Source organism: Kribbella rubisoli (genome assembly GCF_004217145.1).
Taxonomy (GTDB): domain Bacteria; phylum Actinomycetota; class Actinomycetes; order Propionibacteriales; family Kribbellaceae; genus Kribbella; species Kribbella rubisoli.
In genome coordinates, this window is record NZ_SHKR01000002.1 from 1 (window position 1) to 115343 (window position 115343).

A 115343-nucleotide genomic window follows, 5' to 3' on the forward strand; every position below is an offset into this window, starting at 1 on the left:
AACGCTCGACTGGGACACCCCAGCCGAGCGTTTGCGTGATCTACTCACCACCTAGAAACCAAGGCGGTGTTGCAACGACCCCTTGAAACCGCCCAGGTGGTGCGGGGTCTTTGCTATGTCTGGACCATCCGGTGCGCGAGGTCGGCGTACAGCTTGCCCAGCGCCGCAGGGTCGCCGCGATGCGGTGTGTACCAGCGGGCGACGTCGATGGACAGCGACAGTACGGCGAGAGTCGTGCCTGGAAGGTCGGCGACCGCGAAGGATCCGTCCCGCACGCCGTCCGCGAGCACCTGCTCGATCTGGGTGGAGATGGCCCGTCGGATGACCGCCACCTCGGCGAGGTGCTCCGGCGTCAGGGCGACCAGCTCGTACTGGACCACGCGGGCGATGGTGTGGTGCTCGGCGTGCCAGGCGGTGAACGCCGCGACCAGCGAGCGAAGCCGGTCGGCGGGCGTCGAGCCGGCGTCGGCGGATCGCAGTACCTCGAGCGCCGCGTTGTGGCCGTAGAGGCTGATCTCGAAGAGCAGGCGCTCCTTGGACGGGTAGTGAACGTACAGCGCGGCCGGACTCATCCCCGCGCGGGACGCGATGTCGCGGGTCGTCGTGGCCTGGTAGCCCCGCTCGGCGAACGCGTCGACGGCACCGGTCAGCAGCCGACGGGCGGCGGCCGGCTGGACATGCTCCCAAACCAGGGGACTCGTGACTGCGGACACGTTGACACCTTGCACCAAACGCGTGAAGCTAAGCAAGCGCTTAGCCAGACATCTCACAGCTTGGGGAGGCCTAGATGCAGCGCGTCATCTTCAACGAGGACCACCACGCATTCCGCGCGAGTGCCAAGGAGTACTGCGACCGCTCGCTGGTTCCGCGGATGGAGCAGTTCCTCGAAGAGAAGACGATCGACCGGGCTGCCTGGCTGGAGGCCGGCAAGCAGGGCTTCCTCGGCCTGGACGTGCCGGAGGAGTACGGCGGTTCCAGCGTCGGCGACTACCGGTTCAACCAGGTCTTCGCCGAAGAGGTCTCGAAGGTCTCCGCCTCGCTGTCGAGCTGCTTCGGCATCCACTACGACTGCGCCGCGCCGTACTTCGTCGACCTCGGCACCGAGGAGCAGAAGCAGCGCTGGCTGCCCAAGTTCTGCTCCGGTGAGTACGTCGCCGCGATCGGGATGACCGAGCCGTCGGGCGGCTCCGACCTCGCCGCGCTGAAGACGACCGCGAAGCGGGCCGACGGCGGCTGGGTGCTGAACGGCTCGAAGACCTTCATCACGAACGGCGACATGGCCGACCTCGTCATCGTCGCCGCCCGCACCGACCCGTCGAAGGGCGCGAAGGGCATCACGCTGTTCGTCGTCGAGGAGGGCATGGAGGGCTTCGCCCGCGGCCGCAAGCTCGACAAGGTCGGCCAGACCGAGTCGGGTACGTCGGAACTGTTCTTCGAGGACCTGTTCATCGCCGACGACAATGTGCTCGGCGAGCTCGACCGCGGCTTCATCCACATGATGGAGCGGCTGGCCCAGGAGCGGATCGGCGCCGCGGTGTCGAACATCGCGCACGCGACCCAGATCCTCGACGAGACGATCGAGTACGTGAAGCAGCGCAAGGCCTTCGGTCAGTCCGTCGGCTCGTTCCAGTACAACAAGTTCCTGATCGCCGAGCTCGTCACCAAGGTCGAGGTCACGCAGGCGTACGTCGACAACGGCGTGGTCGCGCACGACGAGGACCGCCTGTCCGCGGTCGATGCCGCGAAGACCAAGTGGTGGAGCGCCCACGTGCAGAACGAAGTACTGGATGCGTGCGTCCAGCTGCACGGCGGGTACGGCTACATGAACGAGTACCGGGTGGCCCGCGCCTGGCGCGATGCCCGGGTGACGAAGATCTGGGCCGGCTCGAACGAGATCATGAAGGAACTCATCGGCCGCGATCTGGGCCTCTGAAAGGGATAAGAGATGCCTGAAGCAGTCATCGTCTCCACCGCGCGTTCGCCGATCGGCCGCGCGTTCAAGGGATCGCTGACCACGATCCGGCCGGACGACCTCGCCGTCCAGATGATCAAGGCGGCGACCGAGAAGATCGGGCTGACCGGGGACCAGATCGAGGACCTGGCGCTCGGTTGTGCGGAGCCGCACGACGAGCACGGCGGCAACATGGCCCGCCGCGTCGCGGTGCAGCTCGGCTGGGACAACACGCCGGCGACCACGGTGAACCGGTTCTGCGCGTCGTCGACGCAGACCGCGCGGATGGCCTTCCACGCGATCAAGTCCGGCGAGGGCGACATCTTCGTCAGCGCCGGCGTCGAGTGCGTGTCGCGGTACAAGAACTTCGGCTCGGCCGGGGTCGGCGACCCGAGCGCGTTCAACCCGGTCTTCACCGACGCGGTTGCGCGGACGGAGAAGTACGCCGAGACCAACGACACCTGGCACGACCCGCGCACGGACGGGCAGATCCCGGACATCTACATCGCGATGGGCCAGACCGCGGAGAACGTGGCGACGCTCAGGGGCATCACCCGGGCCGAGCAGGACGCGTTCGGCGTCCGCTCGCAGAACCTGGCCGAGAAGGCGATCGGCAACGGCTTCTTCGAGCGCGAGATCATCCCGGTGACGCTGCCTGACGGGACCGTGATCAGCAAGGACGACGGACCGCGGGCGGGGACCACGCTCGAAGGTGTGAGCGGCCTGAAGCCGGTGTTCCGTCCCGATGGCACTGTCACGGCCGGCAACTGCTGCCCGCTGAACGACGGCGCCGCGGCGGTCGTGATCATGAGCGACACCAAGGCTCGCGAGCTCGGCCTGACGCCGCTCGCGCGGATCGTGTCGACCGGCGTGAGCGGTCTGTCGCCGGAGATCATGGGCCTCGGTCCGGTCGAGGCGTCGAAGCAGGCGCTGGCCCGGGCCGGGATGAGCATCAACGACATCGACCTGGTCGAGATCAACGAGGCGTTCGCTGTCCAGGTGATCGGTTCGGCGCGCGAGCTCGGGATCGACGAGGACAAGCTGAACGTGCACGGCGGTGCGATCGCGCTCGGCCACCCGTTCGGGTCGACCGGTGCGCGGATCATGACCACGCTGGTGAACGGGCTGCAGTTCGAGGACAAGCAGTTCGGCCTCGAGACCATGTGCGTCGGCGGCGGTCAGGGTATGGCGGTCGTGCTCGAGCGTCTCAGCTGATGACGCTGGAGAACCGTACGGCGATCGTCACCGGAGCCTCTCGCGGGATCGGGCTGGCGGTCGCGCAGCGGCTGGTGGCCGACGGTGCGCGGGTCGTCATCACCGGCCGGACCAAGGAGACGCTCGACGAGGCGGTCGCGACGCTGGGCGGCCGGAAGCACGCGTTGGGGATAGCGGGCAACGCCGCGGATGCCTCGCACCGCGGCGCGGTGGTCGCGGCCGCGGTGGCGACGTACGGTTCGGTGGATCTGCTGGTCAACAACGCCGGCATCAACCCGATCTACGGCAAGCTGCTCGATGTCGACCAAGGTGTCGCGGCCAAGATGGTCGACACCAACGTGCTCGCCGCGATCTCGTGGGTGAAGGCCTGCCGTGACGCGTGGATGCGCGCGCATGGTGGGGCCGTCGTCAACCTGTCGTCGGTAGCCGGGCTGGGTCCGTCGCCGGGCATCGGGTGGTACGGCGCGACCAAGGCGATGTTGTCCCGGATCACGCAGGAGCTGGCCGTCGAGCTGGCTCCGGAGATCCGGGTCAACGCCGTGGCTCCGGCGGTGGTCAAGACCAAGTTCGCCGGAGCCCTCTACGAAGGACGTGAGGAGAAGGTCGCGTCGACGTACCCGCTGGGTCGGCTGGGCCGGCCTGAGGATGTCGCCTCCCTGGTCTGGTTCCTGCTGTCCGACGAGGCGTCCTGGATCACGGGCCAGACCATCACGATCGACGGCGGCCTGACGTTGAACGGCGGGATCGCGTAGGGCCGACGGCCCTGCCAGGCCACCAGTTGGTCGTACGGAGCGGCGTCGTCGGCGATCGGCACAACCGCGTCGAACGGGATCTGGCCGCCGCGTGGCTCGGCGGGCAGGTACTGCTTGCTCATGGGGAGCAGGTACGTCGCGATGCCGTCGTCGAGCACGTCCAGCCGGCTGGTGGCTTTCGCCAGGTCCCACGAGTGGGTCGCGAGCTCGCGGGCGTAGGAGTTCAGCGCCACGGCGCCGGACACCGTGCCCCAAGGAACGCGGCAGACCCGCTCCAGCACATCGTCTTCGGCGAGGGTCGCCTCCAGGGCGGTTCGGCGCTCCTTCCACAGGCCGGCGACGTCATCGGTCTCGGTCACTGTCGGGATGCTGAAGATGTCCTCGCCCGACAGCGCGAGGTCGATCCGGCCGATCACGGTGAGCAGGTGGCCGAGCAGCGTGCGGACGCCGTACTCCGTACACGGCGTCGGCAGGTCGAGCTCCTCCGGCCTGACCGACTCCATCAGCTGCTGGGCCTGGTCGAGGGCACGGACGAACATCGGTCGGGGGTCTTCGAAGTTGTTCATGGCAAACAGCTTCGCGGGGTATATACGACATCTTCTGTCGCATATTCTGAAGTCGTGCGAGCGGACCGGCTGTTGCAGATCATCCTCCTGCTGCAAAGGCATGAGCGGCTGAGCGCGCGCGACCTCGCCGAGAGGCTGGAGGTGTCGACGCGGACTGTCATGCGCGACATGGAGGCGTTGTCGGCGGCCGGCGTACCCGTCTATAGCGAGCGTGGGCGCAACGGGGGCTGTGTGCTGCTGCCGGGCTACCGGGCCGACGTCAGTGAGCTGACGCCGCGGGAGGCGCAGGCGCTGTTCGCCTGGTCGGGGCGGGCTGCGCTGTCGGAGGAGCTGGGGCTGCAGGACGCAGTGCACTCTGCGATGGGGAAGCTGTCTGCGACGTTGCCGGTGGAGCTGCAGGGGGACGCGGACGCGTTGTCCGGTGCGATCGTGGTCGATCGGCGACGCTGGTTCGCGGAGGCCGAGGACACCGGTGCGTTGCCGGTACTGCGACAAGCCGTCGTCAAGCGCAGACGGGTCCGCCTGCGCTACGCGTCGGCCAGCGAGGGCGTGCAGCGCCGTACGGTCGATCCGTGGGGGCTCGTGGAGCAGGCGGGACGCTGGTACCTCGTGGCGGCGCATCGCGGGGCGGCGCGGATGTATCGGGTGTCGCGCGTGGAGGACGCGGACATCCTTGAGGAGCTGGCGGATCGGCCCGACGGGCTCGACGTACGTGCTGAGTGGGATCGGCTGCGGTCGGGGCTCGAGCGGCAGATGCCGCTGGGGGTCGACGTACTGGTCCGGGTACGTCGGGAGCGCGTCGAGATGGTGCGGCGGATCGCGACGCCGATGCTGGCCAAGGGGGAGGTGGCGCGCGACATACCGAGCGATGACGACTGGCCGCACCTGCGGATGCACTTCCGGGTGCGGGAGGCAGCGTGCGGGGTGTTGCTCGGGTTCGCCGGTGATGTGGAGGTGCTCGAGCCGGCCGACATCAGGGCGCGGATGCTGGAGCTGGCCGAGGCGGCGGTCGCTACCTACCGCTGACGGGTCGCGACGAAGGTCTGCCGCAGGATGATGTTGCCGTCGGCATCTTCATCCTCGTTGCGCCAGTGGAAGCCGGTCTCGGTGATGCCGGTGAACTCCCAGCGGGTCTTCGCGCTCTGCGACTCGAGCGTGATCGTGTCCGCGGTCGCGTGCGCGACGAACGGCATCACGAAGGCTGCCTTCGGTCCCATCCAGGTCGAGCGGAACGCCTGCAGTTCGGGATCGTAGATGCGCATCGACAGGCCCCACTCGCCGTCGCCGTCGGTGGCGCGGGCGGCACGACTGGGGGTGATCCAGATGTCCGCGACCGCGCGTCCGTCGAGCACCCAGGCGAAATGCCATTCACCCTTCGTCTCCCGCGTGACGGCGCCGGTCTCGTCGTACCAGGCGACGTCGAGATCCCAGCTCCCGATCAACGGAGCGAACGGCGCGAAGGCTTCGGCGTACTCCGGGCGCGGGCCGTCGGAGACCATCAGCTCGGCGAAGGTCCGGGCAGCCGAAGCGCCGTCGGTAATCTGCATGCTTGTTGTTTACGCCTGACATCTGAACGGGGTCAAGCGTCAATGCGGACGCCCCGCCGCCGGTGACCCCGTCGCGTGCAACCACGATGGCACTTCCGGCGGTCGGGGCGATCAGTCCGACAGCACCGCGTCACTCTAGTACGACTCCGCTACACAGCCGAATCACGAGACTCTCGCCGCTGTTGCGATCGCGTTGCTGGTTGTTAATGCATGGCGTGGGCAAGGGCTGCTGACTAGGGTCCGGGACATGACGACACGGGTGGTGATCCGGCAGGCCGTAGGTGAGGACGCCGAGGCGGTGACGGCGGTACGACGGGCGGTCTTCTCCTATAAGGCGATGTCAGTGGCGGCGACCCGGCACGCCATCACCGTGGCGAGGCCCGAGGAGCGCTTCCTGCCACTGATCGCCGAGGTCGACGGCCAGGTGGTCGCATGGGGTGCGGCCGGACTCACCGTCTGGACCAGCCAGCCGGGCCAGAGCTACCTGACGATCTTCGTGCATCCCGATCATCGCAAGCAGGGCATCGGCAGTCAGCTCGCTGAGCGGTTGCACCAGCATCTGACCGAGGTCGGCGCGATTCGCGTGCGGACGTTCGTCCACCCGGACGGTCTCGAGTTCGCCCGCAACCTCGGGTACGACGGCACGCGGCAGATGCACTATGCCGGCGTCGAGCTGAAGTCGTTGCCGGAGCAGCCGGAAACTCCGGAAGGGATCGAGCTGGTGTCGTTCGACGAGGTCGATCCGCAGGCGGCGTACACGGCCGACACGATTGCCGCGCTGGACGAGCCGAGTGATTCGCCGATGGACTCGATGGAGTACGACCGGTGGCTCGACGAGATCTGGAACGCCCCGTCGATGGACAGGTCGCTCAGCGTCGCGGCGATGGCCGGTGACGAGATGGCAGCGTTCACGATCGTCGAGACCGACGGCGACCGGATGTGGTCGGGCATGACCGGCACGATCCCGGCGTACCGCGGCCGGGGTTTGGCGAAGCTGGTGAAGTCCGTTGCGCTGCGCCGGGCGGCCGCGGCCGGGATCACCTCGGCGTACACCTCCAACGACGACGAGAACGGCCCGATGCTTGCCATCAACAACTGGCTCGGCTACCACCGCGTCCAAACCGAACTGGCCCTCCTCCGCACCCTGGACAACTGACCGATGACGACGGTCACCTTCGATCGACTGCAGCATCTGGTCCAGGTTCCGGTGACCGTCGGTACGGCGGAGTACCGCTTCCTCGTCGACACCGGCATCGGAACCACAGTGATCTCGTCCGCGGTCGCCGATCGCCTCGACGGCGCAACGACCGGCGAGACGTTCACCGGGCGGCGCATGTCCGGCCAGGCGATCGAGGTGCCGTTGGTCCGCGTGCCGCGAATCGCTCTCGGTGACTTCGTGGTCGAGGGGCATGTCGCCGGCGTCGCCGATCTGGGTGACGAGTTCGCCGGGATCCTGGGGCCGACCTTCTTCGAGAACCACACGGTCACGACGGATCCCGACGCGAGGACGCTGACCATCCAGCCGCGGGAGAGCTTCGTTGCCGATGGCCCTGAGATCCCGCTCGATGTACGGCGTGAGTCGGTGTCGGCCGATCCGTTCGCGCAGCTCGTGCTGCCGAGCGGACGGGAGATCACCGTGGAGGTGGACACCGGGTCGGACAGCCTGATCCTGGACACTCGGTTCGCGGTGGACTGCGGGGTCGATCTGGGGGGTCCCGACGTGACGACGCGGACCGGGACCGATGAGACCGGGTATGTGTGGCAACGACACTGGGCAACGATTGCGGGGAGTGTTCACCTGGCTGCTGCGGCGGAGACCGTGCAGGCGGCGCCGCGGGTTCTGTTTCAGGACATCATTCATGACGGGCTGGTGGGTACCGGGTATCTCGAGCGGTACCGGATGACTTTCGACATCACGGGGGCTCGCGTCGTGCTCGGCGCGCGAACCCTCTGAGACAGAGCTGTAACCGGCTTACTTCTGGTATGCACCTGAAAGGGCGTTACTTTCCTGGGGAGTTGGTCGTTGGAGTTCCCGAGGAGTTGGGATGGAGATCAGGGCGGCTCGACCGGGGGACGTCGACGCGGCGGTGGCGTTGCATGACGCGCTCGTTCCGTATCTGGTGGTCACCCGGAGTTCGCTGATCCGGCGGCTGACGGCGCCGGCCGCGCCAGGAAACGGCGCGTTCGCGGCGGTGGACGACGGGGAACTGGTCGGCTGGGCATCGGGCGGGCTGATCGGCGGTTCGAATCCGCTGGACGGTGAGCTGCGGCTGCTGATCCGGCCGGAGTACCGCGGTCGCGGTATCGGCACCCGCTTGCTGGAGGCAACGCACGCGGACCTGCGGACGGCCGGGGCAACGTCTGCGCGGGTGTTCGCCGACCCGAGCAGCGTCGACTGGGCAGCGCGGTTCGGATACCGGCAGACGCGGCAGGTGCACTACGCGGGCATCGACCCGCGCAAGGTCACGGACCTTCCCGAGGTCCCGAGCCAGGTGCAATTGGTGTCGTTCACCGAGGTCGATCCGCGCCTGCTGCACGCCGCGGACGAAGTTGCCCAGCGCACCAAGCCGGGCGACGCGAAGATCCTTTCTCACCCGTACGACGCCTGGCTCGCCGACATCTGGAACGCGCCGGACCTGGTGCGCGAGGTGAGCGTGGCCGCGATGTACGACGGCCAGATCATCGCCTTCACGCGCAACCACGGCGATCGCGCCAAGATGTGGTCGAGGATGACGTCGACCATGCCGGAGTACCGTGGTCGCGGGCTCGCCAAACTGGTCAAGAGCGCCGCCCTGCACCGCGCCGCCGACGCCGGTATCGAGGGCGCCTACACCGCCAACTACGACGGCAACACCCCGATGCTCGCCGTCAACGAATGGCTCGGCTACGACCGCATCGCCACCCACGCGGTCCTGATCTGCCCGCTCTAGCGGACGAGCAGTACGACGGTCTCCGCAACGCAGGCGGGCTTGGTGGAGTTCTCGAGCTCGATGACCCAGTTGAGCGAGACCTGTACGCCGGCCGGGGTCTCGACCGCGTTGGAGATCGAGGCGCCGGCACGGACGCGGGTACCGACCGGGACCGGGGTAGGGAAGCGGACCTTGTTCACGCCGTAGTTGAGCTTGGCGGTGACGCCGTCGACCTTGAACAGCTCGTCGCCGAAGCGGGCGATCAGGCTCAGCGTCAGGTAGCCGTGGGCGATGGTGCCGCCGTACGGGCCCTTCTTGGCGCGCTCGACGTCGACGTGGATCCACTGGTGGTCACCGGTCGCCTCGGCGAACTGGTTCACCTGCTCCTGGGTGATCTCCAGCCACTCGGTCTCGCCGAGCGGGGTGCCGACCGCGTGCGCGACCTCGTCGACACCGTGGAAGGTCTGCGGCATGCTCGTTCGCTCCTAGTTCCCTCTAGTTGCGCGGTCCGCCGGCGACGTACAGCACCTGGCCGGAGACGAACCCGGCCTCCTCGCTGCAGAAGAACGAGGCTGCGGCGGCGATGTCCTCCGGCTTCCCGGTCCGCTGCACCGGGATCGTCGCGGCGGTCGCCTTCTTGAACTCCTCGAAGTCGACACCGACCCGGGCCGCGGTGGCCGCCGTCATATCGGTCTCGATGAAGCCCGGCGCGATCGCGTTGGCGGTGACGCCGAACTTGCCCAGCTCGATCGCCAGCGTCTTGGCCAGGCCCTGCAGACCGGCCTTCGCGGAGGCGTAGTTGGCCTGGCCGCGGTTGCCGAGCGCGGAGGTCGAGGAGAGGAACACGATCCGCCCGTACGCGGCGTCGACCATGTGCGACTGGACCGCCTTGGACATCAGGAAGCTGCCCTTGAGGTGGACCGACATGACCGTGTCCCAGTCGTCCTCGGACATCTTGAACAGCAGGTTGTCCCGCAGTACGCCGGCGTTGTTGACCAGGATCGTCGGCGCGCCGAGCTCGGCCACCACCCGCTCGACCGCGGCGGCGACCTGGTCGGACTTGCTGACGTCGGCGCCGACGCCGATCGCCTTGCCGCCGGCCTCGGTGATCGCCTTCACGGTCGCGTCGCAGGCGCCCTCGTCGAGGTCGATGACCGCGACGGCGTTCCCGTCCTGGGCGAGCCGCTGCGCGACGGCCGCGCCGATTCCCCGGGCCGCCCCGGTCACGATCGCCACCCGCTCGCTCATCCACCGCTCCAATCGGTCAACTGGTCTGCCGGGGATGACATTACCCACGCGTTGTCATCGGGGTAGTACCCCGGATGCGATGATCGCCGTGTGGATCATCACAGACCGGGGCGGTGGGGTGGGGAAGGTATGAGAAACCGCCACGTCTATCACTGCCCGTTGCGCTGGGGGGACATGGACGCGCTCGGCCACGTCAACAACGGCCGGTACGTCGACTACCTCCAGGACGCCCGGGTGGATTTCCTGTTCCGCACGGCCAAGGAGCTCGGCGCCGACGCCCTCGAGACCGGACTGCTGGTGGCGCGGCACGAGGTCCAGTACCGGGCGCCGCTGCTGTTCCGCCCTGAACCGGTTCGGATCGAGCTGTGGATCAGCGAGATCAAGGCCGCCTCGTTCACGGTGGACTACGAGATCCTCGACGCGGAGCCCGAGCGCCGTACCTATGTCGAGGCTCGCACGCGGCTGGTGCCGTTCGACTTCAACGCCAATCGGTTGCGCCGGATCACGCCGGTCGAGCGCGAGGCCCTCACCAAGCTGGTGGGCGCATGAGCTTCACGTACCAGGTGCTGGTCCGTTGGTCCGACATCGACTCGTACGACCACGTCAACAACGTGCGGTACTTCGACTACCTGCAGGAGGCCCGGATCGCGTTCCTCGCACAGGTGATGGGGACCACAGGGGACTACTTCGCGCAGTACCCGGTCGTGCTCGTCAGCCAGACGGTGGACTACCTGCGTCCGATCCACCTGCGGCACCCGCCGTACGACGTGGACGTGTGGGTCGCCGCCGTCGGTACGACGTCGTACACGCTCGGGTCGCGGATCGTCGATCGCAGTGGCGAGTCGGAGGACGTGTACGCCAAGGCGGAGTCCGTACTGGTCGTGGTGGACGGTGAGACGCAAGCGAAGCGGCAGCTGGGAGACGCCGAACGGGCAGCCCTCCTCCAGCACGTTGTGACCACTTGAGAGACTAGATCCGATATGAGTGAGCAGCAGAGCTTCTATGACGCCGTCGGTGGGGCGGACACCTTCCACCGGTTGGTGGCAGCCTTCTACCGCGGTGTTGCCGCCGACCCGGAACTCAGAGCGCTGTACCCGGAGGAGGACCTCGGTCCGGCCGAGGTGCGCTTCCGGATGTTCCTGGAGCAGTACTGGGGCGGCCCGAGGACGTACTCCGAGCAGCGCGGGCACCCCCGGCTGCGGATGCGGCACGCCCCGTTCGCGGTCACCCCACGCGCCCGGGACCTGTGGCTGGGCCATATGCGCGCCGCGCTGGACGAGCTCGCCCTGACACCTGAGCAGGACCAGCAGATCTGGACCTACATGGTGATGGCCGCGCAGAGCATGGTGAACACCGACGAACCGCAGTACCCGGGCGCGATCGACGTGTCCGGCCGCTGAACCTCTCTTCGAAGGAGACAACACGAGCATGGCTACCACTCGTACGGCCAAGGCCCACTGGGAAGGCTCGCTGATGGAGGGCGCCGGCCAGGTCGCTCTCGAGTCGTCCGGTGTCGGCACCTACGACGTCACCTGGGCCTCCCGCGCGAACGACGCCAACGGCAAGACCAGCCCGGAAGAGCTGATCGCGGCCGCACACTCCACCTGCTTCTCGATGGCGCTGTCGCACGCGCTCGCCGGTGCGGGTCACGCGCCGACGTCGATCGACACCCAGGCCGACGTCACCTTCCAGCCGGGTGAGGGCATCACCGGCATCAAGCTGTCCGTCAACGGCAACGTCCCCGGCCTGACCGCGGACGAGTTCGCCGAGTACGCCGAGGGCGCGAAGAAGAACTGTCCGGTCTCGCAGGCGCTGTCGGCCGTCCCGATCACGCTGGACGTCACCTTCACCGCATGACGTACCGGAACGCCCGGCGAGCCAGTCGCTCGCCGGGCGTTCCGTCGTTTCAGCCGTGGAACTGGGCGACGACCTTGGTGAAGTCGTAGGCGTTCTGCGAGATCCCGCTGCACGAGTCACCGTCGTTGTTGCTGCCTCCGCACTTCCGGTCCCGGTTGACCGACCAGAACGTGAAGCGCGCCAGGTGGTGCTGCTGCGCGTAGGCGAGCATCGTCTTGAAGTCCTGCAGCCGGACCGTCTCGCCGTCGTCGGTCTTGCCGTTCATCGACGAGATGCCCATGTGCCGGTACGCCGTGTCGTCGGAGTACCCGTACGCCGTCTTCAGCCGGCCCTTCAGACCCTCCTCGGCCTTCTGGGTCAGTGTCGCCATGTTGGTCGAGCCGCCGCCGAAGTCGAACGGCATCAGCACCCAGCCGTCGTTGGCCAGCCCGGCCTTCGCGGCCCGGTTGATCAGGTCGACACCGGACGAGTCCGGACCGGTCTGGTCGGTGCCCATCGTGATGTATGTCTTGATCCCGGAGTTCTTGGACTTGACGGTCTTCAGCGCGTCGACGACCCGCTGCCGGGCGGCCGAGCTGTGGAACTCGGTGTCCTCGATGTCGATGTCGATCGCCTTCAGCTTGTAGGCGTCGATCACCTTCTGGTACGCCCCGGCCAGGGCGGAGGCCGAGGTGCACTTCTCGCCGAGCTTGTTACCGGACCAGCCGCCGAACGACGGGATCACATCGCCGCCGGCCGACCGGATGTTGTTGATCGCGGTCTGGTCCGATCCGCCGGTCAGTGCGCGATCGCCGTCCCACTTCGGGTTGCAGCCGCCGTCGGACAGGATGAAGGCGAGCGTGAACCACTTGTTGCCGGCCGCCTTCATCACGTCGGCGGGCTTCTGCGGGTTACCCCAGCCGAGGTACTCGTACGGCGCGGCGCCGATGCTGGCCGGGTCCGCCTGGACCTGCTGGGTGGACGCCTGCGCGGCGAGAGCCGCGCCGAGCACCAACGTGCCGGCGGCGACCGTCGCGGCGGCGGCCTTGAAGATGCGCATCTGAAACTCCGATCTTGGGGGCGGGTAGGAGTTAGGAAAGTTTCCTATCAGTTGCTGATGTGGTCAAGACCTGCTCGTTCATCAACAGGAAGGCGCCGAGGCCGTGGAAGTCGTTGGTGGCGCGCTCGCGGCCGACGTAGTACTTGTAGTCGCCGACGTTGGTGCCGACCGAGATCCCGGTCAGGTTGGTGCGGCCGTCCGAGCCGAGGCTGAGCTTGGACAGGACACCCTGGTAGCCGCGGTCGGCGGCGGATCGGTACGACGCGTCGACGTACCCGCGTTCCACCGCACGGGAGATGACGAACGTGTACATCGACGAGCAGGACGTCTCGGTCCAGTTGCCGGAGCGGCTGCCCTTGTCGACCACCTGGAACCAGCGCCCGGTCTTGGGGTCCTGGTACTGCGCGTAAGCCGCGACAAGCTTCCGCAGTACCTCGATCAGCTCTGTCCGCCGCGGCTGGTTCGCGGGCACGACGTCCAGCACGTCGATGGTCGCCATACCGAACCAGCCCTCCGCGCGGCACCACACCTCGGGGGACTGGCCGGTCTTGGGGTCGGCCCAGGACTGCGTGCGGGACTCGTCGTACGCGTGCCGCAGCAAGCCGTTCGACTGCTGTAGATGGCTGGCGTAGACGAGCAGCTGATTCACGGTCTCCTTGTCGGTGTACGCCGAGTCGCCGAACTCATGGCCGTACTCCGCGAGGAACGGGTCCACCATGAACACACCGTCGCCCCAGAGCTGGTGCTGACGACTGGTCGCGTGCCAGAAGCCCTGGTCCGCGGTTCGCGGGTAGGTGTTCAGCCGCTTGCGGATCTTGGTCGCTGCGACCTCGTAGCGGTGGTCGCCGGTCTCGTGGTGCAGTACGACGAGCAGGCGGCCGGCGAGCATGCTGTCCAGGCTGTTGAAGCTGTTGTCGATGTTCCCGGACTTGTCGACGAACCGGTCGACCCAGGACTTGATGTAGCTCAGGTACTTCGGGTCGTGAGTGCGCTGGTAGACCAGGTACTGGCCGTAGAGGTACAGCCCGACCGGATAGGACCAGCCGCCGATCGTGGTCGGCTTGTACCGAGCCATGGTCGAGTCGACCATACGCACCGACCAGTCCGTCGCTGCCAGCGCTGCAGGTGGATCGACAGCGACATCCAGGTAGTCCAGGTTCGGAGCGCCATCCGCTGTGGTCGCCGTGACGCGGATGGTGTTGATGCCGGCTCGCAGGTTGGCCGTGGCGTGAATGGTTCGCCACAGGGTCCATGCGCCCGTCGACGGGATGGCGACGTTCTTCGTGACAGTGCTGCCGTTGACGGCAATGTCGAGGGCTCGGTTGGCGGTTGTCCCGTTGGCGTGGTCGAAGACGAGCGTGGCGGGACCGGCCTGGTCGCGGTCGACCTTCCACTCGACGTAGCTGCCGGTCTGGTTGGGCGTGTTGACGAAGCCGGCACCGGAGTACCCGGAGTGGTCCTTGTCGACCGTGCTGCCGGGTGACAGCGTCGCCGCCTCGGCCTCGTAGCGCTGGGCCGTTCCAGCTCGGGAGACGCGATACATGACGGTGCCGTGCGTCGGCACCGACGCGCTGATCTGACCGGTAGTGCTTCGAGACGCCTTGCTCCACAGGTCCTTCAGCGTGTACGACGCGGAGCCGCCGAGGCCGACGGCTTCCGCGGTGGTGCTGATCGTCGCTGTCGAACCAGTCTCGTTGGAGAGGGCTACGGCCCGGTCTCCGTTCGACAGGGTCTTGGCGTAGACGACCAGACCGCCCGACGAGCTGATCACGGTGGCCTGGCGGCCGAGGCGGTCCTGGTCGATCGCGATGACGTCCGGGTTGGTGAGGATGTCGAAGGTCTCAGTTGACGCCTTGCGGAGGTCGGTGCCGATCAGCAGCGGCGCCGACATCATCGCCCACAGGCTGAAGTGCGTGCGGTACTCCGTTGCCGTCATCCCGCCGTTGCCGACCTCCAGCATGTCCGGGTCGTTCCAGTGGCCTGGACCGGCGTACTGGCTCAGGTCTCGGTTGGCCTGGGCCTTGCCGATCATGCTGGTCCAGTTGTCACTGATGTCGCCGGTGGTGCGCCACAGGTTGCCAACGTCCGCTGCCCACTGCCAGACCTTCGGCGGTCCGGTGCGGCCCCACTCGCAGATGGAGTACGTGATCGGCCGGCCGGTCGCCAGTAGTGCGTCACGCATCGCGGTGTACCGCTGCTGCGCGTCGACGCCCTGGTTGTTGCAGTTGTCGTACTTCAGGTAGTCCACGCCCCACGACGCGAACAGATTGGCGTCCTGCTTCTCATGGCCGAGTCCACCGGGGAAGCCGTTCTTGTCGCAGGTCTTCGTCCCCGCACTGGTGTACAGCCCGAACTTCAAGCCCTTGCTGTGCACGTAGTCCGCCACGCTCTTGATGCCGTGCGGGAACCGGGCCGGGTCCGGCACGAGGTTGCCCTGTGCGTTGCGCTGGGGGAGCGCCCAGCAGTCGTCGATGTTCACGTACTGGTACCCGGCGTCCTTCAGGCCGCGACTGACGAAGAGGTCCGCGATGCCCTTGATCATCGCCTCGTTGAACGCGGACGTGCACTTGGTCGAGTTCCAGTTGTTGAAGCCCATCGGTGGTGTCCGGGCCTGCCCGTTCTCGAGGTTCGCAGTACGGCAGTTGCTGGACGAGTCGGTCGCCTTGACCCGCAACGACCCACCGCTCACGCAGTATCCGTTCACGGACTGGAACCCCAGGTCATACGGACTCGCGCTGCCGCGCTGCGCGGTGAATCCGCTCAGCCCGACGTTCGCGGCGTCATTGGCGATGACAGCCGGCCGCCCGTCGTTCTTGTTGAAGTGGATCGAGCTGTCGGTGAAGTGAACGCCATCGACCTGGTGCAGATACCAGCCGTACGACGGCCTGGTGCCGATGCTGTTCGGGTTGTAATCCTTCGGGTCGTTACTCGGTACGCCGGTCCCCATCGTCGCGTTGCCGCCCGGCACTGTGAGCTGCACGTTGTCGAACGTGACGTCGCTGATGTTGTCCTCGCCCCAGAGCGTCGGGCTGTACGCCGAACCCCTCGCACCGTCGTACGTGCCGGTGACGTTCTGGTAGGTGATGTTGCTGATCGAGCCGACACCTGGACTGCCCCCGCAGCGTTTGCGCGTGCCGACCTTCTGCATGATCGGACTGCGGGTGCCGGACATCGTGATATCGCGGTAGTGCACGTCGGAGATGTTGCTGCCGTCCATCGAGACCATGCCGAGCCCGGACTTGCCGGCGCCGGTGATCTTGATCCGGTCGAACGCGTAGTCGGTGAAGTTGCCGCAGGTCTCCGAGCCGAACATCAGCGCGTTGCAGCACCCGGCGGACAGTTGGCTGTCGGAGACCCGCACGTGCCCGTTGTCGATCGTCTCGCCCAACGCCCAGTCGCTCTTGAAAACCAGCGCGTCGTCGTTGGCGGCGATGTTCGCGTGGGTGACCGTGACGTTCTTGGCGTTGATGACGTTCCAGCCGTCGCGGTTGTCCGCGGTCTCGATCCGCAGGCCGTCCGAGTTGATGTCGTCGCAGCCGTTGGTGAGCATCGCGAAGTGGCCGCCGCGGCGCAGCCGGATGCCGTCCACGCGCAGGCCGTCGCAACGGGTCAGCGAGATGATCTTGTCGGCCTGGCCCGACTTCGGATTGCCGGTGATCAGATGGCCGCCGCCGTCGATGGTGCCTGCGCCGGTGAACGCGATGTCGGTCAGCCGGTCGCCCCACAGCATCGCGTCGTGGAAGTGGCTGTGGCCGTAGTCCTGGTACTTGTCGTTCGGGTTCGCCTCGGCCTTGTCGTACGTGTTGTTGCTCGCGCCGAGGATGGTCGCACCGGAGTCGAGCTGGTAGGTGAGGTGGCTCTTCAAGTGGATGGAGTTGGCGCTCTTGTAGGTGCCGGCCGCGAACCGCACGGTGCTCCCGGGCGCTGCTGCCGCGATCGCCTTGTTGATCGCTGCGCTGTCGTTGGCCTTGCCGTCACCCTTGGCGCCGTAGTCCTTCACGTTGACCTCGGCAGCCATGACCGCAGCGGTTGACGGCTGGGCGTACGACGTACCGATCCAGGCCTCGTCGATGCGCAGCCGTTTGTAGCGGGTCGGGTCCGAAGAGGCCGCGTAGGTGTTCACGACCTCGAGGCGGACATGGCGGGTGGTGGTCGCGGGCACGTCGATGTAGACGGCGGCGCGGCGGCTGGGGAGGGTGCCGGTCTTGATGGGTGAGCCCCAGGTCTTCCCGTCGGCGCTGACGTAGACGCGGTAGCTCTTGATACGAGCCGACTGTTCGCTGGCTGAGCGTGCGTACGCGACCGAGTCCTCGCGCTGGTTGAGGCCGATGAACCGGACCGGCTTCGACGAGCCGAGGTCGAAGTCCAGCGATACCGGCGTGGTCTTGCTGCTGTCCCAGTAGGTCAGGTAGTTGCCGTCAGCGGCTGCAGCCGGGTTGGTGCCAGCAGTGGCAGTCATCGTGTACGACGACGCCGGGAGGATGCCCGCGCGTCCCGCACTCTCGACTTTGAAGACCGTGTCGTAGGCGTCCCAGTTGGTCAGACCCGTGAGGGTGAGGATGCCGTTGGCCTGCGAGTGGGCGATCGCCTTGCCGCTGCGCTGATCGGTTACGTCTGCGATGCGATAGCCGTTGTCGCGGATCCGAAGCGTGCTGGTGGTCGGCTTCGTGAGTACGTGGATGTACTGCTCGCCCGGATCGGTCCGGCTGACGGTGGTGACGCCGTACGCGCCGTCGTTCCACGCGCCGGGTTTCAGGCCGCCGTACATATAGCCGCCGCCCTCGGTGCCGTGGAGCGACGGCCAGATCGGCTGCAGGTATTTGTCAAAAAGGTTGTTGAAATCTTCCTGGTGGGACGGGAACCGGCCGTTGACCATCGCGGTCTCGGCCATCAGCGACTTGATCGACGAGCCGGCGTTCGCGACGTACCGGCCGATGGTGAGGCGGGTGTCGACGGTCGGATTCGAGCCGTCGTACCACCAGGCGCCCTTCGACGGCTGCTTGAAATCGGCCTCGATCAGCCGCGGCGCCGCGGTGTAGACCGCCTGCGGGTAGTCGTAGTCCGGGGACATGCCGGTCTTCTGCTCGTTGCTGATCATGTCCATGATCGGCGTGTCCTCGTTGTTGTTGCTGAGCGTGTAGTCCGGCCGATCGTGGCGAATCTTGTCGTACAGCCCGTGGATCTCCCAGTAGGCGTTGTCGTTGTCGATCCAGAAGCCGCCGAGGTCCGGGTACCGCTGCATCACCTCGACGAAGTTGTCGTAGCTGAACTCGCCGAATCCGTCGCGGGTGCTCAGGTCGACGGAGTGGCCCTTGTAATTCGAGTACGCCGCCGAGTCGAGCCAGTCCTTGCCGGACGGCAGGCCGTCGTTGTGCCACTGCGGATCGTCGGTCATGTAGAGGATGACCTTCAGGCCCTGCGCCTTCGCGGCGTCGATGGTCTCGCGGAGGAGGTCGCGGTCGGTGTGGCAGCTGCCCGGGATCTTCGACGGCCACGGCCGCGCGTACCCGAGCCGGCTGTGGAACGTCGCGAGGACCAGGTACTGGGTGTGCAGCTTCTGTGCCTCACGGACCCAGTACGCCGGGTCCCAGCCGCCGGCCTTGACGGCGTTCTCCCAGGCGCTGCAACTGGTGTAGCCGGGGGAGGACCGCATCCCCCAATGCAGGAACAGGCCGCCGGTCGACTCGCGGAGGAACTGCTGCCGGGGATGTTGCAGCTCGGCCTGGGCCGGCTGTGCGCTGAACAGGGTTGTCAGCAGCGTCGTCAGCAGCAGAAGGGGGAGGAGTGCCGCCAGACAGCGGCGCAGGACGGATCGTGCGCGCATTTCGAGCTCCAAACCTGGGGGCGGTCAGAGTTGGGCTTCTGTTAGGAAGGTTTCCTAATGGTTCGCTCGATCATGACGCGCCGGTCGCGATGCGTCAACAGCTGATTTCTGTCGGTGCCGCCGTACAGACTGCTCGCATGCTTGACGACCCCGCCTTGCTCGACAACCACCTGGCCTTCCTGGCGGCCCATCGCGGAGCCGTACGCCGGTCCGCCGCGGCGATCGAGGTGGTCGGCGAATCGGGCGAGTTCTCCGCGTGGATCCCGCTCTCGGCGACCGCTGAGCTCCCGGCCGGGACGTCCACGGTCCGTCTGGTGCCGTGGAGTGGCGCGGGGTGGGCCGAGCGGCTGACTGCGGCGGGCTTCGAGCCGGCCGAGGTCCTGGTGCATATGGAGGCATCGGCCGGGCCGGTGGAGGGGGATCCGATCGCGGCGATCGACTCGGATGCGGACGCGGTGGGGTTTGCGGAGGTGCAGAGTGCGGCGTTTCTCGAGGTCGGCGAGCCGGACTACGACTGGTGGCAGAAGATGTTCGTCGAGCGAGCTGTCCAGAACTACCGGGCGCCGGATCAGTCGCTCTACCTGCTCCGGGTGGATGGCGAGCCCGCGTCGAGCACGCTGGTGTTGCGGACCGGATCAGTCGTCGGCGTCTACGCAGTCGCGACCAAACCGCAGTACCGGGGGCGAGGGCTGGCGACCGCGCTGCTCGCGCAGGCCCGGCGGGACGCGGCCGGCGGGCGGCTCACGCTGCAGGTGGTCGAGGGGTCGGACGCGGAGCGGCTCAACCTCAAGCTCGGGTTTCGTCCTGCTTTTCGCTCGCCACACTTTCGTCCGAGCCACTGACTTCTTCCTTCTCGGTGCCGGAGCCGACGCCGGAGGAGGCCTCGCTGTTCGGGTCGCGGGTGGTCAGGTTGCCGATCCGGACCACCTCTCCGTTGCGGACGTACCAGGTGGTGCCGTCCTCACCGCGCAGCGTCGTGATCCGCAGGCCGACCGCGACCACCGTCCCGGTCGCCTTCTCCATGTCGATCAGGTCGCCCACGCCGTACTGGTCCTCGAAGATCATGAACACGCCGGCCAGGAAGTCCTTCACCAGCGTCTGCGCGCCGAAGCCGAGCGCGACGCCGATGATGCTCGCCGACGCGATCACCGGCAGGATGTTGAATCCGAGCTCGGCCAGCACCATCACCACGAGGACGGCGGTCAGCACGATCGTGACCGTGCTGGTCAGCAGCGACGCGATCGTCTCCGCCCGCTGCGCCCGGCGCTCGTTCGCGAGGTTGTTCTCGACGAACTCCTGGCCGCGCTTGGACTTGGCCAGCACGCCCGCCACCGCGCCGTTGCCGGTCCGGCGGGCAAACCGCCGGATGACCTTGTGCAGCAGCCAGCGGAGCACGAGGAAACCGATGATCAGTCCCGCGATCCGGGCAGGGACGACCACGATCTGGTCGGTCACCTCGAGTTTGCCGTCATTGCCGGTGCGGAAGAACGTCGGAAACGCGTCCGGGGGCGACAACAAGCGTGAAAACAGGGGGTGACTGAACGGGGACAGAAGGTAGCTGGTCAGAATAGGCATCTCGCCGCCTGATCTTAGTAAGGCTGACAAGGAGACGGAAAAGCATGTCGAGCCGGCTGGATGACGAGCTGTCCAGGCTCGTGAGCGCTGGTGTGCTGCGCCAGTACCAGGCCGACTCGATCCGGGACGCCGCCGACGCCGAGATCGACGCGGCGCTGGCCGACCCCGGGCGGCCCCATCCGCAAGCGGCGGCGCAGGCGGCCCAGGCGGCCCAGGCGGCAAAGGCTCCCGGGCCGGCCAAACCCAAGGCGCCGCCCGTCGAGGCCCATCCGAACGCCTTGGTCGAGGTGCTCGGCTACATCGGCGGCGCGCTGCTGCTCGGCGCGGTCGCGCTCCTGACCTTGGCCAACTGGGGCGAAATGGGCCGCGCGGCCCGGGTCAGCACCGGGACGACTGCAGCGGTCGTGCTGCTCGGTGCGGCCGTCGTGCTCGCGCTGCTACGGCGCCGTGAGCAGCTGAGCTCGGCGCTCGCGTCGCTCGGGTGTTGCGTGGCCGGCTTCGCGACGTACGTGGCGATCGAGGGGGAGACCGGGCAGGTCGCCGGGGTGGCGGTCGCACTCGCGCTGGCCGCGGTCGGGTTGTGGTGGCTGGAGGGCTCATCGTTGCTGGTGGCAACGTTCGGGATCCTGGCCGTGGGTGTGTTGGTCATCACGGCAGATGTCCTCACTCCGGACACCGGCTCGGCGGCGAACAGCGCGGGTATCGCCGGCACCGGATTCATCATCGTCGCGTTCGTGTTCGCGATGCTCGGCCTGGTGCGGGATCAGGCGACGTCGTGGTCTCTGGCTGGAGCGGCGATGTTCAGCTCGTCGATCTGCTGGCTGGTGCAGGAGCGCGGCGAGATCATGGCCCTGGCCGTCGGTACGGCGGGCCCTGCTGCGCTGCTGGTCGCCTACGGCCGGACGCGGCGTCCGTCGTACGCCGTGGTGGGCTGCGCGATCCTCCTGGTCATCTGGCCGACGTCGCTGTACCAGCTGACCGACAACATGGCCGGTGTGGCCGTCGGACTCGTCGTAGCCAGCGGAGTCCTCCTGCTCGCAGTGCTGATGCTGAGTCGGCGGCGCTCGAACGAATAGCAGACCCCTCGTACGGCGCGCGCCGTTTAGCCGTTGGCGCGGTTGATGCGGCAGACTCGCTGGGGTGACAGCTCCCACTGCAGCCCTTGTCGAGCTAGCGGTTGCCCATGGCGTGGCGACGGAGTACTGGAACTGGCAAGGCGAGCATGTGATCGTCTCGAGCGAGGTCGTGGCCGACGTACTCGCTGCGCTCGGCGTGGACGCGTCTACGCCGGACAGGGCGGCGCTTGCGCTCGCTGAGCACCAGGAGGCGCGCTGGCGTCGTACGCTGCCCGCCACCGTGGTGATGCGGGAGGGCTGGACGCCCTGGTTCGCCGTACACCTGCCGCACGGGTCGACGGCAGAGGTGTGGGTCGACCTCGAGGACGGCGGTCAGCGACGGGACATCCCGCAGCAGGACCACTGGGTGGAGCCGGAGTGGGTCGACGGCGTACAGGTCGGCGAGGCGACGTTCCAGCTGCCCGGGGACCTGCCGCTCGGGTACCACCGGCTGTGCGCGCGGATCGGTACCAATCCGGAGATCTCGGTCAGCACGCTGATCGTCACACCGCGGAAGCTCGAGCCGGAGAAGCTGCACCGCACCTGGGGCTGGGTGCTGCAGCTGTACTCCGTTCGCTCGCGGCGGTCGTGGGGGATCGGCGATCTGCACGACCTGGGTGACCTGGCCGCGTGGTCGGCGCATGACCTCGGCGCCGGGTTCGTGCTGGTGAACCCGTTGCACGCTGCGGAGCTGGCCGGGCGGATGGAGCCCTCGCCGTACCTCCCGGCGTCGCGGCGCTTCAACAACCCGATCTACCTGCGGATCGAGGACATCGACGAGTACGGCGACCTCGCGCCGGCGGAGCGGGATCGCGTGCGGACGCTGGCGCTGCAGGCGCGGGTGCTCAGCGAGGACGTCACCGCGCTGGACCGGGACACGGTCTGGGCAGCCAAGCGCGAGGCGCTGCAGCTGCTGTTCCGCGTGCAGCCGTCGATCGGACGGATCGCGGAGTACGGCGCGTACTGCGACCGAGAGAGCCAGGGGCTGATCGACTTCGCCACCTGGGCCGCGATCGCGGACGTGCACGGGCCGGAGTGGAGCAAGTGGCCGGAGGAGCTGCAGGACCCGACGGCGTCGGCGGTCGTTGCCTTCCGCAACGAGAACCCGGACGCGGTCGAGTTCCACTGCTGGCTGCAGTGGCAGCTGGACGAGCAGCTCGCGCGGACCCAGGCCCGGGCGAAGTCGGCCGGCATGTCGCTGGGCGTCGTACACGATCTTGCGGTTGGGGTGCATCCCGACGGCGCGGACGCGTGGGCGCTGCAGAACGTGCTGGCGCCGAACATCCACGTCGGTGCGCCGCCGGACGCGTTCAACCAGCAGGGCCAGGACTGGTCGCAGCCGCCGTGGCGGCCCAATGCGCTCGCCGAGACCGGGTACGCCGCATGGCGGGATCTGGTGCGAGCAGTGATGCGGCATGGCGGCGGGCTGCGGATCGACCACATCCTCGGCATGTTCCGGCTCTGGTGGGTGACGTCGCCGGAGCGGCCCACCGAGGGGACGTACGTGCGGTACGACCATGAGGCGCTGATCGGGATCCTGGTGCTCGAGGCCCAGCGCTCCGGAGTGACCGTGATCGGCGAGGACCTCGGGACGGTCGAGCCGTGGGTGCGCGACTACCTGACCGAGCGGGGGATTCTCGGTACGTCGGTGCTGTGGTTCGAGCGGGACGCCAACGGCAAGCCGCTCGCGCCGGAGCGGTGGCGGGAGCTGTGCCTGGCCACCGTCACCACGCACGACCTGCCGCCGACGGCGGGGTATCTGGCCGGCGACCACGTCGAGCTGCGGAACCGGCTCGGTCTGCTGACGCGTCCGGTCGCGGAGGAGCTTGCCGTCGACGAGGCCGACCGCGACGCGTGGCTCGCGGCCTTACGTGAGCGTCATCTGCTGTCGGACACCGATGGCGACGTCGAGCGGATCGTCGAGGCTCTGCACCAGTACGTCGCGCATACGCCGTCGAAGCTGGTCGGGGTCGCGCTGACGGATGCGGTCGGCGAACGACGTACGCAGAATCAGCCGGGGACCACGGACGAGTATCCGAACTGGCGAATCCCGCTGGGCGGCCCCGACGGCGAGCCGGTCCTGGTCGAAGACCTGCCGAACAACCACCGGCTCCGCCGCTTGATCGGTGCACTGAACATATAGCTTTCCGTATTCATCTTCTCACCAACCGTTGACAATAGATTTGAACGGTTGTTTTCTATTGAGCAGGAGGCGCCTTCCTTCGCTGTTCCACCGCCCCAGCAGTTGAAGGAGCTCGCATGCTGCGACAAAGGAAACTCGGCATTGCCGGAATTGCCGTCGGCGCGTTTGCGCTGACGGTGTGCACGTCGGTGCCGCTCGCCTACGGACACGGGTATACGACCGGGCCGATCAGCCGGGCCAAGAATTGTCAGGACGGAGTCGTGCAGGACTGCGGTCAGATCCAATGGGAGCCGCAGAGTGTGGAAGGGCCCAAGGGGTTCCCGCAGGCGGGTCCTGCGGACGGGAGCCTCTGCTCGGCGGGGCTGCCGCAGTTCGCCGAACTCGACGATCAGCGCGGCGGGAGCTGGCCGGCGACCCAGCTCCAGGGTGGTCAGGGGTTCACGTTCGGGTGGCATCTGACCGCGGCGCACGCGACCACGGACTTCAAGTACTACATGACCAAGCAGGGCTGGGATCCGACCCAGCCGCTGACGCGGTCCGCGCTGGATCTCGAACCGTTCCTCACCGTCCCGATGAACGGCGCGCGTCCGGCGACCGACGTGTCCCACCCCGGAACCATCCCCGCCGGGCGGTCCGGACGGCACCTGATCCTCGCCGTCTGGACCATCGCCGACACTGCGAACGCCTTCTACCAGTGCTCGGATGTTAATTTCTAATTCAATCTGACGTTTCGCCAATATCTTTCCTGGGCAGTGCACTCCTTGAAATAACCGCCCCATATTTCAAGGAGTGTCCCCATGAAGTCAGTGCTCCGTCGCGTCGTCGTCCCGATCGTCGCCGTACTCGTCGGCCTGCTGCCCGGTGTGGTCGCAGTCGAGCAGGCGTCGGCGCTGACCAAGATGACGCATTCACAGGCGACCGCGATCTTCTCGGCCGCCGGCATCACCTGGTCGTCCAGCGGCAACTGCTCGAACCGCAACAACTCCACCTGCACGTCGTTCGACCAGATCAACGACAGCACCGTGTACGGCGTCCGCACGCTCAGGCAAGCGAGCGGGTGCGCGATCCGGATCACCGGTGGCACCGAGACCGGCCACGCCAGCGGCACCTACAGCCACTGGAACGGCTACAAGGTCGACGTCGCGATCACCACGTGCGTCACCAACTACGTCCACAACAACTTCACCCGCATCGCCGACCGCGGCGACGGCTACCCCCAGTGGCGCTCCGGCGCCGGCAACATCTACGCCAACGAGGGAAACCACTGGGACATCACCTACTACAACTGCGGCGGCTGCTGAGCCCCGTTTGGTGGGTTAACCCACCCCGTTGTGGGTTCGCCACCCGGAATCAGGGTGGTTAACCCACAACCGGATGGGTCTACCTACCAAACGGGGTGGTTCGGGTGGTTCGGGTGGTTCGGGGTGGGGAGTGGGGGCGGGAGGGCGGGTACTAGGCTTCGGGGCGTGATACCTCAATTGTCGGGGCACTCCCTGCTGGTGTTCGTCGGGATTCCTCTGTTGGTTGTCGCGGTGCTGGCGTTGCTGGTGTTCGCGTCGTCGATCGCTGACGGGCCGCGGTACCGTCCAGGGCTGTCCTGGTGGGCTCCGCCGGTCTGGATCAACGGGCCGACCGCAACCAAGCCGGACCCGGCCAACCTGCCCGAGCTGCCTGAGCTGACCGGCGCACCGGGTGCCACTGTGACCACTGGGACCGCCGCCACCGGCGTCGCCCGCACGACCGGAGGCGCAAGTGCCAGCTGGTGACGCATTCACCCCCGACCAGCTCTACGACATCGAGCGCGCGGTCCGGTACGCCGAGGACACCTCCGGCCTGCACTTCTCCGTGTACGTCGGCGGCGCGGACTCCGAGACCCGCCCGTTCGCGCTCGAGCTGTTCAACGAGCTCGACGACCCGGACAGCACCGTCCTGGTGTACGTCGACCCAGCCGGCCGACGGCTGGAGATCGTGACCGGCTCGCTGGCCAAGCGGCAGCTGACGGACACCGCCGCCGGACTGGCCGCGCTGACCATGCAGACGTCGTTCGCCACCGGCGACCTCACCGGCGGTCTCGTCACCGGCGTACAGCAGCTGGGGACGCACGCGCACCAGCCGCCGTTGCTGCACGCCAGCGACGAGCAGCACAAGCTGTAGCACGTGGCACCGGCCCTGCAGCCCCGCCGTATCGAGCTGGGCGACGTCGTACTGCGTCCTTTCGTCGCATCTGACGAGGCTGCAGTGGCCGAGGCATTGCGTGACCCCGGCATCCTTCGCTGGACCGCTGGTACGGCGGTCATCCGCGCACCAGCCGAGCAGCGCGCCCGCAGGTGGCTGGAGCCACGCATCGACGGCTGGAGCCGCGGTAGCGCCATCTTCGCGATCGCGGACGCCGCCACGGACCAGGTGCTCGGCAACGTGTCGCTGCGGGACGTTCACCGCATCCCGGACCAGGCCGTCGCGGCGTACTGGGTCAGCCCGCTGGCCCGCGGCCGCCGGCTCGGTGCGCGCGCACTCGATGCTGCCGCGACCTGGGGCTTCGCAGCCGACGGACTGGGACTGCACCGCATCTCACTCGACCACTCGCTGGTCAACGAGGGGTCATGCCACGTCGCGCTCCGCGCCGGCTTCCAGCTGGAGGGCGTGATGCGCGACTACTACGTCGAACCGACCGGTAAGCGGCACGACTCGCACCTGCACGCCCGGCTGGGCACCGACGTGGTCTCCTCAGCCGGCTGAAACTGCCGGCTCGTAAGTCGGGCAGGCCGGGCTCGGGTACGCCGCCTGTGTGCGCGGATCCAGGCACAGGTTGAGCACCTGTGTCGAGGAGGAACCCGGGCCGAGGTAGACGATCCAGGTGTTGATGACCGGCGTCATCGAGCTGCTGTTGGTCAGCCCCGGGTACTGCCCGTTGACCAGCATCGCCTTCGCCGGGATCCCGGCCCGGGTGAGCGTGGCTGCAGTGTTCTTCGCACTCTGGTCCGCAGGCATACCGACGTCGGTCGGGTACTTGTCGATCATGACGATCCACTGGCCGCGCTTGAACTTCGGCGAGACCGGCCCGGTGTTCACCTCCGGCGTCGTCTTCTGCGCCTTGGCCTTCGGCGCCGCCGTGGAGGCCGGGGGCTGCCGATCCGCCTTCGAGGCGCTCCCACTCGCACTCTCGGTCGGAACCTGCGGTGCGGCGGCGCCGGTGTCGGTGCCCGATCCCAGCCGCAGCCCGTCGGCGGGCGGGTCGTCGGAGGTTCCCCGGGTCAGGATGAACCCGAAGATCGCGGCCATCGCCGCCGCGGCCACGACACCCGCGCCGATGGCGCTGTGCGAACGCTGTGCCTTCCGCGGGCCTGCTGCCGGCGTACTCCGCCTGGCAGCGGTCTTCTGTTGTTTGCGTGCAACCCGAGCGGGCGGCTTACGGTGATCGACGCGAGTCACGGCAAGGGCCCCTCCCCAAGAAAACCCGGACCTCCGTGGATGGATAGTCCGGTGCAGCTTAAACCGAACGACCGAATAAATGAGCCTCTTTCAGGTGGCGAGAATCTCTTTCCCTGCAAGGGAATCGCGCACCGCGCACGACTCCTCACGATCTGCCGACGAGCAATCGTTTGACCCTTACCGAGCGGGGTTGGACGGTCCGGTAGCGCAATGTGTTGACCTAGACCGCACTCCAGCTGATTCGCTCCTGCTATGCGTTATCTGACCATCGGAAATGACCCCGCGCGACAGCGCCGGGTGAGCCAGATCGCCCTCGGGGCGATGCTCATGGGTACGGCGACCGACGAGGCGACGTCGTACGCGATTCTGGACCGGTACGTCGAGGCGGGCGGAACGTTCGTCGACACGGCCAACAACTACGCGTTCTGGGTCAACGGGACCCAGGGCGGCGAGAGCGAGCAGCTGCTCGGCCGGTGGCTGCGGAGCCGCGGCATCGCGGACGAGCTCACGATCGCGACCAAGGTGGGCGGACGCCCGCCGCAGCCCGCCAACGCCTTGAGCGAGCACCTCGAAGGCCTGTCGGCTCAGGTGATCAAGGAGTCCCTGGCCCGGAGCCTGGAGAACCTCGGGCGCGACCACGTCGACGTGTACTACGCCCACGTGCCCGATCCCGCCGTACCGCTGGAGGAGCAGGTCGAGACGTTCGGGGCGCTGGCTGCGGACGGGACGATCGGTCTGCTCGGGCTGAGCAACTACTGGAGCTGGCAGATCGAGCGGGCGAGGGCAATGGCCGCTGCAGCCGGTCTGCCGGGCTGTGAGGTGCTGCAGCATCACCACACGTACTTCCGCGCCCGCACCGACCAGGGCGGTCTCCGCTCGCGCGACGGCAGCATCGGCGTCACCGACGGGCAGTTGCTGAGCTATCTGCGCCAAGAGCCTGGCCTGACGCTGGTGGCGTACACACCACTCCTCAGCGGCGGCTACGTCCGAGCTGACAGGCCGCTGGACGAGCTGTACGACCACGCCGGCACGAAGGCTCGCAAGATCGCGCTGGACGACGTCGTACAGCAGACCGGCGCCACCGCGAACCAGGTAGTCCTGTCGTGGCTGATGGGCGGCGATATCCCGATCATCCCGCTGGTAGGCGCCTCATCTGTCGCCCAGCTCGACGAGACCCTCGCAGCCGCCGACCTCGAGCTCACGCCCGAGCAACGCGACCGCCTGAACGCAGCCGGCCAGAACTAGGTGCCGGACGGGATGCCGTCGTACTTCGCCTTCGGGCGGGTGTCGATGGCGTCGTCCAGCCAGGCGTCGATGTCGACGTCGGCCGAGAGGATGTGCCGCACGTACGACGCGCGCTCGTGGCTGAGGACCTCTAGCTCCCAGACGCACGGGGCAGCGCCGAGCGGGGCAGGGCGGAGGTCGTCCACTTCCATGCCGCTGAAAATGCTCAGGCGGGACTGGAAGTCCTTCGCCCAGCTCTGCACGACCAGGTAGATCCCGTCGTCGCCCAGGTGCAGTACGACGACGCCGAGCCCGATCGCCCCCATCGCGTCGTCGAACTCGAGCTGGCGGGTTGCGGCGCTGCGGGCCCCGTCGACCATGTGGTCGTCCCACTGCCGTCCGCGGGCGGTGATGATGTACGGCTTCACCAGGCGGTTGGAGTACCGCCAGGGCATCAGGGGAGTGACTGGGCGGGGTCTGTACGCCTCTGCGAGTCCGGTCAGCGCAACAGCTGCCGCACCGGCCAAGGCGGGGTCGGAGGCGGGCACCAACCCAGTCTTACCGCACGCAAAGGTCCAACGCGACACTGCCGATCTCCTGGTGAGACCGGCAGTGTCGCGGGAGGTCAGGCGACGGTGTCCGTGGCCTGCGCGGCGATCGCGCGGGTCAGGTCCGCCTGTGCCTCGGTGACGTACCGGAGCGTCGGAGCGTCGACCGCCGACGACTCCGCGGCCAGCCAGCCGGTCAGCGCGTCCAGTGCGGCCTGGTCGGCCAGGTGGCGCGGCGACAGGTACACCAGCACGTTCTCGCCCATCGACGAGCCGAGTCGGGTGTACACGTCCTTGGCAGCGGTCAGGTACTTGTCGACGTACGGCCGGAGCAGATCCTCCTGACCGGGCTGCTGGAAGCCGAGGATGGTCCGGAACTGCGTCTCGTTCGGGGTGTCCTCGGACTCCACTGCGATCCGCCAGGCCTCTTCCTTCGCCTCGGCGGTCGGCCGCGCGGCACGGGCCTGCGCGGCCCGCTCCTGACCGGTGATCGTGGTGTCGCGGGTGAGCTCGTCGTCGATCTCGTCCGCACCGATCTTGCCGAGGCGGGCCAGTGCCACAATCAGCGTCCAGCGCAGGTCGGTGTCGACAGCCAGGCCTTCCGGCAGGTCGCGACCGTCCAGCCAGCCGGCGATCCGGTCGGCACCGGCCGCCGAGAACACTGCCGAGCTGTACGCCCGGACGAAGGCCAGTTGGTGGTCGCTGCCCGGCTCGGCGTCGGCGACCAGTCCGGCCAGTGCCTCCTCGAGCTGGGCCCGGAGGGCGGGCCGGTTCTGCGGGGCGGCGTACTGGTTGACGGCGCTGTTCGCCTGGGCGAGCAGCGAGCGGACGCCGGTGAGGTCGCTCTCGGCCCGGATGCCGCGCAGGACGATGCCGACGTACTGGCTGGCCGGCATCTCGGCGTCGCGGGTCATGTCCCAGGCCGAGCCCCAGGCGAGTGCCCTCGGCAACGACTCGGTCAGCTGGTCGATCGACTCCACCAGCGTGGCCCGGGAGCGCTCGTCGAGCCGGATCTTCGCGTAGGTCAGGTCGTCGTCGTTCAGCAGCACCAGGTCCGGCTGGGTCGCACCGGTGAGCTCGGGCAGCTCGGTGCGGGCGCCGTCGATGTCCACCTCGAACCGCTCGGTCCGCACCAGGCCCTCGTCGGTACGCCGGTACAGCCCGACCGCGAGCCGGTGCGGACGCAGTACCGGGAACTTCTCCGTCGCGCTCTGCTCGATGGCGAAGGAGGTGAAAGCCCCAGCGTCGTCGACGGTGAAGTCGGCGCGCAGCGTGTTCACACCGGCGGTCCGCAGCCAGCGCTCGGTCCAGTCGTCCAGGTCGCGCCCGGACGCCTTCTCCAGCGGCTTCAGCAGGTCGGTCAGCTCGGTGTTGCCGAAAGCGTGGTCGTGGAAGTACTCCTTCAGCGCGGTGACGAACGTGTCCTCACCGACGAAGGCGACCAGCTGGCGCAGCGTCGACGCACCCTTGGCGTAGGTGATGCCGTCGAAGTTCACCTCGACCGCGTGGAAGTCGATCATGTCGGCCGCGATCGGGTGCGTCGAGGGCAGCTGGTCCTGCCGGTACGCCCAGTTCTTCCGGGCGTTGCAGAACGTCGTCCAGGCGTCGGAGTACTTCGTCGTCGCGACCACCTGGGCCCAGTGGCTGGCCCACTCGGCGAACGACTCGTTCAGCCACAGGTCGTCCCACCAGGTCATCGTGACCAGGTCGCCGAACCACATGTGCGCCAGCTCGTGCAGCACGGTGTTGGCGCGGGACTCCAGCTCCGCGTGCGTCGTCCGGCTGCGGAACAGGTACTCGTCCCGCAGAGTCACGCAGCCTGCGTTCTCCATCGCGCCCATGTTGTACTCCGGCACGAAGGCCTGGTCGTACTTGTGGAACGGGTACGGCGTCCCGAACGCCTCCTCGAACAGCGCGAAGCCCTGCTTGGTGACCTCGAACAGGTCCTCGACGTCCAGCGCCTCCTTCAGCGACGGACGGCACAGCAGCGACAACGGATACGTCCCGTTCGGACCCTCGTATGCGTCCGTCACCACGTGGTACGGACCTGCGACCACAGCGGTGATGTACGTCGAGATCCGCTCCGTCGGCGGGAACTCCCAGCGGGCCAGCTCCTCGCCGTTCTCACCGGAGTACGTCGTGGGCTCCGGCGTCGGAGCGTTCGAGATGACCACCCAGCGGGCCGGTGCGGAGACGGTGAAGGTGAACGGCGCCTTGAGATCGGGCTGCTCGAAGGTGGTGAACACCCGGCGGGCGTCCGGCACCTCGAACTGCGTGTAGAGGTAGGTCTCCTTGTCGGCCGGGTCGACCGAGCGGTGCAGCCCTTCACCGGTGCGGGAGTACAGGCAGTCCGCGACCACGGTCAGCTCGTTGCGCTCCGCCAGCCCGTCGAGCTGGATGCGTGCGCCGTCGTACACCACGTCCGGGTCGAGGGCGACGCCGTTCAGGGTCACCGAGCGGACCTTGTCCGCGATCAGGTCGGCGAAGGTGCTCGCGCCGGCGGTGGCGGTGAAGGTGACGGCGGTCACGGACGGGAACGTGGGGGCGCCGCTCGGGGCACCGGTCAGGTCGAGCTCGATCGCGTAGGTCACGTCACTGACCACGCCCGCACGGGAACGCGCTTCGTCGCGCGTCAGGTTGGTTCCAGGCATATCGGCATCCTATGCACCTGGTTCTCAGGTTCGCCGAGGGTTTCCCCGCGATATTGGGTATTGGATACCGAGACGAGATCTGGTGTCCTTCAACTTTGTATGATGGGGAATATGACTGCCTCTGCAGATTTCTGGTTCGACCCGGCCTGCCCCTGGGCCTGGATGACATCTCGCTGGATGCTCGAGGTCGAGCAGGTCCGGGATGTGAAGACGACCTGGCACGTGATGAGCCTCGCCGTCCTGAACGAAGAGCGGATGGAGCACGACGAGAACTGGCAGCGTCTGATCGGCCGGGTCCGGGTGCTGATCGCCGCCGAGCAGGCGCACGGCAACGAAGTACTGCTGCCGCTCTACACCGCGCTCGGCCGCCGGATCCACAACGAAGGTCGTGGCGGCAAGGACGACGCCGTACTGGCCGAGGCGCTCGAGGAGGTCGGCCTGCCCGCGTCGCTGCTCGAAGCGGCCGACACCGACAAGTACGACGACGCGCTGAAGAAGTCGCACCACGCCGGCATGGACCTGGTCGGCATGGACGTCGGTACGCCGGTCATCGCGGTCGAGGGCACCGCGTTCTTCGGACCGGTCGTGACGCCGGCGCCCAAGGGCGAGGCGGCCGGCAAGCTCTGGGACGGCGTCCGGCTCGTCGCCGGCACGGAGGGCTTCTTCGAGATCAAGCGCACCCGGGACCGCGGTCCGATCTTCGACTGACGATTCAGGGCTTGCTATCGAACGGCCTGGGCGGTGAAAGTTGCTCACCAAGAAGTCCGCCAAGTGGTGAGTAGGTTCCAGATGACCGCCGTACCTCCAGATGTGACCGCCGGGATCGCTATGTTCGACCGTCACACCGGACAGCTCGTCCAGCAGTTGAATGCCGACCACCAGTTCCGGTCGGCATCCGTGGTGAAGCTGCTGATCGTGCTGGACTTCCTCTGGGACCGCGGCCCGCAGTACGACGTCCCGGCGGCGGACCGGGAGCGGCTGGAGGTCATGCTGCGCAGCAGTGACGACGACGCGGCCAGCTACTACTGGGACGAGCTCGGCGGCGCAGCGATCGTGGAGCGGATGGTGGAGCGGCTCGGCCTGACGCATACGGCCGGACCGCCCGCCACCCACCCGGGCTTCTGGGGGTACGTCGCCATCACCGCCGCCGACACGGTCCGGATCTATCGCTACATCCTGGACCAGGCTCCGCAGCCGGTCCGGGCGTACGTGATGGACCAGCTGCACCGGCCGACCCGGTACGGCACCGACGGCTTCGACCAGTACTTCGGGATCGCCTCCGTGTTCGACTCGGACTTCAGCATCAAACAGGGCTGGTCCGGGTTCCAGGGGTCTAGCGGCTACCAGTCGGACCGCGCGAAGCCGGAGTCCACTCTGGACCTGGTCAGCGACGCACTGCACACCACCGGGACAGTCGGCGTGGACGATCGGACCATCGTCGCGGTCTTCACCCTGCATCCGAGCGGCACGCACTACGAACAGGCCTATGCCGCAGTGACCCAGTTGACCGCAGGGCTGACAGTGCCGGGTGGCGTCCGGGCACAGGCGGGCTGACAGTAGATTGCTCGCCATGCGAGTGCACATCGGCTGCGACCATGCCGGCTTCGAGCTGAAGAACCACCTGGTAGAGCACCTGACTGCTGCCGGGCACGACGTCGTGGACCACGGTCCGGCGGTGTACGACGCCGTGGACGACTACCCGCCGTTCTGCCTGCGGACCGGACAGGCCGTCGTCGACGACCCGGGCAGCCTGGGCGTCGTGATCGGTGGTTCCGGCAACGGTGAGCAGATCGCCGCGAACAAGGTGAAGGGGGTCCGGGCCGTGCTGGCCTGGAGCACCGAGACCGCACGCCTCGGACGGGAGCACAACAACGCCAACGTGATCAGCGTCGGCGGCCGGATGCACTCGGAGGAGGAGGCGACCGGGTTCATCGACACGTTCCTGGCAACCGACTACTCCGGTGAGGCACGCCACACCCGCCGGATCGACATGCTGTCGGACTACGAGTCGACCGGTGAGCTCCCGCCCTTGCCCTGATCGTCGTGATCGTTCTCGGACTTTTGCGGTGCCGGCCGGCGTTCTATCTCTCGACGCGGCCGGGAAACGTCCCGGGCCCGCATCGACCGGCCGGTGCCGACCACGGCCGGAGTGGGCGGCGCCGCGCGTCCGCCCCTGGCTGCACCAGAACCACCTGTCGTCCCCATACGAGGAATCATGCCTGAAGGTCACACCCTGCACCGCCTGGCGAACGACGTCTGGGACGCGTTCGGCGGCCGCCTCGTCCAGGCGTCCAGCCCGCAGGGCCGGTTCGTCGACGGCGCCGCACTGCTCAACGGACATGTCCTGCGGCAGACCGAGGCCCACGGCAAGCACTTCCTGGCCGACTTCGAGGGTGCCGGCTGGTTGCACATCCACCTCGGCCTGATCGGCAAGATGGACATCCGCCCGGCCCCGGTGCCCGAGCCGGTCGGTCAGGTACGGCTCAGGCTGCAGAACGCCACGGCGTACGCCGATCTGCGCGGTGCGACCGTCTGCGAGGTCATCACCGGCGAGGAACGCGACAAGCTGCTCGGCCGGCTCGGACCGGACCCGCTGCGCGACGACGCCGACCCGGACCTCGCCTGGAAGCGGATCCACCGCAGCAAGCTGCCGATCGGGCAGCTGCTGATGAACCAGGACGTGTTGAGCGGTGTCGGCAACGTCTACCGCGCCGAGGTGCTGTTCCGGGCCAAGCTGAACCCGATGACGCCGGGCAACGTGGTCAAGAAGCGCGAGTGGCAGGGCATGTGGGACGACCTGCTCGCGCTGATGAAGTACGGCGTCGAGACCGGCCGGATCGACACCGTTGCCGACGACCACACACCGGAGGCGATGGGCCGTGACCCACGCAAGGATGATCATGGTGGCGAGGTCTACGTCTACCGGCGGCAGGGGCAGCACTGCTTCGTCTGCCAGTCGGTGATCCGGACCAAGATCCTGGCCGGCCGCAACCTTTTCTGGTGTCCCAAATGTCAGCGGACCGGACTCACCCGCAAGAGCTGAAACCCATCGGTTGTGTTGCGAATTGATGCGCGGACCGAGTGGTGCCGTTATCTTCTTCACACCATGAGGAAGAACGGCGGTCTCGCGCTGGTACGACGCATCGGCCGCCGGGTCGAAGCGCTGGGCCGTCGTGCCCGTCGGTCCCACCGGCTGGCGTTCGTTGCCCTGTCGCTGATGCAGCTGGTGATCGCGAGCGCCAGCTACGCCTGGATGACCTTCGTGCCGGCGTCGTTCCTGATCATCCCGCTCGTTGTCGGCGGCGTTCTGCTGCGCTTCGGCGAACTCGTCGCCCTGACCGGGATCACGGCGGCGTTCGGTTCGTACGTCGTACTGTCCCGCGGCGTGACCCTGCCGCGGATCGGCTTCGTGCTGGTGCTGGTGATCGTCGGCTGGATCATGATCACCAGCGCCAAGGTGCGCAGCCGGCTCGGTGTGGCCGGCACCCGGAGCGAGTCGATGCTGATGGAGCTGCGGGACACGCTCACGGCGCAGGGGGAGATGCCGACGCTGCCGTCGGGCTGGCAGGTCGAGGTGGCGATCCAGTCCGCCGGCGGGTCGACGTTCTCCGGTGACTTCGTGGTGTCGACGATGCATGGCGACTTCCTCGAGGTGGCGCTGGTCGATGTCTCGGGCAAGGGAATCGACGCCGGGACGCGGGCGCTGCTGTTGTCCGGTGCGTTCGGCGGGCTGCTGGGCGTCGTACCGGAGGCGGAGTTCCTGCCGTCGGCGAACCAGTACATCCGCCGGCAGGACTGGGACGACGACTTTGCGACCGTGGTCCACGTCGTACTCAACCTGCGGACCGGGGACTTCGACGTACGCACGGCGGGGCATCCGCCGGCGATCCAGTTCGACGCGTGGTCGGGGCGCTGGCAGACGCGGGACGCGGACGGGCCGTTGCTCGGGTTGATGGAGTCCCCGGACTTCAAGGCGAACCACGGGCAACTGCGGCCCGGGGACGCCTTGTTCCTGTACAGCGACGGCATGGTCGAGACGCCGCGGCGGGACATCGGCCGCGGTACGGACCGCCTCACCGGCCACGCGGAACGCCTGGTGGCGCAGGGATTCCTGGGCGGCGCCGCCGACCTGGTCGCGACCGCCGGCGGACCGGGCGACGACTCGGCGATCGTGATCATCCACCGGACGGCGCACGGCTGAGAGCGGCGGCCTGCCGATGGCGTAGCCTGCTCGGTCGTGACGATCGATGGGCTGGGCGACACCTTCGGTGCCGGGGCGGACCGGGTCGCGCCCGACGTCTCGTTCGAAGAGCTGGTCGCGATGATGCCGGAGGCGTTGCGGGAGGTGTTCCCGCCGTACCGCTGGCAGTTGGCGAAGCTGTGGGAGCTCGAGCTGAAAGTCGAGCCGGTCGAGATCGCCGACCTGGTCTGGATGTTCGACCTGCCGCTGTGGCAGCTCGACGGCGAACGGTTCCGGGTCACGCCGAACCAGGTCGCGGAGACGCCGATGAACTTCCGTGCCCACTACCAGCGGGTGATGGACGCGGACCTCGACTTCCCGATCAACCTGGTCGCGTACCGCGGCCGGCTCGTCGTACTCGACGGCGTGCACCGGCTGGCGAAGGCGCACTTCCTCCGCCGCCGCTGGATCGAGGCCACGATCGCCACCGCGACCCAGCTCCGGTCCTGCGCCGTTTGACAGGATGGACGCCATGGACGTCATGGACAGCGTGGAGCGTGAGGTGTACGTCGAGGCTCGCCCGGAGGAGGTGTGGGCCGCGGTCACGCAGCCCGCGGGTCTCGCCCGGTGGTACGCGTTCGGCGGCGCGGAGATCGACCTACGGCCGGGCGGGCGGCTGGCGCTGCGCTGGGACGAACACGGGCAGTTCCGCGGCTTCGTCGAGAAGGTCGAACCCGGTCGCCGCTTCGCCTACCGGTACGCCGTCGCGCCGGACGTCGATCCCGCGCCGGGCAACGCGAACCTGGTCGAATTCACCCTCACCCCGGAAGGTGAAGGCACCCGCCTGCTCGTCGTCGAGTCCGGCTTCGACCGCCTGGACCTGACGCCGGAACAGCAGTCCGAGCACGCCGACCAGTCCTCGCAGGCCTGGGAGAACTCCCTCGGCCTGCTGACCGCCTGGGCGACACGCGGCAGTTGGTAATGGTGATGTGTCACCTTACGATTGGTGACATGACATCGAACAACGACGACTACGCGCCCAGCCCGACCGGTTGGGTCCGCGACCAGGTGGAGAAGGTCACCGAGGCCGGCACCACCGCTGCGGTCGACATCAAGGGGATGCGCGTGGTGCTGCTGACGATGCGCGGCGCCAAGTCCGGCAAGATCCGGAAGGTCCCGCTGATGCGGGTGGAGCACGACGGTGTGTACGCCGCCGTCGCCTCGCTGGGCGGTGCGCCGAAGAATCCCGTCTGGTACTACAACTTGAAGGCCGACCCGAAGCTCACCCTGCAGGACGGTGAGACCACCAAGGAGTACGTCGCCCGCGAGATCGAGGGCGCCGAGTACGACGAGTGGTGGCCGCGCGCCGTCGACGCCTACCCGCCGTATGCCGAATACCAGACCAAGACCACCCGGAAGATCCCGCTGTTCGTCCTGGACCCGGTCGAGTAGGCCCTCTCTGGTGACCCATCGCCTACTGCGGGGCGCTACGGCGCTGGATCACCAGAGAGGGCCTAAGTCCTTGCAAAGATCTCGCTCCGGATGACGGTCGGTGACTGGGGCGGGACCAGGCTTGTGAGACGCTGGCGACGGCCGGGTTCACTTCGACCCGGCCCGGCGCTCAGGCGCCGATCGAGGGTCGCTTGAGTTCTGGGAGTCGTCCTGACCACACACGACGCGGTGCAGGAACCGTTCGTCGGGTCGACGCGGTTGCGTCTGGCCGGACTTGCACTGCATGCCTATACCGCGAGCGGAACGGTGCTCGCGTTGCTGATCGTGATCGCCGCCATCGACGGCGACGCGGTCCGCGCCCTCTGGCTCGGGCTGGCGACCCTCGTGATCGACGGCACGGACGGGATGCTCGCGCGCCGGCTGCGGGTGAAGGAGACCATCCCGTGGTTCGACGGCGCGATGCTCGACAACATCGTCGACTACCTGACCTACGCGTTCGCCCCGATCGTCTTGTTGTGGACCGGCGGCTACCTGCCGTCCGGCACCTGGGGCGCGGTCCTCGGCGCGTTGCCGTTGCTTGCCTCCAGCTACCAGTTCTGCCGGGTCGACGCGAAGACAGAGGACCACTTCTTCCTCGGCTTCCCCAGCTACTGGAACGTGGTCGCGTTCTACGTCGTGGTGCTCAGCCTCAGCCCGGTCACCACCGGCATCATCCTGGTCGTCTGCTCGATCCTCGTCTTCATCCCGGTGAAGTACGTGTACCCGTCGCGGACGAAGGCGTTCCGCTCGGTGAACCTGCTGACGACCGCGATCTGGCTCGCGTCGTACGCCGTCCTCCTGGCGCAGATGCCGAACCCGAACGCGATCGTGGTCGGGGTCTCGCTGTCGTACTTGGTGTATTACGGCGTCCTGAGTCTGTATCTGACGTGGCGCCGTAAGGCTGTCGCGTAGATGGTTCTCGGTCTTGGCGCGGCTCTGGGGGCCGCGGCGCTGTTCGGTGTCGGCGCGATCATGCAGGCGGTCGGTTCGCGCAAGGTGCCGACCGAGTCGGAGCTGAATCCGCGACGGTTCGGCGCGTTCGTCGTCGCGTTGCTCAAGCAGCCTGCATTCCTCGGCGCGCTCGCGCTGAACCTGGCCGGCTTCGGCCTGCATTTCGTCGCGCTTCGCCTGCTGCCGTTGTACCTGGCGCAGGCCGGCATCGCGGTCAGCCTCGTCGTCACCGCACTACTCGCGACCCGGCTGATGTCGGATCAACTCAGCGCGCTCGAATGGTCGGCGGTGGCGGGCGTTGTCGTCGGCCTCGGTCTGCTCGCGGTGTCAGCGGGCGACGCCGGCGCGAACGTGCAGCATCACGGCCTCACGATCGGCATCATCGTCGGCCTCGTCACGATCGCCGTACTCGGCGCCACCGCCAGCCGATCGCAGCACGGTGTATCGACCGCCCTGCTAGGAATGCTGGCCGGTCTCGGGTACGCCGGAGTTGCCATCTCGGCCCGTCTGCTGCAGGACGGTTCCGTCTCCGAGCTGTTCCACAGCCCGACGCTCTACACGCTCCCGATCAGTGGAGCGCTCGCTTTCATCCTGTACTCGTTGGCGCTGCAGCGCGGTTCGGTGACGTTGGCAACGACGCCGATGATCGCCCTGCAGACCATCACCCCGGCCGCCGTCGGAGTCTTCGTCCTCGACGACGCCGTACGCGCAGGTTGGTGGCCGGCGGCGATCATCGGCTTCGCCCTCTCCGCGGCCGGCTCCGTGGTCCTGGTCCGCTTCGAGTCGGTCAAGCACTGAGCTCAGCGCGACGGCCATTTCCAAGGCGGCTCGTCGAGCGGGCCTTGGCCGGCGATGGTGGTGGCGCCGCGGTCCTTGACCAGCTCGATCGTGTGCAGGTCGGGGGACAGGGCCTGCAAGGAGGCGATGAACGGGCGCGAATGGGTGACCACGATGACCTGCGCCTCCTTCGCCGCGGTGACCACGAGGTTTGCCAGGGCCGGCAGTAGGTCGGGGTGCAGGCTGGTCTCGGGCTCGTTGAGGACCAGGAGTTCTGGTGGTCTCGGGGTCAGTAGGGCAGCGACCCACAGGAGATACCGGAGCGTGCCGTCGGAGAGCTCGGCGCCGGACAGCGGCCGGAGCAGACCGTGCTGGCGGAACGCGACCTCGAAGCGACCGGCGGTGTTCACGACGTCGACCCGGCTGCCGGGGAAGCCCAGCTCGATGGCCTCGTCGAGTGCGCCGTTCGGGCCGAGCTCACGGATCGTCTGCAGGGCGGCCGCAACATCCCCGCCGTCCTGGGACAGGACGGCGGTCCGCGTCCCGATCTGCACTCGCCGTGCGGGTGCGTCGGCGTCGGTGCGGAAGTGGTCGTAGAACCGCCAACCTCGCAGCCGGTCCCGCACCAGCATGAGCTCCGGCGCGCGTTCTGGATCCGCGAACTCGCTCAGCATGCTGTCGAATGTCTGGAGCTGATGTCCCGCGCGTTCCCACTCGCCACCGGACGAGCGGATCCGCGCCTCACGATTGCTCCGATCGACCAGCAGAGCAGCCGGTCGGAGGAACGGCCCGGCCCACAACGCTTCCCGCTTGATCTCGGGGTCCAGATCGAACTGCGAGCCGTTGGGAACGGGCAGGCCGAGATCCATCAGATAGCCGTAGTCGTCGCCCGCAAACCCCATCCGCAGCGTCACCGGGCCGGTCCGGACGGTGCCCTGGACCGGCCGGTCTTTGCGGACATGCTCCGGCCCGGCCCACAGCGTCGACTGGAGTCCGCCTTCGCGTGCCAGGGCAGCGATGGCGCCGTTGCGCGAGGCATCGGCAAGCAACCGGAGCGCCCGGTACAGGCTGGACTTGCCCGACCCGTTCGCTCCGGTCACCACGTTCAGTCCGCCCAGGGGCATGACGATCCGCCGCAGGGACCGGTAGTTCTCCACGGCCAGCGTCGTCAACATGCGGCCAACGTACCGGCGGCCCCCGACAGTCCTACGGCAGGCGGCGCCAGCGGACGGCGTCGGCGATCACGTAGCCGTCGGCGTTGTCGCTCAGCTCGACATAGCTGTCCAGGCCGGCGTTGAACGTGAACGTGCCGAGCGACACCCACTCACCAGTCCGCGGATCCGGTACGCCGCGGACGCGCTGGTTGACAGTCACCGTCGTAGTGCCGCCCGCGTGATGTACGACGTACGGCGCGTTCGAAGCGCGGTTCGGATCAGCGGTGTACGACGTGAGGAGCTCGTACTGTCCCGTGCCGGGGATGGCCGGGCGGAAACGAGCCAGGTTGGCGCCGGTGCCCTTCGCGTGGGTGAGGTAGTTGAACCCGTAATACCCGAGGAGGCTGCGCCCGCTGGCCCACGTCCCGACCGTCTCGAAGCCGAGCCCGCCGTTGTCGACGGTGATCTCCTCGCGGACGTCCGGGGTCGCCGGCGCCTTGACGAGGGTCAGTTGCTCGAGTGCCACCGCCGTACCGCCGCCTCGGCCTGCACCGGCCAAGGTGAAGCGGATGGAGTGCCGCCCTGCGGTGAGCTGGCGCCGGTCGAGCAGCACCATGTCGTAGCCCTCGCCGCGGAACGAGGTCAGGTCGAGTGCACTGACCCGCGGGGCTTCCCCGTCGACAGTCACCGTGACCAGTCCGCCGTCAGCAGAGCGGTAGTAGCGCAGCCACAGCTCGTACGTGTCGTCGCGGTCCACGTGGATCGCCTGGTCGACGTACGCGCCGACAGCGCCGGCTGGCAGCCGCGGGTAGTTCATCGGGTACGACGACGTGGACAGACCCGGCCCGGTGGCCAGACTGTCGCGTCCTTGGGTCAGCCACTCCAGGTTGAAGCGGGCGACCGCCACGCGGCGCGGACTGCTGTCGATGTCGCCGTCGCACCCATACAGCAGGACGATTGTGCCGTCGGACAGGCGGGCGAGGTCGGAGTAGTACCCACGGATCGGGCTGATCGATCGGCTGTAGCGGAACGACTTGCCCTCGTCGTAGCTGACTGCGACCGTCATGTTCCAGCGCATCGGCGAGTCAGGACGACTGAGCAGCACCCGATTGGCGTCGTCTGTGTACCGGTGGAAGCCCATGTCACAGCCGTTGAACAGGCCCACACTGAAGTCCATCACCGCACGCGACCAACTCAGACCCTCGTCGGTGCTGATGGCGAAGTCCCGCGGCCAGTCGTTCCCGGAGCCCGGCCGACTGTTCATCACGATGGAGCCGTCCGCGCGCTGAAGCACTCTGGCCTCGCCAACCGTCGGCAGCCCAGTCCCGAGCGGTACCTCGCCACCGGCCTTCCAGGTGCGACCGTGGTCGTCGCTGTAGACGGTGGAGGCGCCGTAGTTGCGGTCTGCCGTGGGTACGCCGGTGATGATCGTCCGGTGCGACACGGTGAGCAGCAACCGGCCGGACTTCAACTGGATGCCGTGCCCGGGGCCAGGACCGTGCATCTCCCAGTTGAACGGGAAGCTGTCGAACAGACCGTCCAGACTGTGCCGCTCGCCCCACGTAGCGCCGTTGTCGGTGCTGGAGCGATAGTGCACGATGCCGGTGTCGGACGAGCAACTGGTGTTCTCCGGCAGCCGCGCGCAGAGGTTGTAGAACAGGAAGACCTCGCCGGTGTGGCCGTCGGCAACAAATGTCGGGTTGGCCCAGCTCTCACCGTTCACTGACGCCTCGACGGTCTGCGTCGGCAGCCACGTCAGTCCGCCGTCCGTACTGCGCCGGATGAGCAGATCGTGCGGTCCGGCGTCGCACACCTCGTGCCGGCCCTCACAGCACGCGATGAGGGTGTCGTTGCGCGTCGCGATCAGCCCGTAGACGAAGTAACTGGCCAACGGGTCGACGGTGTTGTCCCACAGTGTTGTCTCTCCGAAGACCGGCGCAGCCGGCTGATGGTGTCCACGCCTGCCACCACCTTGCGGTACGACGGCGTTGGCGGACGTCGGCAACGCGGCCGCGGCCGCCCCGGCCGCGATCCCGAGATTCAACGTACGACGACTGATCGGCATGCCACTCTCCTCACGACGGAAGGTGGCAGGACCGTACCCGCTCGGTTCACGGAGGCGCTAGACGCTAATAGGTATTACTCCTCGGAGAAAGAAGATCGGGTGATGGCGGCGGCGGGTGTCACCGGCCGCCGAAGGTCTCGTACAGCTCGTCGCGCTCGGCCTCGGTGAGGTTGGTGTCGATGAGCTTGCTGTGCATGCCGTGGAAGCGCTCGCCGACCCGGTCGAGATCGCCCTGCTCGGTGACCACGAACAGTGCCGAGCTTCCCGGTGTCACCTCGGTGCGGATCTTGTGCAGCTGCTCCTTGGTGATGCCGGATTTCTCGGTCGTCTTGGCGATCGCGCCGATCGCGGCGCCGGCCACGCCGCCGATCACCGGCACGAAGAAGAGGGCGCCGAGGAGAACGCCCCACAAGGCGCCCCACCCGGTTCCGCGCCAGGTCTCTTCGTGTGCCTGCTTGGTGGTCGGATGCGAGGCGCCTTCGGGCCACGAGACGACCGCATGGTCGACGATCTTCACCAGCCCGTCCTTCTCGCAACCTTTGAGCACTGTAGCGGCGTGCTCGGCTCCGTCGGGGCTGTCGAACTTCCACACCGTAAAGGCGGTCATGGTGCACTCCTTGCCGTTTCACTGCCGGTCATCACATGGTGTCGGCTGGAAGGCACGGCAACGTCACCCCGCTGGGGTGAATCCGCGAAACGCAACGGGCGCGTGGGTTGATGAACCCACGCGCCCGCGATCACAGACAGTCAGACAGTCAGACGGTCAGGCCAGGGACTCTTCCCAGGCCTGGTGCAGCCCGGCGTAGTGGCCGTCCCGGGTGACGAGGTCGTCAGGTGCGCCGTCCTCGATGATCCGCCCGTGCTCCAGCACCAGCACCCGGTCCGCGGTCTCGACGGTGGACAGCCGGTGGGCGATGACGATCGCCGTACGGTCGGCCAGGATCGTCTTCAGAGCCCGCTGGATGAGGCGTTCGCTGGGGATGTCCAGGCTGGACGTCGCCTCGTCCAGGATCAGTACGGCGGGGTTGGCCAGGAATGCCCGCGCGAACGCGACCAGTTGGCGCTGTCCGGCGGACAGCCGGGAACCGCGCTTCTCCACCGGGGTCTCGTACCCGTTCGGCAGTGCGGTGATGAAGTCGTGCGCGCCGATCACCTTGGCGGCCTCGACGACCTCCTCCATCGTCGCGTCGGGCTTACCGAAGCGGATGTTGTCGGCGACCGAGCCGGTGAACAGGAAGTTCTCCTGGGTCACCATGACCACCCGCTCGCGCAGGTCGTCCTCGGACAGGTCGCGCAGGTCCACACCGTCGAGCAACAGGTGCCCGCTGGTCGGGTCGTAGAACCGTGCGACCAGTTTGGCGATCGTGGTCTTGCCGGCGCCCGTCGTACCGACCAGGGCCAGCGTCTGACCCGCCGGCACGTCCAGCTGCAGACCGGGCAGCACGGGTACGCCGTCGACGTACTCGAACCGCACGTTCCGCAGTTCCAGGTGGCCACGCGCCTTGCCCGGCTTGGCCGGCTTGATCGGCTCCGGAACGTCCGGGGTCTCGTTCAGCACCCCGGACAGCTTCTCCAGTGCCGCCGAGGCGGACAGGAACGTGTTGTAGAACTGCGTGATGTCCTGCAGCGGCTCGAAGAACTGCCGCAGGTAGAGCAGGAACGCCGTCAGTACGCCGACCGTCACGTGCCCGTGGTACGCCTGGTAACCGCCGTACGCCAGGATCGCGACGATCGTGATGTTGCCGACGCCCTTGATCGCCGGCATGAAGACCGCGTTCAGCCGGAACGCCTCGAGGTTCGCCTTCCGGTACCGGTCGTTGACACCGTGGAAGATCTCCTCGTTGCGCGGCTCCCGGCGGAACGCCTGGACCGCGCGGATGCCGGTCATCGACTCGACGAAGTGCACGATGACGAGCACGACAGCTTCACGCGTCTGCCGGTAGACGATGGCGGACCGCTTCCGGAACCACGCCGTCAGGACCAGCAGGATCGGGAACGACAGCAACGCGAGCAGCCCGAGCTTGACGTCCAGCGTGAGCAGGATGATCGCCGTACCGACCAGGGTCAGCGCGGCGGTGACCAGACCGTCGAACCCGCTGGCCAGCATCTCGTCGATCACCTGCACGTCCGACGTCAGCCGGGAGATGACCCGGCCGGACGTGAACTTGTCGTGGAACGCCGGGCTCAGCCGCTGGAAGTGGTCGAACACCCGCTTCCGCAGCCCGAGCAGAATGGTCTGACCGAGCCGGCCGGACCGCATCAGGAAGATCTGCCGGGCCCACGCCTGCAGCAACGCCGACACCAGCACGGCGATCACGATCGTGATCAGCTGCCCCGAGCCCTTGCCGGCGAGGATCGGCGGGATGCCGTTGTCGATGCCCAGGTGCACCAGGTACGGCACGGCGAGCCGCGCGCCGTTCTCGATGATGACGATCACCACCAGCAGCCAGATCAGCTTCTGGTACGGCCGGAGCAGCTCCCCGAGCAGCTTGCGGGAGTCCTCCTTCAGCCGGATGGTCGTCGCCCGCGACAGCTCCCTGTCGGGGTCGTCCTCGAAGACGCCCCGCCACTTCTGCTCCGTCGGCTGCCGGTCGTTCTTCGGCTCGTTACTCGAGGCCTGAGGAGGTGTTTGCTGGGTCGTCGTCATGCGTGCACCTCCTCTTCCTCGGCCGCGAGCAGGTGCCGGTACTCCGGCACCGTCGCGAGTAGCTCGTGATGGGTTCCGACGTGGGTGATTGTGCCGCCCTGCAGCAGTGCGACCTTGTCGGCCAGCATCACCGTCGACGCGCGGTGCGCGACCACGATGCCGGTGGTGTCGGCGAGCACGTTCTGCAGTGCTTCCTCGACCAGAGCCTCGGTGTGGACGTCGAGAGCGGACAGTGTGTCGTCCAGCACCAGTACCGCAGGCTTGGCGAGCACTGCGCGTGCCAGTGCGAGCCGCTGCCTCTGACCGCCCGACAGCGACATGCCCTGCTCACCGACGCGGGTCTCCAGACCCCACGGCAGGTCGTTGGCGAACTGCGCCTGGGCAACCTCGAGCGCCTGCTGAACGTCGGCCTCGCTGGCATCCGGACGGCCGAGCGTCAGGTTCTCCCGGACGCTCATCGAGAACAGCGTCGGGTCGTCGAACGCGGACGCGACCGCGGTCCGCAGTGACACCAGGGACAGGTCCCGGATGTCGTGCCCGTCGATGGTGATCCGTCCGGCGGTCACGTCGTACAGCCGGGGGACCAGTGCGGTCAGAGTGGTCTTGCCGGACCCGGTGGCGCCGACCAGTGCGAGCGTCGTACCAGGGGTCAGGTCGAGGTTGATGTCGTGCAGCACCTCGGTCGAGTCGTCGGAGAACCGGAACCCGACGTGCTCGAAACGCAGGTGGCCGTGCGAGTTGGTGAGCGTTTCCGGGCCGGACTTGATCACCGAATAGGTGTCCAGGATCTCGCTGATCCGGTCCGCCGCCGTCATCGACTCCTGCGCCATCGCCAGGATCGCGCCGAGCGAGGTGATCGGCCAGACCAGCGACAGCATCAGCGTGATGAACGCGACCAGGGTGCCGAGGGTGATGGCCTCCCGGCCGACAGCGAGCGCGCCGAGCAGCAGCACGATCACCAGGGTCAGGTTCGGGATGACGCCGAGGAAGCTCCAGAACCGGGACGCGAGCCGGACCTTCGCGACCTCGGTGTCGTACAGCGTGGTCGCTTCTTCGTCGAACTGACGCTGGACGTGCGGCCGCCGGCCGAACGCCTTGATCACCCGGAAGCCGAGCGCCGACTCCTCGATCCGGGTGGCCAGGTCACCCTGCTGGTCCTGGACCTTGCGGGAGATCCGCAGGTACTTCTTCTCGAACTTCAGCGACACCATCACGACCGGTACAGCGGCCACCAGGACCACGAGACCGAGCGGCCAGTACAGCTGGAGCAGCAGGATGGTGACGACGATCAACTGCAGGATGTTCATCACCAGGAACAGCAGACCGAAGCCCATGAACCGGCGGATCGTGGACAGGTCGGTGGTGACGCGGGAGAGCAGCTGACCGCTCTGCCAGCGGGTGTGGAACTCCATCGGCAGTGACTGGAGCCGGACGTACAGGTCGTGCCGGAGCGTTGCCTCCAAGTCGCTGACCGTTCGGGATTGCGCCCAGCGGCGCATCCACACCAAGATGACTTCGGAGATGCTGAGCCCGAGGGCCAGCAGCGCGAGCGGGACCAGCATGCTCAGCTCACGACGGGTCACCGGACCATCGATGATGGCTCGGGTGACCAGCGGTACTGCGAGGCTGACGCCGACGCCGAGCATGGCGGTGGAGAACATCACCGCTAGGCGCCAGCGGTGTGGCTTCAGGTATGGACGTAGCCGCCAGAGGTTGCGGCTGCGCTCTGGGGCACGGGTGGTAGGGGCAGCGATCGACGGCGCTTGGACAGTGTGCTCTGACGGCATCTGGACGGGCGCACTTCCCATCTACTTCGGTTCACAAGGGGTTTGAGCGACCTGAAAACGGCGCACTTTCCAGTATCGCCTAGTAGGTAAGCGCTTGTCCTGCCAATTCCATTCCCCGTCGATGAATAACCACCGGACGCAATAACCCGTCCCGGCCCCACGCGGGAGGCTTGTCCGGACCTATCGCGATTCGTAATCAGTGCTAGGCCATCGATCGCCCCGCCGTTTCCTCTTCGGGCAACTCGCGCAGTCCGCGCAGCGGCGAGAAGAAGGCGACCAGGGTTCCCGCGAGCATGCCCGCGGTGGCGATCAGGAGGGTGGGGCGGATGTGGAGAGCGGTGGCCAGGACCCCTGAGGCGGCCGCGCCCGCCGCCTGGCCGCCGATGACCAGGGTGCGCCAGGAGGCCGTGACCTGGCCCAGGAGGTGGGCAGGAGCCAGCGCCTGGCGCAGCGTGCGCTGAGGTACGCCGAACAGCGACATCCCGAGGCCCGCGAGCACCTGGCCGAGGAGGATCAGCGGCGTACGGCCCGTGAAGAGCAGAGCACCGTTGAGCGAGGCAAGGACGCAGCCGGACAGGTACGAGCGGCCGATGCCGACCCGCCGGCACCACGGACCGGCTACCAGCGTCCCCACTACCGCAGCGGCGCCGAAGGCGGTCAGCGTGAGTCCTACGAACGCGGGCGAGCGGTGCAGCTCACGGATGAGGAACAGGACGATCAGTGGTCCTTGCAGAGATCCGGCCAGGGCCGCAATGCCCGCGGAGAGAACCAGTGGCCTGAGCATCCGGTGACCGAAGAGCACACGCAGACCTGCCGACAGCCGCACCTCGGAGCGGGGTCGCACGGGCGGGCGGTCCGGCTCGCGGATCAGGTACGCCGCGATTGTGGACACGACGTACGACGCGGCGTCGATGGCGATCGCGAACGGGGCCGTGAGGACCTGCACCAGGAGACCTGCGACGGACGGGCCGACGGTCGAGGCAAGGTTCAAGTTCAGCAGGGCGGCACTGTTTGCGCGGATCAGGTCCTCACGTGGAACCAGCAACGGGATCATCGTCTGGGACGCGGTGTCGGACAGCAACGTGAGCACTCCGGTCAGTACGGCGACGATGTACAACTGCTCGATCCGCAGCGAATCTAGGGCCGCCGCAACCGGCACGGAGCCGAGCAGTAGGAGGCGTCCGACATCGGTCCAGATCAGCACACGCCGTCGCGACCACCTGTCCACCCAGACACCCGCCAGCAGCCCGAACAGCAGGTGGGGCGCAATCGACACCGCGGACAGCGCACCCATCTGCACAGCGGATGCCTGCAGAGTCACGACCGCCACCAACGGAAGCGCGACAGTGGTGACCGCACTGCCGGATGCAGACACCAGCTGTCCGATCCATAGCTTCCTGAACTCGCCGTTAACGACCCATGCCATACCTGTGAACCTGTCACTCAGGAGAGTCATTCGACTACGGTTGTTCGCCGCCAGCAGAGCTTGTTCACTCCACGCGAAACACAGGACCCCTTGCAGTGAAGGGGAGTGAGGCGCCACGGGGGATCAGCCAGGCGTGCTCACGCCGTACGCGGACGACGTCGCACTGCCCGTCGGTGATGAGCAGGATCGGGCCCTCCATGGGGAAGTCCTTCGCCCGCTCGAGCAGATCGACACCGGGCTGCAGCACCGTCCCGCCCCGACCACGGACCTGCACCCGGCCGGCGATGTCGTCCACCGGCACGTACCCGGCGTCGTACGCCGCTGCGTCGCAGTACACGACCCGTGCGGCCGGTACGTCGCGAGCGCGCGAGTACGACGCGATCGCGCCGAGCGCCTTGCCCAGCAGTTCGCGATCCATCGAGCCGGAGGTGTCCAGCACCACGCCGTACGTCGGGAGGCGGTCGAGCTCGACTGGGCGGACCCAGCCCGGGCGCGGGATGTCCGGCGTACCGGACTGGCGTCGCGAGGCGCGGGCGTACGTGCGGGTCTTCTCGACGGCCGGTACGTGCTCCTCGAACCAGCGGGCGAGTTGTGCGTCCCAGGCGAGCGGCGGGTGGTCCAGCGCGCGGATCTCCTCGACCAGTCCGGCAGGCAGGGTGCCCCGGGCAGAGTCGTGGTACGCCAGACCGGTGGTGAGCGCCCGCCGGTAGATGTCGTCCAGACCGGTGCCGCGTGCGGCCTCACCTGCGTGCGGCAGCGGGTGCCCGAGTACGTCGCCCAGTCCGACGCCGCGCAGGGTCGCGAGCTTCCGGTAGCGACGCAGGTCAGTGGTGATGCGGTCGTAGACCTCTTCGGCGGACATGCCCTTCAGGACCGGGTCGTGCAGCGCGCCGTCCGGCATACTGCCGACGCCCATCTCCAAGAGCCAGCCGTTGATCACCAGGTCGGCGGCCACGTTCCACAGGTACGGGTCGCGGCCGCCGACGCGCTCGCCGTGGCGCAGGGCGGCGTGCAGCATCTCGTGCGCCATCACGAACCGCCACTCGTCCAGCGTCATGCTGATGAGCGGATTGACGTAGATCTCGCCGACGGCCGCATTCACCGCGGCGGTGTGGATGTCCCAGCCGCGGGCGAGCTCCGCCTCGGCGACGATCGTCATGCTCGACGCGATGGCACCGAGCAGCGGGTACGACGAGACGAACCAGCCGAGCGCGAGGTCCCACTTGTCCCGCCCGCCGCGGCGCGCACTCAGCGAAGAGCGTGCACCGCCGGCGATCTCCACGGCTGCTGCCGCGGCTGCGGACAGTCCGGCGGCGAACAGTTCGCCCCACTCGGGCGGCTTGCCCCAGCCGTTCCAGCGGGCCGTCTCCACGTCCGACGTCCGGCCTGCTACTCCGAGTCCGTCGTACTCCGCCGGCACACCTTCGCGCCGCCAGAGACGGGCTAGCGCGTCCTCCTCCATTGCGGGGAAGGCCGTGGGCAGCTCGACGACCGGCGTACCGAGTTTGAGGGACTGGAGGTAGCGGTTGACCGCTACGTCGCACGCGACCTGGGCGGCGTGGTCCGGATCCGGCCGGTCGCGGTCGGCGTGGCCAAGGCCGAGGTGGATGAGCAGGTGCGCGAAGACCCACGTCCACTCGTCCGGCGTGGCGCGGCGGGTCCGGTGCGTACGGATCTGGCCGTTCGAGTCGATGATCGCCCAGGCATCGGCCGGACAGGCGTCGTCGCGGACCGGGCTGTGTGCCCAGTCGGCCATCGGCGCGAACAGCGGGTGCTGCACGACGGTCGCCCAACCGGCCTGGATCGCCTCCCACGCCTGGTCCCGCTGCTTCTGGCGCTGTTTAGGCACGTGCGGCAACCAGCCGCGGCAGGTCGCGGCTGACCTCGACGAGGAACCAGGTCGGCAGCACCGGACGGCCGTCGTCGTCGGATGCGATCACCAACTGTGCGATCTCGAGCGAGATCTCCGCCAGCTCAACCAGCAGCGCCTTGCCGCGGTGTGCGAGCTGACGGGCCGCAGGGTTGGCGGAGGCCTTGTCGGCAGCGAGTTCCTTGATCAGACGGGCGCGGAAGGTCTCGGCGAGGAAGTACAGCAGGTCGCGGTCCTCCGGAGCTGCCGGCCAACCGGTCTCACCCTTGAGCACGGCGTCCAGTCCGAACGCGTGGCGGACCGTCTTCACGTACGCGCGGAACGTGGAGGCGTGCGCGGCGGACAAGGTGCCGAAGGCAAGCACCCGGAGGGTCTCGTCGGACACGTCATCGCCGTACGAGTGGAGGGCGTCCGAGAGCATGTGCCAGGAGCGTGGGGTGGAGAACGGCTCCTCGGTCTTCGGCGGTGCGGTCCACAGGTGGTCGGGGCGGTTGCGCAGGTACTCGAGCACCCACGGGTGGATGCCCGCCGCGCCTGCCCACTGCAGCCAGTCGCTCGCGGAGGCACGCAGGTGGACGTGGACCAGCCTGTTGACCAGTGCGCTCGCCATCGGACGGGCCAGGGCGTTGTCGGTGGCCCGGTTGCCGGCGCCGATCACCACGGAGCCCTCGGGCAGCTCGTACTCACCGATCCGGCGGTCGAGGATGAGTGAGTAGAACGCCTTCTGAACCTCGGCGGACGATGCGTTCAGCTCGTCGAGGAACAGGCAGTACGGCTCGTCCCGCGCGATCGCGACGGGCGGTGCGAAGCGGCTACGGCCGTCGACGATCTGCGGTACGCCGATGAGGTCCTCCGGCGCGAGCTGCGTGCCCAGCAGCGTCACGCACTCCAGACCGAGTGATTCGGCGAAGGCCCGCACCAGACTGCTCTTCCCGATCCCCGGTGCGCCCCAGAGGAAGACCGGGCGGACGACTGCGACGTGCAGCAGTACTTCGGGCAGCTCTGCCGCCGATACCGTGATTCCCGCCTGCATTCGTTCCTTTCGATTTCGTCGCTGGTCAGCCCTTCAGGATCCTCCTGGCGTCACGGTGTGTCACTCTGTTTTCCACGGCGCTTCCGTTACCGGTGGTTACTGGCTAGGGTGCGGCCCGTTGTCTTCGGAGTACTGGGGGGTCTCTCGTGGTGAGCTTTCGGGTCAAGGCTGCGGCTGTGTGCGCCGTCGTACTGCTGCCGCTGTCGGCGTCGCAGGTGATGGCTGCCGACCCGCCACCGCACCTGGGAGCGGGGGTGCTCGTCCCGGGGCGGTCTGCGGTCGACGTCGGGATGTCCGGCGCCCGCGTGGTCGTGTCGAACCCGGTCTACGAGACCAGCAACAACGGGGCCACCTGGACCGCTTCCGGCGGCACGAACGTCGGCAAGCCGCTGCAGGTCGAGGGGACTGCGCTGCTGACGTTCGACGGGAGTACTGCGAAGGTCGGCGGGCTCACGTTCCCCGCTGCGGACGAGGTGGTTCTCGGGAAGGGCGGCAAGCTCGTCTCGGACCGTACGCCGGCTGGAGCGACCGCGGCTGTGTACGACGTTGCCTCCAAGACCAAGCTGGCCGACTACGCGCCGCCGTTCGCCATGTCCGGCGACACCGTGTGGAAGGTGACGTCGCCGGGGCATCTGGACGGCAAGAACCTGACTACTGGTGACGTGAAGACCGTACTGGTCGCGACTGCGTGCACCGTAGGCCCGGACGACGTGAACGGCCGCTGGGCTGTGCTGAGCGGCTGCAACCAGGTTGTCGACGTCACCGGACCGCAGCCGCCGCGGAATCTGTCCGTGGCCGCGGACTCCCAGCTGGGCAACGGCTTTGCTGTGCAGGCGTCTGGATCGGACCTGCTGGTCACTGACCTCAACGATCCAGCTCTCGGGCAGCGCAGGTACGGACCGATCCGCACAGCCAGTCCCAGCTTCCGCGCGGACGGCTCCGGTCTGGCGAAGATCGTGTACGCCGACGCGGACGGCAATCCGCGAGTGATCACGCTGAGCTGGCTGACCCCGGACCCGCAGCAGCACCCGGACACGCTTGCACCTGTGCTGACCAGTGCGTCGGCCGGCGACCGGGTGCGTGACAACACCAGCTTGTCCTTCGACTGGGCCTTTACTGACCCGCAGGACCCGAACTCGCCTGCCACGGGCGTATTGAGCTACGACCTGCGCATCCAGCAGCGCCCGAACCGCACCTCGCCGTACGGCGCGTGGAACTTGGTGCCGGCGTGGCAGGGGCTGAAGACGACCGCAGCGAGTCTGACTGCGCCGATCGGCACGGATACATGCTGGTCCGTTCGTGCGCGTGACTACGCGGGCAATGTGAGCGCGTGGAGTGCGTCGTACTGCAGTGAGGTCGACGGGACTGCGCCGTCCCTTGTGACTTGGCGGATCGGCGACCGTGTGCAGTTGACCGGGACCGCGACTGTTCGGTGGGCGTACAAGGACGACACCGACATCGCGTCGTACGACGTGGTCTACAAGACCGCCGCACCGGGCGTTGCGTTCGGCAAGTGGATCTACCCGGCCACCTGGCAGAACACCCGCATCACGTCGATCACCTGGGCTCCGCGCCTCGGCTGGGACGAGTGCTTCATGGTCCGCTCCCGCGACTACCTGGGCAACCTGTCCGCCTGGACCGCCCCCATTTGCTCAGTAGCCCCCGAAGACGACCGCGCCCTGACCTCCGCCGGCACCGTCAGCCGCACCACCAGCACCCTGGCCTTCCAAGGCACCACCACCATCCTCAAAGCCAACGGCGCCTACCTGACCAAGGCCACGGAAGCGGGCCAACGCATTGCGCTGGTGGCCCTCCACGGCCCCGGCCAAGGCCGCGTAGACATCTACCACGCCAACATCAAAATCGGCACCGTCTCCCTGGCAGCCACCACCACAAGCCGAGTAGTCACCTATCTCCCCACCACGGTGTTCCGCACCGGCGCTCTCAAAATCATCTCGACCAGCACCGCCCCAGCCTCAATAGACGCAGTAGCCCTACTCCGCGCGTGATTCAAAGCAAGGTCACCCCGCTCAGCCCGATGTACCGTGGGCTGCTCGGACCTCCCGGCTTCCCAGGCGGCGCTCGAATCTTGAACCCGGTGGCCTCCACCCGGGCCCTGAGACCCGCCTGAAGGCGCGATCGGCTGGACCAACCGAGCGGTCAACCCCTCAACGGGAGGGTGTGCAGGTGGTGCGTTCTGGGCCCGCTCGCGGTGGCGGGTCTTTCCCGTCGCTGGGATCGACAACCGGCGGGCCCGCCTTGAACTGCGCGCCATCGGGGTTAACCCCTGAGATTGCCGGTTGCCCTCACTGGATGCGAGGTGTCAAGCGACCATCTGAGGGGTTGACCCCTGAGACGGTCGTGCCTCGGTCGCCTCGGTCGCCTCGGTCGCCTCGGTCGATCGGCGTGGCGAGTGGGAGACGGTTCGGGGGCGGCTGCGGTGTCTTGGCGTGGGCAATCCCGGGCTCGGTCGCTTTGCGGAACATTCTTGCCGCCAGGCGCAAACTTGTTACCGCGAACGCAACCAGGCCCGACCTAGGATCCGAGCAGACTGCATAGCCTGCCCCGGGAGCGGAGCCGACCGTAAAACTGAGCCGGGCGCCGAGCCGTCCGGGAGCCCCGGGCCGGGCGGCGAGCTGACCGGGGAACCCGAGCCAGGAGCCGAGCGCAGCGAAGGCGTGGGGGGTGCGGGTGGCGGAGCCCCCGCTGGCGCCGAGCGGAGCGAGGGCGCAGAGAATAGGAGGGCGAGACACCCTGCGCTTTCCGCAGGCATGCCTCGCCGCTCGCCCGAGCGGGTGACGAGAATCGAACTCGCGTAGTCAGTTTGGAAGACTGGGGCTCTACCATTGAGCTACACCCGCGTGGTGCTGCGGAACATGATTCCACAGACCGGGGGGTGGACTCAAAATGGGTTTCGAGAGCCCGGTGGCGCGAGCAGTGGTTCGGGGCGGCTAGACTTCTCCGGTCACTGCGGGGCGTAGCGTAGTGGCTAGCGCGCCTGCTTTGGGAGCAGGAGACCGCAGGTTCGAGTCCTGTCGCCCCGACAAACCCCCTGCAGCTCTGCTGCGGTCCGGGCCGTCGCCCGTGCTGGCAATGTCATCGAATCAAGGAGAACCGCCACCGTGAAGAGCACCGTCGAGTCCTTGAGCCCGACGAAGGTCAAGCTCATTGTCGAGGTGCCGTTCGAGGAGCTCAAGCCGAGCCTCGACGCGGCGTACAAGAGCATCGCCCAGCAGATCCAGGTGCCGGGCTTCCGCAAGGGCAAGATCCCGCCGCAGGTCATCGACCAGCGCGTGGGCCGGGGCCCTGTGCTCGAGGAGGCGATCAACGACGCGCTCCCGAAGCTCTACTCGCAGGCTGTCAGCGACAACCAGGTGAAGGCGATCGGCCGGCCCGAGGTTGACGTGACCGAGTTCAACGACAAGGAGAGCCTGCAGTTCTCCGCCGAGGTGGAGGTCCGCCCGGAGATCACCCTGCCGGACCTCGAGGGCCTGGAGGCCCAGGTCGAGGACCTCGCGATCTCCGACGACGAGGTCGACGAGCAGATCGAGGGCCTGCGGCAGCGGTTCGGCTCGCTGAACCCGGTCGAGCGCGCGGTGCAGGACAAGGACTTCATCACCCTGGACCTGTCGGCCAGCAAGGACGGCGAGAAGGTCGAGGAGGCGCAGGCGACCGGCCTGTCGTACCAGGTGGGCAGCGGTCAGCTGCTGGACGGCCTGGACGAGGCGGTCATCGGCCTGAGCGCCGGCGAGAAGAAGACGTTCGTGACCCAGTTGGTCGGCGGTGCGCTCAAGGGCGACGACGTCGATGTCGAGGTGACGGTGACCGCGGTCAAGGAGCAGGAGCTGCCGGAGCTCGACGACGAGTTCGCGCAGACCGCTTCGGAGTTCGACACCGCGGAGGAGCTGACCGCCGACGTGCGGACCCGGCTGGAGCGCGGCAAGCGGCTCGAGCAGGCCGGCGAGGCGCGTGACGCCGTACTGGAGAAGATCCTGACGCTGGTCGACGTGCCGGTGCCCGAGGGTCTGCTGACCGACGAGCTCGCCGCCCGCAAGGAGAACCTTGAGCAGCAGCTCGGGTACTCCGGGATGACGATGGAGCAGTTCCTCGAGGGTGAGGAGCAGTCCCAGGACGAGTTCGACGAGGACCTGAAGAAGCGCTCCGAGGACGCGATCAAGGCGCAGTTCGTGCTGGACCTGGTGGCCGAGCAGCAGGAGCTGAGCGTCAACGACCAGGAGCTGACCGAGCACATCGTCCGGCACGCGCAGCGTTCCGGCGTGAGCCCGGACCAGTTCGCCCAGCACGCGGTCGAGAACAACCTGGTCCCGAGCCTGGTGTCCGAGGTCGTCCGCGGCAAGGCGCTCGCCTACCTGGTCGAGAACGCGACGGTCACCGACGCGTCCGGCAACACGGTCGAGCTGAAGACCCTGCAGCCTGACGGCACGTACGCCGACCCCGAGGCCGAGGGGGCCGACGAGGCGTCCGACGCCGAGGCCCCGGTCGCGGAGCCCGCGAAGGCCTGATCCACGCCGTAACGGCCCGGAACCCAGCGATGGGTTCCGGGCCGTTCGCATTTCGGGAACCGGCTGCAAGGAAACTGACAGGTCGACCGCCTAGCGTGGGCGGTGAAACGATTTCCGAGCGAGGGGGCTGGTGTGACCGCGCTGCTGGAGGAGCCTGAGGTCGACCGTCCGGAGCTCCCCGAAGTACCTGACGAGGCAGCGGTCGACGAGCCCGGATCCGTTGTTCTGTGCGGCTGGTGAATGTGTCCCGAATTCGCTGACAGCAGACAGAACAGGCAGCAGGATGCGCCGTGAGCGAACACCTACGGCCCAGCCTTAGGTCTGTCGCCGCCGACCAGTAATGTCGGGTTCGTGAACGAGACATTTGCAGCCAGCCCCACCGCCGCGGGCGGCAACGGATCCGGCGGACAAGACGACGACATCTACCGCGAGCTGCGGAAAAACCGGATCATCTTCCTGGGCTCCGAGGTTCGCGACGACAACTCGAACGCGATCATCGCGCAGATGCTGCTTCTGAACGCTCAGGACCCCAACGCGGACATCTGGCTGTACATCAACTCGCCGGGTGGCTCGGTGGACTCCGGCATGGCGATCTACGACACCATGCAGTGGATCTCCAACGACGTCGCCACCGTCGGGATGGGTCTGGCCGCCTCGATGGGCCAGTTCCTGCTCTGCGCCGGCGCGAAGAACAAGCGGTTCGCGCTGCCGCACACCCGGGTCATGATGCACCAGCCGTCCGGCGGTATGGGCGGTACGGCCTCCGACATCAAGATCCAGGCCGAGCAGTCGCTGCACCTGAAGGCGCTGCTGTTCAAGCTGATCGCGGAGCACACCGGCCAGCAGCTCGAGCAGGTCGAGAACGACGCGGACCGCGACCGCTGGTTCACCGCCGACGCGGCCAAGGAGTACGGCTTCATCGACCACGTGGTCACCAGCGCCGCCCAGCTCAGCCAGGGCAGCCCGAACTCCTGATCTCCCACTCCGTCTCAGTTAAGGACGCACAATGAACTACTTCATCCCGCAGTGGGAGGAGCGCACGTCGTACGGCATGCGCCGCATCGATCCCTACACGAAGCTGTTCGAGGACCGGATCATCTTCCTCGGCACGCCGATCACCGACGAGATCGCGAACGCGGTGATGGCGCAGCTGCTGTGCCTGCAGTCGATGGACTCCGACCGCGACATCAGCATCTACATCAACTCCCCGGGCGGCTCGTTCACGGCGCTGACCGCGATCTATGACACCGTCCGCTACATCAAGCCGGATGTGCAGACGGTCTGCCTCGGCCAGGCGGCGTCCGCGGCGGCTGTGCTGCTCGCGGCCGGTACGCCGGGCAAGCGCCTCGCCCTGCCGAACAGCCGGATCATCATCCACCAGCCGGCCACCGAGGGCACCTACGGCCAGTCCTCCGACATCGAGATCCAGGCGAACGAGATTCTCCGCCTGCGTGCGCTGCTGGAGACCATGCTGGCCGACTCCAGCGGCAAGTCCCGCGAGGAGGTCTCCCGCGACATCGAGCGGGACAAGTTCCTGACCGCCGAGCAGGCCATCGAGTACGGCCTGATCGACGACGTCCTGCAGACCCTCAAGACCCCGGTCCCGGCCGGCGTCTGACCCGGCCGACGGCCTGTCAAGAGCTCGACGCGTTCGCCACCGGCGTAGTCACAACCCGGTGGCGAGCGCGGTTTTTTAGCCCACGACGGGGTACCGTCGAAACGGTCCGACTGCGCATAGAAGGGATCTGTCCCGGTGGCACGCATTGGTGACGGCGGTGACCTGCTGAAGTGCTCGTTCTGCGGAAAGAGTCAGAAGCAGGTCAAGAAGCTCATCGCCGGTCCCGGCGTCTACATCTGCGACGAATGCATCGATCTCTGTAACGAGATCATCGAGGAGGAGCTGAACGAGGGCTCCGAGGTCGGTCTCACCGAGCTACCCAAGCCGCGGGAGATCTACGACTTCCTCAACGCGTACGTCGTCGGCCAGGACGTGGCGAAGAAGGCGCTCGCAGTAGCGGTGTACAACCACTACAAGCGGGTCCGCGACGGTCAGGGCGCCTCGAGCGCCGGCCGGCACGCGAAGGACGAGGCCGTCGAGCTGGCCAAGTCCAACATCTTGCTGATCGGCCCGACGGGCTGCGGCAAGACCTACCTCGCCCAGACGCTGGCCCGGATGCTCAACGTCCCGTTCGCGATCGCGGACGCGACGGCGCTGACCGAGGCCGGCTACGTCGGCGAGGACGTCGAGAACATCCTGCTCAAGCTGATCCAGGCGGCGGACTACGACGTCAAGAAGGCCGAAACCGGGATCATCTACATCGACGAGGTCGACAAGATCGCCCGCAAGAGCGAGAACCCGTCGATCACCCGCGATGTCTCCGGTGAGGGTGTCCAGCAGGCGCTGCTGAAGATCCTGGAAGGCACCACCGCGAGTGTCCCGCCGCAGGGCGGCCGCAAGCACCCGCACCAGGAGTTCATCCAGATCGACACGACCAACGTGCTGTTCATCGTCGGCGGCGCGTTCGCCGGTCTGGACCACATGGTCGAGCAGCGGGTCGGCAAGAAGACCCTCGGCTTCAACGCCTCCCGCGAGCCGGAGAAGCCGAAGGAGCTCGGCGGGTACGCCGATGTCATGCCGGAGGACCTGCTCAAGTTCGGGCTGATCCCCGAGTTCATCGGCCGGCTCCCGGTCATCACGACGGTGTCGCCGCTGGACCGCGATGCGCTGATCAAGATCCTGTCGGAGCCGAAGAACGCGCTGGTCAAGCAGTACCGGCGGCTGTTCGAGATCGACAACGTCGAGCTGGAGTTCAGCGACGACGCGGTCGAGGCGATCGCGGACCAGGCGCTGCTGCGCGGCACCGGCGCCCGTGGCCTGCGGGCGATCATGGAAGAGGTCCTCCTCAACGTGATGTACGAGGTGCCCAGCCGCGAGGACGTCGCCAAGGTCGTCGTCACCGGCGACGTCGTACTGGAGAACGTCAACCCGACGTTGATCCCGCGCGACCAGATCGAGCGCACCAAGCGCCGCGAGAAGAGCGCGTAACAGAACACGACGAAGGGGAGGCCGGAGTCCGCTGTACGGCGGACTTCCGGCCTCCTTCTCGTTTACAGCGAAGAAAGCACTGACTCCGCTGCCGCAACAGTCTCGTCGACCTGGTCCGCGGTGTGCTCGGTGGACAGGAACCACAGGCCGCGCGGGACGATGTTGATCCCGGCAGCGAACAGGCCCGCGTGGAACCGAGCCATCGCGCCCCGGTCGCAGGCAGCGAACGAGCGGTAGTCGACCACCTCGGCCTGGTCGGTGATGTAGGTCTGGAACACCGGACCCGGACCGTCCACGAGCAGCGGTACGCCGTGCTTGGCAGCTGCGGCGCGCAGGCCGGCCATCAGCCGTTGGCCGGTCGCGTTCAGCGATGGGTAAACGTCGTCGCGGTTCTCGTCGAGTTCACGCAGTACTGCGTCTGCCGCCGCCATCCCGACCGGGTGCGAGTTGAAGGTGCCCGCGTGCGCCACCTTGCCGTCGGCAATCGTTCCCATCACCTCGGCCGATCCGACCAGCGCGGAAACCTGCATCCCGCCGGCCATTGCCTTCCCGAAGGCGGCCAGATCGGGTACGACGCCGAGCAACTCGCCCGCACCGCCGGGCGCCACGCGAAAGCCGGTGATGATCTCGTCGAAGATCAGCAACGACCCGTGCTGCCTCGTCAACTCCCGCAGCGCCTCGAGATAACCGGGTCGAGGCGTGATGCAGCCGGTGTTGCAGAGCAGGGGTTCGAGGATGACGGCGGCGATGTCGTCGCCACACCGCAACAACACGTCCGAGACGGCGGCCAGGTCGTTGTACGGGAGCACGATCAGGTCGTCGGCATCATGGCGCGGCTGGCCCGCCGTACCGCCGACTGCGGTGGGATGCCGGGCATCGCCGGCCAACGCGAGGTCTGGGTGCACGCTGTAGAGCACCGGGTCGAGCCAGCCGTGGTAGTTGCCCTCAAACTTCACGATCTTCGGCCGACCGGTGTGGCCGCGGGCCAGGCGGATCGCACCGTGCACAGCCTCCGAGCCGACGCTGTTGAAGCGGACCAGCTCCGCTGCGGGGACCATGGCGCAGAGGCGTTCCGCGACCTGTGCCTCCAGCTCGTGCTGAGCGGCGTACGCGACGCCACGGCGTACCTGAGTCGAGACCGCATCGGCCACCACTGGTGCGGCGTGGCCGAGGAGGTTGGGGCCTTGGCCGAGCACGTAGTCGAGGTAGCGGTTGCCGTCCACGTCCCACAGCTCTGCACCGCTGGCGTGGTCCACGAACAGCGGCCGGTCGGCACGTCGGGCGTCGCTGGAGACTCCACCGGCGATCACCTTCTGGGCACGCTGGTACAGGCGGTCGGCGTGGTCGTGGGTTCTCTGCACGGGTGCCTCCAAAGGGGCGTCAGTCGAGCTTCTCGGTCAGCAAGCGGAACTGCTGGCGGGGGCGGCCACCGCCGGTCGACCGAGCCGGCGGCAGCGGCCACGCGAGTCCCGCCTCGACCAGCTCCTTGAGCATGCGGCGTCCAGTGCGCTGGGTGACCTGCATGATCGCGGCGACGCTCTCGACGTCGACAACGAGCTGCCGGCCCGGTGTGGCACTCATGGCGGAGGCGATCGACGTGACGATCTCCAGGGCCCTCTGATCGAGCGGAGCGCTTTCAACCGGTGCAGCGTCGGCAGTTGCGGGCCCAGGCTCCAGGTCCAGCCGGTCGCTGCCACCGTCCAGGTACACCGCGACCTTGCCGCCCGCATCGACTGACTCCTCCACGGCCATCAGCGCGTTTGCCTCAGCTGCGCGAGCAGTCTGGCCAGTGCCAGCACCCACTGCGACCGGTACGCCGAGCTGTGCCGTCAAGGCACTCAGGAAGGGCGCAACGGTGAACTGCTCCGTCAGCCGCACCAGAGCGCCGTGCGTAGTGGTGACAAGGAACAGCGTGTCGGACCGGCGCGTCACCGACGCACCGACCTGCCGTGCCTCGGACAGCAGCTTCTGGTGGGTCGACAGCGCCAGCTCCTGCTGCCAGTAGTCGCCAGACTCCGCGCCCGAAGGAATGACCTGTACGGCGATCATCGCCAGCTGATGTGCCCCCATCCGCGTGCCCTGACCGAGCAGTACGGCGGTCTCCAGCGCGTCCCGCACACTCGACCGCGTCGGCGCGATCCGCAGCACCGGTACGCCGTCCGCCCGCAGTTCGCGCTCCACCGACAGGATCGTGGTCAGCGCCACGGTGGTGTGCTGGCGCTCCCGCTTGTCCCGGTGGAACGCCGCGAAGCCGTCAACCGACTCCGGCCCGTCGTACGGGACGTCGTACACCTGTGCGGTGTCCAGGCCGATCTCGCCGTACGCCTCGGTGACGTCGGCGAGGGAGAGCGAGTCGATGCTGACCCGGCTCAGATCGACGTCCTTGATGGTCAGCGAGGCACGCAGTAACGCGGCGTACAGCGCGGCGCCGGTCAGCGGGAGGTGGGTGGACGGGACGGTCAGCCAGTGGCCGGTGGTCGCCAGGTCGAACGCCCACGGGCCGGGGAAGACGGCGGAGTCGATCCGGTCGCGCAGCCTCAGGTAGCGCTCCTCGGCCTCGGACTGGTCGTCGTACCCGCCGGTGAGGAACCGCACGCCGTGCGCGGACCGCTCCGCGACCTCCTGCCCGACCTCGGCCATCGTCTTCACCAGGCGACGTGGCCCGAACAGTCCAACGGTCACCGCCGGCACCCGCTCACCAGCCGCCGGCTCGGTATCGTCACTCATCGTCAACCCCTCGTTCTCCCGGTAGCGGCCGCCACCGGAACAGCTTGCGGGCATTCCCGCTGAGAACATCTTGACGTTGACTCTCCGTCAGAGGCGCGCACACCACCCGGCCGAGCGACATCCGTTGGTCGATGAAGGGGAAGTCCGAGCCGAACAGGACCCGCCCACTGCCAACCTGTTCGACCATCGCACTGATCATCGGCCCGGTCATCTGTGAGCCGCACACCTCCAGCCAGAGCGACTCGTACCGGCTCGCGGCCTCGATCGCCTCGGCCACGCCGGCCGGGGTGATACCGGCGTGGCCGAGCATGACCGCAGCACCCGGGTAGCGCTCGGCGACCGTCTGGAACATCGCCGGAGCGTCGTACGCCGACTGGTGCTCGGAGTGGCTGAGCACGGGACAGCCGGTCGACTCCGCGAACTCCCACACCGCGGCGTACCGCGCGCCGGTGACCGGGTAGCGATGCAGCGACGGGTGCACCTTGATCCCGACGAACCGCTCGTCGGCCGCGAGCCGCTCGAGTTCGCGCTCCGGGTCCTGCCACGGGTTGATCACCGCGTACGCCGCGATGCGTCCCGGATGCGCGTCGACAGCGGCCAGCGATTGCGAGTTGCCGAGGTGCGCGTCCTGCTGGATCGCACGATTGGCCGAGAGCACCGTGACGGCGGTGCCGGTCAGGTCCATCACTGCGACCATCGTGGCGGCGTCCGGGTCCGGGATGTAGAACAACGAGTACGGGCCGAGGTGCGCGTGGACGTCGATGATCCGGTGCGTCGGCCGGCGCCCGATCACGAGCGACCTCCGCTGAACAGCCGACTCGCAGTGTCCGCGCCGACCAGCCGGACCGTCGCGTCGTCGAGGCCGGACCAGGCCAGCCGTACGACGCTCTCGCCGGGATCGCGCAGCCCGAAACCGGTCGCGAAGAGCAGCCGGTCCGCGAGGTCGTTGGCGGCGAGCCACTCGACGCCTTGGTGCGCGGCGAAGTCGACCAGGTCGACGTAGATGTTGGTGTGACCATCAAGTGCGGCCCAGAGCTCGCGGAGCTTGCGGTAGCCGAGGTTCGAGATGACGATCGGGAGTTCCGGGTAGCGGGTCGCGATCGCGGTCAGCTCCGGCCAGGTGATCTCGGCGGCGTCGATGCACAACGGCAGCCGGTTGGCCTGCAGCGCGGCGTACAACTCGTCGAGCAGGCCGGGGGCGAAGCCGTGCGACGCCGGGTGGATCCGGAAGGCCGCGACGCCTTCGTCGACGGCGCGTTCGACGAGTTCCGTCAGCGAGTCCAGTTCGCCCGGGGTCGCGGGGACCGCGCTCCAGCACGCGAGTACGCCGCGATCGGCCAGGCTGTGCGCGAGGGCGGACGCCTCGGCGTTGCCGCCGATCGGGTCGTGGAGCCAGGACGCCATCGCGCTGACCAGCGCGCCCGACAGCTCGAACCGGTCAAGATGCGCAGCAACCGCATCCCGATCAGTCGCCGGCTGCAAACTGGCCGGATGTGCGCCGGTCACCACCCGCGCATCGAACCACCCACAAGTCACCGCATCACTCATCACGAACCATCCCCCGATTCAACAGTCCAGCGGCCCGCGTACGGCAACGTCAAGTGCGCCCATCCGTTCTCGATCGCTGCGTCGATCACGATGCCGTTGAGACGGAGCTCGCCGGTGGCGTGCACAGACAAGTCGCAGCGTGCGGAGCAGGTGACGTCGTACCGCGTCGACTCAGCGAGGACGGTGATGTCTTCTGTGGAGCGCACCAGCGACGGCAGTTCCCGCACCCGCCAACCGGTTGCCCAGGACAACTTTCCGTCGACGGAGCGGATCCAGGTGGAGGCGCCGATGCGGTCGGTGGTGGGTCCGTTGGTGACGAGTAGTTCACCGCCTACTCGGGTGACGGCAACGTCGTCCGCGTACGGCACGAGAACGGTTGTGAAGTCGCCGCTCGAGCGCTCCAAGCTGAGCGAGTGCAAGGGCCCGTACTCCGCCGTCTGAGACTCCAGAACCGGCCGTCTGGCGGTGCCCTCCGCGGTGCCGACGACGGTTGTCGCCGGATCACCCGCCTCCAGCAGCAGGAGACGCTCCGCCGCGTACGCAAGCGGACCGACCTGCTGCCAGGGGTGCAGCGCATGCCACATCGCGCGGAAGGTGTGCGGGCCGCTCGCCCTGTCCGTCACGACGACGTACGCCGGTTCCTCGCGCACCATCGCGATCGTGCGCGACTGCTCCAGCCCGTTGCCGTGATGGCGACCGTTGAAGACCGCCACCGGACCGGTGTCGACGAGCGGATCGACCGACACCTGACGATCCGTGGACAGTTCGCGATCGTCGACGAGAACCGTGTTGTGGCCGCGACCTGACTGATACCAGCTCACATAGCCGGGATCGTCATAGCTCGGCGGACCGCCGGCCTCCCACAGCAATGGCTCGCCCCACCCGTCCAGCACCAGATCCAGTACGGCGCGATGCGAGTGCGACTCCAGCTCATGTTCGATATGCGGCCCGTGATTGATCACGGCCCGCAGCTCGTCACTGCGCAGAATCGTGTACCCGGACTCCGGCAAGACAGTTGCCAAAGGCAACTCCAAAGGCAGCGAACCGCCACGCTCCAGCATCGCAGCAGGCCAGACGATCCCGCTGTCCTGCAGATGCGGCACCCAACCACCCGACGACACCAACTCGCGCAACCAGGTATGCATCGCGGCATACCGCGGATGCCCCGCCACCTCCGAGTCGATCCGAGCCGCTGTCTGGAGCGCGCTCAGCACCATCCCGTGGTACCCAGGCGACCGCTCATAGTGTCCGCCATCCGGATAGATGTCCAAAGCGAGATGCTCTTCGATCCGCTCCCGCGCACGCCCCGCCCAGGCCGCCGACTCAACAAGTGACGGCAGGACAGCGCTGATATGCAGTAGCTCGGTCGCGCACACCAATTGCCAGTTCCCGTGCCGGAACACGTCATGCTCGTCGTACGCCCAGCGGGCTCCGCCGACCAGCGTCGCGACCAGCCGTCCCCACGCGCGGTCGGACAGCGACGACGGGGTCAGCACCTCGAGCGTCGGCAGCAGGTTGCGGCAGCGTGCCCAGGTGCCGAGCGAGTACCAGATGACGTCCAGCCCCGGCCACTCACCGGTGACCGAGTCGCGCCGCTCCACCCACTCGTCCAGGTGCCGCTCGAAGGCCTGCAGATAGCGGTCGTCGCCGGTCAGCAACCAGGCATCAACGCCGGGCTTCAGCCAGCCGAGGTAATGGAAGCCGTACAGCTGCGACCGGCCCTTGCCCAGCCCGGTCACGTCCACACCATCAAGCAACGGTGCTGCGGCTTCGAGTACGCCGTCAGCTGGGTCCGGCAACGGCCAGGCCGGACGCTGCATCCGAGCTCCCACAAAAGCGCGCAGCCCGGCCAGATCCTCCGCCGGCGACCCGAACGCCTTGAGCAGGTCGTCCGTCCCGATCTGGTTGATCCGCCCGTCGATGTGCCGCGGCTTCTCCGGCCCCGTACTCATGCGACCCCAGGAGCGACGTCGACCGGTTGCCGGGTCTCGATCGACAGATGCGCGGCCTCGAGTACGGCAGTCACGTCGCGGCTGCTCTCGATCGTGATCAACGGTTCCCGGCCGGTCCGGCAGCAGTCGACCCAATGCGCGATCGCATCGGCGTACGCACCGGCCGGGATGCCGTGCATGACCCGCTGCAGCATGTTCCGCGGATAGCTGTAGCCCTCCGGACGAGCCAGGACGACGCTCTCCTTCTGCCGGTCGAGCTGTACGACGCCGTTGTCGGTGGTCACCGCGACGTACGAGTCGACCGTGGTCGGGAACGTGTTCGGATAGATCCACGCCGACTCGAACGTGGCGACCGCGCCGCGCGAGTACTCCGCCTGGATCTGGATCGCGTCCGGGGTGTCGATGCCGAGCGACCGCAGCTTGCCCCACCGAGCTGTTGCGTAGACGCGGCGTACCTGATCGCGCAGCAGCCACGAGACCAGGTCGATGTCGTGGCTGGACAGGAACCACGCACACGTCGTGCGATCGGCCCAGGACAGCATCTCGGTCGGCACGAAGATCGTGTCGTCCTTGCGTGCGTACGCGACTGCGGCCTCACCGAGATCCGCGAGCAGCTCGTAGGCCTGTGCGTACGCCGGAACCCAGCGATGATTGAACAGGCACATCGCGACCACGTCGTTCTCGCGGATCGCCTTCACCGCGGCGTCAGCTTCCGCGACCGACGTGGTCATCGGCTTCTCGACCAGGATGTGCTTCCCGGCCTCCGCGGCCCGAACCATCATGTCGCCGTGCATATCGTCCGGAGTGGTGAGTACGACGGCATCCACCGCGTCCGAGGCGAGGAGCGCGTCGAGGTCGGGGTGAATCGTGGGCCGGGGCGCGCCACGTGCGGCGATCTCGTCGGCCAGCCGCCCGGCCGAATCCGCCGACCGGCTGGTCACCGCCGTGATCTCGGCGTCGGACCGGCCGGACAACGACAGCGCGTTGCCCCGCCCCATGATCCCGGCCCCGACAATCCCAATCCGCAACACGCTATTTGCCCTTCGCCAGAGTCTCGTTCCACGCCTTCTCGGCGTCGTCCAGTGCTTGCTCAGCAGTCTTGGTACCCGACATGTACGCGCGGATCTGGTCGTCGAACAGCTGCCGCAACTGCTCGTCGTTCCCGGAACCCATCGACGCGTCCACGCTGGTCTTGAACGTGTCGACGAGGATCTTGCGGGCCTGATCAGCCGGCGTGTTCCCGGAGATGTCGGTGAAGAACGGGTCGGCGAGAGCCTTCACCGACGACGGGTAGATCGGGACAAGCTTGCAGAGCGCGAGCTGCTGCTCAGGCGCGGCGACGTACTTGAGCCACGCGGCCGCCGCAGCCTGGTTGTCCGACTTGGCCGGGATGCCCATCACCTGCTGGCCGGACATGTAGTACTTGCCGTCGGCACCGGTCACCGGGGGACCGACCACGATCGACGAGTAGACGGCCGGCGCGTTCTTCTCGACGTTGAGCAGCGAGCTGGAGACAGCCGCCGGGTTGAACGCGATCAGCTTGTTCTCCAGCGACTGCGGCAGGTCCCGCGGGTTCTCGCTGAGGCTTCCGGGTGCGATCGCGCCGGACGCGAACAGCGGCTTGAACTTCTCCACCAGCGCGAGCGTCTCCGGCGTGTTGAAGGCAGCCGTCTTCCCGTCCTCCGACAACAGCTTGATGCCGTCGGCCTGCACCACGCTCGAGTACGCCATGAAGTTGGTCGCCGACTTGCCGGTCGCGTCGTGGTACTTCGTCGCGAGGGTCAACGCGTCGTCGTACGTCGTCGGCGGCTTGGCCGGATCGAAGCCGGCCTTGGCCAGCAGATCCCTGTTGTAGAACGAGAGCGACGTGCCGCCGTTGTACCACGGGATCGCGATGCGCTTGCCGTCGACAACCAACGGGTCAGCGAGGTTCGGCAGGTACGCGGCGATGTCCTCCTGGCTGAACAACGAGCTCAGGTCCGCCATCGACCCGGCGAACAGCCCGGTCGTCGCGGACGTGAAGTTGACGACGTCCGGCACCTTCCCGCTGGCGATCGCGGCCAGCAGCTTGGTGGTGATGTCCGCGCCCGGCACGTCCACCCAGTTGATGTGAACCTTCGGATGGTCCTTCTGGTACGCGTCGATCCATTTCTGGATGTCCGGCCCGTAGTTCTTCTGCAGGTTGATCGTCCACCACTCGACGTCGCCGGCGTACGCGTCACTGGACTGCTGCTTCGGTTCGTCGCCGCCGGCCGGGCTGCCGGACACACAACCGGTCAGCGCGAGAAGCAGAGCGGCACCCGCCGCAAGGTGCCTGAGCAGGGATCGGGCCATCGGTGGCTCCTCAGAACGAAATGTCCTAAACCTGGATTACAGACATCAGAGTGTTCGCCATCTCTTGAGAGAGGTCAAGGGAAGATCGCAGAAATTTCTGGGAGTTAGCGCTTCCTGCAGCCGCGTTCGTGCGTTACGGTTCCGGACATCCAGGAATCTGAAAGCTAGGTTTCAGACATTAGGGGCGACATGCGAGGACGTGTAGTCGGACAGCACTGGTACACGCCGTACGTGTTCATGCTGCCCGGGCTGCTGTTCTACGCCGCGATGTTCGCCTGGCCGGCCGTGATCGCGATCCAGCTGGCGTTCTCCGACTACGACATCGTCCATCCGGTCCGCTTCTCCGGGCTGGACAACTTCATCCGGCTCGGCCAGGACCCGCGTGTCTGGATCGCGCTACGCAACTCGCTGTTGTTCCTGCTGATGTTCCTGCCGCTGACCGTGATCGCGCCGCTGTTCCTGGCGATGCTGGTCAACCTGAAGCTGCGCGCGATCCAGGCGTTCCGGATGCTCTACTACCTGCCGGTGATCACGTCGATGGTCGCGGTGGCGGTCGCCTGGCGGTACGTGTTCAACCGCGAAGGCGTCGTGAACTGGCTGCTCGGCCTGTTCGGCGCCGGCCCGATCGACTTCTTGCTCGACCGGCACTGGGCGCTGCCGACCGTCGTACTGCTCGAGGCGTGGAAGAACGCCGGGTTGTTCATGATGATCTACCTGGCCGGGCTCCAGGCCGTGCCGTCCGACCAGGTCGAGGCGGCGACGATCGACGGCGCGAACGCGTGGCAGCGGCTGCTGCATGTCGTCGTACCGTCGCTGCGGCCGACGTTCGCGGTGACGCTTGTGCTGAGCATGCTCGAGGCGATGCGCGCGTTCGAGTCGGTCTACGTGCTGACCCGCGGCGGACCGCTCGACTCGACTCTCACTCTCGGCTATTACATCTGGTCGAAGGCCTTCCAGGACTACGACATGGGCTACGCGAGCGCGGTCGGCCTGCTGCTGTGGGCGATCATGATCGTCCTGGCCGGCTTCAACCTCCTGGTGACCCGACGGAGGGACGGCTGATGGCCCGCCGCTTGTACCGCACCCGGCCGCGGATCAACCTGCGCCGCGTCGGCCTCTACGTGCTTCTGATCGCGGTGGCGGCGTTGTTCATCGGGCCGTTCCTGATCCTGCTCAGCTCTGCGACCAAGCCGGCCAGCCAGGATGTGTTCGGCTTCCCGCCCGACCTGATCCCGCGGCCCCCGGTGTTCGACTGGTTCCGCGAGGCGTGGACGACGATCCCGTACGCACGGTTCCTGGTGAACTCGGTGATCTACGTCGGCATCACCGTCCCGGTGTACCTCGTGATCTCAGCGCTGACGGCGTACCCGCTGGCCAGGATCGCGTTCCGCGGCCGCGGCCTGTTCTTCATGTTGTTCCTGTCGATCATGTTCCTGCCCGGCGAGCTGATGCTGATCCCGCGGTTCCTGGTGATGAGCCAGCTCGGCCTGACCGACACGTTCGCCGCGGTGATCCTGCCGGCGGTGCTGTCGTCGCTCGGGATCTTCCTGCTCCGCCAGGCGTTCTCGCAGATCCCGGACGAGATCGTCGAGGCGGCCCGGATGGACGGCGCGAACGAGTTCGCGATCTTCTGGCGGATCTGCGTGCCGATCGTCGCGCCGACGCTGGCCGTGCTCGCGATCCTCGGCTTCGTCTCGGTCTGGAACAGCTTCATCTGGCCGCTGGTCGTGCTGACCAGCCAGTCGAAGTACCCGATCGCGCTCGGGATCGCCTACCTGAGCGGCGTCGCCGGGACCGATGTCCGCGGTCTGGCCGCCGGGACGGTGATCTCGCTGGTCCCGGTGATCTTCGTGTTCCTCCTGCTGCAGAAACGCATTCTCAACAGCATGGGCGGCGCAGTCAAAGGCTGAGCCGCCCACCGCCGCCCGCTCCCGTCCACCCTGTGAGGCCCTCATGCAACCGTTCAGCCGCCGCACGCTCATTCTCGGAACCACCGCCGGCGGAGTCGCCGCCTGGGCCGGCATCCCGGCCCTCTCGGCATCCGCCGATCCACTCGCCTACGACTCACCCGAAGCCTTCGATGTCGCGCAGGCCGGCTACCTCGCATCCGATCCGCAGGACAACGAGGCCGGCGTCTACGCCTGGGGCGAGTCCTACTTCCTGCTCAGCCTGCTCCGGATGTACGAGGCCCACCAGGACGAGCGCTACCTGCGGACGTTCGAGGACCGCGCCCACCACCTGATGAAGACCACCGACCACGCCCGTCACGTGAAGGACTACGCCGGCCGGTCCGGCAAGGTCTGGCGTACGGCGGGCAACTACACCGCGGGGCACGGCGTACTCCCTGATGGCGACGGCAAGCCCGCGATCCAGCTCCGGTGGGCCGGGAGCAGGTCGGCCGAGTCGACCGCCGAGGTCTCGAACGTTGCCGACGGCACCTTTGACCTCGTACTCCGGAACCCGGCCACCACGACCGTCGTCACGCTGCCCGGCGTCAGCCTCGATCCCGCTGCGCCGACGTACGTCGTGACCGCTGTCGACAACGCCTACACAGCGGCCCTGCGCTGGACCGCGGCCGAGCTCCGCGAGACTCCCGCAGCAGCGCCCGCACCCGCACCGGCCACGATCACCTTCCAGCCCCAGTACTACGTGTTCGCCGTACACACCGGGATGATCGCGTTCCCGCTGGCGCGCTACGCCCGGATGGTGTTGCAGTCGCCGAAGCTCCGTTCGCGCCAGAAGTTCGCGCGCGACGTCCTCGACGCGGCCACCGCAGCCGTGGCGTTCCACGATCCCGAATGGGTCTCGCGGCCGGACGGGACGGGCGACTACGTGTGGCCGAAGGGTGCGCCGATCCCGTTCGACGGGACGATCCAGCCGTACAACCAGAGCCAGGGCATCGGTCAGGTGCTGGTCGAGCTCTTCCGCGCGACCAAGCAGCCGCGCTACAAGACCCGGGTCCAGCAGATGCTCAAGGCGTACCAGCCTGCGCTCCGGCTCGTCGACGGCGCGTACGTGTGGACCTACTGGCCGCCGTACAGCGAGCTGTACGCCGGTTACCCGAAGACTGCGGGGATCTCGGAGTACACGCCGTCCTATCCGGCGTCCAAGCAGATCGAGGACCTCAGCCACGCAGCGATCAGCACCGAATTCGTGCACGCGGCGTACGACGCGGGGATCGACGGGGGAGCGGTCACCGACGTGACGATCTTCGCGAAGACGTTCACGCAGAAGCTGATCCGGTCCGCGAACGAGGTCTGGTTCCGCGTCGACGGGACCGGCGACGCCGTGCCGGCCAACGCGGTGCAGTGCGCACGATGGGGCGAGTACGCCGAACAGGATCTGCTGATCTACCAGCAGTCCTTGCGCGTGTACGACGCCGTACAGCTTGTCCCGGTGCAAGGCTCGCACGCATTGGGTATCGCATACCTGAACTGGGCGAAGAACTCTGGCTGGAGGAACAAGTGAGACTGCTCCGGATCCGCACCGACGACGGTCTGCGCGACGCCGTACTCGACGAAGACGATCGGGTTCGACCGTTGCCGGGCGCCGCCGAGCCGTTCGATCTGGACCGGCTGCGTGAGCGGGCGACTGTGGCCGAGCCGGCGGTGGACTTCGAGACGGTGATGCTCGCCGCGCCGCTGAGCCCGGGCAAGATCGTGTGCGTCGGGCTGAACTACGCGGACCACGCGGCCGAGGGCGGGCAGGAGGCGCCGGCCGAGCCGATCCTGTTCATGAAGGCCGCGGACACCGTGGTCGGAGCGCGCGACGACGTGATCATTCCGCGCGGCAGCGAGAAGACCGACTGGGAAGTCGAGCTGGGCGTTGTCATCGGTCGGAAGGCGGCCTACCTGGCCGACGAGGCCGAGGCGCTGGCTCATGTCGCCGGATATGTGCTCGCCAACGACGTGTCGGAGCGGCACTTCCAGCTCGAGCGCGGAGGCCAATGGGACAAGGGGAAGAACTCGGCGACGTTCTGCCCGCTCGGTCCGTGGATCCTGACCGCGGACGAGGTGCCGGATCCACAGGCGATCAAGCTCGGGCTGGACCTGAACGGCGAGGCGCTGCAGGACGGTTCGACGGCGAACATGATCTTCGGCGTCGCGCACCTGGTCCACTACATCTCGCAGTTCATGACGCTGTACCCGGGCGATGTGATCAGCACCGGTACGCCGGCCGGCGTCGGCGCAGGCCAGAAGCCGCCCCGCTTCCTGCGCGAAGGCGACCTACTCCGGGTCTGGGCCGACGGCCTGGGCGAACAGCACAGCCGGCTGGTTAGCGCTAACGACAGGACGTAGTCGTCTGCGTATACGACCTCGCCCGCCTGAACGCGCCGTTAGTCGGCCCAGATACCCGGACACCTCCTGTCGTTAGTGCACCAGAGCGGCGGCGATCGAGTCCGCGATCGGGGTGGTCGGGCGACCGATCAGGTGGGTGAGGTCGCTGCCGCGTCCAGCCAGGAGGCCACGCTCGATCGCGGCGTCGACGTCCACGAGGATCGGCGCGAACTGCTCGGGCAACCCGGCCCCGAGCAGGATCTGCAGGTGCGTCTCGGCCGGAACGTTGTTGTAGGCAACGTTCTTCCCGGACTGCCTGGCCAGCTCGGCGGCGTACTCCGTCAGCGTCCACGCGACGTCGCCGTTCAACTCGTAGGCCTTCTTGTCGTGCCCGTCCCCGGTCAGCACGACGGCCGCCGCGGCGGCGTAGTCCCGGCGCGCGGCCGACCCGATCCGCCCGTCGCCGGCGCTGCCGACAACACCGTGCTCCAGTTGTACGGCGATCTGGTCGGTGTAGACCTCGTTGTACCAGCCGTTGCGCAGGAGCGTGTACGGCAGCCCCGAGTCGAGGATCGCCTGCTCGGTCGCGAGGTGATCGGCCGCCAGGTCGAAGTCGGCCTCGGGTCCGCCGAGCACGCTGGTGTATGCGATCCGCGCGACGCCTGCGTCCTTCGCGATCGCGATGATCGACTCGTGCTGGTCGACCCGGTTCGGCTCGAGCCCGGAGATCAGCAGGACGGTGTCCCCGGCGCCGAACGCCTTCGCCAGCGCGGCCGGGTCGTTGTAGTCGGCGATCCGGACCTCGACGCCACGGGCCGCGATCGGGGCGGCCTTCTCGGCGTTCCGCGCGACCGCGACGACCTGGTCGGCGGGGACCCGCTGCAGCAGTTCGTCGATGACGAGGCTGCCCAGGTGGCCGGTGGCGGCGGTGACGACGATGCTCATCTGTACTCCTAGTCGTTGATGTCTGCCACCGACAGTAGGCAGCATCAGTGAGCGGATCTATGTCTATGGAGCGCGGATTTATATCCGATCGTCTTGACGGCTGCGCGTATCATCAAAGACATGGATGTGCTCGCAGATGTCGTCGATGCGATGAAGACCGGCCCTGCCACGTCCGGGCGCACCGACGTCCGGGGCCCGTGGGGACTGCGGTTCGGGCACTCGTTCGGCGCGACGTTCCACCTGGTCCTGCAGGGTACGGCGTGGTTGCTGCCGCCGGACGGCGACCCGATCCCGCTCGGACCGGGCGACGCCGTACTGCTGCCGCGCGGCGTCCAGCACACACTCGCCGACCATCCGGACTCTCCGACCGTCGACTTCGATCCGTCGGTCGAAGAGCCGCCGCACGGTCAGGGCGCCCGCGCGCTGCTGCTGTGCGGGACCTACCGGCTCGATCGCGAACGTCCCCACCCGGTGCTGAGCAAACTGCCCGACGTGGTCGTCGTGCCGGCGGATCCCGGCCGGCACCGAACGTTGCACACGGCAATCAGCATCCTGGGGGAGGAGCTCGACGCGCAGCGGCCCGGCGCGGCAGCCGTCGTCCCGGCGCTCGTGGATGCGCTGCTCGTCCTGATTCTGCGGGCCTGGTTCGAGAACAACGACTGCCCGACGGATCGCGGCTGGGCGCGGGCGCTGACCGATCCCGCGGTCGTGCAGTCGCTCGAGCTGATCCACGAGAAGCCTGGCGCCGCGTGGACGGTTGCTGATCTTGCTGCCGATGTCGGGTTGTCGCGGGCGGCGTTCGCGCGCCGGTTCACCGAGGCGGTCGGCGAGCCGCCGCTCACGTACCTGTCCCGCTGGCGGATGACGACGGCAGCACGGCTGTTGCGCGATCACAATCGCCCGCTCGCCACGGTCGCGAAGGAGATCGGCTACACCTCGGAGTTCGCGTTCGCAAAGGCGTTCAAGCGCGACTTCGGCGTACCGCCGGGGACGTATCGCAAGCAGCTCACGCCGGCCTGACGGTCAGATCCTCCGGGCGCAACGTCGCGACCAGCTCGCCACGACTGCGTACGCCGACCTTGGCGAATGCGGACTTCAGGTGGTCCTGGATCGTGTGCGGCGAGATCGACAGTCGATCCGCGATCTCGGTGGTGGTGTGCCCGGAGATGATCTCCAGGCAGATCTCCCGCTCGCGCGTGGTCAGCCCGTACGCCGCCAGCAGCATCCCGACCAGGTGATGGCCGGACGCCGGCTCGATCGTGACCACGACCTCGTCGTCGTTGTCCCCGAGCAGACGGCTGCCCTGCAAGACAACCCATCCGCCCGAGGCCGTCTGGACCCGCGCCTGGAAGGTCCCAGCCACCCGCGTGCCCGTGACTACCGCGCGGAGCAGTACGTCGAACCGCCCGGGCGCGATCTCGTTCAGCTCGTCCTGCCAGGTCTGCGCGGCCGCGGTGATCGCCCGAGGTTCGCCGTTCGGGCCGGTGACGACGATCGACGGGCCGACCCCTCCGCGGTACCCGTGCGCATCCGTCCGTACGGCGACCCGCGTCGCCGCGCCGATCACCGGCGCCACCGACCCGAGGAACTCCACCTCGCGATCGCTGAAGTCCGAGCCACTCCGCACGAACCCGGCCGCACCCCAGCAGTCGCCGTCGACAGTGAACGTGGTCCGCACCTCGTGCTCGATCCCGAGCGGCCGCCACACCTCGTTCAGCCGCCGGTGCCCGACGACTTCGCGATACGGCAGGTCGGACATCCGCGCGACCCGGCGATCGTTGCGGGCCAGTTCGGCGAACGAGTTCGGCACCGATCCGACGTACTCCGTCTCGGCCAGCCGCGGCTCGTACTCCGAGGGGATGCGGGCCTGCCCGCTGGTCATCGAACTCATCACCAGCGTGGCCGGATCCAGGCCGGCCCAGCAGGTCAGCTCGCTGCCGACGACCCGCTCGACCACCTCGATCGCGGCCGCGTGCAGTTCGACGACGCCCATCCCCGACGTCGCCAGTGCCGCGATGTCCCGGCGCGCGGCCCGCGCCCGGCCCTCCCACATGCGCTCAGTATGCGCCGCCGTACCGGGGCCGCCTATCCCGGAAATGTGGGGATCCCGGTCAGGTCCTGAGCCCAGGCGGACGGGATTTCGGCCGGCTTCACCACTTCCTACCGTCGCAGCCATGACCGAATCAGTGCATCTGAGCAACGCCGGCAGCGGGGTCGAGCACGCCGCTCCGGATGCGACCGTGACCGTCAAGATCGGCGCCGAACACACCGACGGGCAGTACGAGCTGTTCGAGGTCGACGCAGCGCGCGGCGAACCGGCTCCGCCGCGGACCGAGCCGTGCAGCAAGGCGTTCTACGTTCTGCACGGCCGGATCCTCGTCCAGGCCGGCGACCAGGGTTACGACCTCGGCCCGGGCTCGTCGATCAGCATCCCGGTCGGCACCCTCAACACCTTCACGGTCCTGACGCCGGCCGCGAAGTTCCTCACTGTCAGGGCCTTCTCATGAGTACGGCGGCGCAGGTGCTGGCGATCTTCATCGCCGTTGTGCTCGTCGGGGTGTTCGTGATGGAGGCGATCCTGTACCGGCATCCCAAGCTCTATCCGCTGTTCCTGACCAAGCGCGAGGACCTCGACGCGGTCCGGATGTGGACCGTGAACATGGGCTGGTACAACCTGTCGACCGCGGCCGCGCTGGTGATCGGCGTGATCCTCGCGGCCAACGGCCACGAGTCGGCGGGCGGGGCGCTGGTGACCTTCACCGCGGCGCAGCACACGTGCATGGCCGTCGTCCTGGTCGTGTCGGAGCGGCGGTTGTGGCTGAACGCGCTCATGGAAGGCATTCCTGCCGCGGTTTTGCTCATCCTCATGCTGTAGGAAAGTTACGAACCTTGCGCAATCATGGGCATGAAACACCGCACACACTCAAGGTTCCCGGATGGTCACCGAGCGTTCGGCTATTCCGGGGGCCTGCCGGCCTGAGTACCCGTGAAGGTGAGGCTCATGAGCCCAATCAGTCGCAGGACCCTTGTTCTCGGCGGACTCGCCGCGGCTGGTGTCGGCGCCCTCCCGGCTGCCGCCCAGTCGTCCGTGATCACCGCTACCGCCGCCGTCCCGTACCCGTTCCAGCTCGGCATCGCCTCGGGTGAGCCGGACGCGAGCAGCGTCGTACTGTGGACCCGCCTGGCCCCGTCGCCGACCAACGCCGACGGCCAGGGCGGGATGGCGAACGCCGACGTCGCCGTGGACTGGCAGGTGTCGACCACCGACACCTTCAGCACGCTGGTCGCCACCGGCACAGTCACTGCCAAGTACGCCGCCGCCCACTCGGTGCACGCCATCGCCGGCGGCCTCAATCCGGACTCCGACTACTTCTACCGATTCCGTGCCCAGGGCTACATCTCGCCCGTCGGCCGGACCCGCACCACTCCGGCCATCGGTGCCGCCGGACGCGACCTGGTGATGGCCTTCACTTCCTGCTCGCACTACGAGGAGGGCTACTTCACCGTCTACCGCCGGATGGCCGAGGAGAACCCGGGCGTCATCCTGCACCTCGGCGACTACATCTACGAGTACGGTCCGACGACGGGCCGCCCGCGTCTCCACCTCGGCAACGAGATCGTGTCGCTCGCGGACTACCGCCGCCGGTACGCGCAGTACAAGACGGACCCGGACCTGCAGGCTGCGCACGCGGTGGCGCCGTGGATCGTCGTACCTGATGACCATGAGGTGGAGAACAACTACGCCGGCACCGTGCGCGAGAACAACACGCCTGCGCTGACTGCGGCGCAGTGGACCGCGCGGCGTTCGGCGGCGTACCAGGCGTACTACGAGAACATGCCGCTGCGGCCTGCTCAGGTGAACAGCGGCAACAGCATCCAGCTGTACCGGCGGCTGCGGTGGGGGAGTCTGGCGACGTTCCACATGCTCGACACCCGGCAGTACCGCAATGACCAGGCATGTGGTGACGGCTGGAAGGTCTGCTCGGACGCCGATCTCGCCACCCGCAGTCTGCCCGGCAACCCGCAGGAGACGTGGCTGCTGGACGGTCTGGGGCAGCACCTGGGTACGTGGGACATCATCGGCCAGCAGGTGTTCTTCGCCCGCCGGTTCAACTCGACCGGTGCCAGCATGGACTCCTGGGACGGGTACCGCGCTTCGCGGGCGCGGATCCAGCAGGGCTGGGTGGATCGGTCGGTCCGCAATCCCGTCGTACTCACCGGAGATGTCCACCGGGCGTGGGCGAACGACCTCAAGGCCGACTACAACAACGCGAACTCGGCGACCATCGGCACCGAGCTCGTCACCAGCTCGGTCACCTCGAGCGGTGACGGCGACGCGACCACAGCGGTGCCGGACGCCGGGACGAACCCGTGGCTGAAGTTCTACAGCAACCGGCGCGGGTACATCCGCGCGACGGTCAGCCCGACCGAGATGCGAGCCGACTTCCGCAACGTGGCAAAGGTGTCCGAGCACGGCGCCGCTGCTGCGACCGCGAAGTCGTTCGTCATCGAAGAGGGCCGGCCCGGATTGCAGGCGGTGTGAGATGAAAACCCTTGCAGTACTGATGATTGCGGCCGTCGCTCACGTCGCTACACCGACCTGGACGACCGCCAACAGCGTGGCCACCGGCGATCAGGACAACGCGTCCGTTGCGATCAACCGGAACGGGTACGTCGCTGTGGCGTGGGAGGACGACCGCGACACCGACAACGCGACCGACAACGTCCACAGCGATATCTGGGTGCGGCTGTTCCACAACGGCACAGCTGTGTACGAGAAGAAGCTCTCCGCCGGTGGCGACAGCGGAGTGACCACCTGGCGACACCTGCACCCGGACGTCGGTCTGGACGACAACGGCAATGCAGTCGTGGTGTGGCAGGACGACCCGGACGGCAACGGGTTCTACAACATCCCGTACCGCGTCCTGAACACTGCTGGCACCGTGACAGCGACTGGCAACGCCAACACGAGCGCCACCGGCCAGCAGATCAACCCGCGGGTCGCTGTGGACCCGGATGGCGCGCCGTCCACTGCAGCAGTCGCGTTCTCTGTGGTGTGGGAGGACATCCAGACCGGTACGCCGGCCACCGTGAAGGCAGCCGGCTACACGGGACCGACCACTCGCGCCTGGGAGGTCACCGCCTCGCAGACGACCGGCCAGCACCACAACCCGGACGTGGCCGTGTCGGCGTCCGGCGACGCCGTAGTCGTCTGGGACGAGGACGGCGACGCCAACGGTGACTACAACATCGGACTGATCCGCTTGGGCCGGACCAACGGCGCCGCCAGTCTGTCCCGCCGCGTCGCCAACGCGACGACGACGGGCCAGCAGACGCACGCAGCTGTCGCAGCCAACTTCAACGGCGACTTCGCGGTCGCATGGCAATCAGGTACGGCGCTCAGCACGCGCTCGTTCGACTCAGCGGGCACGGCCCGCTATGCCGACGTACAGGCAACGGCTGCGGGCACTGCGCCGTCGATCGGGATCGACGACCAAGCGCAGACCGTGGTGGGCTGGACGGTCCAGGCCACTGATCTCGATGTGTGGATCCGTGGCTTCGGGACGGACGGCACCGACACGGGACGACTGTCACCGCAGCAGCTCAGCTCGGCAACCGCCGGTCGGCAGGAGCAGATGACGGTTGCGGTCTCGCCGTACGCCGAAGTTGCTGTGGCCTACACCGACGACAACGACGGCAACACCTACGACCAGGTCATCCTGGGCACCGGGATCTCCAACAACAGTTGGTGATTCAGTTGACCGCGAACCACAGGATCGCGGCCAGCACGACCTCGACCCAGAAGTAGAACCAGATCGGATAGAAGGCGGCCGGCCGGTCGAACACCCGACCGACCAACCGGCCGGCCGCCATCCCCGCCAGCGCAACCGCGACCGCGATCACCGCGCCGCGGCGGATCCCGTCGTCGATTACCGCGACGACGAGCAGTGCGGCGACGGCCAGCCCGAATCCGCCGTACACGGCCCGTACTTCGCTGCGCGCGTGCGGCCCGCTGATCTGGATCCCGAACGGCCGCACCAATGCGGCGGGTGCGGCGAGTCCGTAGATCCCCATGCCGGCGAAGAAGACAGCAACGACGATGATCCCGATCACTTGCCGAAGGCTACTTCAGTTGGTGGTTGGGGTGATGGTGGCGAGTACTGCGTCGGCAGAGGTCACCACCTGGAGGCTGGTGATGTCCCGCAGCGGGATCGACGTACTGGCTGGCACCTGTGCCTGGTCGCGGCCGTTCGCAGCCCACCAGCCGGCTGTCTCGGTGGTGCCGTTGCGACTGCGAACGACGAGCATGCAGTGCTCGTACGGCTGCAGGTCCTTCATCTTCAGCTGGATGTCCGTACCCCAGCCGTGACTGGTCAGCTTGGCAGTCGTGTCTATGCCGCCGACTCCGTCCGTCGCAGTCCACGTAGCCGACGCCGGAGCAGACATCAGACCCCAGCCGACCACACCGCTAACCATGGCTGCCGACGCGGCCGCCAGCACCCAGCGCCGACGCCTTGGCCGCCTCTTCTTTGTGAGCATCAGTGGTGCAGGCTCTGGTTCCTCCGTCTCGATGTCTTCGACCGGTATGGCGTGCAGGAGGCCGGGGAGGTGGGCGAACTGCAGCAGCGTCTCGCGGCAGGTCGCACAGGTCGCGAGGTGCTCCTCGGTCGCACGACGTTCGGACGTCTCCAGCGCACCGAGGACGTAGGCACCGATCGACATCGACTCCGGGCACGTCATGAGCCGGTCACTCCCCGTTCCTCCAGCGCCGCACGGAGGGCGTGCAGCGCGTAGTAGCTCCGCGACTTCACCGTCCCCGGCGGTACGCCGAGGACCGCCGCCGCCTCGTTGACGGTCCGCCGCTTGTAGAACAGCTCCACGATCACCTGCCGGTGGTCGTGGCTCAGCCCGCGCATGACATCGATCACCTGCCAAACCTGCAGCACGTGATCGATGTCGTCGCCGAGCGCCGCGAACTCACGATCGTCGATCGGTACTTCGGTCACCCGGGCCGCCTGCTTGCGGTGACCGGAGATCACCAGGTTGCGGGCGACCGTGAACAGCCAGCGGCCGGCCCGGTCCGGGTCCAGTTCCGACGCGTGCGTCCAGGCCCGCGCCATAGTCTCCTGCACGATGTCCTCGGCGTACTGACGGTCGCCGCCCACCGAGCGCAGGACATAGCTGTAGAGCGGCCGCCGGTACCTGTCGTACAACGCGCGGATCACCGTGTCGTCATCCACACCTCGGAACTACGCACAGGAGCCGTAGAAGGTTCAACTGAACCGGTCGGCGCTGTTCTGCGTATCTGATGGTGAAAGGAGCTATTGATGAAAACCACAGTATTGTTGCTAGGAGCAACCGTGGCCGCGGTTGGAACGCTGGCCGCGTGCGGAGGCAACAACACCGCTCAGACAAGCACCGGCGGAGCTGCTGCCGGGGCTGCGGTATCGGTCCAGAACGTGAGCGGAGTCGGCCAGACGCTGGTCGACTCGTCCGGGAAGACGCTGTACTTCGCCGACCAGGAGGCCGGCGGGATGATCAAGTGCACCGGCAACTGCCTGAGCTTCTGGATGCCGGCCACAGGTACCGCCGCCGACGCGAAGTCGGTGACCGGCCTGGCCGTCACGAAGCGCTCCGACACCGGCGCCGACCAGCTGACCTTCCAGGGCAAGCCGCTCTACACCTTCAAACTCGACACCGGCGCCGGCAAGGCCCAAGGCAACAACGTCACCGATTCCTTCTCCGGCACGAGCTTCACCTGGCACGCCGCTGCCACTACGGCAGCGGCGCCCACCCAGGCTCCGTCCAGCTCATCCGGCGGTGGCGGCGGCTACGGCTACTGATCCTCGACCAGGACGCGAACATCCCACGGCCCGAGCTCGAGCTTGCCGTTCGTGGGCCGGTCCGCGAGCACGTCGCGGGCCGGACCGGGGATCTTGAGGTCGACACTGTCCCACGACCAGTTGTGGACGAACCGGAGCCGCCGTCCGTCCGCAGCGGTCGCGGACGTCACGGTCACACTGCTCGGCCGCTCGGACCATGAGTCGGGCTTGATCCACCGGAACAGGTCTGCGGCGAGTGCCGGATTGGGAACTGTGCCGACGTACGTGATCCGGCCGGATCCGTAGGCCCGTGTGGTGATCGCCGGCCATCTGGCGAAGTGTGGATCGTCATAGCCGACCAGTACCTCGGCGCCGTCGAGCTGAAGCCCGTCTACCCAGCGAGTTGCGGCTGCGTCGTCCCCGAGCTCCAGGCCGGCACCCTGAACGGACAGGTCTGCGTCGAGATTGCTGTACTCGTCGTACCGGACACCGGCTGCGGCCGACAGCCTGGCGGGCTGGACGTCGGTGCGGACTCGCGCTTCGTGGTCGGCGTACGCCGTGCGCGGTCCGACGACCAGGTGCCCGCCGGCTTCGGCGTACGCGACCAACCGGTCCAGCAGGTCGTCGTCGGCCAGATAGAGCGCAGGTACGACGAGAATCGGGTGCTCCTCGACCGACCCCGTGAACTGACTCGTGTGCAGGATGCGGACCTGGAGGCCGGCGTCGAAAGCCCCACGATAGAAGGGATCGAAGAAGCCGTCGTACGAGCGTTCGTCCGGGCTGCCGTCCTCCTGCGCGAGCGCCGGGTACTTCTGCATCAGCCACTTGCTGGGCAGCGAGTACAGCATCGTCACGTCATTGTCCGGGGTGATGCCGGCAACCAATGAGCCGGCGGCTTCGAACTCCGCACCCAGCTGTGCGATCTCCCGGTAGACCCGCCCCGGTTCGCCACTGTGGGGAAGGACTCCACCCCAATAGGTCTCGGCACCGAAGTGCAGCGTGTGCCAGTGCCAGTACTCGATCATCCTGGCGCCACGAGACACCAGGGCCCATGCTGCCTGGCGCCACTGGCCGTCGTACGCCGGATGGTTGCTCCACGGGGACCCGATGGACTGCGCGTTGGTCTCCGTGACGAGAAACGGCTGCTGCTGGGACGAATACATCCGGTCTGCACTGAGGTAGAGCGCCCAGGTGCCAGTAGTGGTCCAGCCCTGCCGCGCCGGACCGTGAGGTGGGTGCAGCAGGCCGTCCTGCATCGCGTAGTACGCGTTGCCGGTGGTGACGTCCAGACGCCGTACCAGCTCGTCGTCGGCGACGGCCGGGCGGTCGTAGGCGATGCACGTGGTGACGAACTGGTCCGTCCGCGAGTACTCGCGGACGATGTCAGCCTGCCAGCCGATGAACTCCGTTGTCTGATCTGCCTGGAACTGCCGCCACGCCACGTCGTACTGCGGCTGGACGTTGCCATCGGGAGTCCACAGGTCGGCCCAGTCCGACAGGCGGTGCGACCAGTAGACGAGGCCCCAGGCCTCGTTCAGGCTCTGGACGTCGCCGTACTTGTGCCGGAGGCTGTCCACGAAGCGCTGGAAGACGCCGTGGTTGTGGAGCAGCTCGTTCCCCGGTTCGTTGTCGACCTGGAACCCGATCACGGCGGGATGCCCGGCGTACCGGTCGGCGATCTTCCGGATCACCCGCTCGGCGTGGAACCGGTAGCCGGGGTGGGTGAAGTCCATCTCCTGCCGCGCGCCCCACCCGATCCGCTGACCTGTCTTCCGCTCGCCGGTGATCTCCGGATACAACCGCACCAGCCACGGCGGCACGGCGTACGTCGGAGTGCCGAGGACGACCGCGATACCGCGCCGGTGCGCGCCGTCGAGGACGGGTTGCAGCCAGTCGAGGTCGAAGCGGCCGTTCTCCGGCTCCCAGGTCGACCAGACGGACTCGCCGACCCGGATCACCGAGAAGCGCGCCGCGGCCATCAGGTCGAGATCCCGCTCGAGGCGGTCGTGGGGTTGGTATTCGTGATAGTACGCAGCTCCGAAAAGCACCCGCTCGTGCACGGTTTCTCCAATAATAGAAGGGAATCAGGCCTTGACGCCGCCGGCCGCCAGCCCGGACTGCCAGTACCGCTGCAGCAGGAGGAAGGCGGCGATCAGCGGTAGTACGGACAGGAACGAGCCGGTGATGACCAGCGAGAGCACGGCTCCGGTCGTGCCGCCGCCGGCGCTGGCCTGGGACGACCACGCGGCCAGCCCCACGGTGATCGGATACAGATCCGGGTTGTTGAGCATGATCAGCGGCAGGAAGTAGTTGTTCCAGGTTGCGACCAGGGTGAACAGCAGCACCGTGACAATGCCCGGCGCGAGCATCCGGAGTGCGACCTGGAAGAAGATCCGGAACTCACCGGCGCCGTCGATCCGGGCCGCCTCGATGATGCCGTCCGGTACGGCGTCCTGCGCGTAGATCCGCATCAGGTACAGCCCGAACGGGCTCACCAGCGACGGCAGGATGATCGCCAGCGGCGTGTTCACCAGCCCGGCCTTGCTGAACAACAGGTACGTCGGGATCGCGAGGGCCGTCGTCGGCACCATGATCGCGCCGAGCACGGCCCCGAACATCGCCGCGTTCCCACGGAACCGGTACTTGGCGAAACCGTATCCGCCCAGAGCACACAGGAACGCGGCCCCACCGGCACTCACCACCGCGTAGAAGACGGTGTTGCCCATCCAGCGGGTGAAGACCCATCCGTCGTTCGTCACGGTCTGTTTGATGTTCGAGAACAGGGAGATGTCGTGCGCGAACCACAGGCCGAAGCTCGAGAACAGGTCGCCGACCGTCTTGGTAGACGCGACGAACAGCCAGAACAGCGGTAGCAGGAAGTAGATCAGCAGGACCGCCATGGCGATGGTCAGCGCGTTGCTGCGGCGACCGGTCATGCTCGGCTCCTTCTGGTGGTGATGAACAGGACGGCGTAGGACGCGATGACGATGACCGCGCCGAGCAGGAACGAGACCGCGGCGGCGTAGTTCACTTCCTGGCCGGTGAAGGCGAGCGTGTAGGCGTAGAGGTTGGGCGTATATCCGCTGTCGATCACACTCGGCGCCAGCCGCTGCATCAGCTGGGGCTCGTTGAACAGCTGGAAGCTGCCGATGACCGAGAAGATCACGCAGATCAGGAGAGCGGGCCGCAGCGCCGGGATCTTGATGCTCCACGCGGTCCGGATCGCGCCCGCGCCGTCGACGGCCGCGGCCTCGTACAGGTCGTGCGGGACCGCGCGCAGAGCGGCGTACAGGATGATCATGTTGTAGCCGGTGAACTCCCAGGTGACGACGTTCGCGAGTGAGCCGAGCATCCAATCGGGGGTGAGGAACTTCGGTGCGGCCGCCCCGACCTTGTCGGCGAGCTGGGCGAACGGGCCGAAGTCGCGGCCGTACAGATAGCCCCACATGAGTGCCGCGACGACGCTCGGCACGGCGTACGGCAGGAAGATTCCCAACCGGAACAGCTTCGCGACGCGCAGCAGGCCGCTGTCGATGGCCAATGCCGCCAGCAGCGCGATCACGAGCATGATCGGGACCTGGATCAGGAAGAACAACGCGACCCGGCCCACGCCGTGCAAGAGCCGAGGATCGGTGAGAGCGCGGGTGTAGTTGCCGATCCCGGCGAAGACCGTCCCGCCGATCAACCGCTCCTGGAAGAGGCTGAGGTACGCCGCGTAGGCGAGGGGGAGGACCAGCATGGCGACGAACACCAGCATGAACGGTGCCACGAACAGGTAGCCGGTCCGGCCGTGGGTCACGCCGTGCCGTCGCTGCCGATGGCCCTGACTGCGGCCCGGGGCCCGCGCCCCGAGCCGCCGATCGGCGGTGTCGACACTCATTGGTCGACCTTGAAGCCCTGGTTCTGGGCGTACTTCGTGGTCCGTTGCTGCCATTGATCGAGCGCCGAGCTGGTGTCGGTCTTGTTCGCGAACGACTTGCCGACGGTCTCGTTCCAGTCGCTGACGGTCTGATCCAGGAACGGCGGCCACTGGAACTTCGTGTCCACGGTGTCGCTGATCCCGGCGAACAGCTTGTTCACCGGCTGGCCGCCGTAGAAAGGCAGCGGCCGGTCGACGAACGAGGTGTCTGCCAGCAGTGCTTTCGTGACCGGGAACAGGAACTGCTGGGTCGCGAACATCTTGGCCGACTCCGGATCGGTGTTGATGAACTCGGCCAGCTTCGCCGCGGCGATCGGGTTCTTCGTGCCCTGGACGACGGCAGTCGTCGAGCCGCCCCAGTTCCCGGAGACGTTCTTACCGGCGTCCCACTGGGGGAGCGGCGCGGCTCGCCACTTGCCGCTGGTCGCCTTCGCGCTGCCCTCCAGGAAGACCGGGCCCCAGGCGGCAGTGAGCCAGGTGGCGTACTTGCCCCGGTTCAGCGCCTGGTACCACGCGTCGTTGAAGTCGGCGTCGGCCGAGACCGAGCCGTCCTTGATCAGACCGCTCCAGTAGTCGGCGACCTTCTTGGACCCGTCGCCGTTGAGGTCGATCTTGACCGAGTCGGCGCTCGGCGTCTCGAACGGCTTCACCCCGGCCTGCCACAGCATCCCGAACCACACTCCGGCCTGGCTCTGCGCGAGGTTCGTCATCGACACGTTCGGGTCCGCGGCGTGCAGTTTGCGGGCGGCCGCCGCGAACTCGTCCCAGGTCTTCGGTACGGCGATGCCGTACTTGTCGAAGATGTCCTTGCGGTACAGCATCCCCATCGGCCCGCTGTCCTGCGGAACCGCCCACACCTGACCGCCGGACCCGACCACCTGCTGCCAGGTCCACGGCACGAACTGGTCCTTGAGCGCCTCGGCGCCGTACGGGCGCAGGTCCAGCAGGCTCTTGGTGAGCGCGAACGTCGGGATGTACTGGAACTCGATCTGGACCGCGTCGGGGAAACCGGTCCCGGCCTTGAGCGCCGTGCGCAGCTTGGTGTACTGCGGTGTGCCCTGGCCGGCATTGACCACCTTCACCTTGATCGCCGGGTACTTCTTCTGGAACAGGTCGACCTCCTTCTGGATGTTCGGCACCCAGGTCCAGAAGGTGAGATCGGTCGGTGTGGTCATGGCCTTGTCGATGTCGGACTGGCTGACGGCTTGCGCCTGGCTCGCGCTGCCGGACGATGACCCACTACCTCCACCGCAGGCGGCCAGAGCCAGCGCGGCGGCGAGGGCGAGGGCGGTTCCGACGGCTGTGCGTCGGCGAATTCGGTTGATGATCACTGCGAACAACTCCTCGAGTCGTGACAAGGCGGTGTCCGGGCACGGGCCTCGGCCGGCATGCCTGACAGGGGTACGGCGCTCAGCGCGCCGGACGTGAATGCGGCGATCAGCCGGCCGGATGCGGCGCGGCGGTGGAGTGGCGGACGACGAGCCGGAGCGGTGGTGGCTCCGGGAGCGGCGAGCGGTCGCCGGTAGGCGACTCGATCTCGGTGACCAGGTTCGCGATCCCGCGGTCGACGTGGACGTCGAAATCCTGCGGGACGGTGGTGAGGGGCGGCGTCAGGAACGCCGCGGAGGGGATGTCGTCGAAGCCGACGACGCTGACATCCCCGGGGACCGAACGGCCGGCCTCGGTGAGCGCACGCAGTACTCCGATGGCCATGTCGTCGTTGGCGACGAAGATCGCGGTGACATCGGGATTCGCTGCCAGTTCACGGCCGGCGGCGTAGCCGGAAGCAGGCAACCAATCGCCTTCCAGCACAGGGGGTTCGGGCGCACCGGCAGCCGCGAGCGCCTGGCGCCAGCCCGCCAGCCGGTCCTGGGCGGCCCACCAGCGCTGGGGGCCGGCGACATGCCAGACCGTCCGGTGCCCGAGGCCGAGTAGGTGTTCGGTCGCGCTCCGGCCGGCGCCTACGTTGTCGCCGCCGGTGACCAGGTTCGGCTTCGCGCTGAGGCCGGGCAACCGGCCGAAGCTCAGCACCGGGAGATCGGCCTCGATCGGTACGCCGTCGCCCTCGTCGATCGGTTCGGACAGGATGATCCCGTCCACACCTTGCTCGAGCAGGTGCTCGACCGCGTCGGCGATGGTGTCCCCTTCGAGGGTGTTCACGATCGTGACCGAGTAACCGGTCGTCCGCAGCGCCCGTTCGACCGCCACCAGTTGGGTCGACGGACCGAACAGCGCCGTACCGAGGCAGACCACCCCGATCCGCTTGGTCTTGCCGGAGTTCAGTGCCCTGGCGGCGTCGTTGCGGCGGTATCCGAGCTCCCGCATGGCTGCCTGGACCCGGAGCCGGACCTCCTCCTTCACGTACGGCTCGCCGTTCAGGACCCGGGAGACGGTCTTCTGGGAGACACCTGCGAGGCGCGCGACGTCCGTACTGCCAGGACGCCGCGCCCGGCCGCTGCTGCTCGACTTCGCCTCGCTCATGTGTCCTCCTCTCTGACTGCGTAGTCAGAATGTGTCTACGTAGTCAGAGAGTCAATCCCCAGAGATCAGACTGTGACCTGGAACACAGCATCCGGACGACTGTTCAGTCGTGCTCGGTCAGTTTGATGATGGGGAGTTCGCGGTCGGTCTTCTGTTGATAGCCGGCGAAGCGTGGGGCGATTGCGATGATTCGCTCCCACTCTTCGGCCCGCGCGGCGCCGTGGAGTTGCTCGGCGCGGACGTCGATCGTCTTGTTGCCGACCTCGATCCGGACCTGGTCGGGATGGGCGGCCAGGTTGTAGTACCACGCCGGGTTGCCCGGAGCGCCGGCTGCGGAGGCGATGAGCAGCCGGCTGCCGTCGGCGGCCGGGAGCCAGCTGACCGGTGTCACCCGTACCTCACCGGACCTGCGTCCGATCGTGTGCAGGACCAAGATGTCGATGCCGATCACCCTGCCGCCCCGGCGGCGGATCACAGGGGCCACAAGTTTGTTCAGCAAGCGCCAGGCGCGGCCGTTCGGCTGCCGAGCGCCACGGGTGCCGGCTCGGCTGTCGAAGCTCACCCCGTTACGGTCTCATGCTCCGTGCGGGTCGTGGTGACCGTGTCGTCATAGGTGAAGGGCTTGCCCTCGAGGTTGAAGCTCCAGGACGTGGTCGGCCTGATCCGCAGGTAGCTGCCCGGGCCGAAGCGGCCGGTGCGTTCGACCAGTTCGGCCTCGCCGTAGATCCGCAGGTAGCGGGGGACCCACGGATCGGTCGACGGGAGGTCGTCGAGGATCACGGCGACCTTGGTGTTGCCGGCCCGCACGTTGCGGAACTTCCGCGTCCGCACCGGGTCGACGCCGCCGATGTAGAGGTGCGTGCCGTCGTACTCGAATCCGACCGGTACGGCGTCCGGCTGCCCGTCGGAGCCGACCGTGGCGAGCCGCGCGATGCGCTGGGATTTCAGGTACTCGAGTTCCTCGTCGCTGAAAGCCATCGATTCTCCTCGATAGTTAATGGCCTTAACTGTATGCATCGTTGACTATACATGCCCTGTACCGTGGTGCTGTGAGTGAGACGGAGATCGCTCCGGTCGAGCAGCTGGACGCGGCGGGCAATCTGATCCAGCTGAGCGGGCTGGTGCAGAGCATCTACGCGCGCGTCTCCGACCGGCACGATCTGACGCCCGTTCAGGCCAAGCTGCTGTGCGTGCTGCTCAGCGGCCCGCGCGGGATGGCTGAGTTGGCGGCGTGCTTCGGCGTCGAGAAGGCTGCGCTCACCGGGCTGATGGACCGGGCCGAGAAGCGTGGTCTGGCCGAGCGTTCCGCGGTCCCGGGCAATCGGCGGGCGCTCCAGGTCAATCTCACCGATGCGGGTCGCCGGGCCGCGAAGGCCTTCCACGCCGACATCGGCGAGGCGCTGAATGGGCTGATGGCGGACCTGACTGCCGCAGATCGCGAGCAGTTCAGCACCACGATGGCCGGCATCATCGCCAGCTGCCGCACCGGCGCCGGCCCTTGCTGAGCGTCCCAGCCGATGAACCGTCGCGGCTGAGAGACAGCGTTTTCCTATACGATCTCAGCGTGTCCAAGCCGCTGAGTTCCTGAGGTGTCCGCCGTCGTCGGTGCGTTCGGCGCGCTGGTCGCGGTTGCCGTGCTCGGGTACGTCGTCGGCCTCCTCGGCGTACTGCGTTCGCAGGACGAGCTGGTTCTGTCCCGGTTGGCGTTCTTCGTCGCGACGCCGGCGCTGCTGTTCACCACGGTCGCGCGGGCGGATCTGCGGGCGATCTTCTCGGTCGTGCTGGTCACCAACCTGCTGAGTCTGTTCGTGGTCCAGGTCGTGTTCCTCGTCGTGGCGGCCGCGATCTGGCGGCGCACGCGGTCGGAAGCGACGATCGGCGTGCTCGCGTCGTCGTACGTGAACGCCGGGAACCTCGGCGTACCGGTCGCGGCGTACGTGCTGGGGAACGGTGCGTTGGTCGCGCCAATCGTGTTGTTCCAGGTCGTGATCATGGCGCCGATCGCGTTCGCCGTACTGGACCATGATCAGCAGGGGAGCGGGCGCCGGGTGTCGGTGCAGACCATGCTGACGCGGCCGTTCCGCAATCCGCTGACCGTGGCGTCGTTGCTCGGGTTGCTGTTTTCGTTGCTGGGCGTGCGATTGCCGGAGGTCGTGATGCGGCCGATCGACCTGGTTGCCGCCGCGGCGGTGCCGGTTGCGCTGGTCGCTTACGGGTTGAGCCTGAGCGCGGGGACGAAGGACTCGATCACGTTGCGGCGGGACGTCGTACTCGCGGTGCTGCTGAAGACGTTCGTGCAACCACTGGTCGCCTACACCATCGCCCGCTGGGTCCTGGACCTCCACGGCCCCGCACTACTGGCCCCGACTCTGCTGGCCGCGCTACCTACCGCCCAGAACGTTTACGTCTACGCCGTCCATTACAGAGCGAGCCGGACGCTCGCGCGGAGCGCCGTCCTGCTGAGCACGTTGCTGTCGATCCCGGTCATGATCCTGATCGCGGGACTTCTGGCCTGAGTCAGCGCCGGTCAGCGCATGGCTTTGAAGGCTTCTTCGGCGACCGGCTCGACCTTGTCGACGTTGACGCCTTCGTTCGCGGACTGGGCGATGACCGTGAGGGTGTTCGAGCCGCGGTAGCACTGGGTCGGCAGATTGCCGGACGACTCGACGCAGGTCGACTTGCCGATCTTCTTGATCTTGTCCGGGGTCGCGCCGGAGTCGGCGACGGTCTTGTCGATGTCGACCTTGCCGCGCAGCGCGATGATCACGAACAGGCGATCGCCGTCGAGACTCCCGTACGCCTCGACCGTCACCTGCTTGCCGTTGTTGATCCGGCTCAACGCCTCTCGGGTCTGGTCGAGGCCGGCCTGGTCGCGGATCGTCTTGTCGGTGATCCGGTCGAGCCCGGCCAGCTTCGCCGGCGGGGTGATCCCGCGTTCGGTGTTCAGCCGGTTGAGCGGCCCGAGACCCCAGATGTACCCGAGCAACGCCAACGCGAGCAGCACGACGACCGCCGCCGCGACCGTGACCCACGGCCCCCGGACCTTGATCCGCCGCCACCACTTCTTCCTCGGCTGCCCGGCCGCGCCATCAGCCTTCGTGTCCCCAGCCGTTTCCCCAACAGTCATCACGGCCCCGGCCGGGTTGTCGGCCCCGGCAGAACTCTCGGCCCCGGCAGGCTTCTCGGCCGTGGCCGGGACGGCGGCCAGCTCGGCGGTGTCGGCGCCGGCGTCGGCCGTGGTGACGGCCTCCTCCGCCGGCGTCGGATCCGCCGGGGTGGTGGGGTCGCTCATGGGTTGGCTCCTCGGACGTTCGGTCGCGGGGTTCGGACCCGATGCTTCCACATCAGCACAAACCGATCTCGCAGGGTAGTCGTTCCGCCACACGCGCCGGCGCCCGCCTCCACCGCGACACGCGCCGATGCCCGCCTCCACGGCGACACGCGCCGGTGCCCGCCTCCACGGCGACACGCGCCGGTGCCCGCCTCCGCCGGAGACGGGCACCAGCAGACGAGCACCGGGTGTCGGGCACCGGGAGACGTGTCAGAGCGCGGCGACGACCTTGACTGCTTCGGAGTCGTCGGCGTGCCAGACGATCTCGCCGGTGATCCGGCCCGCGGCGCGCAGGTCCGGCTCGGCGCGCTCGGCCAGCTCCAGCCGCGCGGCCGGACCGGTGACCTCGACCTTGCTGACCTCGGTCTTCATCGAGACCTGCGCCTCGGACTTCGCCCCGCGAATCCCCGCGAGAACCTCCGACACCGCGTCCAGAACCTCAGGCTCCTGCGCCGGGACCGCGAGATCGACATCCGGCTGCGGCCAGCTGGTCAGGTGGATCGAACCCTCCTGCCACCACGACCAGACCTCCTCGGTCGCGAACGGCAGGTACGGCGCGAGCAGCCGCAACTGGACCGACAACGCAACGGCGAGCGCCGCCTTCGCGGAGGCTGCGGCGGCGTCACCCTGACCGCCGTACGCACGCTCCTTGACCAGCTCGACGTAGTCGTCGCAGAACGTCCAGAAGAACCGCTCGCTGACCTCCAGCGCACCGGTGTAGTCGAACCGCTCGAAGGCCGCCGTCGCATCGGAGACGACCGAACGCAGCCGCTGCAGCATCGCCAGGTCGACCGGCTCGGTGACCGCGGACGTGTCGACCGTCGTCGCCCCGAACCCGAGAACGAACTTCGACGCGTTCAGGACCTTGATCGCGAGCCGCCGCCCGACCTTCATCTGCGACTCGTCGAACGGAGAGTCCATCCCCGGCCGGGCCATCGCCGCGCGCCACCGGACCGCGTCGGCGCCGAACTTGTCCAGGATCTCGGTCGGGACGACCGCGTTGCCCTTGGACTTCGACATCTTCTTCCGGTCCGGGTCGACGACGAACCCGGAGATCATCGACCGCGCCCACGGCAGCGTGCCGTTCTCGAAGTGGGCCCGGACGACGCGGGAGAACAGCCAGGTGCGGATGATCTCGTGCGCGTGCGTGTTCAGGTCCATCGGGAAGGTACGCCGGAACAGGTCGTCGTCGCGCTCCCAGCCGCAGGCGATATGCGGGGAGAGCGACGACGTCGCCCAGGTGTCCATCACATCGGGGTCGGCCTCGAACCCGCCCGGCTTGCCGCGCTGGGACTCGTCGTACCCCCGCGGTGCCTGCGAGGTCGGGTCGATCGGCAGCTCGGCCTCGGCCGGCATCAGCGGGTGCGCGTAGTCGGGCTCGCCGTCGGCGTCCAGCGGATACCAGACCGGGAACGGGACGCCGAAGTACCGCTGGCGGGAGATCAGCCAGTCGCCGTTCAGCCCCTCGACCCAGTTCAGGTAGCGGTGGCGCATGTGCTCCGGGACCCAGGCGAGCTCCTCGCCGCGCTCGAGGAACTCCTGCTTGAGCCCCTCGTCGCGGCCGCCGTTGGTGATGTACCACTGCCGGGTGGAGACGATCTCGAGCGGCTTGTCGCCGTTCTCGTAGAAGTTCGCCATCCGCTCGGTGGGCTTCGGCTCGCCGTCCAGGTCGCCGCCCTCGCGCAGCTTCGCCACGATCAGCTCGCGGGCGCTGAAGACGGTCTTGCCGGCCAGCTCGCCGTACAGCTCCGCGGAGTCCTCGAGCCAGGCCGGGGTCTCGCGCAGGAACCGGCCGTCGCGGCCGATGACGGTCCGGACCGGCAGCTGCAGCTCGCGCCACCACTGGATGTCGGTCTGGTCGCCGAAGGTGCAGCACATCGCGATACCGGCGCCCTTGTCCATCTCGGCGGCCGGGTGGGACAGGACCGGGACCTCGACGCCGAACAGCGGCGACTTCACGGTCGTCCCGAACAGGTGCTTGTAGCGGTCGTCGTCGGGGTGGGCGATCAGCGCGACACAGGCCGGGATCAGCTCGGGCCGGGTGGTCTCGACGTAGATCGGCCCGTCGGCGCCGTGGAACGCGATCCGGTGGTAGGCGCCCGGATACGGCCGGGCCTCCATCTCGGCCTGCGCGACAGCGGTCTGGAACGTGACGTCCCAGACGGTCGGCGCCTCGGCCAGATACGCCTCGCCGCGGGCGAAGTTGCGTAGGAAAGCGCGCTGCGACGTACGCCGGGAGTCCTCGGAGATCGTGGTGTAAAGGTGCTCCCAGTCGACGCTCAGGCCGACCGTCCGCCACATCGACTCGAACGCCTGCTCGTCGATATGAGTGAGCTCACCGCACAGGTCGACGAAGTTCTGCCGGGCGATCGGGATCTGCTTCTTCGGGTCCGGCTTGGCCGGCGGGGTGAAGTCCGCGTCGTACGGCATCGAGGGGTCGCACTTGACGCCGTAGTAGTTCTGGACCCGGCGCTCGGTCGGCAGGCCGTTGTCGTCCCACCCGATCGGGTAGAAGACCTTCTTCCCGCGCATCCGCTGGAACCGCGCGACCAGGTCGGTATGGGTGTAGCTGAAGATGTGCCCGACGTGCAACGATCCGGAGACCGTCGGCGGTGGCGTGTCGATCGAGAACACGTCGGCCCGCTCGGCGGTGCGGTCGAAGGCGTAGGTCTGCTGCTCCTTCCATACGGCAGCCCACTTCTCCTCGAGGCCTTCGAGGGTGGGCTTGTCTGGAACGCGGGACGTCTGGCTCATGCGCACAATCGTAGTGGTTGTCAAGGGGTGCTCCGAACGCTTATCCACACCCCCCACCTAGACTGAGCATTCTGATGAGCGACCTCTCTTATGCCGACGTGTCGGCCCTGCTCCAGGCGCGCTGGCCGGAGCACAAGATCGAGCCTTCCCTGGACCGGGTTCGGCGGCTCGTCGAGCTGCTCGGCGACCCCCAGAAGGCCTACCCGGTGGTGCACCTGACGGGGACCAACGGCAAGACGTCCACGGCCCGGATGATCGACACCCTGCTGCGTGAGGCGGGGCTACGGACCGGCCGTTTCACCAGCCCGCACCTGGAGTCTGTGCGCGAGCGGATCACGCTGGACGGCGAGCCGATCAGCGAGGAGCGCTTCGTCGAGGCGTACGCCGAGATCGCGCCGTACCTCGACGTCGTCGACGCCGAGCAGGAGCACCCGCTGACGTTCTTCGAGGTGATGACCGGCATGGCGTACGCCGTGTTCGCGGACGCACCGGTCGACGTCGCGGTGGTCGAGGTCGGTCTGGGCGGGTCGTGGGACTCGACCAACGTCGCCGACGGAACGGTCTCGGTGATCACGCCGATCGCCGTCGACCACGCGCACATCCTCGGCGCGGATCCGGTCACGATCGCCGGCGAGAAGGCCGGCATCATCAAAGCCGGCGGTACGACGGTGATGTCGCAGCAGAGCCTGGAGGTCTTCGAGGTCCTGCTCCGCCGGGCCGCCGAGGTCGGCTCGCAGGTCGCCCGCGAAGGGATCGAGTTCGGCGTCGTCAACCGCACGCTCGCGGTCGGCGGTCAGGTCATCTCGGTGAAGGGCCTCGGCGGCGAGTACGACGAGCTGTTCATCCCGCTGCACGGCGAGTTCCAGGCGCACAACGCCGCCACCGCCGTCGCCGCGGTCGAGGCGCTGCTCGGCGCCAGCCCCGAGACCGAGGGCCGGGTCACCACCGAGCTGCTGCAGGCCGGGTTCGCCGAGGTCACCAGCCCGGGCCGGTTGGAGGTTGTCCGGCAGAGCCCGACGATCGTCGTGGACGCCGCGCACAACCCGCACGGCGCCGAGGCGACCGCGGCCGCGGTCTCGGAGGCGTTCCAGTTCCAGCCGCTGATCGGCGTCCTCGGCTGCATGAAGGACAAGGACGTGTACGGCGTCCTCGAGGCCTACGAGCCGATCATGGAAACGATCGTCTGCACCCGGAACAGCTTCGTCGAGCGCTCGATGCCGGCCGAGGAGCTGGGTGAGCTCGCGGCCGAGGTGTTCGGCGAGGACCGGGTGGTGGTCCGCCCGCACCTGATCGACGCGATCGACGACGCGATCCGGCTGGCCGAGGAGAACTCGGTCGCGTTCGGCAGCGGCGGCGTACTGATCACCGGCTCTGTCATTACTGCCGGCGAGGCCCGCGCGCTGCTGGTCCGCAAGCCGAAGGGCGAGGAGTAATGAGGTCGCTCGCATCGATCGTGCTCGGGTTCGAGTCGATCGTGCTCGCGCTCGTCACGCCGGTGATGATCTCGGTCGCCGACATCCGGCCCGCGGTCGCCGTGCCGGTCTGCCTCGGTCTTGCCGTGCTCGCGATCCTCGCGGCCGGACTGCTCCGGTTCCAGGTCGGGTACGTGCTCGGCTCGGTGGTCCAGGTCGGCGCGGTCGGACTCGGCTTCGTCGTCTCGGTGATGTTCGTCCTCGGCCTGGCGTTCGCGGCCTTCTGGGTCGCCGCGATCGTCCTCGGCCGCCGCATCGAAGAGGCCAAGAAAGCGCACGAGCAGTTAGGCTCGGCGGCCCAGACAAATTCGAGAGAGAGTTGACAGATGTCGCAGCGCACCCTCGTCCTGCTGAAGCCCGACACGGTCCGCCGCGGCCTGGTCGGTGAGGTGCTCGGCCGGTTCGAGGCCAAGGGGCTCCGGATCGTCGCGATGGACCTGCGCACGATCGACGGCGAGATGGCCGACCAGCACTACGCCGAGCACGTCGAGAAGGCCTTCTACCCTCCGCTGCGCGACTTCGTCACCAGCGGCCCGCTGGTCGCGATGGTGCTCGAGGGTGACGAGGCGATCGAGGTCATCCGCGCCGCCAACGGCGCCACCGACGGCCGCAAGGCCGCGCCCGGCACCATCCGCGGCGACTTCTCGCTGTCGAACCGCGAGAACCTCGTCCACGGCTCCGACTCCGAGGAGTCCGCGAGCCGCGAGATCAAGATCTGGTTCCCCGACCTGCCTTGATCACAAGGCCGTTCGCGCTCGGGAGGCCAGTGCGGACGCCAGGTGAGTAAGCGGATACGATACGTGCCGGACGGACCGGTCGTGTCGGTCCACGGGCTTTGCGCGGGCGGCGCTTAGCCTGAGTTGGGGTCGAGTGGGAGGTGCCGCGGTGGCGAACAGCATGCTCGGCCGCGACATGGCGGTCGACCTCGGAACGGCGAACACCTTGGTGTATGTGCGTGGGCGGGGCGTCGTGCTGAACGAGCCGTCCGTGGTCGCGACCAGGACGGACGACCCGCGCGAAGCGGTCGCGTTCGGTCACGAGGCGAAGAAGATGATCGGGCGGACACCGGGCAACATCACCGCGATCCGGCCGCTCAAGGACGGCGTGATCGCCGACTTCGACGCAGCGGAGCAGATGCTGCGGTACTTCATCCAGCGCGTGCACCGCCGGCGGTACTTCGCGAAGCCGCGGATCGTCGTCTGCGTCCCGTCCGGGATCACCGCGGTCGAGCAGCGCGCGGTCCGTGACGCCGGGTACATGGCCGGCGCCCGCAAGGTCTACATCATCGAGGAGCCGATGGCCGCCGCGCTCGGCTCGAACCTCGAGGTCCGCGACGCCACCGGCAACATGGTCGTCGACATCGGCGGCGGTACGACGGAGGTCGCGGTCATCTCGTTCGGCGGCATCGTCACCAGCCAGTCGATCCGGGTGGCCGGCGACGCCATCGACAAGTCGATCGTGAACTACTGCAAGAAGGAGTTCTCGCTGCTGCTCGGCGAGGCGACCTCGGAGCAGATCAAGATGACGATCGGGTCGGCGTTCCCGACCACCGACGGCCCGGACAGCGAGATCCGCGGCCGCGACATGGTCTCCGGCCTGCCGCGGACGGTGAAGGTCTCCTCGGCAGATATGCGCCAGGCGATCGAGGAGCCGATCACCGCGATCGTCGACGCGGTCAAGGCGACGCTGGACAAGACCCCGCCGGAGCTGGCCGGCGACATCGTCGACCGCGGCATCGTGCTGACCGGCGGCGGCGCGCTGCTCAAGGGGATGGACGAGCGGCTGCGGCACGAGACCGGCATCCCGATCCACGTCGCGGAGAATCCGCTCGACGCCGTCGTCCTCGGCGCCGGCAAGTGCGTGGACAACATCGAGACCCTCAACCGCATCCTGGTCACCGACAACCGGCGCTGAGGTCCACCCGATGCTCAAAGACCTCGGTACCCCGGCCCGCAGCGCGATCCGTTCGGCAGGCGCCCCGCTCCGTGCGACCGGCATGCCGCGTCAGATCCGCCGCCGCCGGACCGTGCTGGTGCTGGTGATCCTGGCCTGTTTCACGCTGATCGTGCTCGACGCCCGCCGCTCGGCCGGTTCGCCGGTCGAGCCGCTGCGGGAGGCCGCGGCCGGCGTGTTCGGCCCGCTGGAGTCGACCGCGAGCTCGGCCCGGCAGCCTGTGGACAATCTCCGCGACCGGTTCGCGGAAATGGATAGGTTGAAAGCAGAGAACGAAAAACTCAAGCAGGACAACGAGAATCTGACCCAGGAGCTGAACACCTCCGACTACGCCCGGAACCGGGCGCAGGAGTTGGACAAGCTGCTCAAGGTCGCGCCGGCGTACACGATGACGCCGGCCCGGGTGATCGGGATCGGTGGCGCGCAGACGTTCAGCCACACGGTCACGATCGACGCCGGGACGGCGGACGGCGTGCACACGGACATGACTGTGATGAACGGGACCGGTCTGGTCGGCCGGGTGGTGCGCACCACCGCGGGGACCGCGACCGTGCTGCTGATCGGCGACCGCAACTCGACCGTCGGCGGCCGGCTGAACTCGTCGATGGCGCTCGGCTTCGTCTCCGGGCGCGGCGACGTGGCCGGCACCCTCGACTACAAGCTCGTCGACCCGAAGGCCCGGCCCAAGGTCGGGGACCGGATCGTCACCTGGGGCTCGAGCGGCAACGCGCCGTACGTGCCGGGTGTCCCGATCGGCGTCGTCACCTCCGTGACGCCGAACGAAGGCTCCCTCGGATCCACCGCAACCATCAAGCCGTACGTCGACCCGACCCGGATCGACACTGTCGGCGTGGTCACCGGACCACCCGCCCGCCCACCGCGAGCCCCACTACCAGGGAAGGGGAACTGACACCGTGATCGCTTTACGCATCGGCCTGGCTGCCCTCTTCCTGATGGTGGCCGTGACCGTGCAGACATCCGTGCTGACCAACATCGCGGTCGCCGGCGTGACGTGTGACCTCACGCTGATCGTCGTGATCGCACTCGCGCTGTCCCGTGGGCCGGAGTGGGGCGCGATCGCCGGATTCGTCGGCGGCCTGCTGCTGGACGTCGTGCCGCCGGCGGACCACACCGCCGGCCGCTGGGCCCTGGCGCTCGCGATCGCGGGGTACGTCGCCGGCCTGATCCGCCGCGAGACCTCCAGCGGGCCGGTCGGTCCGCTCGGTGTTGCGCTGACGGTCGTGCTCGGGACGGCGGTCTCGTTCTTCATCTACAGCGCGACCGGCTCGCTGCTGCACGACCCGTCGGTCGACTGGGGCGAGTTCGGCGTCCGCCTCGGCATCGCCGCCGGGTACGACGTGGTCGGCGCGATCGTGGTGATTCCGCTGGTCATGTGGATCATGGGCCGCGTCCAACCCGCCCGCGAGCGGCGAGTCGCGCCGTGAACGAGCGAAGCGAGTTCATCATCAAGCACAGCGCGTCTCGTGCCTCATCCGCGCCCGGAGCGAAGCGAGGACGTGGATGAGCTTGGACGGCTTCGAGGCCCCGCTGAAGGCCCGATTGCGGTTGTTCGTGATCGGAGTGCTGGTTTTCTCCTTGCTGTGCACGCTTTTCGGCCGTCTCTGGTACATGCAGGTGATGTCGAGCGCCGACTACACCCAGGCCGCGACCGCCCAGCACATCCGGCAGGTCCTGATCCCGGCCCCGCGCGGCACGATCGTCGACTCGCAGGGCCGGACGCTGGTCGGCAACCGGGTCTCGCTGATGATCACGGTCGACCGGTCCGTGCTCGCCAAACTCCCCGACAGCCAGCAGAACGTCGTCCTCTCTCGCCTGGCGAAGGTGCTCGGCCAGAAGCCCGCCGACCTCAAAGCCCGCACGATGCTGTGCGGCGAGCCAGGCGCGTCCAAACCACCTGCCTGCTGGAACGGCACGCCGTACCAGCCGATCCCGGTGGCGAAGGACGTCAGCGAGCAGGTCGCGATCGACGTGATGGAGCGCCGCGAGGACTTCCCGGGGATCGCCGCCGACTCGCAGACGCTCCGCGCGTACCCCGAGCCGTACAAGGTGAACGCGGCGCACATCCTCGGGTACCTGTCGCCGATCACCACCGGAGAGCTCGAGGACATGGACAAGGCCGGGCAGGACTCGGTCCCGCACCGGTCCGACCTGGTCGGTCGCGCCGGCATCGAGCGTTCGTACGACAAGCTGCTGCGCGGCACGCCCGGCGAGAAGGACGTGATCGTCGACGCGGTCGGGTACACCACCGGCATCAAGAAGCAGACCGCGCCGGTCCCGGGCGCGACGCTCGTGACCACCATCGATGCGCGGATCCAGGCGTCGGTCGAGGCCAACCTGAAGAGCGCGATCATGACCGCGCGCAAGCAGACCGACCCGGTCACCCACAAGAAGTACGTGGCCGACTCCGGTGCCGCGGTGGTCATGGACACCAAGACCGGCCGGGTCGTCGCGATGGCCAGCTACCCGACGTACGACCCGGGCGTGTGGGTCGGCGGCATCAGCCAGCGCGAGCTCGACGCTTTGTACTCGACGAAGTCGGGCACGCCGCTGGTCTCCCGCGCGCTGCAGGCCCAGCTGGCGCCGGGCTCGACGTTCAAGCCGATCACGACCTCGGCCGCGCTGAGCGCCGGATACAGCACGAAGACCCGGCTCGACTGCTCGTCGTACTTCGAGGTCGGCAACCGCCGGTTCAAGAACTACGAGTCGGCCTCCTACGGGATGATCGGCTTCGACCGGGCGCTGGCCTTGTCCTGCGACACGTTCTTCTACCGGGTCGCGTATGCGCTCTGGCTGAAGGAGGGCGGCAACTCCAGCGACATCAGCACGTATGACCCGCTGGTCGAGATGGCGAAGAAGTTCGGCCTCGGTAAGCCGACCGGGATCGACCTGCCCGGCGAGGCGACCGGCCGGATCGCGGACCGCCAGTGGAAGAAGACGTACTACGACTCGATGAAGGACTACTACTGCAAGCTGTCGGCCAATCCGCCGGCCGGCACGTCAGCCTTCCTCAAGCAGTTCGCCCGCGAGTTCTGCGTCGACGGGTACAAGTACCGCGCCGGTGACGCGGTGAACTTCGCGATCGGCCAGGGCGACACCACCGTCACCCCACTGCAGCTCGCGACCGTGTACTCCGCCCTGTCGAACGGCGGCACCCTCTTCGAGCCGCGCGTCGTCCAGTCGTGGGTCGGCGCGAACGGCAAGCCGCACGAGATCAAGCCGGCGGTGAAGGCGAAGCTCCCGGTCGCGAAGAACACCTTGAAGTACATCGACACCGCGCTGAAGCAGACCACGATCAGCGGCACGGCGGCCTGGAAGTTCCAGGGCTTCCCGCTCGACAAGATCCCGGTCCGCGCCAAGACCGGTACGGCCGAGGTCTACGGCAAGCAGACGACGTCCTGGCTGGCGTCGTACACCGATCGGTATGCCGTGGTGATGATGATCAGCCAGGCCGGAACCGGTTCGGGCGCCGGCGGTGACGCGGTCCGCAAGATCTACGAGACGCTGTACAACATCAAGCCGGCGCCGCCGCCCGGGCAAGAGAAGCCGAAGCAGTGAGGGCGCGCAGATGGCAACCCTGACTCCGATCCGGATGCGATCGCGGATGGACCGGCGGTCGACCGTGTGGCAGGTGGACTGGGTCCTCGTGCTGGCCGTCGTCGCGCTGTCGTTCCTGGGCGCGATGCTGATCTGGTCCGCGACCCACAACCGGACCTCACTGACCGACGGCAACCAGTACGCGTTCCTCGTCCGGCACGCGCTGAACTTCGCGATCGGCCTGATCCTCGCGATCGGCGCCGCCGTCACCGACCATCGCCGGGTCCGCATCCTCGCCCCGGTCCTGTACGCCGCCTCGATCGTCGGACTGATCCTGGTCCTCGTGCCCGGCGTCGGCTCGACGATCAACGGCTCACGGTCGTGGATCCAGCTGCCGTTCATGTCGATCCAGCCGAGCGAGTTCGCCAAGCTCGCGGTGATCGTCGGGATGGCGCTGCTGATCGCGGAGAAGGGCGAGACCGACCGCAATGAGAACGCCCGGACCGTCGATGTCGCGCAGGCGGTAGCGGTCGCCGCGCTCCCGGTGATCCTGGTGATGCTGCAGCCCGACCTCGGCACGGTGATGGTGCTCGGCTCGATCGTGTTCGGGATCATCGCGGTCTCCGGCGTGCCTAAACGGTGGATGCTCGGTCTGCTCACCGCGGGCGTGCTTGTCGCGACGATCGCGATCAAGCTGCACATCCTGAAGCAGTACCAGATCTCCCGCTTCATCGCGTTCGCGCATCCGTCGTCGGATCCGCAAGGCATCGGGTACAACGTGAACCAGGCCCGGATCGCGATCGGGAACGGCGGCGTCTTCGGGCAGGGACTGTTCCACGGCGGCCAGACCCAGAACGCGTTCGTCCCCGAGCAACACACCGACTTCGTCTTCACGGTCGCGGGGGAGGAGCTCGGGCTGATCGGCGCCGGCGCGATCATCGTGCTGTTCGCGGTGATCTTGTTCCGCGGGCTGCGGATCGCGATCAACGCGCGGGACGCGTTCGGCCGGCTGGTTGCGACCGGGATCGTCTGCTGGTTCGCGTTCCAGGCGTTCGAGAACATCGGCATGACGCTCGGCATCATGCCGGTCACCGGCCTCCCGCTGCCGTTCGTGTCGTACGGCGGTTCCTCGATGTTCGCCTGCCTGCTCGCCGTCGGCCTGCTGCAGAACATTCACCTGAGGTCCCACCGCTACTGACCGAGGAGCTGACACGTCAGGTACGCTCCCAGCGCGCTCCTCAGTCCAGTCCGAGAGGCACCATGACCAGGTACGTGTCGTTCCCGCTCGCCCTCGCCGCCGCCCTCACGCTGTCCCTCACCGCCTGCGGCGGAGATGACGACAAGAAGGACGCCGGTACGGCGCTCACGCCCACCCCGAGCTCGACGCCCAGCGCGCCGTCGTCCACGTCGACCGTGCCGGTGACCCGGACGGCCGACGAGCTGACCAAGGCGCTGCTCGAGCTCAACGACCTGCCGAGCGGGTTCTCCCAGGAGAAGGACGAAGCCGACAACGGCTCGAAGCCGTTCTCGTCGTCGAGCAGCCGCTGCAAGACGCTGGTCAAATACCTGAACGCCACCAAGGCTCCCGGGTCGAAGGCGAGCGTGACCCGCACCTTCACCGGCGGCCAGGAAGGCCCGTACATCGACTACGGCCTCGACTCGATGGGCACCGCCGCCGAGGTCGACGACCTGCGCGATTCGTACGCGAAGGCCGTCGACTCCTGCACCAAGGTGACGCTGAAGACCGAGGGCGCCGGCAACACCTCGATGAAGGTCGAGAAGATCACCGCCCCGGCGTACGGCACGAAGCCGTTCGCGTTCCAGCTCACCGGCACCAGCGGGCCCAAGCGCGGCCTCGAGTACACCGCGGCCGTCACCGGCGTCGGCGACGTGATCATCTCCGTCGGCGTGCTCGCCGGCCAGGGCGGCGAACTCGAGCCGGCGACCGAGGCAGCCGTCACGAAGGCGCGGCAGGTCCTCAAGCCTGCGTGACCGGAGTCACACCGGTCACTGTCACGCCGGCGTCGTGTGCCGCCGTCGTGTTGGCATGGAAGAGCGGATGAGTTTCAGGAAGGTCTCGCCGGCCGGCTTCCGGGCCGTGTACGGCGTGGAGAACTATGTGCAAGGCGTTCTGGACCACACGTTGCTGCACCTGATCAAGGTCAGGGCGTCGATGCTCAACGGCTGCGCGTACTGCCTCGACATGCACACGACGGACGCGTTGAAGGAGGGCGAGAGCAGCCAGCGCCTGTTCGGGCTGGCGGCCTGGCGCGAGTCCTCGTTCTACGACGAGCGGGAGCGTGCCGCGTTGGCCCTGACCGATGCGGTCACAGTGCTCGAGCGTCACGGCGTACCGGATGACGTCTGGGACGCGGTGGTCGAGCACTTCGGTCAGGAGGGGGCTGCGAACGTGCTCCTCGCGATTGGCACCATCAACCTGTGGACCCGTCTGAACGTCGCGACCCGGAGACAGCCGGAACTGGCCGGTTGATCCTGCAGGAGTTCGAGTCTGCGCGCGGCATGCTCGCCGGCCTCGCGTACCGGCTGCTGGGCAGCTGGCACGACGCCGAGGACGTGCTGCAGGACGCGTACGTCCGCTGGTCCGCCGCCGACCGCACCGATGTGGCCGAGCCGCGTCGCTACCTGACCCGGGTGGTGACGCGGCTGTCCGTCGACGTACTCCGCACCAGGCAGGCGCGCCGCGAGAGCTACGCCGGCGAGTGGCTGCCAGAGCCGGTCTCCGCGGATGCGCTGGAGCTCGAGGACCTCTCGATGGCGCTCCTGCACCTGATGGAGCGACTCACTCCGCCGCAGCGCGCTGTCTACGTACTGCGCACCGCCTTCACCCTCCCGTACGACGACATCGCCGAGATCCTCGACCGTACGCCGGAACACTGCCGCCAACTCCACCGCCGCGCAGTCCAAGGGCTCGACCTGGATCGAGCGCGGTTCGAACCGACGATCGAGGAGCAGCAGCGGCTCCTGCTCGACTTCGTCGCGGCTGCCCGCGACGGCGACCTCGTCCGGCTGGAGGCGATGCTGAAGGATTCCGTCACTTCGTGGACTGACGGCGGCGGCGTACGCCGCGCGGCACGCAAGCCGGTAGTCGGGCGCGCGAAGGTGGCCCAGTTCTTCACCCACATCTACGGTCGCCCCGCGCTGAGCGTCGTACCGCTCGACCTGGTCACCGGTCCGGCCCTGGACGTTCAGATCGACGGCAGACGCCACGTCCTGGTGCTGGACGTCGATGCTGGCCAGATCGCAGGCATCCGGGTCGTCGCCAGTCCGGCCAAGTTGTCTGCCCTGGACGATCAGCGGCGTTCGTAGATCAGAGCGGCATGATCGTCGTGCGGCGGTGGTGTTCGAAGACGACCGAGCTGCGGATGTCGGCGATCTCCTGGCGTTTGGCCAGGGCGAGGACAAGGTCGCGCAAGGCCTGGGTGTCCTTGACGGCGACGTGGGCGAGGAAGTCCGAGGCGCCCGAGACCATGAACATGTCCAGGGTCTGCGGGAGCTGCATCACGTAGTCCTGGAACGCGGTCGCGACCGCCATCGCCTGCGGCCGGAGCTTGATCGAGATGATCGCCTGGGTGGACCGGTCGATCGCCTGCAGATCCACCTCCGCCCGGTACCCGCGGATCACCCCGCGGTCGCGCAGCCCGCGGATCCGCTCGAGACACGTCGACGGCGCGATCCCGAGCTCCGCGGCCATGTCCCGGTTGGTCCGCCGGGCGTCGTTCTGCAGCATCCGCAGCAGCGCCGTATCAAGTTCGTCCATGACACGAAGTTTTGCAGATCTGCCGAACGATGTTCGGATCACGGAGTACGGCGCCGTGCGTCCGGCTAGCTTTGCCACCGTGCTGACGAACAAGATGGTCGTGGTCATCGCCGCCGAGACGCCGATCGGCGTGGCCCTCAACACGGCTGCCCTGCTCGGCGTAGGCCTCGGCCACCACCACGACAGCGTGGTCGGCCCCGACACCGTCGACGCCTCCGGCGAAGTCCACACGGGCATGTGCGCCTACCCGATCCCGGTACTGCGAGGCACGGTCGAGCAGCTCCACGACCTTCGCAGCCAGGCCGCGGCCCGACCGGACGTCACCGTCCACGACATGCACGAGGCCGCCCAAAAGGCCCGCACCTACGACCAGATGTCCGAGACCCTGGCCGGCACCAAACCCGAGGACATCACCTACCTGGGTCTGGCCCTCTACGGCCCGCGCGCAGCCGTGGACTCGCTCACCGGAGCTCTGGGTCTCTACCGCTAGCCTGCCGACTTCGTAGGGTGGCTGCATGCGACTCAACTACGTGGAGACCGGTCCGGCTGACGCGCCCGTGGTGCTGCTCGGCTCGTCCCTGGGCGCGAATCAGACGATGTGGGCGCCACAGGTGGACGTGCTCGCCAAGCGGTTCCGGGTGATCGCGTTCGATCATCGCGGCCACGGCGAGTCCGAGGTCCCCGAAGGCCCGTACACGATCGACGACCTCGGCGGCGATGTCGTGGAGTTGCTCGACACCCTCGAGATCGAGCAGGCGTCGTACGTCGGAATCTCGCTCGGCGGCTCTGTCGGCCTGTGGCTGGCGCAGCACGCGCCCGAGCGACTCCACCGCCTGGTGGCGATCTGCCCGCCGTCCAACACCGCGGCCAACCCCGAGGTGTGGACCGACCGCGCCGCGCAGGTCCGCGCCGAAGGCACCCAGTCGATCACCGACGCGACCCTCGGCCGCTGGTTCCTCCCCGACTTCAAGGAAGACCTCGAGCCCGTCCGGCAGATGCTCCTCGACTGCTCCGACGAGGGTTACGCCGCCTGCTGCGAGGCGGTCAGCGCGCTGAACCTCCTCCCCGGCCTCAAGGACATCACCGCCCCGGTCCTCCTCATCACCACCGACTCGGACCAATCCGTCCCGCCGGAAACCGTCGTACCCCTCGCCTCCGAGATCCCCGGCGCCCACCTCGAAATCATCGAGAACGCCGCCCACCTGGTCACCTACTCCCACTCCGACACCATCAACCCCCTGCTCCTCGCCCACCTCGCCTGAGTGCGCGATTCCGGCGTACGGGAGGCTCGGCGTTAGGCTGGTAGGCGCTCTGATCGCTGACTGGAAGTGTTTATGACTGTCGAATCGCTGTTCCCGCGCCTGGAGGCGCTGCTGCCGAGCGTGCAGAAGCCGATCCAGTACGTCGGAGGTGAGCTGAACTCGGTCAGCAAAGAGTGGGATACGGTCAGCGTGCGGTGGGCGCTGATGTATCCGGACGCGTACGAGGTGGGCCTGCCCAACCAGGGCGTGCAGATCCTGTACGAGGTGCTGAACGAGCGCGACCACATCCTGGCCGAGCGGACGTACTCCGTCTGGCCGGATATGGAGCAGATCATGCGGGACAACGCGATCCCGCAGTTCACGCTGGACTCGCACCGTCCCGTCAAGGCGTTCGACGTGTTCGGGCTGTCGTTCTCGACCGAGCTCGGGTACACGAACATGCTCACCGCGCTCGATCTCGCGGGCATCCCGTTGCACGCGGTCGACCGGACCGACGAGGACCCGATCGTGCTCGCCGGCGGGCATGCCGCGTTCAACCCGGAGCCGATCGCGGACTTCATCGACGCCGCGGTGCTCGGTGACGGCGAGGAGATCGTGCTCGCGATCTCCGAGGTGATCCGGGAGTGGAAGGACGAGGGCCGTCCGGGCGGTCGGGACGAGGTCTTGCTGCGGCTGGCGAAGTCGGGCGGCGTCTACATCCCGAAGTTCTTCACGGTCGAGTACCTCGCCGACGGCCGGATCCAGCGCGTCACCCCGAACCGCCAAGGCGTTCCGTTCCGGACGGCGAAGCACACGGTCATGGACCTCGACGCCTGGCCCTACCCGAAGAAGCCGCTGGTCCCGCTGGCCGAGACCGTGCACGAACGCTTCTCGGTGGAGATCTTCCGCGGCTGCACCCGCGGCTGCCGGTTCTGCCAGGCGGGCATGATCACCCGCCCGGTGCGTGAGCGCAGCATCACGACGATCGGCGACATGGTCGACAACGGCCTGAAGCAGACCGGGTTCGAAGAGGTCGGTCTGCTGAGCCTCTCGAGCGCCGACCACAGCGAGATCGCGGACGTCGCGAAGGGCCTCGGCGACCGGTACGAGGGCAGCAACGTCTCGCTGTCGTTGCCTTCGACAAGGGTCGACGCGTTCAACATCACGCTGGCCAACGAGTTCTCCCGCAACGGCCGGCGCAGCGGTCTGACGTTCGCGCCCGAGGGCGGGTCGGACCGGATGCGCAAGGTGATCAACAAGATGGTCACCGAGGAGGACCTGATCCGCACGGTTGCGGCGGCGTACAGCCACGGCTGGCGGCAGGTGAAGCTGTACTTCATGGTGGGCCTGCCGACCGAGACCGATGAGGACGTGCTGGCGATCGCCACCCTCGCGAAGCGGGTGATCGAGACCGGTCGCGAGGTGTCCGGCCGGCGCGACATCCGGTGCACGGTGTCGATCGGCGGATTCGTGCCGAAGCCGCACACCCCGTTCCAGTGGGCGTCGCAGCTCGGCGCCGAGGAGACCGACGCGCGGCTGTCCAAGCTCGCCGCGGCGATCCGGTCCGAGAAGGGGTACGCGAAGGCGATCGGTTTCCGCTACCACGACGGCAAGCCCGGCATCATCGAAGGTCTGCTGTCCCGTGGCGATCGCCGCGTCGGCCGCGTGATCGAGGCGGTCTGGCGCGACGGCGGCCGGTTCGACGGCTGGAGCGAGCACTTCTCCTACGACCGCTGGCTCGCGGCGACCGAGAAGGCGCTCGCCGACGAGCCGGTCGACCTCGCCTGGTACACGACGCGGGAGCGCGAGTACGCCGAAGTACTGCCGTGGGACCACCTGGACTCGGGCCTGGACCGGGACTGGTTGTGGGAGGACTGGCAGGACTCGCTCGAGGAGGACGGCGCGATCGAGGTCGAGGACTGCCGCTGGACCCCGTGCTTCGACTGCGGCGTCTGTCCTCAGATGGGCACCGAGATCCAGACCGGCCCGACAGGCAAGAAACTCCTGCCGCTGTCTGTCGTCTGACCCCTCCCGTTCGGCCGTTTGAGGGGTCAACCCCTGAGGTTGCCGGTTGGCGCCGCGCATACCGGTAGGCGAACCGGCCGTCTGAGGGGTTGACCCCTCAGACGGCCGTGGTCGAGCCGGAGTAGTGCGCCGTGGTCAGATCACAGGCTGCGGTCGGAGACTGTGCCGGCGGCGCGACCATCGGTCCGCGAGCCCGCCGAGAGCAGCAGGTCGCTGAGTGACAGGTCGTTGGCGCTGCTCAGGGCCAGATTGGCTGCCGCCACCGCAGCGGGCGTGACGAATGGGTTGGGTACGGCGACTGCGAACATGTCGGCGGCCTGCGCGGCCGCGACGCCGTGTGCAGTGTCCTCGACAGCGATCGCTGCTGAACCGGGTACGCCGATCCGCTCCAAGGCCAACTGGTAGATCGCCGGATCGGGCTTGTGCTTCGCGACCTCGTCGCCGGTGATGATCTCGTCGAACAGCTTGACTGCATCGACCCGCTCCAGGTGGCCGACGACCCAGCTCCGCGGTGAACTGCTCGCGATCGCGACCTGAAGCCCCAGCTCCCGAGCCGACGAGATCCAATCCCGGATCCCCGGCCGGAAGTCGAGGTCGGCGTGCATCCGGTCCCGATGGGCGAGCCGGCGGGCCTGACTCTCGGCGCGGTCGAACCCGCTCCCGACGGCCGCCGCGAGTACGGCGTACCGGTCCTCGCTGACGTCTCCGCCGTGTCCCGGCCAGAAGCCGTCGAGGTCGAGCTCGAGACCGTGGTACGCCCACTCGGTCTGCCAGCTCTCGACCATCGTCGTCTCGGTGTCCATCAGCAGGCCGTCGAAGTCGAACACGATCGCCTGTACGTCGGTCGGCACCAGCCGTGCCGCGAGCCGGTGGATCTGCGTCTCGCTCAGTCCGAGCCAGGCGAGGTACCTGCGGACCCCGCCGTAGCGCTCGTCGACGTACGAGAGCGACCCGAGGATCGTGTCCGGATGCGATCGGGAGAGGGCCGGCGCATCCTGCAGGCCGAGGTTCGTCTCGCTGATCGCGTAATCGGCGGCAATATCCGAGCGGGGTACGCCGACGAGGTCGAGCAGCAACGCGACCGTCAGCCCGGTCCGGTCCTTGCCGGACTTGCAATGTACGACGACCGGCTGATCCGCCGGTGCCTCGGCGATTGCGGTGAAGATCCTGCCGACGTGGGCCGCGTTCCGGGTCAGGCTGTTGCGGTAGACGTCGACCAGCCCGGGCTCGGCGGCCGGATCACGAGTCGCCTCGGCCGCCGGGTCGATCCACGGGATCCGTTGGTATACCAAATCTCCGGCCAGCGGATGTGGTTGCTTCAACTCCCAATCGGACCGCAGATCGAGCACGAGCCCGGCGCCCACCTCCTCGAACGCAGGCAGGCCGGTGGCGTCGATGCACTCACTGCGGAGCAGAGCCCGCGCACGTGTCGGTACGCCGTACCGCGTCGGAAGTCCGCCAATGTCACGCGCATTCGGGCTCCACATACCTGTCAGCTTAGGGGGTGTCCGGTGGACACCCCCTGGACAATGCCTCCTAGAGACTCGAAATCGTGCCAGGTTCCGTCGAAAGCCTTGTGGTGTAAGGCGGAATCCATGCCGACCGCGAACACGTCGATCCGGCCCGGTCCCGAGGAGACCACCGAACCGGCTGGTTGCGGACGGCGCTGTACGGCGGCCGGTTCGAGCCAGCCGGCCAGCGCGGCGATATTCATCCGGAGGATCTCCGCGGCCAGCGACCAGTCGATGAAGTTCAACGTGTCGTTGGCGGAGTGGATGTGGCCGTTCGCACTGTCCGCCCCCTCGATCGTCAGAACCGCTGGTATACCAGCGTTGATGAACGGGACGTGGTCGCTGGCGAACGGGTTCAGCGACGTCTCGACCGTCAACCCCGTGTACGTCGCAGCCGCGGTCGACAGGTCCGCGATCTGACTCGACGACACCGGTGCGCCCTCCAGCAGAACACCTTCAGCGGCCGAGTTTTTCGTCCCGATCATGTCCATGTTGAGTACGGCGCGGACCCGTGACCGCTCCGCCGGCGGCAGCGCTGCGACGTACTGCTTGCTGCCGAACAGACCCTCCTCCTCGCCACCGAAGAGGATCAGCCTGATGTCGTGCTGCCAAAGCCGCGTCGACAGGAGCCGGCCGAGCTCGAGCACGCCGGCCGAACCGCTGCCGTTGTCGTCCGCACCTGGAGCCGCCGCGGCCGGACCGCCCGCGATGTTGATCGAGTCCAGATGCGCGGTGACGATCACCAACTGCCGATTGCTGCCGGCACCGGCCCGATCGCCGATCAGGTCCGCCGAGTGACCCGCGCCGACAGTGATCGGCGTCCGCGTCACTTGGTAGCCGAGGGCAACCATTCGGTCCGACGCGAAGTCCATCGCCTGCGTGAACGTCGTACTCAGCGAATGCCTGGTCGGCAGGCTCGCCAGCCAGGTCAGGTCGTTCTGGTACGACGTCGTGGACACGGCGCCGACCAGATCCGCGACGGCCGGGTCGACCCGCGCCGCGGAGGCCTTCGGATGGTCGACGATCGTCGTGTTCGGGCGGAGCGCTTCGATCCGCCAGTGGTGGTTGGATCGCCGACGGGGTCTGTCGGCCGACGAGATGACCAGATGCCGGCCGTGATCGAGCAGCAGCGTGACATCGGGGTAGTCGTCCTGGAAACTCCGGCCCACCTGCGTCACCAGCAGCAGACCGGGAACGGTTCGGGAGGCCCGGCCGAGGCGTTGTTCGGCCGGGACCCAGAGGAGGGTCTTGTCCCCGAACCGTGCGGACCGCGCGCCGTCGGCGGCGTCCGCGGTCGGTACGACGAGATAGCGCACATTCATTGTTGGTCCTGCCAAGCAATCTCGAGTCGATCGGGCGCCGAGGACACGATCCGCCCGGTCCCGTCCGGCAGTTGCAGGTGGCCGGTGGTGTCCCAGCGGCCCGGCGGACCGGGGGAGGGGGCGTCACCGCGGCCGATCTGCAGCGGTACGAACGTCCCGTCCGGGCGGAACTCCACCCCCCGCCGGCCACGGGCCGGCGGGAAGGCGAAGTCGTCGTGGCGGTAGACGCTGATCCCGTCGTGGTCCTCCTCGAAGGAATGCGTCCAGCGTCCGGTCGGCGTGGTGGTCAGATCTTCACCCCTTGCCCGATCGAGGCGGGGGAGTCCGGGACGGTCACCTTGAAGTCGCTGATAACTCCGCCGAGCCCTTCGTACCCGGTGACCGACGGTCCCCAGCTCGAGCCGTCCCACCACTTGTGGTAGAGCTGCTTGTCGGTGCCGGTGACGAAAACGTCCAGCCGGTTGGTGTCCCACGAGACCACACGCGGCTCGTCGGTGCAGATCCCGCCCATGTACTCGTACCCCGTGACGCTCGGCCCCCAGGAGGATCCGTCCCACCACTTGTGGTAGAGAGCGAAGTCGGTTCCGAGCAGGAAGACGTCGAGGCGGTCCGAGCCCCACGAGACCACGGTCGGCGCCGTCGTACACACGCCGCCCATGTACTCGTATCCGCTCCACGACGAGCCGTCCCACCACTTGTGGTAGAGCGCGGAGTCGGTGCCGATGACGAACAGGTCGAGCCGGTTCTCACCCCACGCCACCACGCGCGGCGGTGATGCGCAGACGCCGCCGAGGTATTCGTAACCGTTCCAGGACGAGCCGTCCCACCACTTGTGGTAGACCGCGTTGTCGGTCCCGAGGACGAACGCATCCAGCCGATCAGGGCCCCAGGCAACTACTTCGGGCGGGCTCATGCAGACCCCGCCGAGGTATTCGTAACCGTTCCAGGACGAGCCGTCCCACCACTTGTGGTACAACGCCCGGTCGGTCCCGAGCACGAAGGCATCCAGCCGGTCGGGGCCCCAGGTCGCGAGCCGCGGCGGACTCATGCAGACGCCGCCGAGGTACTCGTACCCGGTGGCGGACGGTCCCCAGTTCGAGCCGTCCCACCACTTGTGGTACAGCGCGTGGTCGGTACCGAGGACGAACGCGTCCAGCCGGTTCGGACCCCAGGACGCGACTTCAGGAGCGCTCATACAGATACCACCCATGTACTCGTAACCGGCGACGGACGGTCCCCAGGCCGATCCGTTCCACCACTTGTGATACATCGCCAGGTCGGTGCCGAGGACGAACGCGTCCAGCCGGTTCGCGCCCCACGACACGATCGAGCCGGCCGGTTCCGGCGTACCGCCCGAGCCGAAGTCCGGCAGGTCCTTGCGGACGGTGTCCAGCGTCGCCTGCATCCGCGCCACCTGGTCGGTGGTGAACATGACCATGCCGCGGTCGTCGGTGTAGTCCATGTAGTCGTAGAACAGGTCGCCGTTCGGCCCGTTGCTACACGTGACGTGCGGGAACGCCGGTACGCCGAAGTTCGGGCCGGCCGCGTTCGGGGTGTCGGCGCACTCGTCGGAACCGCTGCAGCCGCTGCCGTCGTCGCCCCAGATGTGGAACAGGTTCAGGTAGTGCCCGACCTCGTGCGTCGTCGTCCGGCCGAGGTCGAACGGCGCCGCCGCCGTACCGTTCGTGCCGAACCCGCTGTGCAGGATGACCACGCCGTCGGTGTTCGCCGGACCGCCGGGGAACTGTGCGTACCCGAGCAGGCCTCCGCCGAGCTGGCAGACCCAGATGTTCAGGTAGTTGGCGGGGTCCCATGGGTCGATGCCGCCGGTCGCCGACGACTTGACCTTGTCGTCGGTGCCGAAGCTCGCCGTACTGGTCTGGGTCCGGGTGACACCTGTCGTCGGGTTCCCGTTCGGATCCTCGGTCGCCAGGAAGAACTCCACCCGCGAGTCCGCGATCAGCCCGCTGAACACACTCGGCACGATGCTGGTGTCCGGGTTGGTGGCGCGGTAGTCGCGGTTCAGTACGTCGATCTGGCTGTCGATCTGCGCCTGCGAGATGTTCTGCGCGTTGGTGTTCCAGACGACGTGGACGACACACGGGATGCGAGCGACCCCGGTGAATCGTTCCTCGCGGGAGACGTAGACCATCGTCGCGGTTTCGAGGGCCGACCGCGCCGCGGCGTACGCCGGGTTGGTCGACAGCAGTCTGCGGTGTACGTCCATCACGCCGCACTGCCTGCGGTTCGGGAGCTCAGTTTGCCCGCCGGTGTCCGTGGCGCCGCTCATACCGGCACCACTGGCCTGCCCGCCGCCTGCCATCCCCGCGCCTGCAGGCGATCCGCCGGCGTTCATCTCCGCTGCGGGCGATCCGCCGCCGCCCATGTCGGCTGCCGGTGACCCGCCGCCGCCCATGTCTGCCGCGGGCGATCCGCCGCCGCTCATCGTCGTACTGCTCGAGGCCGGTGCCCCGGTCATCGGCATGCCGTCCGCCGCGGGCTGTCCGTTAGCGGCGTGCCCGTTCTGCTCGGTCGCCGGTGCCTCACCCGGCATCCGGTCGTCGTCCCGGTGCTTGTCCGCTCGCCCGTTGGCCTTCCTCGGCATCTCTCCCCCTTCCGGCGGGGGCGCACGGGCAGGTCGACGTACACGCGCCGAACCGAGAAGATTCACCCCCAGCGCACCCCTCGACCGAAGACGGTCCCTACCGCCTTCCCCCACCGAACAGTCGGCCCCCAAGTCACTGTTCTGCGTTTCACCTTGCTCCGTTCACCGCGCGCACACAACCCTTCGTGGCAAGACATTCGGATCTGGCCGGCCTCGATTTGTCTACAGTGCAGGATTGACCCATGCAGCGTGAGAAATCGGTCCCGTTCGAGGTGCGTGCTCATCGTGGGTTGGTCTCGGTCCGGGTGGTGCCGAACGACGACCCGTGGGCCTCGGGCCACCAACTCGTCGTACCCGGTCTGAACGCCGAGGCGTTCCGCGGCTTCCCGATCTGCACGGCGTCGATCAGGTACCACGGCCACGGAATCAACGCGATCATGGGCTGGATCCAGGTCGTCTCGCGCGGGTCCGAGGTGTCGGTCGATCTCCCGCCGAATCTCGACGCGACCGATCCGTTCTACGCGCACGGCTACCTGCCGACATTCTTCGACGCGCCCGCGAACCCCGACCATCCCGACGGCACGTGGCGCGCCGACACGTTCCTCGTCGTCGTACCCGACGTGATCCACTCGCGCCACGTCGTCCCGATCGCCGCCTTCACCTGGGGCTACGAACTACGCTCCGGCCGCCCGACCCTCCTCGACGTCGCCGCTCTACCGCCGGCCAATTGGGCCGGCCACCGCGAGGTACTCACCGCGAAGCACCCGAGCTGGACCTTCGACTAGAGGACCCGCTCCCAGATCGTGCGTTGGGCGACCGGGCGGAAACCGAGTTTGGCGTTGACCGCGATCATCGGGGCGTTCTCCGGCGCGTTCCAGGTGTGCATCACGGCGGGGCCGGTCTGGATCGCTCGCAGGTTCGGTGCCTTCACCGCGATACCGAGCCCGTGGCCGCGGTGGGTACGCCGTACGTAGGTGTCGTACTGGTTGAGCCGCTCCGGGGTTTCCGGCGTACCGCCCATCTGCGTGTACGCCGCGAGCTCGCCGGTCGCGGTGTGCACGGCCGCCGTGGTGTAGGTGAACCGCCCTTGAGCAACGCGCCGAGCCTCAGCGTCCCGCACGAGCTCCGCCGTCCACCGCACCGGCTCGTCCGTGCGATCGCCGGTCGGCACGTCCTCGCTCATCCCACTCAACAACTCCACAAACTGCTCGAGCCACTCATCCGGCGCGTGCTCACGCCACTGCACCAGCTCGTACCCGTCGACCGGCCGCTCCAACGCCGTCACGTCGATCGGCAACTCCACCACCTGATGCAACTCCGCATGCTTCTTCTCGAACCCCCGAGCCCGAGCAAATGCCGTCCCGGCGCTCTCACCCGTCACCGGATCGCCGGCCAGATTGGTCCCCGAAACAATCCGCCGCCCCTCAGCCCGCACCCGCTCCACCGCGACGTCCAGCAACCTGCTAGCAACCCCACGCCGCCGGTACTCCGGCACAACCGCCAGCTCGACATCAACCGTGTCGGTGTTCCCCACCAACCACCAATCCAGCCAAGCCACCCCAAGCCAGTCGTCCCCCTCGACCAGCCCGATTCCCTCGGCCCGCACATCAGCATGGGTCCCCGCCATCAGAACCCGAGCCTCCTCCACTCCCAGCCCGACCGGGAACTCCAGTTCCTCCCGCCGAACCCCGAACTTCACCTCGTAGAACCGCCGGAACAGCTCGGGATCCCGCCCATCAACCCAGATAATCTCCACGTGGGCACCCTAGGTGCCCGGCGGGCTAATGGTGGGGGCGGAGGGCTCGGTTGGCGGCGGGTTCGGCTATTTGGGTGCGGAAGGGGTGGGAGGGGTAGACGCCGAGGACGCGGACCTCGACCGAGAAGAATGCGAGTTCTTCCAGGGCCAGGGCGACGTTCGGGTCTTCTGGGTGGCCCTCGATGTCGGCGTAGAACTGGGTCGCGAAGAACATGCCGCCTAGCTGATACGACTCCAGCTTGGTCATGTTCACGCTGTTGGTGGCGAACCCGCCGAGCGCCTTGTAGAGAGCGGCCGACACGTTCCGCACGCGGTACACGAAGCTGGTGATGACAGGACCTGAACCGACCGGCGGCACCTCGGGCTCGCGGGAGAGGACGAGGAAGCGGGTCGTGTTGTGGTGCTCGTCCTCGACGTCGGACGCCAGGGTCTCCAGCTCGTACAGCTCGGCGGCCGCCCGGGGCGAGAGGGACGCGACAGTCGGGTCGGCCAGCTCCGAGACCTCCCGAGCCGCACCGGCGGTGTCATCCGCAACGACAGTCGACCAGCCGTGTTCGCGGATGATCTTCCGGCACTGCCCGAGCGCGTGTACGTGGCTGCGAACGGTCCGGATCTGGTCCAGCGTCGTGCCAGGAGTCCCCAGCAGCTGGAAGTGGATCGGCAGGAAGTACTCGCCGACGATGTGCAGCCCGGACTCCGGCAGCAGGTGGTGGATGTCCGCGACCCGGCCGGCGATCGAGTTGTCCACCGGGATCATCGCGAGCCCGGCGCGCCCGCTGCTCACTGCCTCGAGCGCGTCCTCGAACGTCGTACAAGGCAGCTGCTCGCGGTCCGGGAACATCTCGGTGCACGCCATCGCTGAATTCGCGCCTGGCTCACCCTGATAAGCGATCGGTCCGTCCACGATCTACCAGCCTAGACCCACCGCATCTCACCAGCCGGATCAGGTGTCCGTCTTACGGACCTTCTCGGGCGCGCCGGTGACCGCGCGACCCTCGAGCGACTTGGCCTTGGTGGCGTACATGTCGATGTACTCCTGCCCCGACAACTCCATGATCTTGTACATGATCTCGTCGGTGACGGCCCGCAGGATGAGCCGATCGCTCTCCATCCCCTCGTACCGCGAGAAGTCCAGCGGCTCGCCGAACTTCACCGTCGGCGACGCGAACGACGCAACGACCTTCCCGGGCGGAGCCACCACATCGGTCCCGATCACGCCGCACGGGATCACCGGCACCTTGGCCTCCAGCGCGAGCCGGGCCACGCCTGTGCGCCCCTTGTACAGCCGCCCGTCGTGCGAGCGCGTGCCCTCGGGGTAGATCCCGAACAGCTCGCCGCGCTCGAGCACCTTCATCCCGGCCCGCATCGCGCCTTCGGACGCCGATCCGCCGGACCGGTCGATCGGCACCTGGCCGGTGCCCTTGAAGAACCCGCGCTGGAACCGGCCCTTGATCCCGGCCCCGGTGAAGTAGTCGGACTTCGCGACGAACG

General features: G+C 67.8%; 109 protein-coding genes, 2 tRNA genes and 1 pseudogene (1 of these 112 running past the window's edge). 63 read left to right on the forward strand and 49 right to left on the reverse strand.

Annotated features, from left to right (window positions below; genetic code table 11):
* Positions 1-113 precede the first annotated feature (113 nt).
* A complete protein-coding gene (locus EV645_RS00955) occupies positions 114-713 on the reverse strand; it encodes a TetR/AcrR family transcriptional regulator (protein WP_130438737.1) in 600 nt (199 codons plus the stop codon).
* A 74-nt stretch (positions 714-787) separates the two neighbouring features.
* On the opposite strand from EV645_RS00955, the gene EV645_RS00960 reads away from it, so the two are divergent.
* The 3 genes from EV645_RS00960 to EV645_RS00970 are packed head-to-tail and all read left to right on the forward strand — an operon-like array spanning position 788 to position 3918.
* The gene (locus tag EV645_RS00960; protein WP_130438739.1) at positions 788-1933 is read left to right on the forward strand and encodes an acyl-CoA dehydrogenase family protein; all 1146 of its coding nucleotides are present in this window, start codon (positions 788-790) and stop codon (positions 1931-1933) included.
* 12 nt (positions 1934-1945) lie between these two features.
* Positions 1946-3166 carry an acetyl-CoA C-acetyltransferase gene (locus EV645_RS00965; protein ID WP_130438741.1) on the forward strand — a complete coding sequence of 407 codons (1221 nt, stop codon included), beginning with the start codon at positions 1946-1948 and terminating at the stop codon, positions 3164-3166.
* A complete protein-coding gene (locus EV645_RS00970) occupies positions 3166-3918 on the forward strand; it encodes an SDR family oxidoreductase (protein ID WP_130438743.1) in 753 nt (250 codons plus the stop codon). Before EV645_RS00965 ends, EV645_RS00970 begins: the two co-directional genes overlap by 1 nt.
* A gap of 17 nt (positions 3919-3935) precedes the next feature.
* Here EV645_RS00970 and EV645_RS00975 read toward each other — a convergent pair.
* A pseudogene (locus EV645_RS00975) lies at positions 3936-4586 on the reverse strand (TIGR03086 family metal-binding protein); the annotation flags it as partial.
* Here EV645_RS00975 and EV645_RS00980 point away from each other — a divergent pair.
* Entirely contained in the window at positions 4539-5510 is a 972-nt protein-coding gene (locus tag EV645_RS00980; RefSeq protein WP_130438745.1) for a helix-turn-helix transcriptional regulator, read from the forward strand. The pseudogene EV645_RS00975 and the gene EV645_RS00980 overlap by 48 nt on opposite strands.
* Here the strand turns inward: EV645_RS00980 and EV645_RS00985 are convergent.
* Positions 5501-6031: a hypothetical protein gene (locus EV645_RS00985; RefSeq protein ID WP_130438747.1), complete on the reverse strand. Its 531-nt coding sequence runs from the start codon at positions 6029-6031 to the stop codon at positions 5501-5503. The genes EV645_RS00980 and EV645_RS00985 overlap by 10 nt on opposite strands.
* Before the next feature lie 247 nt (positions 6032-6278).
* Here EV645_RS00985 and EV645_RS00990 point away from each other — a divergent pair, with 247 nt between their 5' ends.
* The 3 genes from EV645_RS00990 (at position 6279) to EV645_RS01000 (ending at position 8961) form a co-directional block, all read left to right on the forward strand.
* Positions 6279-7187 (forward strand): GNAT family N-acetyltransferase, encoded by a 909-nt coding sequence (locus EV645_RS00990; RefSeq protein ID WP_242000130.1) that lies wholly within the window; start codon positions 6279-6281, stop codon positions 7185-7187.
* 3 nt (positions 7188-7190) lie between these two features.
* The gene (locus EV645_RS00995) at positions 7191-7985 is read left to right on the forward strand and encodes a retropepsin-like aspartic protease (RefSeq protein WP_130438749.1); all 795 of its coding nucleotides are present in this window, start codon (positions 7191-7193) and stop codon (positions 7983-7985) included.
* A 91-nt stretch (positions 7986-8076) separates the two neighbouring features.
* Complete coding sequence (locus EV645_RS01000) at positions 8077-8961, forward strand: GNAT family N-acetyltransferase (protein ID WP_130438751.1); 885 nt, start codon at positions 8077-8079, stop codon at positions 8959-8961.
* On the opposite strand, the gene EV645_RS01005 is transcribed toward EV645_RS01000, so the two are convergent.
* Positions 8958-9413, reverse strand: coding sequence for a MaoC family dehydratase (locus tag EV645_RS01005; protein WP_130438753.1), 456 nt, complete (start codon positions 9411-9413; stop codon positions 8958-8960). The two genes, EV645_RS01000 and EV645_RS01005, sit on opposite strands and share 4 nt — an antisense overlap.
* Positions 9414-9435: 22 nt before the next feature.
* Positions 9436-10188 carry a 3-oxoacyl-ACP reductase FabG gene (gene fabG / locus EV645_RS01010; protein ID WP_130438755.1) on the reverse strand — a complete coding sequence of 251 codons (753 nt, stop codon included), beginning with the start codon at positions 10186-10188 and terminating at the stop codon, positions 9436-9438.
* A 129-nt stretch (positions 10189-10317) separates the two neighbouring features.
* Here fabG and EV645_RS01015 point away from each other — a divergent pair, with 129 nt between their 5' ends.
* The 4 genes from EV645_RS01015 to EV645_RS01030 are packed head-to-tail and all read left to right on the forward strand — an operon-like array spanning position 10318 to position 12045.
* On the forward strand, positions 10318-10737 hold the full coding sequence (locus tag EV645_RS01015; RefSeq protein WP_130438757.1) for an acyl-CoA thioesterase: 420 nt from the start codon (positions 10318-10320) through the stop codon (positions 10735-10737).
* A complete protein-coding gene (locus tag EV645_RS01020; protein ID WP_130438759.1) occupies positions 10734-11153 on the forward strand; it encodes an acyl-CoA thioesterase in 420 nt (139 codons plus the stop codon). The genes EV645_RS01015 and EV645_RS01020 overlap by 4 nt, the downstream gene beginning before the upstream one ends.
* 15 nt (positions 11154-11168) lie before the next feature.
* On the forward strand, positions 11169-11588 hold the full coding sequence (locus EV645_RS01025; protein WP_130438761.1) for a globin: 420 nt from the start codon (positions 11169-11171) through the stop codon (positions 11586-11588).
* 28 nt (positions 11589-11616) lie between these two features.
* Positions 11617-12045, forward strand: coding sequence for an OsmC family protein (locus tag EV645_RS01030; RefSeq protein WP_130438763.1), 429 nt, complete (start codon positions 11617-11619; stop codon positions 12043-12045).
* A 49-nt stretch (positions 12046-12094) separates the two neighbouring features.
* Here EV645_RS01030 and EV645_RS01035 read toward each other — a convergent pair whose 3' ends face one another.
* Both EV645_RS01035 and EV645_RS01040 read right to left on the reverse strand, forming a co-directional pair.
* Entirely contained in the window at positions 12095-13084 is a 990-nt protein-coding gene (locus EV645_RS01035) for a chitinase (RefSeq protein WP_130438765.1), read from the reverse strand.
* A gap of 31 nt (positions 13085-13115) precedes the next feature.
* Positions 13116-18908, reverse strand: a complete 5793-nt coding sequence (locus tag EV645_RS01040; RefSeq protein ID WP_198681404.1) for a glycoside hydrolase family 88 protein — start codon at positions 18906-18908, stop codon at positions 13116-13118.
* A 137-nt stretch (positions 18909-19045) separates the two neighbouring features.
* Here EV645_RS01040 and EV645_RS01050 point away from each other — a divergent pair, with 137 nt between their 5' ends.
* Positions 19046-19750, forward strand: coding sequence for a GNAT family N-acetyltransferase (locus EV645_RS01050; protein ID WP_157996983.1), 705 nt, complete (start codon positions 19046-19048; stop codon positions 19748-19750).
* On the opposite strand, the gene EV645_RS01055 is transcribed toward EV645_RS01050, so the two are convergent.
* A complete protein-coding gene (locus EV645_RS01055; protein WP_130438769.1) occupies positions 19695-20483 on the reverse strand; it encodes a mechanosensitive ion channel family protein in 789 nt (262 codons plus the stop codon). The two genes, EV645_RS01050 and EV645_RS01055, sit on opposite strands and share 56 nt — an antisense overlap.
* 44 nt (positions 20484-20527) lie before the next feature.
* Here EV645_RS01055 and EV645_RS01060 point away from each other — a divergent pair, with 44 nt between their 5' ends.
* From EV645_RS01060 to EV645_RS01090, 7 genes are all read left to right on the forward strand, one after another.
* A complete protein-coding gene (locus EV645_RS01060; RefSeq protein ID WP_130438770.1) occupies positions 20528-21559 on the forward strand; it encodes a hypothetical protein in 1032 nt (343 codons plus the stop codon).
* A 64-nt stretch (positions 21560-21623) separates the two neighbouring features.
* Positions 21624-23741, forward strand: coding sequence for a 4-alpha-glucanotransferase (gene malQ / locus EV645_RS01065; RefSeq protein WP_130438772.1), 2118 nt, complete (start codon positions 21624-21626; stop codon positions 23739-23741).
* A gap of 116 nt (positions 23742-23857) precedes the next feature.
* Complete coding sequence (locus EV645_RS01070; protein WP_130438774.1) at positions 23858-24457, forward strand: lytic polysaccharide monooxygenase auxiliary activity family 9 protein; 600 nt, start codon at positions 23858-23860, stop codon at positions 24455-24457.
* An 81-nt stretch (positions 24458-24538) separates the two neighbouring features.
* Positions 24539-25042 carry a hypothetical protein gene (locus EV645_RS01075; RefSeq protein WP_130438776.1) on the forward strand — a complete coding sequence of 168 codons (504 nt, stop codon included), beginning with the start codon at positions 24539-24541 and terminating at the stop codon, positions 25040-25042.
* A gap of 165 nt (positions 25043-25207) precedes the next feature.
* Positions 25208-25507: an aa3-type cytochrome oxidase subunit CtaJ gene (gene ctaJ / locus EV645_RS01080; protein WP_130438778.1), complete on the forward strand. Its 300-nt coding sequence runs from the start codon at positions 25208-25210 to the stop codon at positions 25505-25507.
* Complete coding sequence (locus EV645_RS01085; protein WP_130438780.1) at positions 25494-25895, forward strand: DUF5130 family protein; 402 nt, start codon at positions 25494-25496, stop codon at positions 25893-25895. Before ctaJ ends, EV645_RS01085 begins: the two co-directional genes overlap by 14 nt.
* Positions 25896-25898: 3 nt before the next feature.
* Positions 25899-26477, forward strand: coding sequence for a GNAT family N-acetyltransferase (locus tag EV645_RS01090; protein ID WP_130438782.1), 579 nt, complete (start codon positions 25899-25901; stop codon positions 26475-26477).
* Here the strand turns inward: EV645_RS01090 and EV645_RS01095 are convergent.
* Positions 26466-27170 carry a hypothetical protein gene (locus tag EV645_RS01095; RefSeq protein WP_130438784.1) on the reverse strand — a complete coding sequence of 235 codons (705 nt, stop codon included), beginning with the start codon at positions 27168-27170 and terminating at the stop codon, positions 26466-26468. The two genes, EV645_RS01090 and EV645_RS01095, sit on opposite strands and share 12 nt — an antisense overlap.
* Before the next feature lie 252 nt (positions 27171-27422).
* Here EV645_RS01095 and EV645_RS01100 point away from each other — a divergent pair, with 252 nt between their 5' ends.
* On the forward strand, positions 27423-28415 hold the full coding sequence (locus EV645_RS01100) for an aldo/keto reductase (protein WP_130438786.1): 993 nt from the start codon (positions 27423-27425) through the stop codon (positions 28413-28415).
* On the opposite strand, the gene EV645_RS01105 is transcribed toward EV645_RS01100, so the two are convergent.
* Together EV645_RS01105 and pepN are read right to left on the reverse strand one after the other, a co-directional pair.
* A complete protein-coding gene (locus EV645_RS01105) occupies positions 28412-28942 on the reverse strand; it encodes a hypothetical protein (protein ID WP_130438788.1) in 531 nt (176 codons plus the stop codon). The genes EV645_RS01100 and EV645_RS01105 overlap by 4 nt on opposite strands.
* Before the next feature lie 77 nt (positions 28943-29019).
* A complete protein-coding gene (pepN, locus tag EV645_RS01110) occupies positions 29020-31593 on the reverse strand; it encodes an aminopeptidase N (protein WP_130438790.1) in 2574 nt (857 codons plus the stop codon).
* Between the two features lie 111 nt (positions 31594-31704).
* Here pepN and EV645_RS01115 point away from each other — a divergent pair, with 111 nt between their 5' ends.
* The 10 genes from EV645_RS01115 (at position 31705) to EV645_RS01160 (ending at position 39013) form a co-directional block, all read left to right on the forward strand.
* On the forward strand, positions 31705-32301 hold the full coding sequence (locus EV645_RS01115; protein ID WP_198681405.1) for a mycothiol-dependent nitroreductase Rv2466c family protein: 597 nt from the start codon (positions 31705-31707) through the stop codon (positions 32299-32301).
* A gap of 66 nt (positions 32302-32367) precedes the next feature.
* Entirely contained in the window at positions 32368-33147 is a 780-nt protein-coding gene (locus tag EV645_RS01120) for a class A beta-lactamase-related serine hydrolase (protein WP_242000131.1), read from the forward strand.
* 16 nt (positions 33148-33163) lie between these two features.
* The gene (locus EV645_RS01125) at positions 33164-33631 is read left to right on the forward strand and encodes a ribose-5-phosphate isomerase (RefSeq protein WP_130438794.1); all 468 of its coding nucleotides are present in this window, start codon (positions 33164-33166) and stop codon (positions 33629-33631) included.
* Positions 33632-33808: 177 nt separating this feature from the next.
* Positions 33809-34636 (forward strand): Fpg/Nei family DNA glycosylase, encoded by an 828-nt coding sequence (locus EV645_RS01130; protein ID WP_130438796.1) that lies wholly within the window; start codon positions 33809-33811, stop codon positions 34634-34636.
* 63 nt (positions 34637-34699) lie between these two features.
* Positions 34700-35794, forward strand: a complete 1095-nt coding sequence (locus tag EV645_RS01135; protein ID WP_130438798.1) for a PP2C family protein-serine/threonine phosphatase — start codon at positions 34700-34702, stop codon at positions 35792-35794.
* Positions 35795-35830: 36 nt separating this feature from the next.
* Entirely contained in the window at positions 35831-36292 is a 462-nt protein-coding gene (locus EV645_RS01140) for a hypothetical protein (protein WP_242000132.1), read from the forward strand.
* 13 nt (positions 36293-36305) lie between these two features.
* Positions 36306-36755: an SRPBCC domain-containing protein gene (locus tag EV645_RS01145; protein WP_130438800.1), complete on the forward strand. Its 450-nt coding sequence runs from the start codon at positions 36306-36308 to the stop codon at positions 36753-36755.
* 29 nt (positions 36756-36784) lie between these two features.
* Complete coding sequence (locus EV645_RS01150; RefSeq protein ID WP_130438802.1) at positions 36785-37225, forward strand: nitroreductase family deazaflavin-dependent oxidoreductase; 441 nt, start codon at positions 36785-36787, stop codon at positions 37223-37225.
* Between the two features lie 228 nt (positions 37226-37453).
* The gene (locus EV645_RS01155) at positions 37454-38176 is read left to right on the forward strand and encodes a CDP-alcohol phosphatidyltransferase family protein (RefSeq protein ID WP_130438804.1); all 723 of its coding nucleotides are present in this window, start codon (positions 37454-37456) and stop codon (positions 38174-38176) included.
* Positions 38177-39013: a DMT family protein gene (locus EV645_RS01160; protein ID WP_130438806.1), complete on the forward strand. Its 837-nt coding sequence runs from the start codon at positions 38177-38179 to the stop codon at positions 39011-39013.
* Positions 39014-39015: 2 nt separating this feature from the next.
* Here the strand turns inward: EV645_RS01160 and EV645_RS01165 are convergent, their stop codons facing one another.
* The 8 genes from EV645_RS01165 to EV645_RS01200 form a co-directional block, all read right to left on the reverse strand.
* The gene (locus EV645_RS01165) at positions 39016-40167 is read right to left on the reverse strand and encodes an AAA family ATPase (RefSeq protein ID WP_130438808.1); all 1152 of its coding nucleotides are present in this window, start codon (positions 40165-40167) and stop codon (positions 39016-39018) included.
* Between the two features lie 31 nt (positions 40168-40198).
* Positions 40199-42211, reverse strand: coding sequence for a golvesin C-terminal-like domain-containing protein (locus tag EV645_RS01170; protein WP_130438810.1), 2013 nt, complete (start codon positions 42209-42211; stop codon positions 40199-40201).
* A gap of 118 nt (positions 42212-42329) precedes the next feature.
* Positions 42330-42818: a DUF1269 domain-containing protein gene (locus tag EV645_RS01175; protein ID WP_130438812.1), complete on the reverse strand. Its 489-nt coding sequence runs from the start codon at positions 42816-42818 to the stop codon at positions 42330-42332.
* A gap of 156 nt (positions 42819-42974) precedes the next feature.
* Positions 42975-44858: an ABC transporter ATP-binding protein gene (locus EV645_RS01180; RefSeq protein WP_130438814.1), complete on the reverse strand. Its 1884-nt coding sequence runs from the start codon at positions 44856-44858 to the stop codon at positions 42975-42977.
* Positions 44855-46519, reverse strand: a complete 1665-nt coding sequence (locus tag EV645_RS01185; RefSeq protein ID WP_242000133.1) for an ABC transporter ATP-binding protein — start codon at positions 46517-46519, stop codon at positions 44855-44857. Before EV645_RS01185 ends, EV645_RS01180 begins: the two co-directional genes overlap by 4 nt.
* A 328-nt stretch (positions 46520-46847) precedes the next feature.
* Positions 46848-48071: an MFS transporter gene (locus tag EV645_RS01190; protein ID WP_157996984.1), complete on the reverse strand. Its 1224-nt coding sequence runs from the start codon at positions 48069-48071 to the stop codon at positions 46848-46850.
* Positions 48072-48135: 64 nt separating this feature from the next.
* Positions 48136-49920, reverse strand: a complete 1785-nt coding sequence (locus tag EV645_RS01195) for a vWA domain-containing protein (protein WP_242000134.1) — start codon at positions 49918-49920, stop codon at positions 48136-48138.
* Entirely contained in the window at positions 49913-50974 is a 1062-nt protein-coding gene (locus EV645_RS01200) for an AAA family ATPase (protein WP_130438820.1), read from the reverse strand. Before EV645_RS01200 ends, EV645_RS01195 begins: the two co-directional genes overlap by 8 nt.
* Before the next feature lie 149 nt (positions 50975-51123).
* Here EV645_RS01200 and EV645_RS01205 point away from each other — a divergent pair, with 149 nt between their 5' ends.
* Entirely contained in the window at positions 51124-52983 is a 1860-nt protein-coding gene (locus EV645_RS01205) for a hypothetical protein (RefSeq protein ID WP_130438822.1), read from the forward strand.
* A 781-nt stretch (positions 52984-53764) separates the two neighbouring features.
* Here the strand turns inward: EV645_RS01205 and EV645_RS01210 are convergent.
* Positions 53765-53835 (reverse strand) — tRNA-Gly (locus EV645_RS01210).
* Positions 53836-53945: 110 nt separating this feature from the next.
* Here EV645_RS01210 and EV645_RS01215 point away from each other — a divergent pair.
* From EV645_RS01215 to clpX, 5 genes are all read left to right on the forward strand, one after another.
* A tRNA-Pro gene (locus EV645_RS01215) sits at positions 53946-54018 on the forward strand.
* Positions 54019-54096: 78 nt separating this feature from the next.
* On the forward strand, positions 54097-55497 hold the full coding sequence (gene tig, locus EV645_RS01220) for a trigger factor (RefSeq protein ID WP_130438824.1): 1401 nt from the start codon (positions 54097-54099) through the stop codon (positions 55495-55497).
* A 351-nt stretch (positions 55498-55848) separates the two neighbouring features.
* Complete coding sequence (locus EV645_RS01225) at positions 55849-56472, forward strand: ClpP family protease (protein ID WP_130438826.1); 624 nt, start codon at positions 55849-55851, stop codon at positions 56470-56472.
* A 31-nt stretch (positions 56473-56503) separates the two neighbouring features.
* The gene (locus tag EV645_RS01230; protein ID WP_130438828.1) at positions 56504-57115 is read left to right on the forward strand and encodes an ATP-dependent Clp protease proteolytic subunit; all 612 of its coding nucleotides are present in this window, start codon (positions 56504-56506) and stop codon (positions 57113-57115) included.
* 135 nt (positions 57116-57250) lie between these two features.
* On the forward strand, positions 57251-58543 hold the full coding sequence (clpX, locus tag EV645_RS01235) for an ATP-dependent Clp protease ATP-binding subunit ClpX (RefSeq protein ID WP_130438830.1): 1293 nt from the start codon (positions 57251-57253) through the stop codon (positions 58541-58543).
* 62 nt (positions 58544-58605) lie between these two features.
* Here the strand turns inward: clpX and EV645_RS01240 are convergent, their stop codons facing one another.
* Genes EV645_RS01240 through EV645_RS01270 form a run of 7 tightly spaced genes read right to left on the reverse strand, consistent with a single transcriptional unit; the run spans position 58606 to position 67104 of the window.
* The gene (locus EV645_RS01240; protein ID WP_157996985.1) at positions 58606-59904 is read right to left on the reverse strand and encodes an aspartate aminotransferase family protein; all 1299 of its coding nucleotides are present in this window, start codon (positions 59902-59904) and stop codon (positions 58606-58608) included.
* A gap of 19 nt (positions 59905-59923) precedes the next feature.
* Positions 59924-61270, reverse strand: a complete 1347-nt coding sequence (locus tag EV645_RS01245; RefSeq protein WP_130438834.1) for a hypothetical protein — start codon at positions 61268-61270, stop codon at positions 59924-59926.
* A complete protein-coding gene (locus tag EV645_RS01250; protein ID WP_157996986.1) occupies positions 61263-62063 on the reverse strand; it encodes an amidohydrolase family protein in 801 nt (266 codons plus the stop codon). The genes EV645_RS01245 and EV645_RS01250 overlap by 8 nt, the downstream gene beginning before the upstream one ends.
* Positions 62060-62818: an amidohydrolase family protein gene (locus tag EV645_RS01255; RefSeq protein ID WP_130438838.1), complete on the reverse strand. Its 759-nt coding sequence runs from the start codon at positions 62816-62818 to the stop codon at positions 62060-62062. The genes EV645_RS01250 and EV645_RS01255 overlap by 4 nt, the downstream gene beginning before the upstream one ends.
* On the reverse strand, positions 62818-64770 hold the full coding sequence (locus tag EV645_RS01260; RefSeq protein ID WP_130438840.1) for a heparinase II/III family protein: 1953 nt from the start codon (positions 64768-64770) through the stop codon (positions 62818-62820). The genes EV645_RS01255 and EV645_RS01260 overlap by 1 nt, the downstream gene beginning before the upstream one ends.
* Positions 64767-65801 (reverse strand): Gfo/Idh/MocA family protein, encoded by a 1035-nt coding sequence (locus tag EV645_RS01265; RefSeq protein ID WP_198681406.1) that lies wholly within the window; start codon positions 65799-65801, stop codon positions 64767-64769. The genes EV645_RS01260 and EV645_RS01265 overlap by 4 nt, the downstream gene beginning before the upstream one ends.
* A gap of 1 nt (position 65802) precedes the next feature.
* On the reverse strand, positions 65803-67104 hold the full coding sequence (locus EV645_RS01270) for an extracellular solute-binding protein (protein WP_130438842.1): 1302 nt from the start codon (positions 67102-67104) through the stop codon (positions 65803-65805).
* A 189-nt stretch (positions 67105-67293) separates the two neighbouring features.
* Here EV645_RS01270 and EV645_RS01275 point away from each other — a divergent pair, with 189 nt between their 5' ends.
* Genes EV645_RS01275 through EV645_RS01285 form a run of 4 tightly spaced genes read left to right on the forward strand, consistent with a single transcriptional unit; the run spans position 67294 to position 71402 of the window.
* Positions 67294-68166, forward strand: a complete 873-nt coding sequence (locus EV645_RS01275; protein ID WP_130438844.1) for a carbohydrate ABC transporter permease — start codon at positions 67294-67296, stop codon at positions 68164-68166.
* On the forward strand, positions 68166-69014 hold the full coding sequence (locus EV645_RS01280; RefSeq protein WP_130438846.1) for a carbohydrate ABC transporter permease: 849 nt from the start codon (positions 68166-68168) through the stop codon (positions 69012-69014). The genes EV645_RS01275 and EV645_RS01280 overlap by 1 nt, the downstream gene beginning before the upstream one ends.
* 43 nt (positions 69015-69057) lie before the next feature.
* Entirely contained in the window at positions 69058-70572 is a 1515-nt protein-coding gene (locus EV645_RS42090; protein WP_198681407.1) for a hypothetical protein, read from the forward strand.
* Entirely contained in the window at positions 70569-71402 is an 834-nt protein-coding gene (locus tag EV645_RS01285; RefSeq protein ID WP_198681408.1) for a fumarylacetoacetate hydrolase family protein, read from the forward strand. Before EV645_RS42090 ends, EV645_RS01285 begins: the two co-directional genes overlap by 4 nt.
* Before the next feature lie 72 nt (positions 71403-71474).
* On the opposite strand, the gene EV645_RS01290 is transcribed toward EV645_RS01285, so the two are convergent.
* A complete protein-coding gene (locus EV645_RS01290; protein ID WP_130438850.1) occupies positions 71475-72326 on the reverse strand; it encodes an SDR family oxidoreductase in 852 nt (283 codons plus the stop codon).
* Between the two features lie 120 nt (positions 72327-72446).
* Between EV645_RS01290 and EV645_RS01295 the strand changes: the two genes are divergently transcribed.
* Positions 72447-73346, forward strand: a complete 900-nt coding sequence (locus tag EV645_RS01295) for an AraC family transcriptional regulator (protein WP_130438852.1) — start codon at positions 72447-72449, stop codon at positions 73344-73346.
* On the opposite strand, the gene EV645_RS01300 is transcribed toward EV645_RS01295, so the two are convergent.
* The gene (locus EV645_RS01300; RefSeq protein WP_130438854.1) at positions 73333-74379 is read right to left on the reverse strand and encodes a helix-turn-helix transcriptional regulator; all 1047 of its coding nucleotides are present in this window, start codon (positions 74377-74379) and stop codon (positions 73333-73335) included. The two genes, EV645_RS01295 and EV645_RS01300, sit on opposite strands and share 14 nt — an antisense overlap.
* 121 nt (positions 74380-74500) lie before the next feature.
* Here EV645_RS01300 and EV645_RS01305 point away from each other — a divergent pair, with 121 nt between their 5' ends.
* The 4 genes from EV645_RS01305 to EV645_RS01320 all read left to right on the forward strand — a co-directional run bounded on the left by EV645_RS01305 (position 74501) and on the right by EV645_RS01320 (position 78079).
* Positions 74501-74833 carry a cupin domain-containing protein gene (locus EV645_RS01305; protein WP_130438856.1) on the forward strand — a complete coding sequence of 111 codons (333 nt, stop codon included), beginning with the start codon at positions 74501-74503 and terminating at the stop codon, positions 74831-74833.
* Positions 74830-75201: a DUF1304 family protein gene (locus tag EV645_RS01310; protein WP_130438858.1), complete on the forward strand. Its 372-nt coding sequence runs from the start codon at positions 74830-74832 to the stop codon at positions 75199-75201. The genes EV645_RS01305 and EV645_RS01310 overlap by 4 nt, the downstream gene beginning before the upstream one ends.
* A gap of 126 nt (positions 75202-75327) precedes the next feature.
* Entirely contained in the window at positions 75328-76869 is a 1542-nt protein-coding gene (locus EV645_RS01315) for an alkaline phosphatase D family protein (protein ID WP_130438860.1), read from the forward strand.
* Position 76870: 1 nt separating this feature from the next.
* The gene (locus tag EV645_RS01320; protein ID WP_130438862.1) at positions 76871-78079 is read left to right on the forward strand and encodes a hypothetical protein; all 1209 of its coding nucleotides are present in this window, start codon (positions 76871-76873) and stop codon (positions 78077-78079) included.
* A gap of 1 nt (position 78080) precedes the next feature.
* Here EV645_RS01320 and EV645_RS01325 read toward each other — a convergent pair whose 3' ends face one another.
* The 3 genes from EV645_RS01325 to EV645_RS01335 are packed head-to-tail and all read right to left on the reverse strand — an operon-like array spanning position 78081 to position 79567.
* Entirely contained in the window at positions 78081-78440 is a 360-nt protein-coding gene (locus EV645_RS01325; protein ID WP_242000135.1) for a DUF4345 domain-containing protein, read from the reverse strand.
* 15 nt (positions 78441-78455) lie between these two features.
* Positions 78456-79067, reverse strand: a complete 612-nt coding sequence (locus EV645_RS01330) for an anti-sigma factor family protein (RefSeq protein ID WP_130438864.1) — start codon at positions 79065-79067, stop codon at positions 78456-78458.
* Positions 79064-79567, reverse strand: a complete 504-nt coding sequence (locus tag EV645_RS01335) for a sigma-70 family RNA polymerase sigma factor (protein ID WP_130438866.1) — start codon at positions 79565-79567, stop codon at positions 79064-79066. The genes EV645_RS01330 and EV645_RS01335 overlap by 4 nt, the downstream gene beginning before the upstream one ends.
* A gap of 87 nt (positions 79568-79654) precedes the next feature.
* On the opposite strand from EV645_RS01335, the gene EV645_RS01340 reads away from it, so the two are divergent.
* The gene (locus EV645_RS01340) at positions 79655-80170 is read left to right on the forward strand and encodes a COG4315 family predicted lipoprotein (protein WP_130438868.1); all 516 of its coding nucleotides are present in this window, start codon (positions 79655-79657) and stop codon (positions 80168-80170) included.
* On the opposite strand, the gene EV645_RS01345 is transcribed toward EV645_RS01340, so the two are convergent.
* The 7 genes from EV645_RS01345 to EV645_RS01375 all read right to left on the reverse strand — a co-directional run bounded on the left by EV645_RS01345 (position 80164) and on the right by EV645_RS01375 (position 87527).
* Positions 80164-82209 (reverse strand): beta-galactosidase, encoded by a 2046-nt coding sequence (locus EV645_RS01345; RefSeq protein ID WP_198681409.1) that lies wholly within the window; start codon positions 82207-82209, stop codon positions 80164-80166. The genes EV645_RS01340 and EV645_RS01345 overlap by 7 nt on opposite strands.
* Before the next feature lie 24 nt (positions 82210-82233).
* Positions 82234-83085: a carbohydrate ABC transporter permease gene (locus tag EV645_RS01350; RefSeq protein WP_198681410.1), complete on the reverse strand. Its 852-nt coding sequence runs from the start codon at positions 83083-83085 to the stop codon at positions 82234-82236.
* Positions 83082-84029, reverse strand: coding sequence for a carbohydrate ABC transporter permease (locus tag EV645_RS01355; RefSeq protein WP_130438870.1), 948 nt, complete (start codon positions 84027-84029; stop codon positions 83082-83084). The genes EV645_RS01350 and EV645_RS01355 overlap by 4 nt, the downstream gene beginning before the upstream one ends.
* A complete protein-coding gene (locus tag EV645_RS01360; protein WP_198681411.1) occupies positions 84026-85399 on the reverse strand; it encodes an extracellular solute-binding protein in 1374 nt (457 codons plus the stop codon). The genes EV645_RS01355 and EV645_RS01360 overlap by 4 nt, the downstream gene beginning before the upstream one ends.
* A gap of 106 nt (positions 85400-85505) precedes the next feature.
* Positions 85506-86549 carry a LacI family DNA-binding transcriptional regulator gene (locus tag EV645_RS01365; protein ID WP_130438872.1) on the reverse strand — a complete coding sequence of 348 codons (1044 nt, stop codon included), beginning with the start codon at positions 86547-86549 and terminating at the stop codon, positions 85506-85508.
* 103 nt (positions 86550-86652) lie between these two features.
* The gene (locus EV645_RS01370) at positions 86653-87111 is read right to left on the reverse strand and encodes a nitroreductase/quinone reductase family protein (RefSeq protein WP_130438874.1); all 459 of its coding nucleotides are present in this window, start codon (positions 87109-87111) and stop codon (positions 86653-86655) included.
* Positions 87108-87527, reverse strand: a complete 420-nt coding sequence (locus EV645_RS01375; RefSeq protein WP_130438876.1) for a PPOX class F420-dependent oxidoreductase — start codon at positions 87525-87527, stop codon at positions 87108-87110. Before EV645_RS01375 ends, EV645_RS01370 begins: the two co-directional genes overlap by 4 nt.
* 71 nt (positions 87528-87598) lie before the next feature.
* On the opposite strand from EV645_RS01375, the gene EV645_RS01380 reads away from it, so the two are divergent.
* The gene (locus EV645_RS01380; RefSeq protein WP_157996987.1) at positions 87599-88054 is read left to right on the forward strand and encodes a MarR family winged helix-turn-helix transcriptional regulator; all 456 of its coding nucleotides are present in this window, start codon (positions 87599-87601) and stop codon (positions 88052-88054) included.
* Positions 88055-88138: 84 nt separating this feature from the next.
* A complete protein-coding gene (locus EV645_RS01385; RefSeq protein ID WP_130438880.1) occupies positions 88139-89065 on the forward strand; it encodes an AEC family transporter in 927 nt (308 codons plus the stop codon).
* An 11-nt stretch (positions 89066-89076) separates the two neighbouring features.
* On the opposite strand, the gene EV645_RS01390 is transcribed toward EV645_RS01385, so the two are convergent.
* Together EV645_RS01390 and valS are read right to left on the reverse strand one after the other, a co-directional pair.
* Positions 89077-89841: a hypothetical protein gene (locus tag EV645_RS01390; protein ID WP_242000136.1), complete on the reverse strand. Its 765-nt coding sequence runs from the start codon at positions 89839-89841 to the stop codon at positions 89077-89079.
* 249 nt (positions 89842-90090) lie between these two features.
* Positions 90091-92634 (reverse strand): valine--tRNA ligase, encoded by a 2544-nt coding sequence (gene valS, locus EV645_RS01395; RefSeq protein WP_130438882.1) that lies wholly within the window; start codon positions 92632-92634, stop codon positions 90091-90093.
* A gap of 74 nt (positions 92635-92708) precedes the next feature.
* Between valS and EV645_RS01400 the strand changes: the two genes are divergently transcribed.
* From EV645_RS01400 to EV645_RS01450, 11 genes are all read left to right on the forward strand, one after another.
* On the forward strand, positions 92709-94067 hold the full coding sequence (locus EV645_RS01400; RefSeq protein ID WP_130438884.1) for a bifunctional folylpolyglutamate synthase/dihydrofolate synthase: 1359 nt from the start codon (positions 92709-92711) through the stop codon (positions 94065-94067).
* The gene (locus EV645_RS01405; RefSeq protein ID WP_130438886.1) at positions 94067-94429 is read left to right on the forward strand and encodes a DUF4233 domain-containing protein; all 363 of its coding nucleotides are present in this window, start codon (positions 94067-94069) and stop codon (positions 94427-94429) included. Before EV645_RS01400 ends, EV645_RS01405 begins: the two co-directional genes overlap by 1 nt.
* Positions 94430-94432: 3 nt before the next feature.
* A complete protein-coding gene (gene ndk, locus EV645_RS01410; RefSeq protein WP_130438888.1) occupies positions 94433-94843 on the forward strand; it encodes a nucleoside-diphosphate kinase in 411 nt (136 codons plus the stop codon).
* A 148-nt stretch (positions 94844-94991) separates the two neighbouring features.
* Positions 94992-96020, forward strand: coding sequence for a rod shape-determining protein (gene mreB / locus EV645_RS01415; RefSeq protein ID WP_277876961.1), 1029 nt, complete (start codon positions 94992-94994; stop codon positions 96018-96020).
* Between the two features lie 10 nt (positions 96021-96030).
* Positions 96031-96969, forward strand: a complete 939-nt coding sequence (mreC, locus tag EV645_RS01420; protein WP_130438890.1) for a rod shape-determining protein MreC — start codon at positions 96031-96033, stop codon at positions 96967-96969.
* Positions 96970-96973: 4 nt separating this feature from the next.
* The gene (gene mreD / locus EV645_RS01425) at positions 96974-97504 is read left to right on the forward strand and encodes a rod shape-determining protein MreD (RefSeq protein WP_130438892.1); all 531 of its coding nucleotides are present in this window, start codon (positions 96974-96976) and stop codon (positions 97502-97504) included.
* Positions 97505-97580: 76 nt separating this feature from the next.
* Positions 97581-99635 carry a penicillin-binding protein 2 gene (gene mrdA, locus EV645_RS01430; protein WP_130438894.1) on the forward strand — a complete coding sequence of 685 codons (2055 nt, stop codon included), beginning with the start codon at positions 97581-97583 and terminating at the stop codon, positions 99633-99635.
* 10 nt (positions 99636-99645) lie between these two features.
* The gene (rodA, locus tag EV645_RS01435) at positions 99646-100812 is read left to right on the forward strand and encodes a rod shape-determining protein RodA (RefSeq protein WP_130438896.1); all 1167 of its coding nucleotides are present in this window, start codon (positions 99646-99648) and stop codon (positions 100810-100812) included.
* 62 nt (positions 100813-100874) lie between these two features.
* Entirely contained in the window at positions 100875-101606 is a 732-nt protein-coding gene (locus EV645_RS01440; RefSeq protein ID WP_130438898.1) for a hypothetical protein, read from the forward strand.
* A 67-nt stretch (positions 101607-101673) separates the two neighbouring features.
* Entirely contained in the window at positions 101674-102105 is a 432-nt protein-coding gene (locus EV645_RS01445; RefSeq protein WP_130438900.1) for a carboxymuconolactone decarboxylase family protein, read from the forward strand.
* The gene (locus EV645_RS01450) at positions 102054-102941 is read left to right on the forward strand and encodes a sigma-70 family RNA polymerase sigma factor (protein ID WP_198681412.1); all 888 of its coding nucleotides are present in this window, start codon (positions 102054-102056) and stop codon (positions 102939-102941) included. Before EV645_RS01445 ends, EV645_RS01450 begins: the two co-directional genes overlap by 52 nt.
* Before the next feature lies 1 nt (position 102942).
* Here the strand turns inward: EV645_RS01450 and EV645_RS01455 are convergent, their stop codons facing one another.
* The gene (locus EV645_RS01455; protein WP_130438902.1) at positions 102943-103392 is read right to left on the reverse strand and encodes an Lrp/AsnC family transcriptional regulator; all 450 of its coding nucleotides are present in this window, start codon (positions 103390-103392) and stop codon (positions 102943-102945) included.
* Between EV645_RS01455 and EV645_RS01460 the strand changes: the two genes are divergently transcribed.
* From EV645_RS01460 to EV645_RS01470, 3 genes are all read left to right on the forward strand, one after another.
* A complete protein-coding gene (locus tag EV645_RS01460; RefSeq protein WP_157996988.1) occupies positions 103391-103882 on the forward strand; it encodes a DUF2000 domain-containing protein in 492 nt (163 codons plus the stop codon). The two genes, EV645_RS01455 and EV645_RS01460, sit on opposite strands and share 2 nt — an antisense overlap.
* A 25-nt stretch (positions 103883-103907) precedes the next feature.
* Positions 103908-104654 (forward strand): 3-oxoadipate enol-lactonase, encoded by a 747-nt coding sequence (pcaD, locus tag EV645_RS01465; RefSeq protein ID WP_130438906.1) that lies wholly within the window; start codon positions 103908-103910, stop codon positions 104652-104654.
* A gap of 72 nt (positions 104655-104726) precedes the next feature.
* Entirely contained in the window at positions 104727-106658 is a 1932-nt protein-coding gene (locus tag EV645_RS01470; RefSeq protein ID WP_130438908.1) for a TIGR03960 family B12-binding radical SAM protein, read from the forward strand.
* Positions 106659-106798: 140 nt separating this feature from the next.
* On the opposite strand, the gene EV645_RS01475 is transcribed toward EV645_RS01470, so the two are convergent.
* The 4 genes from EV645_RS01475 to EV645_RS01490 all read right to left on the reverse strand — a co-directional run bounded on the left by EV645_RS01475 (position 106799) and on the right by EV645_RS01490 (position 112096).
* A complete protein-coding gene (locus tag EV645_RS01475; RefSeq protein WP_130438910.1) occupies positions 106799-108145 on the reverse strand; it encodes an HAD-IA family hydrolase in 1347 nt (448 codons plus the stop codon).
* 5 nt (positions 108146-108150) lie between these two features.
* Positions 108151-109491 carry a M28 family metallopeptidase gene (locus tag EV645_RS01480; RefSeq protein WP_130438912.1) on the reverse strand — a complete coding sequence of 447 codons (1341 nt, stop codon included), beginning with the start codon at positions 109489-109491 and terminating at the stop codon, positions 108151-108153.
* A complete protein-coding gene (locus EV645_RS42095; protein WP_198681413.1) occupies positions 109488-109667 on the reverse strand; it encodes a hypothetical protein in 180 nt (59 codons plus the stop codon). The genes EV645_RS01480 and EV645_RS42095 overlap by 4 nt, the downstream gene beginning before the upstream one ends.
* Before the next feature lie 110 nt (positions 109668-109777).
* Positions 109778-112096 carry a DUF8189 domain-containing protein gene (locus tag EV645_RS01490; RefSeq protein WP_242000137.1) on the reverse strand — a complete coding sequence of 773 codons (2319 nt, stop codon included), beginning with the start codon at positions 112094-112096 and terminating at the stop codon, positions 109778-109780.
* A gap of 242 nt (positions 112097-112338) precedes the next feature.
* Between EV645_RS01490 and EV645_RS01495 the strand changes: the two genes are divergently transcribed.
* Complete coding sequence (locus EV645_RS01495) at positions 112339-112881, forward strand: hypothetical protein (protein ID WP_130438914.1); 543 nt, start codon at positions 112339-112341, stop codon at positions 112879-112881.
* Here EV645_RS01495 and EV645_RS01500 read toward each other — a convergent pair.
* The 3 genes in view from EV645_RS01500 to EV645_RS01510 are tightly spaced (at most 39 nt apart) and all read right to left on the reverse strand, a layout consistent with a single transcriptional unit that may run on beyond the window.
* On the reverse strand, positions 112878-113852 hold the full coding sequence (locus EV645_RS01500) for a GNAT family N-acetyltransferase (protein WP_242000138.1): 975 nt from the start codon (positions 113850-113852) through the stop codon (positions 112878-112880). The genes EV645_RS01495 and EV645_RS01500 overlap by 4 nt on opposite strands.
* A 25-nt stretch (positions 113853-113877) precedes the next feature.
* Positions 113878-114756 carry a prephenate dehydratase gene (locus EV645_RS01505; RefSeq protein ID WP_130438916.1) on the reverse strand — a complete coding sequence of 293 codons (879 nt, stop codon included), beginning with the start codon at positions 114754-114756 and terminating at the stop codon, positions 113878-113880.
* Positions 114757-114795: 39 nt separating this feature from the next.
* On the reverse strand, positions 114796-115343 hold the 3' portion of the coding sequence (locus EV645_RS01510; RefSeq protein WP_130438918.1) for a lysophospholipid acyltransferase family protein. It continues 250 nt past the right edge of the window; 548 of the gene's 798 nt are visible here — the last part of the coding sequence; its start codon lies beyond the right edge, outside the window — the gene reads right to left on this strand; its stop codon occupies positions 114796-114798.

Coding starts and splice junctions, on each gene's coding strand:
- EV645_RS01280 (WP_130438846.1), top strand. CDS start 68,166: ATGGCCCGCCGCTTGTACCGCACCCGGCCGCGGATCAACCTGCGCCGC.
- EV645_RS01190 (WP_157996984.1), bottom strand. CDS start 48,071: ATGGCATGGGTCGTTAACGGCGAGTTCAGGAAGCTATGGATCGGACAG.
- EV645_RS01390 (WP_242000136.1), bottom strand. CDS start 89,841: ATGAGCGACCCCACCACCCCGGCGGATCCGACGCCGGCGGAGGAGGCC.
- EV645_RS01150 (WP_130438802.1), top strand. CDS start 36,785: ATGACATCGAACAACGACGACTACGCGCCCAGCCCGACCGGTTGGGTC.
- EV645_RS01490 (WP_242000137.1), bottom strand. CDS start 112,096: ATGCCGAGGAAGGCCAACGGGCGAGCGGACAAGCACCGGGACGACGAC.
- EV645_RS01475 (WP_130438910.1), bottom strand. CDS start 108,145: ATGTGGAGCCCGAATGCGCGTGACATTGGCGGACTTCCGACGCGGTAC.
- EV645_RS01300 (WP_130438854.1), bottom strand. CDS start 74,379: ATGTGGGAGGGCCGGGCGCGGGCCGCGCGCCGGGACATCGCGGCACTG.
- EV645_RS01400 (WP_130438884.1), top strand. CDS start 92,709: ATGAGCGACCTCTCTTATGCCGACGTGTCGGCCCTGCTCCAGGCGCGC.
- EV645_RS01320 (WP_130438862.1), top strand. CDS start 76,871: ATGAAAACCCTTGCAGTACTGATGATTGCGGCCGTCGCTCACGTCGCT.
- EV645_RS01005 (WP_130438753.1), bottom strand. CDS start 9,413: ATGCCGCAGACCTTCCACGGTGTCGACGAGGTCGCGCACGCGGTCGGC.
- EV645_RS01270 (WP_130438842.1), bottom strand. CDS start 67,104: ATGGCCCGATCCCTGCTCAGGCACCTTGCGGCGGGTGCCGCTCTGCTT.
- EV645_RS01075 (WP_130438776.1), top strand. CDS start 24,539: ATGAAGTCAGTGCTCCGTCGCGTCGTCGTCCCGATCGTCGCCGTACTC.
- EV645_RS01125 (WP_130438794.1), top strand. CDS start 33,164: ATGCGAGTGCACATCGGCTGCGACCATGCCGGCTTCGAGCTGAAGAAC.
- fabG (WP_130438755.1), bottom strand. CDS start 10,188: ATGAGCGAGCGGGTGGCGATCGTGACCGGGGCGGCCCGGGGAATCGGC.
- EV645_RS01445 (WP_130438900.1), top strand. CDS start 101,674: ATGAGTTTCAGGAAGGTCTCGCCGGCCGGCTTCCGGGCCGTGTACGGC.
- EV645_RS01455 (WP_130438902.1), bottom strand. CDS start 103,392: ATGGACGAACTTGATACGGCGCTGCTGCGGATGCTGCAGAACGACGCC.
- EV645_RS01440 (WP_130438898.1), top strand. CDS start 100,875: ATGACCAGGTACGTGTCGTTCCCGCTCGCCCTCGCCGCCGCCCTCACG.
- EV645_RS01115 (WP_198681405.1), top strand. CDS start 31,705: ATGACTGCCTCTGCAGATTTCTGGTTCGACCCGGCCTGCCCCTGGGCC.
- EV645_RS01405 (WP_130438886.1), top strand. CDS start 94,067: ATGAGGTCGCTCGCATCGATCGTGCTCGGGTTCGAGTCGATCGTGCTC.
- EV645_RS00995 (WP_130438749.1), top strand. CDS start 7,191: ATGACGACGGTCACCTTCGATCGACTGCAGCATCTGGTCCAGGTTCCG.
- EV645_RS01185 (WP_242000133.1), bottom strand. CDS start 46,519: ATGTTCTCCACCGCCATGCTCGGCGTCGGCGTCAGCCTCGCAGTACCG.
- mrdA (WP_130438894.1), top strand. CDS start 97,581: ATGAGCTTGGACGGCTTCGAGGCCCCGCTGAAGGCCCGATTGCGGTTG.
- EV645_RS01460 (WP_157996988.1), top strand. CDS start 103,391: ATGACACGAAGTTTTGCAGATCTGCCGAACGATGTTCGGATCACGGAG.
- EV645_RS01260 (WP_130438840.1), bottom strand. CDS start 64,770: ATGAGTACGGGGCCGGAGAAGCCGCGGCACATCGACGGGCGGATCAAC.
- EV645_RS01175 (WP_130438812.1), bottom strand. CDS start 42,818: ATGACCGCCTTTACGGTGTGGAAGTTCGACAGCCCCGACGGAGCCGAG.
- EV645_RS01160 (WP_130438806.1), top strand. CDS start 38,177: ATGGTTCTCGGTCTTGGCGCGGCTCTGGGGGCCGCGGCGCTGTTCGGT.
- EV645_RS01000 (WP_130438751.1), top strand. CDS start 8,077: ATGGAGATCAGGGCGGCTCGACCGGGGGACGTCGACGCGGCGGTGGCG.
- EV645_RS01170 (WP_130438810.1), bottom strand. CDS start 42,211: ATGCCGATCAGTCGTCGTACGTTGAATCTCGGGATCGCGGCCGGGGCG.
- valS (WP_130438882.1), bottom strand. CDS start 92,634: ATGAGCCAGACGTCCCGCGTTCCAGACAAGCCCACCCTCGAAGGCCTC.
- EV645_RS00960 (WP_130438739.1), top strand. CDS start 788: ATGCAGCGCGTCATCTTCAACGAGGACCACCACGCATTCCGCGCGAGT.
- EV645_RS01305 (WP_130438856.1), top strand. CDS start 74,501: ATGACCGAATCAGTGCATCTGAGCAACGCCGGCAGCGGGGTCGAGCAC.
- ndk (WP_130438888.1), top strand. CDS start 94,433: ATGTCGCAGCGCACCCTCGTCCTGCTGAAGCCCGACACGGTCCGCCGC.
- EV645_RS00990 (WP_242000130.1), top strand. CDS start 6,279: ATGACGACACGGGTGGTGATCCGGCAGGCCGTAGGTGAGGACGCCGAG.
- EV645_RS01135 (WP_130438798.1), top strand. CDS start 34,700: ATGAGGAAGAACGGCGGTCTCGCGCTGGTACGACGCATCGGCCGCCGG.
- EV645_RS01200 (WP_130438820.1), bottom strand. CDS start 50,974: ATGCAGGCGGGAATCACGGTATCGGCGGCAGAGCTGCCCGAAGTACTG.
- EV645_RS01165 (WP_130438808.1), bottom strand. CDS start 40,167: ATGTTGACGACGCTGGCCGTGGAGAACTACCGGTCCCTGCGGCGGATC.
- EV645_RS01495 (WP_130438914.1), top strand. CDS start 112,339: ATGCAGCGTGAGAAATCGGTCCCGTTCGAGGTGCGTGCTCATCGTGGG.
- EV645_RS01315 (WP_130438860.1), top strand. CDS start 75,328: ATGAGCCCAATCAGTCGCAGGACCCTTGTTCTCGGCGGACTCGCCGCG.
- EV645_RS01060 (WP_130438770.1), top strand. CDS start 20,528: ATGTCGAGCCGGCTGGATGACGAGCTGTCCAGGCTCGTGAGCGCTGGT.
- EV645_RS00965 (WP_130438741.1), top strand. CDS start 1,946: ATGCCTGAAGCAGTCATCGTCTCCACCGCGCGTTCGCCGATCGGCCGC.
- EV645_RS01350 (WP_198681410.1), bottom strand. CDS start 83,085: ATGACCGGTCGCCGCAGCAACGCGCTGACCATCGCCATGGCGGTCCTG.
- EV645_RS01275 (WP_130438844.1), top strand. CDS start 67,294: ATGCGAGGACGTGTAGTCGGACAGCACTGGTACACGCCGTACGTGTTC.
- EV645_RS01255 (WP_130438838.1), bottom strand. CDS start 62,818: ATGAGTGATGCGGTGACTTGTGGGTGGTTCGATGCGCGGGTGGTGACC.
- EV645_RS01230 (WP_130438828.1), top strand. CDS start 56,504: ATGAACTACTTCATCCCGCAGTGGGAGGAGCGCACGTCGTACGGCATG.
- EV645_RS01295 (WP_130438852.1), top strand. CDS start 72,447: ATGGATGTGCTCGCAGATGTCGTCGATGCGATGAAGACCGGCCCTGCC.
- EV645_RS00970 (WP_130438743.1), top strand. CDS start 3,166: ATGACGCTGGAGAACCGTACGGCGATCGTCACCGGAGCCTCTCGCGGG.
- EV645_RS01480 (WP_130438912.1), bottom strand. CDS start 109,491: ATGAATGTGCGCTATCTCGTCGTACCGACCGCGGACGCCGCCGACGGC.
- EV645_RS01015 (WP_130438757.1), top strand. CDS start 10,318: ATGAGAAACCGCCACGTCTATCACTGCCCGTTGCGCTGGGGGGACATG.
- EV645_RS01245 (WP_130438834.1), bottom strand. CDS start 61,270: ATGAGTGACGATACCGAGCCGGCGGCTGGTGAGCGGGTGCCGGCGGTG.
- EV645_RS01310 (WP_130438858.1), top strand. CDS start 74,830: ATGAGTACGGCGGCGCAGGTGCTGGCGATCTTCATCGCCGTTGTGCTC.
- mreC (WP_130438890.1), top strand. CDS start 96,031: ATGCTCAAAGACCTCGGTACCCCGGCCCGCAGCGCGATCCGTTCGGCA.
- EV645_RS01040 (WP_198681404.1), bottom strand. CDS start 18,908: ATGCGCGCACGATCCGTCCTGCGCCGCTGTCTGGCGGCACTCCTCCCC.
- EV645_RS01030 (WP_130438763.1), top strand. CDS start 11,617: ATGGCTACCACTCGTACGGCCAAGGCCCACTGGGAAGGCTCGCTGATG.
- EV645_RS01470 (WP_130438908.1), top strand. CDS start 104,727: ATGACTGTCGAATCGCTGTTCCCGCGCCTGGAGGCGCTGCTGCCGAGC.
- EV645_RS01130 (WP_130438796.1), top strand. CDS start 33,809: ATGCCTGAAGGTCACACCCTGCACCGCCTGGCGAACGACGTCTGGGAC.
- EV645_RS01340 (WP_130438868.1), top strand. CDS start 79,655: ATGAAAACCACAGTATTGTTGCTAGGAGCAACCGTGGCCGCGGTTGGA.
- EV645_RS01145 (WP_130438800.1), top strand. CDS start 36,306: ATGGACGTCATGGACAGCGTGGAGCGTGAGGTGTACGTCGAGGCTCGC.
- EV645_RS01020 (WP_130438759.1), top strand. CDS start 10,734: ATGAGCTTCACGTACCAGGTGCTGGTCCGTTGGTCCGACATCGACTCG.
- EV645_RS00985 (WP_130438747.1), bottom strand. CDS start 6,031: ATGCAGATTACCGACGGCGCTTCGGCTGCCCGGACCTTCGCCGAGCTG.
- EV645_RS01330 (WP_130438864.1), bottom strand. CDS start 79,067: ATGACGTGCCCGGAGTCGATGTCGATCGGTGCCTACGTCCTCGGTGCG.
- rodA (WP_130438896.1), top strand. CDS start 99,646: ATGGCAACCCTGACTCCGATCCGGATGCGATCGCGGATGGACCGGCGG.
- EV645_RS01355 (WP_130438870.1), bottom strand. CDS start 84,029: ATGAGTGTCGACACCGCCGATCGGCGGCTCGGGGCGCGGGCCCCGGGC.
- EV645_RS01035 (WP_130438765.1), bottom strand. CDS start 13,084: ATGCGCATCTTCAAGGCCGCCGCCGCGACGGTCGCCGCCGGCACGTTG.
- pepN (WP_130438790.1), bottom strand. CDS start 31,593: ATGCCTGGAACCAACCTGACGCGCGACGAAGCGCGTTCCCGTGCGGGC.
- EV645_RS01050 (WP_157996983.1), top strand. CDS start 19,046: ATGCTTGACGACCCCGCCTTGCTCGACAACCACCTGGCCTTCCTGGCG.
- EV645_RS01180 (WP_130438814.1), bottom strand. CDS start 44,858: ATGACGACGACCCAGCAAACACCTCCTCAGGCCTCGAGTAACGAGCCG.
- EV645_RS01290 (WP_130438850.1), bottom strand. CDS start 72,326: ATGAGCATCGTCGTCACCGCCGCCACCGGCCACCTGGGCAGCCTCGTC.
- EV645_RS01055 (WP_130438769.1), bottom strand. CDS start 20,483: ATGCCTATTCTGACCAGCTACCTTCTGTCCCCGTTCAGTCACCCCCTG.
- EV645_RS01365 (WP_130438872.1), bottom strand. CDS start 86,549: ATGAGCGAGGCGAAGTCGAGCAGCAGCGGCCGGGCGCGGCGTCCTGGC.
- EV645_RS01070 (WP_130438774.1), top strand. CDS start 23,858: ATGCTGCGACAAAGGAAACTCGGCATTGCCGGAATTGCCGTCGGCGCG.
- EV645_RS01375 (WP_130438876.1), bottom strand. CDS start 87,527: ATGGCTTTCAGCGACGAGGAACTCGAGTACCTGAAATCCCAGCGCATC.
- EV645_RS01100 (WP_130438786.1), top strand. CDS start 27,423: ATGCGTTATCTGACCATCGGAAATGACCCCGCGCGACAGCGCCGGGTG.
- pcaD (WP_130438906.1), top strand. CDS start 103,908: ATGCGACTCAACTACGTGGAGACCGGTCCGGCTGACGCGCCCGTGGTG.
- EV645_RS42090 (WP_198681407.1), top strand. CDS start 69,058: ATGCAACCGTTCAGCCGCCGCACGCTCATTCTCGGAACCACCGCCGGC.
- EV645_RS01025 (WP_130438761.1), top strand. CDS start 11,169: ATGAGTGAGCAGCAGAGCTTCTATGACGCCGTCGGTGGGGCGGACACC.